This window comes from Arthrobacter sp. Y3221157 (genome assembly GCF_059089865.1).
Map to the genome: position 1 here is coordinate 1 of NZ_JBNHFD010000004.1, position 114040 is coordinate 114040.

General features: G+C 64.0%; 96 protein-coding genes, 1 tRNA gene, 1 other RNA gene, 2 pseudogenes and 1 riboswitch. Of the genes and pseudogenes, 55 read left to right on the top strand and 45 right to left on the bottom strand.

Features of this window, described 5'->3' with window-relative positions; all coding sequences use genetic code 11:
* The first annotated feature begins 324 nt into the window (after positions 1–324).
* From mtrA to secA, 7 genes are all read left to right on the top strand, one after another.
* Entirely contained in the window at positions 325–999 is a 675-nt protein-coding gene (gene mtrA / locus AC5RTT_RS02255) for an MtrAB system response regulator MtrA (protein ID WP_009356825.1), read from the top strand.
* Positions 1000–1123: 124 nt separating this feature from the next.
* A complete protein-coding gene (mtrB, locus tag AC5RTT_RS02260) occupies positions 1124–2917 on the top strand; it encodes an MtrAB system histidine kinase MtrB (protein WP_494143907.1) in 1794 nt (597 codons plus the stop codon).
* Positions 2917–4629, top strand: a complete 1713-nt coding sequence (locus tag AC5RTT_RS02265; protein WP_494143908.1) for an LpqB family beta-propeller domain-containing protein — start codon at positions 2917–2919, stop codon at positions 4627–4629. The genes mtrB and AC5RTT_RS02265 overlap by 1 nt, the downstream gene beginning before the upstream one ends.
* Positions 4630–4730: 101 nt before the next feature.
* Positions 4731–5621 carry a ComF family protein gene (locus tag AC5RTT_RS02270; RefSeq protein WP_494143841.1) on the top strand — a complete coding sequence of 297 codons (891 nt, stop codon included), beginning with the start codon at positions 4731–4733 and terminating at the stop codon, positions 5619–5621.
* Positions 5622–5794: 173 nt separating this feature from the next.
* On the top strand, positions 5795–6520 hold the full coding sequence (gene hpf, locus AC5RTT_RS02275) for a ribosome hibernation-promoting factor, HPF/YfiA family (RefSeq protein ID WP_494143842.1): 726 nt from the start codon (positions 5795–5797) through the stop codon (positions 6518–6520).
* Between the two features lie 29 nt (positions 6521–6549).
* A complete protein-coding gene (locus AC5RTT_RS02280; protein ID WP_494143843.1) occupies positions 6550–7755 on the top strand; it encodes a winged helix-turn-helix domain-containing protein in 1206 nt (401 codons plus the stop codon).
* Positions 7756–7854: 99 nt separating this feature from the next.
* Complete coding sequence (gene secA / locus AC5RTT_RS02285; RefSeq protein WP_494143844.1) at positions 7855–10596, top strand: preprotein translocase subunit SecA; 2742 nt, start codon at positions 7855–7857, stop codon at positions 10594–10596.
* An 86-nt stretch (positions 10597–10682) separates the two neighbouring features.
* Here secA and AC5RTT_RS02290 read toward each other — a convergent pair whose 3' ends face one another.
* Together AC5RTT_RS02290 and AC5RTT_RS02295 are read right to left on the bottom strand one after the other, a co-directional pair.
* A complete protein-coding gene (locus tag AC5RTT_RS02290) occupies positions 10683–11039 on the bottom strand; it encodes an Rv3235 family protein (RefSeq protein WP_494008736.1) in 357 nt (118 codons plus the stop codon).
* A gap of 230 nt (positions 11040–11269) precedes the next feature.
* Positions 11270–12076 (bottom strand): LysM peptidoglycan-binding domain-containing protein, encoded by an 807-nt coding sequence (locus tag AC5RTT_RS02295; RefSeq protein ID WP_494143845.1) that lies wholly within the window; start codon positions 12074–12076, stop codon positions 11270–11272.
* A 138-nt stretch (positions 12077–12214) separates the two neighbouring features.
* Here AC5RTT_RS02295 and AC5RTT_RS02300 point away from each other — a divergent pair, with 138 nt between their 5' ends.
* Complete coding sequence (locus AC5RTT_RS02300; protein WP_494143846.1) at positions 12215–12790, top strand: hypothetical protein; 576 nt, start codon at positions 12215–12217, stop codon at positions 12788–12790.
* Between the two features lie 36 nt (positions 12791–12826).
* Here the strand turns inward: AC5RTT_RS02300 and AC5RTT_RS02305 are convergent, their stop codons facing one another.
* Positions 12827–13042 (bottom strand): helix-turn-helix domain-containing protein, encoded by a 216-nt coding sequence (locus tag AC5RTT_RS02305; RefSeq protein ID WP_009356834.1) that lies wholly within the window; start codon positions 13040–13042, stop codon positions 12827–12829.
* A 153-nt stretch (positions 13043–13195) separates the two neighbouring features.
* On the opposite strand from AC5RTT_RS02305, the gene AC5RTT_RS02310 reads away from it, so the two are divergent.
* Genes AC5RTT_RS02310 through AC5RTT_RS02325 form a run of 4 tightly spaced genes read left to right on the top strand, consistent with a single transcriptional unit; the run spans position 13196 to position 21555 of the window.
* Complete coding sequence (locus AC5RTT_RS02310) at positions 13196–13840, top strand: hypothetical protein (protein ID WP_494143847.1); 645 nt, start codon at positions 13196–13198, stop codon at positions 13838–13840.
* Positions 13837–15150 (top strand): CpaE/TadZ family protein, encoded by a 1314-nt coding sequence (locus tag AC5RTT_RS02315; RefSeq protein ID WP_494143848.1) that lies wholly within the window; start codon positions 13837–13839, stop codon positions 15148–15150. The genes AC5RTT_RS02310 and AC5RTT_RS02315 overlap by 4 nt, the downstream gene beginning before the upstream one ends.
* A gap of 56 nt (positions 15151–15206) precedes the next feature.
* Positions 15207–20060, top strand: coding sequence for an NAD-glutamate dehydrogenase (locus tag AC5RTT_RS02320; protein WP_494143849.1), 4854 nt, complete (start codon positions 15207–15209; stop codon positions 20058–20060).
* A 28-nt stretch (positions 20061–20088) separates the two neighbouring features.
* On the top strand, positions 20089–21555 hold the full coding sequence (locus tag AC5RTT_RS02325; protein WP_494008730.1) for a sensor histidine kinase: 1467 nt from the start codon (positions 20089–20091) through the stop codon (positions 21553–21555).
* Between the two features lie 89 nt (positions 21556–21644).
* On the opposite strand, the gene AC5RTT_RS02330 is transcribed toward AC5RTT_RS02325, so the two are convergent.
* On the bottom strand, positions 21645–21893 hold the full coding sequence (locus AC5RTT_RS02330) for a WhiB family transcriptional regulator (protein WP_009356837.1): 249 nt from the start codon (positions 21891–21893) through the stop codon (positions 21645–21647).
* Between the two features lie 231 nt (positions 21894–22124).
* On the opposite strand from AC5RTT_RS02330, the gene AC5RTT_RS02335 reads away from it, so the two are divergent.
* On the top strand, positions 22125–22610 hold the full coding sequence (locus AC5RTT_RS02335) for a hypothetical protein (protein WP_494143850.1): 486 nt from the start codon (positions 22125–22127) through the stop codon (positions 22608–22610).
* On the opposite strand, the gene AC5RTT_RS02340 is transcribed toward AC5RTT_RS02335, so the two are convergent.
* Positions 22571–26644, bottom strand: a complete 4074-nt coding sequence (locus AC5RTT_RS02340) for an FtsK/SpoIIIE domain-containing protein (protein WP_494143851.1) — start codon at positions 26642–26644, stop codon at positions 22571–22573. The genes AC5RTT_RS02335 and AC5RTT_RS02340 overlap by 40 nt on opposite strands.
* Positions 26645–26853: 209 nt before the next feature.
* Between AC5RTT_RS02340 and glf the strand changes: the two genes are divergently transcribed.
* Both glf and AC5RTT_RS02350 read left to right on the top strand, forming a co-directional pair.
* A complete protein-coding gene (glf, locus tag AC5RTT_RS02345; protein ID WP_494050826.1) occupies positions 26854–28041 on the top strand; it encodes a UDP-galactopyranose mutase in 1188 nt (395 codons plus the stop codon).
* Positions 28038–30062 carry a glycosyltransferase gene (locus AC5RTT_RS02350; protein WP_494143852.1) on the top strand — a complete coding sequence of 675 codons (2025 nt, stop codon included), beginning with the start codon at positions 28038–28040 and terminating at the stop codon, positions 30060–30062. Before glf ends, AC5RTT_RS02350 begins: the two co-directional genes overlap by 4 nt.
* Positions 30063–30081: 19 nt before the next feature.
* On the opposite strand, the gene AC5RTT_RS02355 is transcribed toward AC5RTT_RS02350, so the two are convergent.
* The gene (locus AC5RTT_RS02355) at positions 30082–31680 is read right to left on the bottom strand and encodes a DUF2142 domain-containing protein (protein WP_494143853.1); all 1599 of its coding nucleotides are present in this window, start codon (positions 31678–31680) and stop codon (positions 30082–30084) included.
* A gap of 75 nt (positions 31681–31755) precedes the next feature.
* Here AC5RTT_RS02355 and AC5RTT_RS02360 point away from each other — a divergent pair, with 75 nt between their 5' ends.
* A complete protein-coding gene (locus AC5RTT_RS02360) occupies positions 31756–32256 on the top strand; it encodes a GtrA family protein (protein ID WP_494143854.1) in 501 nt (166 codons plus the stop codon).
* Between the two features lie 394 nt (positions 32257–32650).
* Here AC5RTT_RS02360 and AC5RTT_RS02365 read toward each other — a convergent pair whose 3' ends face one another.
* The 8 genes from AC5RTT_RS02365 to AC5RTT_RS02400 all read right to left on the bottom strand — a co-directional run bounded on the left by AC5RTT_RS02365 (position 32651) and on the right by AC5RTT_RS02400 (position 41764).
* Complete coding sequence (locus AC5RTT_RS02365) at positions 32651–32848, bottom strand: hypothetical protein (protein WP_494143855.1); 198 nt, start codon at positions 32846–32848, stop codon at positions 32651–32653.
* A gap of 86 nt (positions 32849–32934) precedes the next feature.
* Positions 32935–34617 carry a DUF2142 domain-containing protein gene (locus AC5RTT_RS02370; RefSeq protein ID WP_494143856.1) on the bottom strand — a complete coding sequence of 561 codons (1683 nt, stop codon included), beginning with the start codon at positions 34615–34617 and terminating at the stop codon, positions 32935–32937.
* Positions 34614–35636, bottom strand: coding sequence for a substrate-binding domain-containing protein (locus AC5RTT_RS02375; RefSeq protein ID WP_494143857.1), 1023 nt, complete (start codon positions 35634–35636; stop codon positions 34614–34616). Before AC5RTT_RS02375 ends, AC5RTT_RS02370 begins: the two co-directional genes overlap by 4 nt.
* A gap of 109 nt (positions 35637–35745) precedes the next feature.
* On the bottom strand, positions 35746–37719 hold the full coding sequence (locus tag AC5RTT_RS02380) for a DUF6541 family protein (protein ID WP_494143858.1): 1974 nt from the start codon (positions 37717–37719) through the stop codon (positions 35746–35748).
* The gene (locus AC5RTT_RS02385) at positions 37716–38948 is read right to left on the bottom strand and encodes a lipopolysaccharide biosynthesis protein (protein WP_494143859.1); all 1233 of its coding nucleotides are present in this window, start codon (positions 38946–38948) and stop codon (positions 37716–37718) included. Before AC5RTT_RS02385 ends, AC5RTT_RS02380 begins: the two co-directional genes overlap by 4 nt.
* Positions 38949–38975: 27 nt before the next feature.
* Positions 38976–40019 carry a hypothetical protein gene (locus AC5RTT_RS02390; protein ID WP_494143860.1) on the bottom strand — a complete coding sequence of 348 codons (1044 nt, stop codon included), beginning with the start codon at positions 40017–40019 and terminating at the stop codon, positions 38976–38978.
* Positions 40020–40073: 54 nt separating this feature from the next.
* Positions 40074–41009 (bottom strand): glycosyltransferase, encoded by a 936-nt coding sequence (locus AC5RTT_RS02395; RefSeq protein ID WP_494143861.1) that lies wholly within the window; start codon positions 41007–41009, stop codon positions 40074–40076.
* Positions 41009–41764: a glycosyltransferase gene (locus AC5RTT_RS02400; RefSeq protein WP_494143862.1), complete on the bottom strand. Its 756-nt coding sequence runs from the start codon at positions 41762–41764 to the stop codon at positions 41009–41011. Before AC5RTT_RS02400 ends, AC5RTT_RS02395 begins: the two co-directional genes overlap by 1 nt.
* A gap of 164 nt (positions 41765–41928) precedes the next feature.
* Between AC5RTT_RS02400 and AC5RTT_RS02405 the strand changes: the two genes are divergently transcribed.
* From AC5RTT_RS02405 to AC5RTT_RS02420, 4 genes and pseudogenes are all read left to right on the top strand, one after another.
* Positions 41929–42810 carry a glycosyltransferase family 2 protein gene (locus AC5RTT_RS02405; protein WP_494143863.1) on the top strand — a complete coding sequence of 294 codons (882 nt, stop codon included), beginning with the start codon at positions 41929–41931 and terminating at the stop codon, positions 42808–42810.
* A gap of 87 nt (positions 42811–42897) precedes the next feature.
* A pseudogene (locus AC5RTT_RS02410) lies at positions 42898–43047 on the top strand (helix-turn-helix domain-containing protein); the annotation flags it as partial.
* A 12-nt stretch (positions 43048–43059) separates the two neighbouring features.
* Positions 43060–43386 carry a helix-turn-helix domain-containing protein gene (locus AC5RTT_RS02415; RefSeq protein WP_494143909.1) on the top strand — a complete coding sequence of 109 codons (327 nt, stop codon included), beginning with the start codon at positions 43060–43062 and terminating at the stop codon, positions 43384–43386.
* 38 nt (positions 43387–43424) lie between these two features.
* The gene (locus AC5RTT_RS02420; protein ID WP_494143864.1) at positions 43425–44237 is read left to right on the top strand and encodes an IS3 family transposase; all 813 of its coding nucleotides are present in this window, start codon (positions 43425–43427) and stop codon (positions 44235–44237) included.
* Positions 44238–45203: 966 nt separating this feature from the next.
* On the opposite strand, the gene AC5RTT_RS02425 is transcribed toward AC5RTT_RS02420, so the two are convergent.
* From AC5RTT_RS02425 to rfbB, 4 genes are read right to left on the bottom strand one after another with little or no spacing between them, the layout of a single operon-like run.
* Positions 45204–45593: a DUF2304 domain-containing protein gene (locus AC5RTT_RS02425; protein WP_494143865.1), complete on the bottom strand. Its 390-nt coding sequence runs from the start codon at positions 45591–45593 to the stop codon at positions 45204–45206.
* A gap of 9 nt (positions 45594–45602) precedes the next feature.
* Positions 45603–46328, bottom strand: coding sequence for a glycosyltransferase family 2 protein (locus tag AC5RTT_RS02430; RefSeq protein WP_494143866.1), 726 nt, complete (start codon positions 46326–46328; stop codon positions 45603–45605).
* A 2-nt stretch (positions 46329–46330) separates the two neighbouring features.
* Positions 46331–47755 carry a sugar nucleotide-binding protein gene (locus tag AC5RTT_RS02435; RefSeq protein ID WP_494143867.1) on the bottom strand — a complete coding sequence of 475 codons (1425 nt, stop codon included), beginning with the start codon at positions 47753–47755 and terminating at the stop codon, positions 46331–46333.
* Positions 47756–47758: 3 nt separating this feature from the next.
* The gene (gene rfbB, locus AC5RTT_RS02440; RefSeq protein ID WP_494008714.1) at positions 47759–48757 is read right to left on the bottom strand and encodes a dTDP-glucose 4,6-dehydratase; all 999 of its coding nucleotides are present in this window, start codon (positions 48755–48757) and stop codon (positions 47759–47761) included.
* Between the two features lie 56 nt (positions 48758–48813).
* On the opposite strand from rfbB, the gene rfbA reads away from it, so the two are divergent.
* Positions 48814–49683, top strand: a complete 870-nt coding sequence (rfbA, locus tag AC5RTT_RS02445; RefSeq protein WP_494143868.1) for a glucose-1-phosphate thymidylyltransferase RfbA — start codon at positions 48814–48816, stop codon at positions 49681–49683.
* A 68-nt stretch (positions 49684–49751) separates the two neighbouring features.
* On the opposite strand, the gene AC5RTT_RS02450 is transcribed toward rfbA, so the two are convergent.
* Entirely contained in the window at positions 49752–51365 is a 1614-nt protein-coding gene (locus AC5RTT_RS02450; protein WP_494143869.1) for a DUF2142 domain-containing protein, read from the bottom strand.
* Positions 51366–51487: 122 nt separating this feature from the next.
* Entirely contained in the window at positions 51488–53890 is a 2403-nt protein-coding gene (locus tag AC5RTT_RS02455; protein ID WP_494143870.1) for a GH25 family lysozyme, read from the bottom strand.
* Positions 53891–54456: 566 nt separating this feature from the next.
* Here AC5RTT_RS02455 and AC5RTT_RS02460 point away from each other — a divergent pair.
* The 15 genes from AC5RTT_RS02460 (at position 54457) to AC5RTT_RS02530 (ending at position 67625) form a co-directional block, all read left to right on the top strand.
* On the top strand, positions 54457–55995 hold the full coding sequence (locus tag AC5RTT_RS02460; protein ID WP_494143871.1) for a glycosyltransferase family 39 protein: 1539 nt from the start codon (positions 54457–54459) through the stop codon (positions 55993–55995).
* A 167-nt stretch (positions 55996–56162) separates the two neighbouring features.
* The gene (locus tag AC5RTT_RS02465) at positions 56163–57386 is read left to right on the top strand and encodes a TadA family conjugal transfer-associated ATPase (RefSeq protein WP_494143872.1); all 1224 of its coding nucleotides are present in this window, start codon (positions 56163–56165) and stop codon (positions 57384–57386) included.
* Positions 57383–58240: a type II secretion system F family protein gene (locus tag AC5RTT_RS02470; protein ID WP_494143873.1), complete on the top strand. Its 858-nt coding sequence runs from the start codon at positions 57383–57385 to the stop codon at positions 58238–58240. The genes AC5RTT_RS02465 and AC5RTT_RS02470 overlap by 4 nt, the downstream gene beginning before the upstream one ends.
* On the top strand, positions 58237–59178 hold the full coding sequence (locus tag AC5RTT_RS02475; RefSeq protein ID WP_494143874.1) for a type II secretion system F family protein: 942 nt from the start codon (positions 58237–58239) through the stop codon (positions 59176–59178). Before AC5RTT_RS02470 ends, AC5RTT_RS02475 begins: the two co-directional genes overlap by 4 nt.
* A gap of 80 nt (positions 59179–59258) precedes the next feature.
* Complete coding sequence (locus AC5RTT_RS02480) at positions 59259–59468, top strand: hypothetical protein (protein ID WP_494143875.1); 210 nt, start codon at positions 59259–59261, stop codon at positions 59466–59468.
* Between the two features lie 5 nt (positions 59469–59473).
* A complete protein-coding gene (locus AC5RTT_RS02485; protein ID WP_494143876.1) occupies positions 59474–59890 on the top strand; it encodes a TadE/TadG family type IV pilus assembly protein in 417 nt (138 codons plus the stop codon).
* On the top strand, positions 59871–60365 hold the full coding sequence (locus AC5RTT_RS02490; protein ID WP_494143877.1) for a hypothetical protein: 495 nt from the start codon (positions 59871–59873) through the stop codon (positions 60363–60365). Before AC5RTT_RS02485 ends, AC5RTT_RS02490 begins: the two co-directional genes overlap by 20 nt.
* Positions 60366–60394: 29 nt before the next feature.
* Positions 60395–60808 (top strand): pilus assembly protein TadG-related protein, encoded by a 414-nt coding sequence (locus AC5RTT_RS02495; protein WP_494143910.1) that lies wholly within the window; start codon positions 60395–60397, stop codon positions 60806–60808.
* An 87-nt stretch (positions 60809–60895) separates the two neighbouring features.
* Positions 60896–62011 (top strand): peptide chain release factor 2, encoded by a 1116-nt coding sequence (gene prfB / locus AC5RTT_RS02500; RefSeq protein ID WP_494103102.1) that lies wholly within the window; start codon positions 60896–60898, stop codon positions 62009–62011.
* Between the two features lie 186 nt (positions 62012–62197).
* Positions 62198–62986 carry a cell division ATP-binding protein FtsE gene (gene ftsE, locus AC5RTT_RS02505; RefSeq protein WP_494050793.1) on the top strand — a complete coding sequence of 263 codons (789 nt, stop codon included), beginning with the start codon at positions 62198–62200 and terminating at the stop codon, positions 62984–62986.
* Entirely contained in the window at positions 62983–63897 is a 915-nt protein-coding gene (ftsX, locus tag AC5RTT_RS02510; RefSeq protein WP_494008685.1) for a permease-like cell division protein FtsX, read from the top strand. Before ftsE ends, ftsX begins: the two co-directional genes overlap by 4 nt.
* A gap of 26 nt (positions 63898–63923) precedes the next feature.
* Positions 63924–65369 carry a peptidoglycan DD-metalloendopeptidase family protein gene (locus AC5RTT_RS02515; RefSeq protein ID WP_494103104.1) on the top strand — a complete coding sequence of 482 codons (1446 nt, stop codon included), beginning with the start codon at positions 63924–63926 and terminating at the stop codon, positions 65367–65369.
* 87 nt (positions 65370–65456) lie between these two features.
* Positions 65457–65930 carry an SsrA-binding protein SmpB gene (gene smpB / locus AC5RTT_RS02520; protein ID WP_494008683.1) on the top strand — a complete coding sequence of 158 codons (474 nt, stop codon included), beginning with the start codon at positions 65457–65459 and terminating at the stop codon, positions 65928–65930.
* Between the two features lie 73 nt (positions 65931–66003).
* Positions 66004–66372: a transfer-messenger RNA gene (gene ssrA, locus AC5RTT_RS02525) on the top strand.
* Positions 66373–66644: 272 nt separating this feature from the next.
* Entirely contained in the window at positions 66645–67625 is a 981-nt protein-coding gene (locus AC5RTT_RS02530; RefSeq protein WP_494143878.1) for a S1C family serine protease, read from the top strand.
* A gap of 23 nt (positions 67626–67648) precedes the next feature.
* Here the strand turns inward: AC5RTT_RS02530 and AC5RTT_RS02535 are convergent, their stop codons facing one another.
* From AC5RTT_RS02535 to AC5RTT_RS02580, 10 genes are all read right to left on the bottom strand, one after another.
* The gene (locus AC5RTT_RS02535; RefSeq protein WP_494050791.1) at positions 67649–68026 is read right to left on the bottom strand and encodes a hypothetical protein; all 378 of its coding nucleotides are present in this window, start codon (positions 68024–68026) and stop codon (positions 67649–67651) included.
* Positions 68027–68116: 90 nt separating this feature from the next.
* On the bottom strand, positions 68117–68518 hold the full coding sequence (locus tag AC5RTT_RS02540) for a fluoride efflux transporter FluC (protein WP_494143879.1): 402 nt from the start codon (positions 68516–68518) through the stop codon (positions 68117–68119).
* Positions 68515–68943: a fluoride efflux transporter FluC gene (locus tag AC5RTT_RS02545; protein ID WP_494143880.1), complete on the bottom strand. Its 429-nt coding sequence runs from the start codon at positions 68941–68943 to the stop codon at positions 68515–68517. Before AC5RTT_RS02545 ends, AC5RTT_RS02540 begins: the two co-directional genes overlap by 4 nt.
* Before the next feature lies 1 nt (position 68944).
* A complete protein-coding gene (locus AC5RTT_RS02550) occupies positions 68945–69658 on the bottom strand; it encodes a metal-dependent transcriptional regulator (RefSeq protein ID WP_494008678.1) in 714 nt (237 codons plus the stop codon).
* 43 nt (positions 69659–69701) lie between these two features.
* Positions 69702–70460, bottom strand: coding sequence for a class I SAM-dependent methyltransferase (locus AC5RTT_RS02555; RefSeq protein WP_494143881.1), 759 nt, complete (start codon positions 70458–70460; stop codon positions 69702–69704).
* 63 nt (positions 70461–70523) lie between these two features.
* Positions 70524–71942, bottom strand: a complete 1419-nt coding sequence (locus AC5RTT_RS02560; protein WP_494143882.1) for an aminotransferase class V-fold PLP-dependent enzyme — start codon at positions 71940–71942, stop codon at positions 70524–70526.
* 38 nt (positions 71943–71980) lie between these two features.
* Positions 71981–72094: riboswitch (SAM riboswitch) on the bottom strand.
* Positions 72095–72255: 161 nt separating this feature from the next.
* Positions 72256–73068, bottom strand: coding sequence for a histidinol-phosphatase (gene hisN, locus AC5RTT_RS02565; RefSeq protein WP_494143883.1), 813 nt, complete (start codon positions 73066–73068; stop codon positions 72256–72258).
* Positions 73069–73116: 48 nt separating this feature from the next.
* On the bottom strand, positions 73117–74232 hold the full coding sequence (rsgA, locus tag AC5RTT_RS02570; RefSeq protein ID WP_494008675.1) for a ribosome small subunit-dependent GTPase A: 1116 nt from the start codon (positions 74230–74232) through the stop codon (positions 73117–73119).
* 2 nt (positions 74233–74234) lie between these two features.
* Entirely contained in the window at positions 74235–75614 is a 1380-nt protein-coding gene (gene aroA, locus AC5RTT_RS02575) for a 3-phosphoshikimate 1-carboxyvinyltransferase (protein ID WP_494143884.1), read from the bottom strand.
* A gap of 6 nt (positions 75615–75620) precedes the next feature.
* Positions 75621–76169 (bottom strand): DoxX family protein, encoded by a 549-nt coding sequence (locus AC5RTT_RS02580; RefSeq protein ID WP_009356875.1) that lies wholly within the window; start codon positions 76167–76169, stop codon positions 75621–75623.
* Positions 76170–76463: 294 nt separating this feature from the next.
* On the opposite strand from AC5RTT_RS02580, the gene AC5RTT_RS02585 reads away from it, so the two are divergent.
* The gene (locus AC5RTT_RS02585) at positions 76464–77228 is read left to right on the top strand and encodes a sigma-70 family RNA polymerase sigma factor (protein ID WP_494008673.1); all 765 of its coding nucleotides are present in this window, start codon (positions 76464–76466) and stop codon (positions 77226–77228) included.
* Positions 77225–77485 (top strand): mycothiol system anti-sigma-R factor, encoded by a 261-nt coding sequence (gene rsrA / locus AC5RTT_RS02590; protein ID WP_009356877.1) that lies wholly within the window; start codon positions 77225–77227, stop codon positions 77483–77485. The genes AC5RTT_RS02585 and rsrA overlap by 4 nt, the downstream gene beginning before the upstream one ends.
* 102 nt (positions 77486–77587) lie before the next feature.
* Here rsrA and AC5RTT_RS02595 read toward each other — a convergent pair whose 3' ends face one another.
* The 5 genes from AC5RTT_RS02595 to AC5RTT_RS02615 form a co-directional block, all read right to left on the bottom strand.
* Positions 77588–77662 carry a 50S ribosomal protein bL37 gene (locus AC5RTT_RS02595; protein ID WP_369299106.1) on the bottom strand — a complete coding sequence of 25 codons (75 nt, stop codon included), beginning with the start codon at positions 77660–77662 and terminating at the stop codon, positions 77588–77590.
* A 119-nt stretch (positions 77663–77781) separates the two neighbouring features.
* Positions 77782–78396: a PadR family transcriptional regulator gene (locus tag AC5RTT_RS02600; RefSeq protein ID WP_494008671.1), complete on the bottom strand. Its 615-nt coding sequence runs from the start codon at positions 78394–78396 to the stop codon at positions 77782–77784.
* Positions 78396–79223 (bottom strand): DUF4097 family beta strand repeat-containing protein, encoded by an 828-nt coding sequence (locus AC5RTT_RS02605; protein WP_494103110.1) that lies wholly within the window; start codon positions 79221–79223, stop codon positions 78396–78398. Before AC5RTT_RS02605 ends, AC5RTT_RS02600 begins: the two co-directional genes overlap by 1 nt.
* A gap of 80 nt (positions 79224–79303) precedes the next feature.
* Positions 79304–79903: a GDSL-type esterase/lipase family protein gene (locus AC5RTT_RS02610; RefSeq protein ID WP_494008669.1), complete on the bottom strand. Its 600-nt coding sequence runs from the start codon at positions 79901–79903 to the stop codon at positions 79304–79306.
* Positions 79904–80032: 129 nt separating this feature from the next.
* Entirely contained in the window at positions 80033–83836 is a 3804-nt protein-coding gene (locus tag AC5RTT_RS02615) for a multifunctional oxoglutarate decarboxylase/oxoglutarate dehydrogenase thiamine pyrophosphate-binding subunit/dihydrolipoyllysine-residue succinyltransferase subunit (RefSeq protein WP_494143885.1), read from the bottom strand.
* 524 nt (positions 83837–84360) lie between these two features.
* Here AC5RTT_RS02615 and AC5RTT_RS02620 point away from each other — a divergent pair.
* From AC5RTT_RS02620 to AC5RTT_RS02640, 5 genes are all read left to right on the top strand, one after another.
* Positions 84361–85698 (top strand): hemolysin family protein, encoded by a 1338-nt coding sequence (locus AC5RTT_RS02620; protein WP_494008667.1) that lies wholly within the window; start codon positions 84361–84363, stop codon positions 85696–85698.
* Positions 85695–86765: a hemolysin family protein gene (locus tag AC5RTT_RS02625; RefSeq protein WP_494143886.1), complete on the top strand. Its 1071-nt coding sequence runs from the start codon at positions 85695–85697 to the stop codon at positions 86763–86765. The genes AC5RTT_RS02620 and AC5RTT_RS02625 overlap by 4 nt, the downstream gene beginning before the upstream one ends.
* Before the next feature lie 127 nt (positions 86766–86892).
* Entirely contained in the window at positions 86893–87873 is a 981-nt protein-coding gene (locus tag AC5RTT_RS02630; RefSeq protein ID WP_494143887.1) for a metal ABC transporter solute-binding protein, Zn/Mn family, read from the top strand.
* Positions 87874–88689 carry a metal ABC transporter ATP-binding protein gene (locus tag AC5RTT_RS02635; RefSeq protein WP_494143888.1) on the top strand — a complete coding sequence of 272 codons (816 nt, stop codon included), beginning with the start codon at positions 87874–87876 and terminating at the stop codon, positions 88687–88689.
* Entirely contained in the window at positions 88689–89564 is an 876-nt protein-coding gene (locus tag AC5RTT_RS02640; protein WP_494143889.1) for a metal ABC transporter permease, read from the top strand. The genes AC5RTT_RS02635 and AC5RTT_RS02640 overlap by 1 nt, the downstream gene beginning before the upstream one ends.
* 21 nt (positions 89565–89585) lie before the next feature.
* Here AC5RTT_RS02640 and AC5RTT_RS02645 read toward each other — a convergent pair whose 3' ends face one another.
* Entirely contained in the window at positions 89586–90047 is a 462-nt protein-coding gene (locus AC5RTT_RS02645) for a Fur family transcriptional regulator (protein WP_494008990.1), read from the bottom strand.
* Positions 90048–90142: 95 nt separating this feature from the next.
* Between AC5RTT_RS02645 and AC5RTT_RS02650 the strand changes: the two genes are divergently transcribed.
* Positions 90143–90799 (top strand): MBL fold metallo-hydrolase, encoded by a 657-nt coding sequence (locus tag AC5RTT_RS02650; protein ID WP_494143890.1) that lies wholly within the window; start codon positions 90143–90145, stop codon positions 90797–90799.
* Here AC5RTT_RS02650 and AC5RTT_RS02655 read toward each other — a convergent pair.
* Entirely contained in the window at positions 90796–91926 is a 1131-nt protein-coding gene (locus AC5RTT_RS02655) for a PLP-dependent cysteine synthase family protein (protein WP_494143891.1), read from the bottom strand. The genes AC5RTT_RS02650 and AC5RTT_RS02655 overlap by 4 nt on opposite strands.
* A 76-nt stretch (positions 91927–92002) precedes the next feature.
* Between AC5RTT_RS02655 and AC5RTT_RS02660 the strand changes: the two are divergent.
* The 3 genes and pseudogenes from AC5RTT_RS02660 (at position 92003) to AC5RTT_RS02670 (ending at position 94458) form a co-directional block, all read left to right on the top strand.
* Positions 92003–92891, top strand: a pseudogene (locus AC5RTT_RS02660) (sulfurtransferase).
* Positions 92892–92893: 2 nt separating this feature from the next.
* Complete coding sequence (locus AC5RTT_RS02665; protein ID WP_494143892.1) at positions 92894–94033, top strand: NAD(P)-dependent alcohol dehydrogenase; 1140 nt, start codon at positions 92894–92896, stop codon at positions 94031–94033.
* The gene (locus AC5RTT_RS02670) at positions 94030–94458 is read left to right on the top strand and encodes an HIT family protein (protein ID WP_494143893.1); all 429 of its coding nucleotides are present in this window, start codon (positions 94030–94032) and stop codon (positions 94456–94458) included. The genes AC5RTT_RS02665 and AC5RTT_RS02670 overlap by 4 nt, the downstream gene beginning before the upstream one ends.
* 50 nt (positions 94459–94508) lie before the next feature.
* On the opposite strand, the gene hrpA is transcribed toward AC5RTT_RS02670, so the two are convergent.
* Both hrpA and AC5RTT_RS02680 read right to left on the bottom strand, forming a co-directional pair.
* Entirely contained in the window at positions 94509–98480 is a 3972-nt protein-coding gene (gene hrpA, locus AC5RTT_RS02675; RefSeq protein ID WP_494143894.1) for an ATP-dependent RNA helicase HrpA, read from the bottom strand.
* Positions 98481–98557: 77 nt separating this feature from the next.
* A complete protein-coding gene (locus tag AC5RTT_RS02680; RefSeq protein WP_494143895.1) occupies positions 98558–98725 on the bottom strand; it encodes a hypothetical protein in 168 nt (55 codons plus the stop codon).
* A gap of 81 nt (positions 98726–98806) precedes the next feature.
* On the opposite strand from AC5RTT_RS02680, the gene AC5RTT_RS02685 reads away from it, so the two are divergent.
* On the top strand, positions 98807–99775 hold the full coding sequence (locus AC5RTT_RS02685) for a GlxA family transcriptional regulator (protein ID WP_494143896.1): 969 nt from the start codon (positions 98807–98809) through the stop codon (positions 99773–99775).
* A gap of 48 nt (positions 99776–99823) precedes the next feature.
* Here AC5RTT_RS02685 and AC5RTT_RS02690 read toward each other — a convergent pair whose 3' ends face one another.
* On the bottom strand, positions 99824–100156 hold the full coding sequence (locus AC5RTT_RS02690) for a protealysin inhibitor emfourin (protein ID WP_494143897.1): 333 nt from the start codon (positions 100154–100156) through the stop codon (positions 99824–99826).
* A gap of 60 nt (positions 100157–100216) precedes the next feature.
* On the bottom strand, positions 100217–101269 hold the full coding sequence (locus AC5RTT_RS02695) for a M4 family metallopeptidase (RefSeq protein WP_494143898.1): 1053 nt from the start codon (positions 101267–101269) through the stop codon (positions 100217–100219).
* Between the two features lie 194 nt (positions 101270–101463).
* Between AC5RTT_RS02695 and AC5RTT_RS02700 the strand changes: the two genes are divergently transcribed.
* Entirely contained in the window at positions 101464–103401 is a 1938-nt protein-coding gene (locus tag AC5RTT_RS02700) for an HNH endonuclease signature motif containing protein (RefSeq protein ID WP_494143899.1), read from the top strand.
* Between the two features lie 135 nt (positions 103402–103536).
* Here the strand turns inward: AC5RTT_RS02700 and AC5RTT_RS02705 are convergent.
* The 4 genes from AC5RTT_RS02705 to AC5RTT_RS02720 form a co-directional block, all read right to left on the bottom strand.
* Positions 103537–103612 (bottom strand) — tRNA-Arg (locus tag AC5RTT_RS02705).
* Positions 103613–103733: 121 nt separating this feature from the next.
* Entirely contained in the window at positions 103734–105278 is a 1545-nt protein-coding gene (locus AC5RTT_RS02710; RefSeq protein WP_494143900.1) for a ferredoxin--NADP reductase, read from the bottom strand.
* Positions 105275–106132 carry an FAD:protein FMN transferase gene (locus AC5RTT_RS02715; protein WP_494143901.1) on the bottom strand — a complete coding sequence of 286 codons (858 nt, stop codon included), beginning with the start codon at positions 106130–106132 and terminating at the stop codon, positions 105275–105277. Before AC5RTT_RS02715 ends, AC5RTT_RS02710 begins: the two co-directional genes overlap by 4 nt.
* Positions 106133–106150: 18 nt before the next feature.
* Positions 106151–106624 carry an FMN-binding protein gene (locus AC5RTT_RS02720; protein WP_494143902.1) on the bottom strand — a complete coding sequence of 158 codons (474 nt, stop codon included), beginning with the start codon at positions 106622–106624 and terminating at the stop codon, positions 106151–106153.
* A gap of 187 nt (positions 106625–106811) precedes the next feature.
* On the opposite strand from AC5RTT_RS02720, the gene argS reads away from it, so the two are divergent.
* The 6 genes from argS to AC5RTT_RS02750 form a co-directional block, all read left to right on the top strand.
* On the top strand, positions 106812–108476 hold the full coding sequence (gene argS / locus AC5RTT_RS02725) for an arginine--tRNA ligase (protein WP_494143903.1): 1665 nt from the start codon (positions 106812–106814) through the stop codon (positions 108474–108476).
* 5 nt (positions 108477–108481) lie between these two features.
* Positions 108482–109975 carry a diaminopimelate decarboxylase gene (lysA, locus tag AC5RTT_RS02730; RefSeq protein ID WP_494143911.1) on the top strand — a complete coding sequence of 498 codons (1494 nt, stop codon included), beginning with the start codon at positions 108482–108484 and terminating at the stop codon, positions 109973–109975.
* Between the two features lies 1 nt (position 109976).
* Positions 109977–111293, top strand: coding sequence for a homoserine dehydrogenase (locus AC5RTT_RS02735; protein WP_494143904.1), 1317 nt, complete (start codon positions 109977–109979; stop codon positions 111291–111293).
* On the top strand, positions 111294–112400 hold the full coding sequence (gene thrC, locus AC5RTT_RS02740) for a threonine synthase (RefSeq protein WP_494008645.1): 1107 nt from the start codon (positions 111294–111296) through the stop codon (positions 112398–112400).
* A gap of 2 nt (positions 112401–112402) precedes the next feature.
* Complete coding sequence (gene thrB / locus AC5RTT_RS02745; protein WP_494143905.1) at positions 112403–113377, top strand: homoserine kinase; 975 nt, start codon at positions 112403–112405, stop codon at positions 113375–113377.
* A 294-nt stretch (positions 113378–113671) separates the two neighbouring features.
* Positions 113672–114040: Rho termination factor N-terminal domain-containing protein (locus tag AC5RTT_RS02750; protein WP_494143906.1), on the top strand; the 369-nt coding region annotated here is incomplete at its 3' end.

A 114040-nucleotide genomic window follows, 5' to 3' on the forward strand; every position in this document is an offset into this window, starting at 1 on the left:
GAAGCCGTGGGACATGGAATTGGCTGGTTGGTCCTGCGGATCCATATCCGGCTGCCGCCCGGGAAGATCTGCCGTCTCAACGCCGCATAACGGCCACGGCGAATCAGAGGGCCACTGCGGGCCTGAATCTTGTGGTGCCACCCTATTCCTTCCCCCGTACCAGGCCGTCAGCTGCCCGCAGCGCCCGGCGCACTGCGCGGAAGGGCGCCGGGAAGGTCCGGCATGCCCCCCAGCCTATAGTTCCGGCGTCGGCCGTCCTAGCGTTCCGCCATGCCGGAGGCTGCTGAACAGGACAAAGGCTGCCTGATAAGGGAATATATAACTATGAAGGCACGCATTCTGGTGGTTGATGATGATGAAGCGCTGGCCGAAATGATTGGAATTGTACTTCGCAATGACGGCTTTGAGCCGGTCTTCTGCGCCGATGGCGCCCAGGCGCTGGACGTTTTCCGGTCATCCAGGCCGGACCTTGTACTGCTGGACCTCATGCTTCCCGGCGTGGACGGCATCGAGGTGTGCCGGCAGATCCGTGCCGAATCGGACGTGCCCATCGTCATGCTGACCGCCAAGTCGGACACCTCTGACGTCGTCCGCGGCCTGGAATCAGGAGCCGACGACTACGTGCCCAAGCCGTTCAAGCCCGCCGAGCTGGTGGCGCGTGTCAGGGCACGCCTCCGCCCGGGCGACCAGAAAGCACCGGAAACCCTGCGGATTGCCGATATCACCATCGACGTCGCGGGGCACACCGTCAGCCGGGGCAACGAACGGATCTCGCTCACGCCGCTCGAATTTGACCTCCTGGTGGCACTGGCACGCAAACCGTGGCAGGTGTTCACCCGAGAGCTGCTGCTCGAGCAGGTCTGGGGCTACCGCCACGCTGCGGACACGCGACTGGTGAACGTCCATGTCCAGCGCCTGCGGTCCAAGATTGAGCGTGATCCGGAGGCTCCCGAAGTTGTAATGACGGTGCGTGGTGTCGGCTACAAAGCAGGGGCCTGACCCCGCTGCTTCCGGGGAGGGACGCAAAGCCGGCGTACCGCCGCCCGAACCCCCCTCAACCGGAGGCCCCCCAACTGTTCAGGGGGCAGGCGGGCTGCAGCCGGCCCCCGAACACTCGGACTCCCTGACGCCCGGATTCCGGGAACTGGCCTTTCGGGGGCGCATCTGGCAGCGCCGGGCCCTGATTGTCAGTCTTCGCGTTGCACGCCTCGTCGGTACAGGCTTCCGCCGCTTGCTTCCGGCACTGCGCCACCTCGGTCGCGCCCTCCAGCGGCGGTGGCGCCGCTCCCTGCAGTTCCGCACTGTCCTTACTACTCTGCTCCTGGCCGTCACGTCCTTCGCAGCGGTCGGGGCATACCTCTCCCATCAGATCGCCAACAATCTGTTCCAGGAGCGCCTGACGCAGGCGGAGTCGGAGACCCGTTACAACGTCAAGCAGGTCCAGGACACGTTCGACGGCGCCCAGGTCACCGACCAGTCCAGCGTCATAACCCTGGTGTACGACACCCTGAACGCCGTGGAAGGCAGGGGCTCCGTCATCCAGCGCCGCTACGTGTTTGAAGCGATGCCTGAGCAGACCAAGCCCAGGAACCGGTGGGTTGAGTCCCGCGCTTCGGACCAGTTGACGGTGAGTGTTATCCCCCCTGAACTGCGGAAGGCGGTCCAGGAATCCGGGAAGGACCAGTATTGGGCATCCACTGTCATTCCCGTGGGCACCGAGGACAGGCCGGGAATCGCCGTTGGCAACAAGGTGACGTTCAACGGAACCGTTTACGAGCTGTACCTGATCTACGACCTTAATACCGCCCAGCAGACCCTGGATGAAATCCAGCGCGTGCTCTGGGCAGGCGGCGCAGTGCTGGTGCTGTTGATCGGCGCAGTGGCCTGGTACGTGACCCGCAACGTGGTCAGCCCGGTCAGCCATGCCGCCATGGTTTCCGAGAAACTTGCGGCCGGGCAGTTGCAGGAACGGATGGTGGTCCGCGGCGAGGACGAGGTGGCGCGCCTTGGTGCGTCCTTTAACCACATGGCTGCCAGCCTCCAGGAACAGATCACCCAGCTGGCCACCCTGTCCCAGATGCAGCAGCGTTTCGTGTCCGACGTCTCGCACGAGCTCCGGACTCCGCTGACCACCGTCCGCATGGCAGCTGAGGTCCTGTATGACGCCCGCGATGATTTCGACCCCATCAACAAGCGGTCGGCGGAACTGCTCTACAACCAGGTGGAACGCTTCCAGTCACTGCTGTCCGACCTGCTGGAGATATCCCGCTTCGACGCCGGGGTGGCCGTCCTGGATGCTGAGCCGGAGGACATCCTGCAGGTTGTTGGGCACGTCATCGAAGGGGCGGCGCCGGTGGCGGCTGAATACGGTTCGGAGATTGTCCTCAGTGCCCCCGCCGAGCCCATCGTGGTGGACATGGACGCCCGGCGCATCGACAGAATCCTGCGGAACCTGATCCTCAATGCCGTTGAACACGGTGAGGGGAAACCCGTCACCGTCACCGTGGCAGCCAACCAGGCCGCCGTCGGAATTGCTGTCCGTGACCGCGGCATAGGCATGGAGCCTTCGGAGGCCGCCCGGGTCTTTGACCGGTTCTGGCGTGCGGACCCTGCCCGGGCCCGCACCACGGGCGGCAGCGGACTGGGCCTGTCCATCGCCATGGAGGACACCAAACTGCACAACGGCTGGCTGCAAGCCTGGGGCAGGAAAGGTTCCGGCGCCAACTTCCGGCTCACCCTGCCGCTCCACCAGGGGGAAAACTTCGATACGTCGCCTGTCCAGCTCGAACCCGATGACGTCATGGCTCCCGGTGAACCGCGCAACATTCCCAGGGAAATGGACAACCGCAACATGCTGGTCCTTGAAACCGGCGCTGCGCGCCTGGCCCCGGTGCCGACGTCGAAAGAAACTCCATGATGCCCCGCCGCCTGCTCCTGGTGAAAGGCGCCGCCTTCCTGCTTGCCCTTGCGTTCGTGCTGGCCGGCTGCGCGCGCATCCCCACCTCCGGACCGGTGGGAAAGAGCAGCGAAGGCAGCGCAGGCAACCTCAGCGCACCCGTGTTCCTCCCGGCAGCACCGCAGCCGGGCGCCTCGCCCGAGACCATCATCGACTACTTCTACCGGGCCGGAAGCGGGTATGAGGACGACTACGCCGTCGCCCGCCAATACCTGACCCAGGCTTCCTCCGTGTCCTGGAAGCCGGACCAGCGTGCCCTCGTCTACAGGGACGCCCGGGTGGTGGCCACAGACACCGAAAACGTCTACAACTACGAGCTCGACGTCGCCTACACGATCGATGCGGACGGGATCGCCACGCAATCACCGGAAGGAACAGTGGAGAAGATCCCCGTGACCGTCACCCAGGTCGACGGTGAGTGGCGCATCTCTGCAATTCCAGACGGTACAGCCATCGCCGAAGAGACCTTCAAGGTGATCTACGGCGCCTATCCCATCTACTTCTACGATCCCACCTTCACCTTTGCGGTTCCGGACGTGCGGTGGTTCATCAGGAATAAGACCGTGAAGGCGATGACCAGCGCCCTGCTTGCCGGGCCTGCACCGTACCTGCGGGGCGCGGTGGCCAGCGCTTTCCCGTCCGGCATCAAGCTGGCCCGTGAATCCGTCCCGGTGGTGTCCGGGGCAGCGCAGGTGGACCTGACGGCGAAGGAACTGATGGAGACCTCCCCGGAGGACCGCCTGCGCATGCAGATGCAGCTGACACTGACGTTCCGCAGCCAGCCCGATGTGGTCAATGTGGAGCTGCGGGCGAACCAGGACCTGGTTCGGGTGGAGGACGACGGATCCGTGCTGCCGCCGGTGCAGGACAAGAGCGTGCCGTCGCGCCAGATCGCCATCAGCGGCAACGAGCTGGTGAGGTACGAGAACAACAGGGTTTCCCCGCTGCCGGACATGCAGCCGGTTTCGGCACTGAATCCCCGGTTCCCCGCGGAATCCCCGGTATCGCAGACGGCAGCGTTCCTCAACGACGGCAGGACCACCCTCTACGGCATCAACCCTGGACAGCCGGCACGGTCCCTTACCACCCGGAGCACGCTGAGCCGCCCCTCCTTTGACCTCAACGACTGGGTGTGGACTGCAGGGCCGGGAGCGAACGGCGCCACGGAAGTAGTTGCCTACCGCCCGGGCGGGGTGGCCGAGGGGGCGTCCGTCCCTTCGGTCACGCTGGCCCCCGCATGGCTCGCCGGCCGGACCGTCAAGGAACTCCGGATCTCGCGGGAGGGGGTGCGGGCCCTGGTCATATCGGAACAGAACGGCAGGACGCGGGTACAGGTGGCCGGCATCATCCGTGGCGGTGACGGAACCCCTCGTGAACTGACGGCACCGGTCACCTTGGCCACCGAGAGCAACCCTGACCAGGGGGCGTGGGTCAGTGACACAACGGTGGCGGTGATGAAGGGGGCGGCGGCGTCCAACGTCACGCCGGAACTGCTGTCCCTCACGTCGGGCCAGCCGCAGCAACTGGCTCCGTGGCCCGGGCTTGTGGCCCTCAGCGCGGGAAATGGCGCCGAAGAGGTCTACGGGCAGTCAGCCGAGGGCATTTTCCAGCGGCTGGGCAACGGTTGGTCACCGCAGATCAAGGGACCTATCGATCCGTCCTTCCCCGGTTAACCACAGGAGCTGCGGCGGAACTGCCGCATGCTTCCCCAGCAATGTCCACATGCCATGACGGAGGACTGTCCTTCAACGCCCGCGGCGTGGAACGTGGAGCCATGACCAGTCCAGCTTTCCTGCCTCCCTCTGGCCGCCGCCCCCGGACCGATCCCGATCTTTTTCCCCTGCCACCCCGATCCGCCCGGCACCGGTCGGAGCACAGCAGCCGGTTGCTGCGCCTGGCGGAGCAGCTGTCCGGCGCGGCCGCTGAGCTGCTGGCATTGGCCGTTCCGGTGGATTGCGTGTGCTGCGGCGCTGAAGACCACGCGCTCTGCGCCGCCTGCGACCGGCAGATCAGGCGCCTGACCAGGGATCCGTTCCGTGCTGAGACCGGAGCGCCGGCGCTGATGGACATTGGCGGGAGGGTGCTGCTGCCGGTCGTAGCCTCCGGCGTGTACCGGGAGGAACTTGCGCAGGCGCTCCTGTCGTTTAAACGGCACGGCCAGCATCAGCTCAGGAGCAGCCTTGGCAGGGCACTTGCCCGCGGTGTCCTGGCCGCGGCGGGGGAGGGGCAGGCAGCCTGTCTTGTCCCCGTTCCCACCAGTTCCACGGCCTTCATGAGCAGGGGTTTCAGCCCCGTCCACCTGCTCCTGGCACAGGTGGCGCGGCTGATGCCGGGAGTCACGGTGGCGGACGTCCTGGGCAAGGCCGGCAGGGCGGGCGTCCGGGTGGCCGGAGGGCAGAAGGGGCTCGGCCGGGGAGCCCGGGCCAAGCGTGTTCGCGGCTCAATGAAGGTCCGGCGCCGGGATGGGGTACGGATTGCCGGACGACGCTGCATCATCGTCGACGACGTCCTCACCACCGGCGCCACCCTTGCCGAAGCGGCCCGGGCTTTGCACCAGGCGGGGGCCGTAGTCACCGGTGCGGTGGTCCTGGCCGCGACACGCCCGCCCGACGCTGCTGGCGCCGGCACGGAGGCCTCCGGGGCCGCGGAAACAACCATGACTTAGAAAAAAATAAACCGGGAAAGGATGAATAACGGATGGCTATGAACTAACGTCGGTGGTGGGTACCAAGAACAGAATGTACCTGTCGATGGCGGCTCGGAGAGGGGCTTGACTGTCAAACAGCTCGGCCCAGCGAAGTGCCGCCGTCGTGTCACCGAAGTCATTTGGAGGGCACCATGGAGTTTATGATCAGCGGACGAAATCTGACAGTTTCAGACCGGTTCCGCGAATACGCCGGGGAGAAGATCTCAAAGATCGAGTCGCTTGGAGACAAAGTCCAGCGCGTCGATGCCAAGGTCTCCAAGGAGACGAATGCCCGGCAGACCGGCGACCAGCTGACCGTTGAGGTGACAGTATTGGGCCGTGGACCTGTGATCCGTGCCGAAGCCAGTGCCGCCGACAAGTTTGCAGCGTTCGATCTTGCATACAACAAACTGCTTGAGCGTCTCCGCCGCGCCAAGGACCGCAAGAAGGTCCACCACGGGCGGCACACTCCGAAGGCCGTCCGGGAAGCGACCGCCACACTCGAGCCTGCCAGTACCCACGAACCGCTTTATGTCGAGGCGAGCCACCGGAACGAAGCCACGGCAGCGCCTGTTGACAAGTCCCCTTATGACGTGGACAACGACATCCCGGCCGGGGATTCCCCCGTGCTGATCCGCCGCAAGGTCTTTCCGGCCGCATCCCTTTCGCTGGATGACGCCGTGGACAACATGGAGCTTGTGGGCCACGATTTCTACCTCTTCGTGGACAAGGCAACCAATACGCCGTCGGTGGTTTACCGGCGCCGCGGCTGGACTTACGGTGTCATCACGCTTGACCACGAATGCGAGCCCGGGGACACGGTAATCGAGGAAAAGATCCTTGCCTACCGCTCGGATGAATCTGCAGCGAACGCTTAAGGTGGCCATAGCCACCAGAGAGGACTGACGTGCCACCGCTGAGCCTGGACCAGGCACGGCGGATCGCCTTGGCAGCGCAGGGACTTCACAAAGGACGGCCCGCCGGCCCCGTAACTTCACGGACGGTGGGCCGGACCTTTGCCCAAATACAGCTGGTACAGATCGACTCCGTCAATGTCCTTTCACGCAGCCATTTCCTCCCCTTTTTCTCAAGGCTTGGCAATTACGACCGCACTATCCTGCAGCGGATGTCCGGCACCCACCCACGCCGCATGGTGGAGTACTGGGCCCACGAGGCAAGCTATATCCGGCCCGAGCACTACCAGGACCTCCGGCTCTGGCAACGGCGCGCCTGGGTGGGTGCAGGGCGGATGGATCCCGGTCAGCGCGCCGCCATCACGGCCAAAATACTCGAAACCCTTGCCAGCAGCCGTCCCCTGACGGCTTCGGAACTGACCGCCAGGATTGGCCACGTCGAGGAAAAACAGGAAGCGAACTGGGGCTGGAACTGGAACGCGGTCAAGCGGGTGCTGGAGCATTTGTTTGAGGAGGGGCTGGTCTCCGCGGCCTCCCGGACAGAACAGTTCGAGCGCAAGTACACGCTGGCTGAACGAGTGCTGCCACACGCGGACCGGAACAGCGACGCGGATCCGGCGGCGGCGCTGCACCGGCTGACGGAGGCCGCAGCTCAGGCCCACGGCATCGGAAGCATCCGCTGCTTTGCCGACTACTTCCGCACGCCCGTCAAGGCAACCGCCCAGTCCGTTGAGCATCTGGTGCGGCTGGGCAGGCTTGAACCCGTAACGGTAGCCGGCTGGAAACGTGACATCTACCGGCACGTGGACGCCGTGCTGCCACGCCGGGCCGTGGGGCGCGCCCTGCTCAGCCCGTTCGACTCGCTGGTCTTTGAGCGCCGCCGGCTCGAGGAACTGTTCGGGTTCCACTACAGGATCGAAATCTATACTCCGGAAAATAAAAGGCGCTTTGGCTACTACGTCCTTCCGTTTCTCCTCCGTGACAGGATCGTCGCCCGCGTGGACCTGAAAGCCGACCGCGCCGGCGGGAAGCTGCTGGTGAGATCCGCCTTTGCCGAGCCGGAAGCACCGGCGGACACCGGCGTCGAACTCGCCGCGGAACTGGCCCTCATGGCCCAGTGGCTGGGGCTGAGTGCGGTGGAGGTGCAGCCCACAGGCGACCTGGCGCCGGGCCTCGCCAAAGCGGTGGCACTCGGATAGGTGAGTATCAGCTCTGAGGGAAACCGGCGTCTGCCGGTGGTCTCTCCCGTAGACTAAAAACGCCAGAATTCGGCGGCATGAGACTGGGAGCATTTTCACGTGGCATCACTTATCGAAAAACTACTCCGCACGGGTGACAAAAAAACCTTGCGGCAACTGCGGAACTATGCCGACTCCATCAATGCACTCGAAGACTCGTTCAAGACCTTCACCGACGCTGAACTCCGCGAGGAAACGGACCGTCTGCGCGAACGGCACCAGGACGGCGAGAAACTGGACGACCTGCTTCCGGAGGCCTTCGCCGCGGTAAGGGAAGCCGCGTCCCGGACCCTGGGCATGCGGCACTTCGACGTCCAGCTGATGGGTGGCGCCGCCCTGCACCTTGGCAACATCGCCGAAATGAAGACGGGTGAAGGCAAGACCCTAGTGGCAACCGCTCCTGCCTACCTGAATGCCCTCACCGGCAAGGGTGTGCACGTGGTGACTGTGAACGACTACCTGGCCGAATACCAGTCCGACCTGATGGGCCGCGTCTACCGGTTCCTGGGCCTGACCAGCGGGTGCATCCTGTCCAACCAGGATCCTGCGCTGCGGCGCCAGCAGTATGCAGCCGACATCACGTACGGCACGAACAACGAGTTCGGGTTCGACTACCTGCGCGACAACATGGCCTGGGACCGGAACGAACTGGTCCAGCGCGGGCACCACTTCGCCATCGTGGACGAGGTGGACTCCATCCTGATTGACGAGGCACGTACGCCACTGATCATCTCCGGCCCCGCCCAGGGCGACACCAACCGGTGGTACAGCGAGTTTGCAAAGGTTGTTCTCCGGCTGCAGCCCGAGAAGGACTACGAGGTCGATGAGAAAAAGCGCACCGTCGGTGTGCTGGAGAGCGGCATCGAGAAAGTCGAGGACTACCTCGGCATCTCCAACCTGTACGAATCGGCGAACACTCCGCTGATCGGGTTCCTCAACAACGCCATCAAGGCGAAGGAACTGTTCAAGCGGGACAAGGACTACGTCATCCTCGACGGCGAGGTTCTGATTGTTGATGAGCACACGGGCCGCATCCTGGCCGGGCGCCGCTACAACGAGGGCATGCACCAGGCGATCGAGGCCAAGGAAGGCGTCGAGATCAAGGCCGAAAACCAGACGCTGGCCACGGTGACCCTGCAGAACTATTTCCGCATGTACGGCAAGCTTTCCGGCATGACCGGTACCGCGGAAACCGAGGCTGCCGAGTTCATGAGCACCTACAAGCTCGGCGTCGTGCCCATTCCCACCAACCGGGATATGCAGCGCATCGATCAGCCGGACCTGGTCTTCAAGAACGAGACCGTCAAGTTCGACGCAGTGGTGCGTGACATCGCCGAACGCCACGAAAAGGGCCAGCCCGTCCTGGTGGGCACCACCAGCGTTGAAAAGAGCGAATACCTGTCCCGGCTCCTTGCCAAAGAAGGCATCCGGCACGAGGTCCTGAACGCGAAGAACCATGCCCGTGAGGCTGCGATCGTCGCCCAGGCCGGCCGCAAGGGAGCCGTCACCGTGGCTACCAACATGGCCGGCCGTGGTACGGACATCATGCTGGGCGGCAATGCAGAGTTCACCGCGGTTGCCGAACTCGCAAAGCGCGGACTGGACCCGGAGGAAAATTCGGAGGAGTACGAATCCGCCTGGCCGGCAGCCCTGGAAGCAGCCAAGCAGTCGGTGAAGGACGAACATGAGGAAGTGCTGAACCTCGGCGGTCTCTACGTCCTGGGCACCGAGCGGCACGAATCCCGCCGGATCGACAACCAGCTCCGCGGCCGGTCCGGACGCCAGGGGGACCCGGGCGAGTCCCGCTTCTACCTGTCCCTGACCGATGATCTGATGCGGCTTTTCAACTCTGGTGCTGCCGAACGCCTCATGAACAGCTCGGTACCGGACGACGTCGCGCTGGAATCCAAGCTTGTCTCCCGGGCCATTGCCTCTGCGCAGGGACAGGTGGAAGGCCGCAACGCCGAGCAGCGCAAGAACGTGCTGAAGTACGACGACGTGCTGAACCGCCAGCGCGAGGCCATCTACAGCGACCGCCGCCGAATTCTGGAAGGCGACGACCTGCACGAGAAGGTGCAGTTTTTCGTTGAGGACACCATCACGGCACTGATCGACGACGCTACGGCGGAAGGGAACGGCGACGACTGGGACTTCCAGCAGCTCTGGACCAACCTGAAGACGCTGTACCCAGTGACCGTCGCGGCCGAGGACATCATTGATGAGGCCGGCGGCAAGTCGCGCCTGACGGTGGAATTCCTGAAGGAAGAGCTGCTGTCCGACGCCCGCCTGGTCTACCAGGCACGGGAGGAAGCCATCGGCTCCGAGAGCATGCGGGAGCTGGAACGCCGTGTGGTCCTGTCCGTCATCGGGCGGAAGTGGCAGGAACACCTCTACGAGATGGATTACCTCAAGGAAGGCATTGGCCTGCGCGCCATGGCCCAGCGCGACCCGCTCGTCGAGTACCAGCGTGAAGGGTTTGTCCTTTTCCAGAGCATGATGGAGGCTATCCGCGAAGAAAGTGTTGGGTTCCTGTTCAACCTGGAAGTGGAAGTCACGCCTGCACAGGACGTCGTGGTTCCGGATGCCGCCGGCGGCCACACTGAACATGTTGAACCACAGGTGAAGGCGGCTGGCCTGGAAGCGCCTGAAAAGCCAGCTCAGCTGCAATACACGGCACCGAGCGAAACTGGCGGAACCCAGACCCGGGTGGAGACGCGATCGTCCGGACGTTCCGGAAATCCCGCCAAGGCAGCGGCACAGGATGCGGCCCGGCGGTCGACGGGCAAGAAGAAGCGCCGCTGACCCAGCGGTTGTTGATCGTGTGCCCCCCACGGTAGGCAACTAAGGAGGCAGGTCCGTAAGTTCCGGACCTGCCTCCTTTCTGCATATCAGCCGATGACAAGTTGGGTCACCCTCCACACCTGCTTGCTGCGCTCCAGCCGGACGGCTACGGCGCGGGCACGGACGTCATCCACCACCACCGCGCTTGCTTCAAAAACACCTTCGGCGACTTCGCAGACGCGGACCGAGCGGACGATGGAATTTCGGTGGAGCCGGGCCAGCGCCGGGTTTCCGGTGCGGTTTATCTCCCGCCTGATGAGGGAAGCGCGGTGCTGCAGATTCCCCAGGCAACGCGGATCCAGCCGGCGGGCCAGTTGGTGGATAGGCCGTATCCCGGCCAGTACTTCCATGGCGGCCTGGACGGTGCCGCGGGTGATGGCCCGTACCTCTGCTGTTTCGTCCACTGCCCGAAGCTCTGGTGCATTTGGCGGCCGGGGAGTTCTGGTGCGGCGCTGGTCCAGCGGAACTCCCGCTGTCCCCGGCGCCCGTCCTGTTCCAGGATTGCTGGCTGTTGGTCCCTGGGCGGCACGGATTGGCGTGACTGCAGACATGGATTCCCCTTTGTAGTGGTTTCGTTTGATGAATTCGTGCCGTCGGTGCCCGGCGGGTCAAGTTCCTGCCGGGTGGCGGCTGGTTAGGCAGGTGCCGGCGGCAGCAGAACCTGACCCGGGAGGAGGACATCCGGGTTCTGGCCAATGAGCTCCCTGTTGGCTTCGTACCAGCGCGGCCACTCGAGGGCTATGTCCACGTCCGACGCTCCGTGGCCCAGATGGTTCGCCACAATGCCCCACAGGCTGTCGCCGGCAAGGACGGTCACGGCCCCGGCAGGCCAGCCCGTTGCCGGTGTGGAGAAATTACCGCGGACGGGCGACGCGGCCAGCGGCCCGGGTTCGACGACAGGTCCCCGCGGCTGCCACCCGGGCTCAAACGTTGATGGGAAAGTGTCGCTGGAGGGGGCCTCAGAAGCCGGTGAAGCCGGGGGTCCTGCGGTTTGTGCCCGGGCCAAAGCGTTGACCCCGGCGTCAGTCGAGGTTCGCTCCTGTCCCTGGGTTGTGGGTGCCCATTCCGGCCCCGGTGCTGCCGCATTGGCTGCAGCCCCGGACAAGAGTTGGAACGACACTGTGGCAATGACCAGCCGCCGCATGAACGCCGGTGCCATGCTGCCTGCCGCTGCGGCGGCATCCATCCTGCCACGTTTCTCAAGAATCAAACCGGCTGCCGCACTGGCGAGGGAAAGCAGCCACCAAAGGAGCAGGATGGCACCGGAGGCTGTTGCGGCCGCCCCCAGAATCTGGTCGACGGTGAATTCGTGGTTCCGGGCAATGGATTCCTGCCATTGGTCGAGGAGCCCCGCGCCGATGACTGAAAGCAGCACGCCCAGGAGTAGCAGGCCGGCGGCTATGGTTGCGTCGGCGCCGAGGGTGGAGTCGGTTCGTGCCATCTTTACCCCTTTGATGCACTTTGATGCAGTTTGATGTGACTGGTTCAGTTTGCTCCGGTATCTTCATGTTTGTCCAGACGTTGGAGGGCGGAAGTTTTTTTGCTTGACCCGCCGGGGAGGCGGCCCTACTCTGGCCGGATGCGCTGGGATGCACTCTTCAATGACATGGAAAGCCAGTTGGCGGAGTCAGACAGGCTCTCGCTCGACGCCGAAGTCAACGAACGCGCCAGGGCCGAGGAGGTGGACTTGGGGCTGGCTGACAGGTTGCGCGCAGCTCTCGGTTGCCTCGTAGCTGTGCATTTGTCAGGCGGGGAAACGCTGCACGGAACACTGAGCCACGCGGGTGCGGACGCCCTGGTCCTGCATGAGGATCCTCACCAGATCCTGGTTCCCTACGCCGCGGTAGCCCGGTACACGGGCCTGGACAGGTTCTCGCGTTCCGAGCCGTCTCAGGTGCGCCGGGCGTTGGGTCTCGCGCACTCTCTGCGCGCCCTCGCCAGGGACCGGGCTGCGCTCACCGTTACCTTGGGATCCGGCCCCGGCGCCGGCACCGTCCGCCTCGAAGGGGTCATCGACAGGGTGGGCAGGGATTACCTCGACCTCGCGACAGTGGTTCCGGGGGAGCCGCGCCGAAGCCCTCGTGTCACAGGGGTTTCGACCGTTCCGTTCACGGCATTGGCAGCTATCAGGTCGCCCCTTGTGCGGGACATGTGACCGCACGGCCGGAAGGTGTCCGGGACGCGCGCCTGGTCAGACCGACCGGGACTTGGACTCCTGGATCATGCGGCTGGCCTCGGCGTAGCGCTCCTCGATGTACTGTTCGAGCATTTTCTCTTCCACGCGCCACTGGCCGCGCCCGCCCACCTGGATAGCCTTCAGTTCTCCGCTTCGCACCAGTGCGTACGCGGCAGGCGAATTGATCTGGAGCTGCTCGGCGACATCCGCGAGCGTCAGGAACCTGGGCATGCCTCCATTTTGCCACTACCTGAATCACTTTGCGTTCGTTATCCACAGATTGGCCTTGTTTACACCAATGACTTTCGTTTTGGCGGCCCTGGCCGCAACAATGAGGTGTCCGGCCGCAACGGGGGTGCCGGCGCTACCAGGGGGAGATACGGCATGGTTCCAGAATCGACGGCCACGGCTGCGCGCCTGAGGCGCCCCTCCTGGAAGGATCCCCGCCTGCTGATGGGCATAGTGCTGGTCCTGGTGTCCGTGGCAGGGGTGGTTTTCCTGATCAATAGTGCGGACCGGACCACGGAGGTCTACGCGGCCCGTGACGGCATCGCAGTGGGAGAGGAGCTGACCCCTGAAAACGTTGTCCGGGCCAAGGTCCGGCTAGGCGAAACCGAGCAGCATTACATCCCCGTTGAATCCGGTTTGCCGGAAGGGGTGGTGGCCGTGCAGCGGATCGGCAAGGACCAGCTTGTACCCCGGGCAAGCCTTGGTGAAGTTGATGACCTTGACCGCAAACCGGTGGCTATCAGCATCGAGGAGACCCTTCCGTCGCAGGCGGTAGCTGGTGCCAGGGTAGACGTTTGGGTAGCCCAGCCGGATGCGAAGAACGGCTTCAGCGAGCCAAAGCTCCTTCTTCCCGGAGCTGAGATAGCTGAGGTGGCAGAAGGTTCCTCTGCGCTCGGCTCCACCAAGACAACGGTGCTTATGGTCCTCGTGGAGGACGGCCAGATGCCGGCTCTGCTCGGCGCGCAGGCCAACGAAGCCAAGATTTCGGTTGTCTGGAATCCGGGTGGCGGCACGAGATGAGCATTCCGGTGGTCACCGTAGGCCAGAGCCGGGAGGATCTGGTGGGCGGACTTGAACGGCTGCACGGCCCTGTAACGGTCGTCAGGAGATGCGCCGAACTCCCGGAACTGCTGGCCGCATGCCAAAGCGGGCTGGCGCGGGCTGCTGTGGTTGCGGATGGCAGTGAGGGATTGACGGCTTCGCTCGTGGACAGGCTTGAAGCCGTGGGAGTCGCCATCATCGCGCTGACGGATAATGCCGAAGAAGCCGCCAGGCTGCGGAAAATCGGCGTCTCCTGTGCTTTGTCCGGGGTGGAATCAGCTGAGTTGTCCCGGCGGATCGCGGAGGCAGTAGAGCAATTGACGACTGCAGGCCGGCGATCCTCCGGCCGTACCTCCTCCCTGGCGGACACCGGCGCAGCCCTCCAGGCGGAGCCGGCTGACACACCCGCAACTTCTCCCGAGGGCCCGGGGGCAGGACGGATTATTGCCGTGTGGGGTCCGGCAGGGTCTCCGGGACGCACCACCCTCGCGGCCAACATCGCCGGCGAGCTGGCCGCGGACGGGCAACAGGTGCTCCTCATTGATGCCGACAGTTACGGAGCAAGTATCGCCGCCGTGCTGGGTTTGCTGGATGAATCAGCCGGCTTGGCGCAGGCTTGCAGGCTGGCCGACCAGGGGAGGCTGGACGATGCCGCCCTGGCACGGATTGCCACCCCCGTTGCCACTGCTTCCGGCACCTTCAGGGTGTTGACGGGCATTACCCGGGCAGACCGGTGGACCGAGCTTCGGGCGCCCGCCCTTGCGCTGGTCCTGGAGCGGGCACGCCGGAACGCTGACGCCATCATTGTCGATACCGGCTTTTGCCTCGAAGCAGATGAGGAACTCAGCTTCGACACCATGGCCCCCCGCCGCAATGCCGCCACACTGCGTCCGCTCGAGCTGGCCGACACAATTTATGCGGTCGGCGCCGCGGATCCGGTGGGAGTGCCCCGCCTGGTGCGTGGGCTTGCGGAACTTGAGGCCGCAGTGCCGCAGGCCTCTCCGGTTGTGGTGATGAACAAGGTACGTGCATCGTCTGTGGGCAGGAATCCCGAACGGCAGTTGCGTGACGCCTGGGAGAGGTTTGGCCCGGCGGCTGCCCTCAAGGAGTTCCTTCCCTATGACCCCGCAGCTGCGGACGCAGCCCTCCTGTCAGGTTCACTGCTGCTTGAGGCGGCACCCGAGTCGATGCTTCGCCGTGCAGTGCGGAGGCTCGTTTGTGCACCTGACCAGCAAAAGTCCAGATCCTCTGTTTTTTCTTCCACAGCACGGCGCCGGGTAAAGGACTAGGCTCGCCATAAGAGCTGCAATGGAGCGGCAAAAACTTGTGATGGAGGCGTGTGTCGATGTCGTCGGGATCCAGCGTGGAGGATCAGCCACTTTCCATTGAAGGCGCTGAGGGCTTCATTGGGGACTACTACCAGCATCTGGCCGAGGAGGACGCGCGGAGTTATCCCCGCGATATACTCGTCGCCCGGGCAGAGAACCACCGTGAGGTTGCGGCTGTACGGCGGCCCGGCCAGGCGAAAACCGCCATCATCGACGAGGAAGACAGCAGTGTCGTCTTCGTGGTCACGGACGACATGCCGTTCCTGGTTGATTCGGTTAACGCGGAACTTGTCCGCCAGCACGCCGCAATCAAGCTGGTGGTCCACCCCCTGATCGTGGCCACCCGCAACAGGGAAAACGGAAACCTGGTCAAAGTGAACAGGGTCCCGTCCCACATCGGAATCTCCAGCGGTGATACGGCGGCGATGCCCAGCCTGTCCCACCTCATTGCGCAGGGCGAAGACGCCTCACACATGGAGTCCTGGATCGCCGTCGAAATTAACCGCGTATCCGAAGAAGCCAAGACTTCATTGCTGGAGGGCCTCAACCGCGTCCTTAATGATGTGCGGGCTGCCGTGGAGGACTGGCCGAAAATGCGCCAGAAGGCCCGCCAGATCTCCGAGAGCCTGGACCAGGTGGCAAACCCGGCTCAGATCGCCGAGCTGCGGCAGGCGAAGGACCTCCTCCGCTGGCTGGACGACGGCAACTTCACCTTCCTGGGCTACCGGGAGTACGACCTCATCAATGTGGACGGCGAGGATGTCCTTGAGCTGCGCGAGGACAGCGGGCTGGGGCTCCTGCGCGCGGCCGCCGACTCACCGCACATCCAGCACCTCACCGACACGGGGCGGAAGAAGGCGCGGGAAAAGCGGGCCCTTGTCATCACCAAGGCCAACTCCCGCTCCACCGTCCACCGCTCCGCCTACCTGGACTACATCGGGGTCAAGAGCTTCGACGCCGCCGGCAACGTCAACGGCGAGCGCCGATTTATCGGACTCTTTGCCACCAGCGCCTACACCGGCTCCGTCCGGAACATCCCGATTGTCCGCGAGAAAGTGGACGCCGTCCTGCGCAGCGCCGGCTTCCCGCCTGACTCCCACTCCGGCAAGGACCTGCTGGGAATCCTGGAAACCTACCCCCGCGACGAACTTTTCCAGATTGAAATCCCTGACCTGGCCGCAACTGCCCTGGGCATCCAAAAACTGCAGGAGCGCCGCAGGACCCGGCTGTTCCTGAGGCCGGACATTTACGGGCGGTTCATGTCCGCCGTCGTCTACCTTCCCCGCGACCGGTACACCACCAACGTCCGGCTCCGCATTGAACAGGAACTGCGCGAAACGTTCCAGGCCGTGTCCATTGACTACGAGGCACGCATGACCGAGTCGGCACTCGCACGCCTGTTCTTCCGCATCCGCCTGCCCAAGAACGCGGACGTCAGCCACGTGAACACCGCCGAACTCGAGAAACGGCTGGTCCGGGCGGCCCGCTCCTGGAGTGAAGGCATCGCCGAGGTCCTGCGTGAGGGGCGGGATGCCGAGGAAGCCAAGGAGCTCGCCGCGATCTGGGCTGAAGCCTTCCCCGCAAGCTACCGGGTGGATTACGAGGTGGAGGATGCCCTGGAGGACATCGCCCGCTTCGAGAAATATGGTGCGGCCGCCGAACGTGCGGTGGGAGCCCGCCAGGAACGGCCCGGTGTCCACGTCTACCTTCCCGAAGGGGCAGGGGCGACGCTCGAAGAGGACGCCCGTGTGAAGCTCTACATGCTCGAGCCCAAGAGCCTGAGCCAGATCCTGCCCTACTTCCACAACCTGGGGCTTGAAGTCCTCGACGAGCGCCCGTTCGAGATTGAAACCGCGGACCGCCGTGACTTCTTCCTGTACGACCTGGGGCTGAAGTACCCGGCGGGTGTGGATCCCGTGTCCACCGGCGAACTGCTGGCCGATTCGTTCAGCGCCGCAGTGACAGGGGCCGCCGAATCGGATGCGTTTGACCGGCTTGTCCTCCGTGAGGGCATGCACTGGCGGCAGGTCACCATGCTCCGCGCATACGCCCGGTACATGCGGCAAATGGGAAACAGCAACTCCTTCGGCTTCATGGCGGATACCCTGCTGGCCAACCCGGACGTCGCCAGGGGCCTGAGCGCGCTGTTTGCTGCGCGCTTCGACCCGGACCTCAACGACGCCGAGCGGGCGGACGCCCAGGAGACCGTGCGGCAGGAGCTCGCTGCCTCGATCGAGAAGGTGGCTACGCTCGACGCCGACAGGGTCCTGCGCACGTTTGCAAATCTGATCGAGGCCACACTGCGGACCAATTACTACCAGGACAAGCGGCACCTGAGCTTTAAGCTTGATCCCTCCCGGATCGACGGGCTGCCGTTCCCGCGGCCCATGTTCGAAATCTGGGTTTACGCACCCCGGGTGGAAGGTGTCCACCTCCGCTTCGGCAAGGTTGCCCGCGGCGGGCTAAGGTGGTCGGACCGCCGGGAGGACTTCCGCACCGAGGTCCTGGGCCTGGTGAAGGCGCAAACCGTCAAGAACGCCGTCATCGTGCCCACCGGTGCGAAGGGCGGATTCTTCGCCAAGCAGCTTCCGGACCCCGCCGTGGACCGGGCCGCCTGGATGGCTGAGGGGGTCGAGAGCTACAAGACGTTCATCAGCGGCCTGCTCGACCTCACCGACAACCTCGTGACGGAAAGCGACGGCGAAAGGCTCGTGCCGCCGTCGAACGTTGTCCGGCACGACGACGACGATTCCTACCTCGTGGTGGCTGCAGACAAGGGAACGGCCACGTTCTCCGACATCGCAAACGGGCTGGCCGCGGAATACGGTTTCTGGCTTGGCGACGCCTTCGCCTCCGGGGGATCCGTGGGATACGACCACAAGGCCATGGGCATCACTGCCCGCGGTGCCTGGGAATCCGTGAAGCGCCACTTCAGCGAACTCGACCTGGACACCCAAACCCAGCCATTCACGGTGGTAGGCGTCGGCGACATGTCAGGTGACGTCTTCGGCAACGGGATGCTGCTCTCACGGCACATCCGCCTGGTGGCCGCCTTCGACCACCGCCACATCTTCCTGGACCCCAACCCGGACGAGGAGGCCTCGTTCGTGGAACGTCAGCGGCTGTTCGAACTGCCGAGGTCGTCCTGGGACGACTACGACAAATCGCTCATCAGCGAGGGCGGCGGTGTCTTCCCGCGGCAGACTAAATCAATTCCGGTATCGCCGCCGGTCCGCGCAGCGCTGGGGCTTCCTGCCGAGACGACCGAACTCAGCCCGCCGGAACTCCTGCGGGCGATCCTCCTGGCCCCCGCCGACCTGCTGTACAACGGTGGCATCGGGACCTACGTCAAGGCCAGCACCGAGTCCAACGCGTCGGTGGGGGACAAGGCGAACGACGCCATCCGGGTTGACGGCCGGGACCTGCGCGTCAAGGTGGTGGGCGAAGGTGGAAACCTCGGCATGACCCAGCGCGGCCGAATCGAAGCCGCATTGCAAGGGGTGATCCTCAATACCGACGCCATCGACAACTCCGCCGGCGTGGACTGCTCCGACCATGAGGTCAACATCAAGATCTTTGTCGACCGGATGGTTGCGGCGGGCAAGCTCTCCCCGGAGGAACGGCCCGCGTTCCTCGCCTCGATGACCGATGAAGTCGCCCGTCTGGTGCTGGAAGACAATATCGACCAGAACATCCTGCTGCTGAATGACCGGACCAAGGTGGCCGAGTGGAGCCCTAGCTACGAGCGGCTGATGGACTGGCTGGAAAAGAAAGCCGACCTGAAGCGGGACCTCGAGGCGCTGCCCACCACGGAGTCACTGCACGAGCGGCTGCAGCAAGGCCAGGGGCTGACGTCCCCTGAGCTTTCGGTCCTCGCAGCGTACGCGAAGATCGAACTGACGTCCGCACTCCGGGACAGCAAGCTTGCCGACGACCCCTGGTTCCGGCAGACGCTGCGGGACTACTTCCCCCGGCAGTTGCGCGAGCGCTTCGACGCCGAACTGGACACCCACCCGCTGCGCCGCGAAATCATCGCGACGGTGGTGGCCAACGACATCATCAACCTAGGAGGCATCACCTTCGCCTTCCGGGTCATGGAAGAGACCTCGGCCAGTGAAGTTGCTGTCGCCAAGGCGTTTGTGGCGCTGCGGGAAATCTACGAACTGGATTCTATGGTCGGGGAGCTCAACAGCCTGCCTGCATCGTTCCCGACGGAGCACTGGAGCACCGTGCACCTCGACATCCGGCGCCTTCTGGACCGGGCGGTCAGGTGGCTCCTCACCCAGGGGTCCATTTCCCAGCCGATTGCGGATGTGGTGGCAGAGTTCAAGCCGCTGATGGATCCCATGCGTGCCCGTCTGCTGGACTACCTGCGCGGTGATGACCGGAAACGGGTTGCCGGCTGGCTTGAAACAGGGCGTGAATGGGAACTTCCGGAAGGGCTTGCACTGCGGTGGGCCGAGCTCTTTGAGAGCTTCGTGCTGCTGGATATCGCCAAGATAGCCCGGGCCCGGAAGGAACCGGTGGAGGAGATTGCTGCCGTTTACTACACCGTGTTCAACCGCTTCCATGCAGACTCGCTGTTGGAACGGATCAGCAGCCTTCCCCGGCAGGACCGGTGGCAGGCCCTGGCCAGGGCGGCACTGCGCGACGACTTGTATTCCACAGTTTCGGATATGACGACGGCGGTGCTGGACGCTACAGAGCCGGGTGACTCGCCGGAGGCGCGCCTCAAGGAATGGGAGGCGCGGAACGCCGAGCAGCTGGGACGGGCGAAGAGCATGTTCGACGAGGTGAACGCCCTCGAGTCGGACGATATGGCCTCACTGTCGGTAGCATTGAGGCTCTTGAGGTCAATCGTCCGACGCTAGCCAATCCGGCGTCGCAAATGGAGGTGCAGTGGCAATCTTTACGGACCCCATCAGGGAACACGCTGATTTCGGGCCGGGCGATGCCGAGTGGCTGCACCTGCTGGTGGGGGACTGGCAGATGGTGGCGGACCTGGCGTTCGCTGACCTGGCGCTCTGGTTCCCCCACCCGGACCATGGGTACATCGCACTGGCGCACGTCCGGCCGTCCACCACCCACACGGTCTTCCACGGGGACTTTGTGGGTGAGGGAATCCGGTCGGACCTGCAGCCGCTAGTAGACAAGGCGTGGAACAGCCGGGCTATCGAGCGCTCCAGCGAAACAAACTGGAGCAGCGACATGGCACTCCGGGTGGAGGCCGTGCCCATGGTCCGCAACGGCCGGACCCTGGCAGTGGTCACCACGCACATGGACCTGTCCAGCTCCCGGATGCCTTCCCGCCTTGAACTCACGTACCGGCAGTGTGCTTATGACCTGCTGCGGATGGGCACTCTCGGGCTGTGGCCGGACTTTGCCTCCCCCACAGGATCACGACGCGGTGCGCCGCGCGTGGGGGACGGGTTGATCCGCCTCGACGCAGAGGGGGTGGTGCAGTATGCCAGCCCCAACGGGGTCTCCGCGTTCCGGCGCCTCGGTGACGGGGAATCCCTGGAGGGCCGATCGCTCGCCGAGGTCACCGCAAGCCTTCTGAAGGACCGGCGGATGGTGGACGAGACCCTGCCACTGGTGGTCACGGGCAGGATGCCGTGGCGGAGTGAGATCGAGTCCCGCGGAGTCAGCCTGTCCCTGCGGGCCATTCCGCTCCGGGACGAACAGCAGCGCTTCGGCGCACTGGTCCTGTGCCGCGACGTCTCCGAGCTGCGGCGCCGGGAGATGGAACTGGTGACTAAGGATGCAACCATCCGCGAGATCCACCACCGTGTGAAGAACAATCTCCAGACTGTCGCCGCGCTGTTGCGGATGCAGTCCCGACGAATGGTCAGCGAAGAGGCGAAGCAGGGGCTTGAACAAGCGATGCGCCGGGTCGCCACGATTGCGCTGGTGCACGAGACCCTGTCCCAAGGGCTTACCCAGAGCGTCGATTTTGACGAGCTGATCGGACGCCAGTTCAGGCTTTCCGCGGAAGTTGCTTCTCCTTCCCAGCAGGTAAGGACCGAGCGGTCCGGCACGTTCGGTGAACTGCCGAGTGACCTTGCCACGCCACTGGCCCTCGTCATCAATGAACTCGTGACCAACGCGGTGGAGCACGGCCTGGAGGGCAGGGCGGGAACCGTGTGGCTCATTGCGGACCGTTCCGAGGGGGAAGACGGCGAGGACCTTACTGTGACGATCGCCGACGACGGCGTGGGACTGCCGGACACGCCCCACGTTGAGGGACTTGGCCTGCAGATTGTGCGCACGCTGGTGACCAGCGAACTGGGCGGCACCATCCAGTGGCAGCCGCGCGAGGGAGGTGGCACCGCCGTACAGATCCGGCTCAGCCTGTCCGGCAAGTAGACGTGGCAGGCGTGCCTCAGTTGGCGCCCGCTTGTATTAAACGGAAAGAGCCCCTGCCGCAGCTTGCGGAAGGGGCTCTTGCGTTGCTGTTAGGAAGCGCGGCGCGCGCGGGCTGCGCGGCGCTTGAGGGCGCGGCGTTCGTCTTCGCTCATGCCGCCCCAGACGCCGGCGTCCTGCCCGGACTCGAGTGCCCACTGCAGGCAGGTGTCTACGACCTCGCACCGGCGGCAGACGCTTTTGGCTTCCTCGATCTGTAGCAGGGCCGGGCCTGTGTTCCCCACGGGGAAGAACAGTTCCGGGTCCTTATCCAGGCACGCTGCGCGGTTACGCCAATCCATGCTGATCAGTTGCTCCATTTCTGGGAAGTGCTTCTTGTGAAATAATTCACTAGTAGCTACAAAGGAAAAGGGCCCGGCAGGGCCCCCTTGGTCATCTGAATCAAGCCTGTCATGTTAACGCTGTGTAAACAAGGGGTAATAACGCCCGATATCCCCGTAACGCTGAGCGATACATCACACTGCCCATGCTGGCCCTCACCAATGACCGACTATGTCCGGTAGGGTGCCAGTGTGTCAAGACCCCCGGAAGATCCCGAACCGCCGGCCTCCCCGAGGGGGGCGAAGCCCGTATCCGGCCGCGATGGCGCCCGGGCAAGAGGAAGTGCGCCGCCGGCCGCCATCATTGTGGCGCTGATTGTTGCCGTTGAGGCGACTGCCCTTCTGGCGGCGGCAGGCTGGTATGGCTATCAACTGCTGGCCGGAAGCCCTGTCCTGTCCTTGTGGGGGGCGGTTTTCACTCTCGTACTCCTGCTTGCGTTCGCTGTCTGGCTTTTCGCCGTGGCGGTCTTCCTCTACCGGGGGTACCGCTGGACCCGTGCGGCTGCCCTTGTGGCCCAACTGTTCGTTCTCACCATCGGTTTCCCCACCCTCACCGGCGGCCTTGTCGCCCTCGGGCTGGTGATGCTCGTGCCGGCGGTAACGGCCACCCTGCTCCTGTTCCACAACAGGGTCATCAGCTATGCATCCCGGAGCGGAAGCGCCCCGCCCGCATTGTAACGGGAAGTAGCCGTCCGGTGGCCGGCCTGCTCCTTTATGCCGGCATCGGAAGCCCATGCCACTTGGATGGCGCGGGCCCGTCCTGCGGAGATGAGCACCGCCCTGCCCGGGGGTGGAGCCGGTTCCACTTCGAATCGCACCCCAAACGCGTCGCCGTCCGCAACGGACGCCGGTCCAAGCAGCAGCGCCGTTCCGGCAGCACGGGAACCCATGACGGGCGGAACCCGCTGCAGGAGCAGCGGACTGTAGTTGGCAGTCAACACCAACGGCTTGCCGAGTGCCTGCAGCTCCGAGAGGTCACGCATGGCGGCCGGCGACAGTAGGTCTGCGTCGTCAGCGAGCAGCACAGCATCCGTGGGCAGGTCGCCGGCACGGGCAGCCGACAGTACCCTGGCCCATGGGTTGGCTTCCGGTATTCCAGAGCTTGGGCGGAGCCAGTGATGACCGGGGTTCAGTTCCTCCAACACCTTCAAGGTGTTGGTCTTGCCGCTGCCGGACCGACCGAGGACGGCGACGGTACTTGCGGAAGCCAGCCGAAGGTAAACAGGAGAAGGCTCGTCCCCGCCCACTCCAATGAGCAGGTCCTGCGGCGTCTGTCCGGGTGCAGCGTTTACAGGCCCGGCCGCAGGCGCTTGGAGGCCGCGCACTTGCGGCGCCGAGATCCGCAGGGGCAGCGGCTCCACCCGGAATGGCGGTGGTTCAGTGGGGCCAACGCCCGACGGACCGCCGGGCCAGTTCCGGCCGGGCGCCAGCCGGAACAGCTGGCAAACTGCGGAATCACGGCCTGCAGCCGGGCCGAAAGCCACGGCCCTGCTTTTGATTGCCGTCGTGGACGGCAGACGGGGCCAGCCCGCCCTGCTCTCATGGTTTGAACCGGCGGGAAAGTAGAGCCTGTTGGGCAAAGCCCCGCAGAACCTGGCGCTGACCAGCTCACGGTCACCCGAAATAACCACTGTGATGCCCGCCCGGCCACCGTCCCGGACCACATCGTGCATGAGCTCCTCCGCCCACGCCAGGGGACCCGATCTAAAGGCCGACACCCACGAGCCCCAGCCGGAGACCACCACCACCAGGGGAACTGCCCCCTCCCCGGGCCTGCTGAGCCGGCGAATCATTTCCTGGGCTACACGTTCCAGGATCCGCACGGCACGGCGAAGCTCATGAACACCGGTGGAAGCACCCACGCGCGGGTGCCTGGCCACATCACTGAAGGATCCAGTGCCGTCGAGGACGTAGCAGTGCGCCGGTTCGGGGTGGGCCAGTAGACCCCGAAGCACCAGCTGCGCCGCTTCGTCTGTACCGGATTCGGGGGCACCAATCAGCGCCAGGTGACTGTCGACGTCCGGTCTCCAAACGAGCGGACGAACAGCTTGTGCCTTCGGCAGGTCCGATGCTCCAAGCGTGATGGCCCAGACAGAGTCGCCGGAAGATGGGCTGTACCCGGTGGCATCCGCCAGAGGCTCAATGATCTCAGTGGGCAGGGGAGGGGCGACCGGAACACGTGGCACAACTCCCTGCCGGGACGCCCATTCTTCACGAATCACTGCGATAAGGGGCGCAACGGCCTGCGCAGGAGTCTGCGGTTCCGCTTCTTCAGGCTCAGGCATGCCTGAAGAGAGATGGTCCGTAGTGAGCTCCACAGTGATGGTCCCGTCCGGGGTTGTCCCGGGGCGGACCAGATTGGTTGTTGCAGCCTGGAACTCCCGGGCTGGTTCCGTGCCCCGGGCCAGGAATGCCCGTCCGGGGGCGTCAACGCCGATGGCGGCTGCCTCCTTGGAACCGATGATGTCAACGGATTCCATGTCCGACTGCACCCTCAGGGCGATGCTGGAGGTGACGTTGGCCCGGATATCAGCCGTCAGCGCTCCCTGTGGCCGCTGGGTCGCCATGACGAGGTGGATACCGAGGGATCTGCCGATGGATGCTATCCGCATCAGCTCGCGGATTACCTCCGGTGCATCGTCGACGAGCATACGGAATTCGTCAATGATGATCACCAAGTGGGGAAGGGCGAATCGTTCGGCTTCCGCTGTGGACCTGTACCCGGCAAGGTCCGGAACCCGCGCGGCCGCCAGCGCTTCCTCACGCAACCGGATTTCCGCCCGCAGCGAGGTCAGCGTGCGTTCCAGTTCGTCACTGTCCAGGTCGGTCAGCAGCCCCACGCAGTGGACCAGGCCGGTCAGCGGGCCGAGCCCGGAACCGCCCTTGAAATCCAGGAACAGGAAGTTGATGCGGTCGGGCGGATGGGTGAGTGCCAGGGCCAGGGTGAGGCTGCGCAGCAGCTCCGATTTGCCGGCCCCGGTGGTGCCGGCCACCAGCACATGCGGTCCATCGGCCTGGAGGTCGAGCATCCTGGCCCCGTCCGCGTCGAGTCCCAGCGGGGCGGCAAGGCCTGCATCCCGGATGCTCGAATCCCAGCGTGCAGCCACGTGGGCGGGCGACAATGGCAGTACATCCTCGAGGGCGCAGGTGCGCGGGATTGGCTGCCTCCCAATGTTCCGCCGGCTTGGGGCAGTGGCAAGCTGCCGGCAAAATCCGTCAAAGACTTCGTCATGTGCCAGGTCGGCCACGAACCTGGTGTCTTCTCCCTGTCCGCGCAGCGTTGAGCCGTGGTGGTGCAGGACGACGTCAACGTTGAGTGTGGCGGCTGCTGCGCTGGAATGGAATTCCAGGACCTGCCAGCCCTGCCGAAGCGCTTCTTCCGTGAGTATGGCGGCCGTCCTGCCGTCAGCTGTGGCGTCTGCAAGCAGGAGGACACCGTGCTCATAGTCGGGTGCGAATCCCTCCCTCAAGGAACTTCGGCAGGCCTCTGCTGCCACCATGAGGACGACATCAGGAAGATACCGTGCGGCCAGGGGGAGGCTCGTTGACTGCCCGTAGATGATGAGCCGCGTGCTCCTGCACCGGGGATATCCCGAGAGTTGCATGATGATGGACCTGATCATTCCGTCCCGGAGTGGTCTCGTCCCGAGGAAGACGGTCCGGGGGTGCAGCAGGTCGAAGGTAACCGGGACCGAGCCAACGGATGGGACATCGAGGGCGGCGGCCGGTACCGCTACGATATTGGCGTCCTGCGCCACCTCGCCCAGCCGCAGCCATATGCCACCTTCATCGGGTGCGGAAGCACTTTTCCTGGTCCCATTCCGCAAGGCCAGGGCCATAACCGCAAGCGAAGGTCCGGATGCCAGGCGCCTTTCCCGGTCCTGGGTCACCGCTTCCCTGACTGCCCTGGCGGTATCCCGCCGTTGGCGCCGTCCGGCAACAACGGGAACCAGGAGGACAAACGCCGAGGAAGCAGCGAAGGCCAAAAACATCCACATGCCCGTAAAGAGGGCCAGTCCGACGCCTGTGGCCAGCGGGAGGGCGGCTGTCACAAGAAGGGCGGCCCGGTTTCCCGCATCCGCCCTCCCCGGGACAGCGATCGGTTCCTGTGCCGATGCTCCGGCCTTGGCCAGGGACTTGATCGGGACGTCGGCGAACATCAGGGACATGGTTGAATTACCGCACGTGATGGTTGATCCCGTGGAGACGGCCGAGTACCGGATCCTCCCGCCGTCCACGTAGGTGCCGTTGGCGCTGTCCAGGTCCTCGATAAAGATGTCTTGGTCAGTCAGCGTAAGGCGCGCATGCTCCCGGGAAAGCTCAGCGTCCGGAATGACGATCCGTGTATTGCTCCTGCCCACGGTATATTCGCCGCGCTGCAGCGGTACGACGGTTCCGGCACCGGCGCCAGTGTGGACGGCAAGGACAAGCCCGGCAGGATGGGCGCCGCAAGGACGGAACCGTTGCTTCCGGCGCATTGGTTCCGTGCCGCCGTCGACCAGTATTGCCCCTGTGACGAGGGGCGGGATCCCCAACCTGGCCGACTGCAGGTCCTCACCGGCGACGGTGACCGTACCCGTTCCGAATTTCTCCGTGAGCTGCCGGCAGATCAGGGTGCCTGGAACGCCGTCAGGGGCTTCGATCGTCAGCTCGAGCGGGTGGGGGGCCAGGCAGGACCCGGGTCCGCCCACCAGTGTGCAGTGCAGTCTCATAAGCACCGATCCTTCTTGCCGTTGATTCCACGCTAACCAGACGTGCCGGGTACCACCCCCGCCGTTAGCAGCTATGTGGACAACTACGCGTGCCGAGCGCCGGTGGCGTGACCGGCCGCTGATTCGACGGGCGCCGCGATGCCTCGGGTAGGCTAGAACAGCAGACAATGCGCATCATTGCGCTGCCCGCATTCAAACCAGGAGATTTTGTGACCGCTGACCTTGTCATCGTTGGGTCTGGCTTTTTTGGCCTGACAATCGCAGAACAGGCCGCTACCGAGCTCGGCCTTAAGGTCGTCGTCATCGACCGCCGCCACCATATCGGCGGCAATGCCTACAGCGAGAAAGAAGAGCAGACCGGCATTGAGGTGCACCGCTACGGGGCGCATCTTTTCCACACTTCCAATGAGCGGGTGTGGGAGTACGTCAACCGGTTCACCACCTTCACGAACTACGTCCACAAGGTGTACGGCGTGCACAAGGGCGAGGTCTACTCGCTGCCGATCAATCTCGCCACGATCAACCAGTTCTTCCGCGCAAACATGACCCCGGGCCAAGCACGTGAGCTCATCCAGGAGCAGGCCGGTGAGCTCGCCGGTACAGATCCACAGAACCTGAACGACAAGGGCATCCAGCTGATTGGCCGCCCACTGTACGAGGCCTTCATCAAGCACTACACGGGCAAGCAGTGGCAGACGGATCCGAAGGATCTTCCTGCCGGGATCATTTCGCGCCTTCCCGTGCGCTACAACTATGACAACCGGTACTTCAACGACAAGTACGAGGGACTGCCGACCAACGGCTACACGGCGTGGATCGAGAAGATGGCGGAGCACCCGAACATCGAGGTGCGCCTGAACACGGACTTCTTTGACGAGTCGCACGAGTACAGCAAGAACAAGGTTGTGGGCAACATCCCGGTCGTCTACACGGGACCCGTCGACCGCTACTTCGACTACGCCGAAGGTGACCTTTCCTGGCGCACCATCGATTTCGAGGAGGAAGTGCTCGACATGGAGGACTTCCAGGGCACGTCCGTCGTCAACTACAACGACGCCGATGTCCCCTACACCCGCGTCATTGAACCCCGGCACTTCCACCCGGAGCGCGACTACCAGACGGAAAAGACCGTCATCATGCGCGAGTTCTCGCGCTTCGCGGAAAAGGGCGATGAGCCGTACTACCCGGTGAATACGACGGCGGACCGCGAGCGGCTGCTGAAGTACCGCGACCTTGCGGGCGCTGAAAAGGACGTCCTGTTCGGGGGACGCCTCGGAACCTACAAGTACCTTGACATGCACATGGCCATCGGGTCGGCACTGAGCATGTTCGACAACAAGATCCGGCCGCACTTCGAAAGCGGCGTCAAGCTGGAAAGCGGAGGCGTCGACGCATGAGTGCCGCGCCGGGCTGGTCAACACTTCAGAGGGTAATTTTCCCGCCGGAGTCGGGGGTGGACACTATGTCCCTCTATGCGGATGCCGGCCCGGCAACCGGGGTTCGCTTCAAGGAAAGCGATGAGTTCGCCAGGAACCCCAAACCCGTTGAACAGAAACTGCACCTCGTCGGCTCCAATACCCGCGAGGTGCACGTGGACGATCTGCTGTCGCGCCAATCAGTCCGGGTGCGGTCCGGGGAGCAGCTCTCCCTGGGTACATACTTCAACGCCTTTCCTGCCAGTTACTGGCGCCGCTGGACCCACCTCCGGGACATCCGCCTGGTGGTGGAGACGGCCGGGCGGGGATCCGTTACCGTCTACAAGTCAAATGCCCGCGGCACCATCCAACGCGTGGATGGTGCCAGGGTTGAGAATGACGCGCGCACCGAATTTGAGTTGTCCATCAGGCCGTTTGGCGACGGCGGGTGGTATTGGTTCGATCTGGCCTCCAGTGGGGGAGACCTCGTCCTCAAGGAGGCACGGTGGGAGGGCCCGCCGCCGGTGAGGACCGGGGAAACGGCGACAATCCAGATCACCACCATGGACAAGCCGGACTTTTGCCTGGCCAATGTCCGGACCCTGGCTGGCCATCCCGAAGCCTTGGAACTCGCCAAGGAAGTGATCATCGTCGACCAGGGCTCGCGAAAGGTTGCCGACCAGCCGGGGTTTGCGGAAGTAGCCGCCCTGCTCGGTCAGAAGCTCCGCGTCATCGACCAGGCTAACCTCGGCGGCTCCGGAGGGTTCGCCCGCGGCATGTACGAAGGCGTGGAAAACGGCAGCGACTACGTCCTCCTGCTGGATGACGACGTGGTCATGGAACCGGAAAGCATCATGCGGATGATGGCTTTTTCGGGCAGGTGCAAGAGCCCCACGATCGTCGGCGGACACATGTTCGACCTTTACAGCCGGAGCACCCTGTACTCGATGGGTGAAACGATAGATTCCCGCCGCTTCTCCCCAAGCCAGCCCCACCGGGATATGCAGATGCGGCACGACTTCAGCGTGTCCAACCTTCGGCAAACGCCTTGGCTGCACAGGCGGTTCGATGTCGACTACAACGGGTGGTGGATGTGCATGATTCCCACCTCCGTCATCCGGCAGGTTGGACTGCCCCTCCCGCTGTTCATCAAGTGGGACGATTCAGAATATGGCCTGCGTGCACGAGCCGCGGGATTCCGGACTGTGTCCCTGCCCGGTGCGGCGCTCTGGCATATCTCCTGGATCGACAAAGACGATCTTGTCGGATGGCAGGCATACTTCCACAACCGCAACAGGCTCATCACCGCACTGCTGCACAGCCCCCACCCAAAGGGTGGCAACGTTCTTCGTGAGTCCTTCCAGGAAGACGTCAAGCACCTCGTATCCCTCCAGTACTTCACGGTCCATAACCGCTTGAGCGCCAGGGCAGACCTGCTGGCAGGCCCCGGGCACCTCCATCCCTCACTGCACGGCAAGCTTGCCGAGATCCTGGCCCGCCGCGGCGCTTACTCGGATGCGCAGATGCTGGAGGACGTGGACGAATTTCCCCCTCCGGCACTGGGTGCCGGGCTGTCCACCTCGGTGGACATCCAAATGCCGGCTAAGAAGGATATGGTCCAGTGGGGAGTCACCACCGTGGCCCGGCAACTACTGAAGCGGCCGACACGGGAATCCCTGGAACGCCCCCAGGCGTACCTTGCCCATATTGATAACCGCTGGTTCCGGATCGCGCACTACGACTCCGTGGTTGTGTCCAATGCCGAGGGAACCGCGGCGTCCTGGTATAAGCGTGACCCCCGGAAGCTCAGGGAGATGCTCAAGCAGTCGGCAAGCCAGCATGCCCGGCTGTACAAAGAGTGGGACGACCTCGCTGAGGCCTATAAAACCGCCCTGCCGGAACTGGTCTCAATGGACTCCTGGCGCAGGACCTTCCAAGCAGCTGCCCCGGGGCAGGACCACGTTGGTGGCCCCGCCGCCAGGAGCGCTGCGACTTCCAGCTGAGCTGCGACGTCCAGCTGACTTAGGCAGTATGCCGCTCCACAGCCGGCTCGGCGGGCCTTGCCGGCAATGCCGACGTCGTCTGCCGGGCTGGCGCTGCGGTCAACAGACCGTACAGGAAAGTACCGCTGACTGCCAGCGTCAGGACGTATGCGACGGCGAGCATCTGCCAGGTGCCCGGCGGCTGCCACGCCGGCTGGAACATTTCCGTCCAGTTGACGTGGGCCTGGATCCCAATGGTGTAGCGCCGCAGGCCTTCCAGAAAGACGTAGACGTGGGCCAAAGCCCCGAGCACCAGACCCCAGCGGATCATGGATCTCGTCCACGGCGTGACTTTGAAGGGGCGGAAGCGGATAGTAACGCCGGCCGCCAGGATCAGCGTGACAACCATCGCCAGAGTGTAACGGCCTTGCCAGATCCATCCCAGCTTCTCACTGGAACTGGCCTGCAGGGCCAGAGGTACCATGATGACGGTCAAAGTCAGCAAGGCCATAACCCAACGCCCCCGGACAGGGCGCGCAGTGTAGGCCAGAAATAGCATTGCCCCGAACCCGAGCACCCACGCGTAAAGGGCAGCAGGCGGGGGGAGGGTGTCAATCCACCCGAGAACCCCAACGTACTCAACCATGAAGAACACGGTCTTGTTTAGCATGGCAACGGCGGCTTCGTCTGCCGGCATGGGAGCACCAGCGAGAAGGCTGTCAAAGCTCTTTGCGGATAGGACCCACAACAGAGCAAAGAGACTGGACAGGCCGACAGCGAGAACGGCCAGTTGGAAGCCACGTACTGCAAGGGTCCGGGTGAACGTCTTGATTCCAAAGCAGAGAATAGCGGACACGGCGGCGATCGCGAGCCAAAGCAGGGAAAGCGGGCGGGTATGGGCCAGCAGGCTGCCGGAGAGTGCTGCAATGACAAGGAGCAGCCTGCCAATGGGCATCCCAGACGCGGTCCGTTCGAATATGGCACACAGGCTCATGAAGACGGCCCCCGCTGCGGCAATCTCAAGGCCATTTGGATTTATGGAACCGGATAAGAAGAAAACGGCAGGGGTCAAAGCGATCGCACTGGCGATGACGGGTCGATGGTAGTGGCGCAGCGACGATGCCGCGCCAATTATCGCCCCGAGGAAAAATGCAACCAGCCATGCGCTGATAAGCCGCATTGCATAAAGTGCCGGTTCACCGCTGAGGCCGCGGCTTCCCAGTCCCACTATGCCGTAGTACACCGGGTTGTAATTGCCTGCGGAGGTGTTGGCAGGGATCCAACCGCGGTCACGTGCATCAATGGGAGGCGTGCAGGCAGGGGTGATACTGGAATTCTGGGCGAAGCACTTGTAGTCATGCAAATGGGCAATATAACCAGGCACATTGACTTCAAGCTGAGCCCCTTGGACCCCGGTGCTCGCCCCGCTGAACTGTCCCCTGGCAACGGCAGCAGCTTTGATGGTGTGCGCCGGTTCGTCCGGGACTGACATCAACGGAGAGGCGAAACTCCACAGGCTTCCAACACAGCCAAACAGCAGCCAGCTGACGAAGAGAATCTTGAAAGGCGACGGCTTTTTGCGAGGTACCTTGGACCGATCGAGCTTGGAGGGGCGGGACTGGTTGGTGAAAAATGGCATGGTAGGTTTAACCATACTTGGAGGTGTGCCGTTAGAGCCTGAAACACTCCGCACACTTGAGAGGATCATCCCGCAATGCGAAGTTCCGCATCCGGTGCGTCGTCATCGTCTGACAAAACGAGCCAAGAATCCCCTCTCAGGCGGGGACTGATCGTCACCCTCTACAAGCATCCCGTTGTCAGGTTCCTGTTTGTCGGCGGCCTGTCCTTCGCCCTTGATCTGGGCCTGCTTGCCCTCATGCACGAACTGTTTGATGTCCCACTATGGCTGGCTACTCCCATAGCTTTCGTCATCAGCCTGGTATTCAATTTCCTCCTGCAGCGTTTGTTCACCTTCCAGGCGACCAATAAGGGCAGCGTCAGCGCAGCCAAGTACCTGTTGCTGGTCGTCGTCAACATCGTTGTCAGCGACATCATCGTTACAGGCTTTGACGCCTTGGGTTGGTCCTACATTATTGGCAAGACCACGGCTACGCTCCTCACAACGGCGTGGAATTACTTCCTCTACCGCCACTGGATCTTCCAGCGCGTACCAGAAGAGCCCGACATTGTCAGGGATCCTTCAACGACCGCGTAAGGCAGGTCCGTCGGTCCCGGTTTCACCTTCCGGCGCGCCATAGCCGATATGTGCGCTGTCTCAGGAACGCCCTAAGCAAGACAAGGATGCTTCCCTGCAGGGGTTGAGGCGGCCGCTTTTGTTTCTTGGTCGATCTCCTTGACCCGCTGCAGTTCCCTCTGATCCCCATGCGGTCAGGATGCGGTCGTCAAGTTTTTAGGGCAGGGCCCGGCCGCACTCCTGCAGGAAAAGTTCGGTGACCTCGTGACAAGTATCTGATGCCGGACCGTGCGCAGTGACGGGGCCGAGGGGTGGCGCTACCGGTAATACGAGTCCCGGGAGACCTTCAACACCCGGCACAGCCACACCATAGAATGGTTGGCCTTCTCCACTTCTATGAATTCCTAGAAATCCTCTACTTGTGCTTCACGGCAAAGAAGGCGCGGACTTTTCCCGGGAACCCGACCTCGGCCTTCAGTCCGGCGTTCTCGGCCAGCGCCTTCTGGTGCCCGTCCCACGACACAGGGCCCCTGTCCACTGCGGCAGCCGCCGGGGCGTCCTGGTGTTTCTCCCGGTGCCTGTGCAGCCAGTTCCCCAGCGCTCTCTCCTTCACTCGAATCTCCGCATATCGGCAACGAAACCCCGTAACGCTGCATTCCTCTCAGGAATTGCACCTTACGGACTGGGCCTTGCCTCTCTTCAGCGTCGTTCGTGGACTTTTTCTACTTGTGGTTCGATAGTAATTTGATCGACGGTGTGGGCGGCCAACACGGGTTGTCCCTCCTGCCCCACCTTCCGGCCCCCTCCGTTCATTGGGGAGCGCCGGTAGAGTGAACCGGCCCGGGTAATCAGCGGCTGGCCCGGGTGGAGGTACCGGAACAGGAGCAGAACTCCGGCAGCCGTGACCAGCAGGTAGGCCGCCGTCAACGTGAACCACCCGAGGGGCGGCTGCCAGTCCGGTGAAGAGAAGAGCGTTTGCCAGTTGGCAATCTCACTGATTCCCACCACATACCGGCGGAGGACGTAAACGAACGTCAGGGTGTGGCAAAAAACAACCAGCCAGAACAACACCCGCGAAATATGCACTGCAACCGGGGAGGTCGGGAATCGAAGCTTCCGGAGCCCCAGGCCAACACTGACGAACAGCACGACGACGAGCGGCAGCGTATACCGGCCCTGCCAGATGAATCCCATGCCGCGCCACAGGGCCGTTTGCAGCAGCGCAGGGACCAGGTAGAGCATGGCCAGGGCCACCCAGTAGCCCGTCCAATTGCGGAGGGGGCGGACGCAGAAGGGGACAATTAACGCTGCGACCATCAGACCGCCCCAGACAAGCGTCACCAGTTCCGGTGCCGGGGTGTCCAGCCATCCCATGGTGCCTATGTACTGCGGGAAGAAATCGTAGGTCCGGTCAAGCATGATCATGAAGCCGCGGTAGAGCGGGGCATCGGGGTGCGGATTCGCGATTCCCTCAGGTGCCACGCCTACATTCGCCGGCCCGTTGGCTGCAACGTACATCCAAAGGAATCCCAGCAAAGCGCCCGGGACGGCCACCGCGACGGCGGTCAACACACGTCTGTCGGTGAAAACGGCGCGCGTGCGGCGCAGCCGGAACGAACAGACGCCGACGATCAGGGCACACAGCAGCCATACAAGGGAAATCTGCCGTGCGTTTGCCAGTACCACCGTTGCGGCCACGACAGTTGCAAGCGCAGGCAGGACAAGTCTTGTGTTGCGCCAGTTGTCCAGCACCACAACGAAACCGGCAAAGGCTGCCATGGTGGCTGCGATTTCGAGGGAATTCGGGTTGATGCCTCCTCCAAGGAACAGGATCATCGGAGTCATGGTGAGGGCCGCGACAAGGACGGGATATTTGGGGCGCCGCAGTTCTGTCAGGGCGGTGAACCCGGCGGCAAAGAACAAAGCACAGAGCGCCGCGCTGACGAGCCTCATGGCATAGATCGCGGGGGCACCGGACATGAACAGAGTGGGAAGCCCAACCACCCAGTAGTACATCGGATTGTAGGAGCCGGCGGAGGTTACGCCGATATTCGTGAAAGTGTCGTCCGCATAGACCGGCGCTGCGCAATCGGCTGCTTGTGCCCGGTTGAATTTATAGCAGCTTTGGGCATGAAGGCTGGCGATGTAGTTAGGGACCCGGACATGGACGCCGTGACCGAAGGAAGTACCTTCTTCCACCACGACCTGGCCCCGCACGACCGCGGCGGCCTTGATCGTGTGCGCGGGTTCATCGGGCGACCCCATAAGCGGGGTGGCAACCGCCCACAGCCCGAACAACAGGGCAAAGATTGTGGCCAGGAGCCCGAACGTCGGCAAGGGACGTGGAAGTCCGCGTCGGACGTTGTTGAAGAAAAGGGTCATTGTCCGTCTCCGTTGGTGCCGATCAATGCACGGGCTTCGCTTACTGCTGTCTTGCTGGGTGACATGACAAAGGCGAAGGCGTTGGCGTTCTTCTGCGCGTCTTCGCTCAGGAGGCTCTGGCCCAGGGACCGGCTCAAGCGCGTCAAGGCGGGCTCGGAGTATTCCCGGCACATATGTATATAGATCACGGTGCCCAACGCGTAGCCGGAGGCCCCGTCCAATTCCTGCACCACGCCGTGCGGGGACGAGCCCACATCCCCGGTAGTGACGGCGTCGACGACGGAGGACGCCTGGAGCCGCCTCGGCTTGCCGTCAAAGACGAGTTGCGCTGCTGTGAAGCGGTTGCCGATGATGCTTCCGTCGAGGATGGAAATCCCGCCGTTGGTGTCATCCAGTTTGTCTGCGAGGTCCAGTGGCGGCGACGATACCTGCCCTATAACCGTGGACGGCCAACTGTCCTGGGAATCCGGCTCCCACGCAACACCTGCCTCCCGGGTGAGGTAGCCATTCACCGGACGTACCGTATCCGAAGGACCTTCCGGCGCAATGACCGTGATTTCAAGGTCAGGGAGGTCCGTTCCGGCATTCAGGCCAAGGATTCGGGGATCGTTCCAGCGCGTGATCTCACCCTGCAGGATGGCGGCAAGGATGGGGGCGTCCAGCACCACGTCATTGACGCCCTTGATTTTGATGGCTACGCCTACAGGCAAAACCCCCGCCGCCACCGATATGGCACCGCCAGGCGCGCACATGCCGCGAACAGCTATGGCTTCCTGCGGGGTAAGCGGCGCGGAACCTACCGCGAAATGTGCCTGTCCGTCCTGGAGGGCTTTGAGCCCGGCTGCGGAACCGTCGGGGGAATAGCTCACCGAGGTGCCCTTAACAGCACTGCCCCATGCCAGGCCCCATGCGCTGACTGCGCCCTGGGCAGCGTTGCTGCCGATTCCGGTAAGGGCACCCTGGACAGTGCCCGGGGGAGTGGTGGCACACGCAGACAGGGACAGGAGCCCCGACAACAAGGCGGCAGCCTTTATTTTTGCTCGGAGAGAAACGGGAATCACCCTTTCAGCCTAGTGCCCGTGCCACGGAAGTTGAGGCAGGCCAACGTTGGATGGTGCACGGGGTTTGTCATGCGCACGCCGTAATTTCGTACAGCCGGGCAGAGAATCCTTGTGAGTCGACCATGGTGAAGCCGGGAGCATCCCCGATGTCGGTGACGCCTGGATACTCCCGGGATCCGGGGAGATTCAGCAGGTATCGGCTCCCGAAGTCCAACACGTACCGTACGTTCTTGCTTTTCAATGCTTCGCACATCCGGGCATTATCCGCTGTGTCCTTCAGGTGTTCATCAATCAGGATTGCGTCCTGGTCCTTTTCCGCGAACAGGTGGGCGGTCAAGACCCGCCGGCCGGTGTAGGCGTAGGCAAGGGAGCTGCCGTTCCACGGATTGTCGGCCACCACCGCATCGGCAGGAACATGATGTGGGAGACGCTTTAACAGCGCGACCTCATCCGGGGTCAGCAGCTCTGAGGCCGCGTCGAACCGGTAAACAGTGGAGGCGCCGCCAATATAGTGCGTGACCGGGCCGGCGAATGTCGCCAGCACTGCGAAGACACCGGTAGCGAGTACGGCCCCGGCAACCGCTCCCCGGTTAGCCGGCCAGCGCAACCGCCGCTCCAGCGCGCCGTGCAGGCGGTGGGCAGCAGTGGAGTTCCGCCAGGAATCCCAGAGACGCAGGCCGCCCACAACTGCAAGCGGGGTTGCGAACAGCGGCAGCAGGGCAGCAAGCCGGTAGGTGTCCTGGTACCAGGTGCCGATGAGGGCATCGCGCAGTGCACCTTTGGGAAACGAAGCGGCCACCACGTACAGCGCACCAACGACGCCGTAACAGGCTGCCAGCCAACGCAATCTTCGGGTTTGGAAGACTGTGAGCAAACCGGCAACCGAGAGAATGGCAACGACCACCGCCGGTATGGCCGATTGCATGGGGCTTACAGTCAGGATTTCCCCGACGGCGGCCCCCGGCTTCACCGTCGGACCCCAGTTGTCGTAGGGGGCAGGGCGCAATTTCAACCAGAAAGCGGCTGCCACCACAAGGGTGAGCAGGGTTCCGCCGATGAAGAGCCACGCCCGCAGGACGCTGGCCTGGAACTTGGTGTTTCTCGCCAGGTGCCACCAAAGCAGCCCGAGAATCGGAAAACTCACGGCGATGGTCGTGTTGATCGAACTGGTGTGTGCAAAGGCAAGTCCGGCCAGCGCGAGGAACAGTGCCGAGACCCAGCTGCGCAGCGGGTCTGTCCGCGTACGGCCAAGCCGGGCAACTGCCGCGAGGCAGGCTATGACCGCCGGCATCATGCTCAGTGCCAGCGCATACGGAAACAACGGACCCCAGACGATCATGAGGAACGGGAAAGCGACCTGGGCCGCTGCGATCACTGCCGCCACCACGAGGGCGGCTGGCCGGCGCGAGATGGTCTTAGCCACCAGGAACAGGCACGACGCCGGCCAGAGGATGGCCGAAAGGACCAGGTTGAGCACGTTCTGCGACGTAGGGATGTCGACGGCGGCCAGCTGGACCAGGAGCGCCGCGAACGAATGCCACGCGGCAGGGTACACGGCATCGAAGCCGGAGACCCCTTGAAGCGACGCGAGATTCAGGGACGAAGCGTTGCCGGTGTCCAGGATGTACCGGATGGCGTTCAGATGGAAGACGTTGTCGAAGACCTGGGACGGGTGCTCGGGTGAGCCGACCAGTTGGATGAAGCGCCAGGTGATAGGGACAGTGGCAAGGGCCATGGCAGCGAAAGGCAACCACTGCCGCCGGGGAGGCGCGCCCGCCATCCGCCGGCGAAGACCTCGTGTGACCAGCAGGGCGGCGCCGGCAAGCAGGGCCGTCACCGCGGCAAACGGCAGGACGCTCCACGGGATGCCGAGTATCCCGGCGAGTACTCCCGCAAGTCCGGCAGCCGCCGTCGACAGAAGCGGTGCAAGGCCGAGGATGCCGCCCAGCCGGAATTTCAGGCATGCCGCCACTACAGCACCGGGGATATAGAACAGAAGGATGGTTACTACCACCGCGGGAAGGATACCGATCCAGCTCACGAAGGTACTTCCTCGGTCCTGTCCTCCTGCGCCTTGTCCCGGAGGAGTTGCAGGACCGCACGCAGCTGTATGGCTGTGACCGCTATTTCGCCGATCGCCAGGCCAAGGGCGCCGCCCGGGCCGCCCATCAGGCCGGAAAGGATGATCATGGCGGGCAGGCCCACCACGGCGCCGGTGATAGTGCTGGAGAATACAACGCGCATCCGCTTTGCCGGCACCAGCCAATGGGCGCCGGTGGATGTTGTCACGCAGACAAGCAGGAATGACAGGCCAAACCAGAAACACGTCCAGAAGTCGGCGGCCCGTTCTGCCCCAAACAACCGCTCGCTGGTCCACGGCCCAAGCAGTGCCAGGATCAGCCAGCCGGTAAGGCCCAGGCCGGTAAGCGCCATAAGCGAGAACTTCCTGCGGTGCCGGTGGTCAGCACCGAACTCGCTGACCCAGCCCTGGAGGCTGTTGCCCAGCGCTGCGGTGGCAAGCTGTCCGATGCGGTAGAACTTCTCGGCAGAGACGAAGGCAGCCAGCCCGGCAGCTGAAGCCGCAAACTGCACCACCAGCACAGGCGTGGAGGCGTAGGCCCCGGCGGCGACGGTAATACCTGCGCCGGCCCGAAGTCCCCAGATTTCTTTCAGCACGATGGGCGGAGTGAGTCCTTTGAAATCCTCGCGGTTGGAATGGTCTTCGTTGAACCACAGGGTTCCGGCGAGGCCAAGCACCAGCAAGGCGAGCGGGTAGATGTACATCTGCCCCGTTGCAAACAGGAGCGGAATTACACCAAGGGTCGCGACCATCCGGGGCACGACGTCATACTTTGCGATCCGGCCCGCATGTCCGGTTGCGATGCAGTACCAGGCCGGAGTCAGGCCTGCGGCACCTTGGGCGCACGCCATCAGGAAGGCCACCCAGAACTGGTTGCTGCCGCTCGTGAACATCAGGGCGACCGCCATGAGGGGCACGGTGCAAACGAACATGAAAGAACGGGTGACAAAGCTGACGGCGTAATGCCGCCGTCGTACGTGCTCTTCCGGTGCAGATGCCACGGCGGCCGGTCCCGTGAGCGGCCATCCCAGTGCTATGACAATGGCGGCAATAGACCCAACCGCCTGGCCCACCGCCAGGGAATTCCAGGCCGGCGTTCCGCCGACGTGCGCAATGATCGGCAGAAGGATGAACGACGCCAGCGAACCCAGCAGCGGCAGCCCGGCGAACGCTGCGATCCTTTTGATCATTCCTGTCCCCCTGGCCCGGGGCACGCACTACAGGTAGTCATACGCGTCCTTGCCAAGCCGGCCCCGCACAAAAACGTCTTCCACTTCGCTCTTGAACCTGGAGCGCTCGTTGAGGATGCCCGTCCGGTAGGTGTCCTGCTTTGCCACCTCCGAGTCAAAGTTGTCGATGAGTTGGGGAAGCATGGCTGCAGCTGTCGGCACTTCGTCTCGGCCAGGAGTGATCTTGTGTTCCCAGGGAACAGGAACATCCGCATAGAAGGCCCCCGAACCCCTGCGGGCCACCACGGTGAGTGCACCGGACAGGGCTGCCTCGCGGGGCATCCGGTCCTTGCCCGGGTGGTGTCCCAGATCCAGGTAGATACCGCATCCCTGCAGTGTTGCTACAACCTCGGACCTGGTCATCCCCGCGATGGGGCGCCACTCGATGGACGGTGGGCACTTCGCCTTCACGGCCTCAATAAGGTGTCCGCCCTTGGCCGGGTTGTAGGTGACCAGCTGCCGGTTGCGCGGCGACTCGGGCGTGCCCTGGAACTCAGCGTTTGGCGTGTAGTCCGAAAGCAACGAGGGCACGACGTCCAGGCGGGTGGCAATGAAGGCCCAGGCGTACGACGACTGGACCAGGTGGACCACATCCCGGTCCTTCCGGAGCATGCCGGGGTTCACCCTGTTCTTCCACATCCGCGCGTAGGGAACAGCGCCTTCTTTCGCCTTTTCCACCAGCCCGGAGGTGTTGCGCTGCCACATCCTCTCCGCCATGAACGTGAGCGAGTTGTCGATGCTCAGCCACCAGCACATGCGCCGTGCGAGCTTAACTTTCGGCATTTCATAGATGTAGGTTTCGGGGAAGACAACAACGTTTTCCGGCGCGTCCACGATTTCAGGAGCCTCGGGAGCGTTGTAGACGCTGTACTGCTCCACCCGCGAATTGTGGGCCGTGTGGGGATGCGGAACCAGGTAGGCGTCCTGCCCAAGCTCCCGGAGCATATCGACGAGCTGGTGAAGGGCTTCGGGGCCTCCGGTCCTTAAGCCCTTGTGGTAGAGGACGAAGATTTTTCCTGAAGTGGTGGTCATGACTGGTCTTTCGGTCTCGGCCGGGCCAGGGCACTGCTGAATAGTGGAATTTTGCTACCGCAGCCGGGCCGCGAGGGAGTCGTCGATCTTGCCCATCCTCTGGCGGAGAGCATCGCGAACGCCCGCCAGCGCGGCGACGAGGTGCTTTTTCCGGTTGGGCCCAAATCCGAACCTGACAACATGGCTCTGGATCTCCATGTAGATCCGGCGGAGGACCCACGTCGGCTGTTTCAGGGCATAACGGCGGGCGAGGATCAATGAGTTGCGTGTGATGTAGTACACGCGGAACGGTGCGTGGTAGTAGACGTAGAGTTTTTTGGAGCCCACCCGCGCATGCCAGCCAAGGATCTTCATTGGGCGCGCATTGCCCAGGCTGTGCTCCAGGTTGCAGCCCTTCCCAGCCAGGGCGCGCAGTCCACGCTCCCGGAGCCGGGCATTGAATTCTGAATCCACGCAGTCAATGAAGAAGCCCTCGTCGAAAAAACCTATGGCCTTGAACGAGCTGCTGCGCACCAGGGTGCCGCTGGTCATCGGATCGAAAATCTGGGGTTCGTCCTGGCTGCCCCAGGTTGGCAGGGGGATGTTGTTGTGTGATTCAGCGCAGACCATCCCTACCGTTTCCGGTTCATGGGAGTTACAGGCCGTAGCCAATGCCGAAGCCACATAGTCGCCGGTGAAACGCGAGTCCTGGTCCATGGTCACAACCCATTCAGGATTCCAGCGGGAAATGGCTTCCTTGATGCCGACGTTCAGTGCGCGGGCAATCCCGGAATTGGTGCCGAGCCTGATGACAACAGCACCCGCCCGCTCCATCTCTTCCAACGCCTGCGAGACGTCGTTGGGTGAACCGTCGTCGACCACCACCACGTGCTCAACAAAGCGCAGGAGCCAGGTGACGTTGGCCACGTTTTCCGGGCCGGGGTTGAACGCCGAAACGACTCCGCACACGTCCCGGGACGGCTGGGTTGCTGCAAACTCTTCAGGCGCCATCACGCTGCCCTTGCCCGCCAGGCGCGCCGGACCGCCTCATAGACGTTGCGGAGGAAAACCATCCGCGCCTTCAGGATCTTGGACGCGGAGCGGATGCCGTGTGGGGTCAGGTTTTCACCGTGTAAACGATGCAGGATGGTGTCTTCTTCCAGGTAAACGATGGTGCGGTTAACGTTGCCTACTGTGGCCAGCCATTGATCGTGGGACTCTTTCATGTACGGCGGGAAAGGCAGTACCTGCTGGAGGAGCCTGTGCCGCACTGCCATGGCGCATCCCCAATGAAGCCGGTACCCGATCACGATGCCGAGGATGTTGCGGACGGTGTGCGACGAATCTTCGGGCCGCAGGCGGATCTCATGGAATGGTCCCAGTGGCCCATCGAAGTGTTTGCAGTTGCTGACCACCATGTCCTTGCCGTCCATGGCCGAGATCATGCGCTCCACCCGGCCCGGAAGCCACACGTCGTCCTGGTCCGAAAGGAAGACGAACTCGCCGCGGGCCTCAGTGAGGGCCCACTCGAACGTACGCACGTAGCCGTTGTTCCGCTCGGCCTGGATCAGCCGGATCCGCGGGTCGTTCATTCCGGCCACAATGGCCGGCGTTTCGTCGGTGGAACAGTCGTTGACGACAATCAACTCGTCGCGGGGTCCGATTTCCGCCAGGATTGAGTCGATTTGTTCCTTGATGTGGCGGGCGCCATTATATGCCGCCATGCACACGCTGACGCGCGGCTTTGGGGCGGATGCGGGCTCCATAAGTTTCTCCTCGTGCCTCCGGGCGGTGCCAGCGGGGCGGGCAGGTCCCAAGCAGTCTAGCAAGCTGCGCCTGCCGGGAAGGACGCGGGTGCCGGTCAACTATACTCGAGGGGACGCAGCCGCCGAGCTCTTCGAGCGGAAACCACGGAAGGAACCTCAGGTCCATGACCGTTGACGTAATGTTGCCGTACTACGGCGATGTCCATCAAATGAAGCTCGCCGCCCGCAGCGTGATGAATCAGGAGAACCAGGACTGGCGGCTTGTTGTCATCGACGACGGGTACCCCGATCCAGAACCCGAACGCTGGTTTTCAACCATCACGGACCCCCGCGTCACGTACATGAAGAACGAGCAGAATCTCGGTGCCAACGGTAACTACCGCAAGGCACTGACCCTGGTCGAAGCACCCTATGTGGTCATCATGGGTGCCGACGACATCATGCTCCCCAACTATCTGGACGTTGTGGTCAGCGCTTTTGAGGAATACCCCAAGGCAGACGTCGTCCAGCCGGGTGTCCAGGTGATCGACGAACAGGGTATTGCCTGCACCCCCCTGGTGGATGCAGTGAAGAAGGTCTACGCCCCGAAGACCAGTGAGCGCATCGAACTGAAGGGGGAGGTAATGGCAACTAGCCTCGTCCGCGCGGACTGGGCTTACTTCCCCTCGCTGGCGTGGCGTTCGGAGACGGTGAAGCGCATCGGGTTCACCGAAGGCCTGGACGTGGTCCAGGACCTCGCACTCCTGCTGGATATCGCTGCCGAGCACGGCTCCATGATCGTGGATCCCGTCCTGACATTCCTGTACCGCCGGCATTCTGCATCTGATTCATCGGTGCGTGCATTGGACGGCAGGCGTTTTGACGAGGAGCGGCGCTTCTTCCAGCAACAGGCCGAGCGTTTCGGCAAGCTGGGCTGGAAGGGAGCCGCGCGGGCCGCAAGTTTCCACACGACATCCCGGCTGAACGCCGCTTCCCTGATCCTGAAGTCGGTCCAAAAGGGCAAGTTCGATTCGCTGCCCCGCCTCGCCAAGCACATTGTGAGCTAGAGGCTGCAAAGAAAAGGGACGCCCGGCCTGAACTGCTCCCCGAAAGTTGGACTGAAAATTCAGTTCTGACTTCCGGGGAGCAGTTTCATGTTAAAGGGCAGTTCGTTATCCGAAGAGCAGCGCGAGGCCGCGGTGGCCCTGTTTGAGCGCGGTTGGGGAACCAGAGCTGTAGCAACAAAGCTCGGGGTGGGTACGAAGGCAGTCCTCCGCTTGTACGACAGATGGCGCGTTCGTGGAGATACTGCTCTTGTGACCAAACCAGTGAAACGGCTCTATTCGTTCGAGTTCAAGCTCAATGCCGTGCAGCGATATATCTCGGGCGAGAACCGCGTGGCTCTCGCGAGGGAGCTCGAGCTATCGTCGCCACACCTGATCACCGTGTGGGCGGGACAGTATCGGGCTGAAGGCGAGGAAGGCCTGCGTCCGAAACCTAAAGGCCGGCCGAGGAAGAACCCAGACGCCTCCGCGCAGCAGGAACCGGAGCTGCAGCGGCTGCGGCGTGAGAACGAACGCCTGCGTGCAGAGGTTGCCTTTCTGGGAAAAGTAAACGCCTTGAGGGACGGGGAACAGCGCTAAAGGTTCGCGCTGTCATCGCTCTCAAGGCTGAGCACCGGTTGGAAATTCTCCTAAACGTGGCCGGGTTAGCCCGGTCCACGTTCTTCTATCACCAGTCCCGCCTTCAAGGCCCGGATCCACGGGCGTCCCTGAAGGCCGCGGTCACAGAGACCTTCGAGAAGAACCACGGCCGGTACGGGCACCGCCGGATCCACATTGAGCTGCTCAAGCAAGGGTGGACGGTTGCCAAGAAGACCGTCCTGAAGCTGATGCGTTCCCTGCGGCTGGTCTGCAAGGTCCGAAGCAGGAAGCGGTACAACTCCTACCAGGGCGAACAGGGCATCGTGGCCCCGAACCTGCTGAAACGCCAGTTCGTAGCGGATGCCCCAAATCAGAAATGGGTGACCGATGTGACCGAGTTCAGCGTCGGTGACCGGAAGCTCTACCTCTCACCGATCATGGACCTATTCGACCGGCAGATCATCTCCTACACAATTGGGACCTCGCCCAATCTGGAGCTTGCCAATGCTTCGCTGCGCGGCGCGCTGGCCACGCTGGAAGACGGGCAGAAGCCCCTCGTGCATTCCGACCAGGGATTCCAATATCAGCACAACTCCTGGCGCACACTTTTGGTGGACGCCGGCGCGGTCCAATCGATGTCCCGCAAAGCCAACTGCTACGACAACGCCGTCATGGAGAACTTCTTTGGGCACCTAAAGGAAGAGTTCTTCCACCGCGTCCGGTTCCTCAACACCGATGCACTCGCATCAGCGCTGCACGAGTACATGCGTTGGTACAACACCGAAAGAATTTCCACCAAGCTCAAGGGCTTGAGCCCGGTACAGTACCGTGCTCAGATGCTTGCGGCATAGATCCCTCTTAGGCAAACCTCTACGGAGTCCTTCAGATCGGTAACGACATAGTCATGCATCCGAGCTTGCGCTGACGCAACGCCCCGGTCTGGCTTGCCTCACCGAGGGCTGCTTTCAGTCAAGGAGCACTTGGACAGGCCTGAACTTGGAGGGTCCGGGGCAATGGGGTCCGTAGGGGCGCTCCCCGGTTGATTCACTTTCTATCGGCTGGGTTCGTGCGACGCGGTGACCGGAAGGTGCCACGGCCTCGACATAAATCGTAGTGACGCTTGTGGGGGTGACCAGGTACGGCGGCGACTGGGGCACCAGCCACTTTCCATCACGTGGCGTCACAGCTTCGGGCGTGCAGCCCTCCTCGAAGCAAGCCGCTGCTGACTCTGGCTCCCCAGAAAAGGCCAACTCCACATCGCCCACATATGCGTATCCAATTGCTGGACATGCTCGATTGAGACCAGGCATGAATACGATTAGGGCGGCAAGAGCTAACGCGATGACCAGAGCACCAATGGCTAGCGCGGCCACACCCCGAGGCTTCATAGCGCGAGCCTAACTCGTCACCCGTCATTCCGAAGCATTCACAGTCAGCGGACTAGTTCTACATCAGATTGGTCAACACGGAAGGGATCCTCTGCGGGCACCCTGGAAGGAGAAGCTCCTCAGACGCTTCGTCGTAAGGAGTTCCCTAGTTCGAGGCGGTTTCAGTTTGCGGGCGTCCCGCCGGCGGGGCGCAATATTGAATCCGCTGAAATCGTTGAGCGGATTCGAGATTTGCACCGTAGTACAACGACAGAAGTCCCCGTCCGATATTAGGACGGGGACTTCTGTCGAAGGTCCGATCTATGGCCGCTAAAGTAGGACCCGCATATTAACGAGTCCAGCTTTAGGGGACCAGTTCAGCCGGGCGTCCCTTTTCTTGTTTGCGCTTCTTTAGTTGTGCGGCCTTCTGCTGTGCCGCCCAGGAGGGAGCTATTGCTGGTGCGGCTCCGAACCGTTGACGGGGCCGCGCCCCACTTCAATCTGGTTCCGGACATCAGCCAGTTCTGCCCGGAGCAAAGCCACTTCCTCGCAGAGGATCCTTACCTCGTCTTCAGCCTGGGACTGCTCCCGGGAGAGGTGGAGGCACACGCCCACCAGCAGAATGAGCGTCATGATGAACAGAAGGTTCGCCGGCACTTGGATGCCGATGAGCCCGCTGGCTTTTTCGAGGAGTGACGGAAAAGCGGAAAGGAGGAGGGTGCCTATGCCGATGACGATCCACAGAACGGCATACTTCTCCCGAAGTTTCTGCCGGCGGAGCATCTCGAAGACAAAGAAGAGGATCGCCACGACGACGATGGAGCCCATAAGGAGCGACATATTGGAATCCTAGTTAGTGGATGGCTCGGTTTTCTTCCGCGTCAGGGCAAACAGCAAGGCCATTCCTGAGCGTCCGAGGTATATGGCGGCCTTTACCGGGTCGTGGCTTGGCGTGCCGCCCTGGCGGGCACGCATCGAAACCGCGACTTGCCTGACGGTACATCCGGAGCGGATCGCAACCACCAGCGAATCGATGGTGTCGCCAAGATACTCCGCCGGATAGTGGTCAACGTATTGGCGGATCGCTTTCACGTTTGCTGCCCGGAACCCGGAGGTAACGTCCGTCAGCGTCGTACCGGCCACCCGGGAGATCGTCCACGCCAGTACCTTCATGGCCCATTTACGCGGGCCGCGTACCGTGTAGTTGCCTTTGTCGGCGAACCGGGCCCCGATGGCGATGTCGGCATGCTGGAGACCGTCGAGCACGGCCTTGATATCGCGGGGATCATGCTGGCCGTCCGCGTCGACCTGGATGACCTGGCTGTAGCCGTGGCTTTTCGCATACTTGAAGCCGGTCCGCATTGCGCCGCCCACGCCCATGTTGAACGGGAGTTGCAGGACAGTAGCCCCTGCCGCCCGGGCAACCTGGGCTGTATTGTCGCGGGAGCCGTCATCGACGACCAGGACATCGCAGGGGGGACCGAATTCGAAGACTTCCCGGATGGTATTTCCGATGGCTTCGGACTCGTTCCACGCGGGCATGATGACGAGTGTGTCGGGGGTGCGGGCGGGCACGGTCACTGTTTGATCAGTCCATTCTTGATGTAGGACTCCAGGCGGGTGCTCGACAGGGGCGGCTGGTACCCGGCTGCCTTGATCTTGGTCAGGTCCAGCACGCTGTTGAGGGGGCGCGGCGCTGCTTCCTTGCCCTTGAAATATTCGGCAGTGCTGACGCCGGTCACAGCGGCCCGCTCCTTGCCGGACAATTCGTACACGTCGGCCGCGAGGTCAGCCCAGGATTGCGGCTCGCCGTCACTGCTGAGGTTGTAAGTCCCATACTCCGCACCGGAATCAATCAGGTGGCGGATGCCAGCGGCAATGTCCTCCGTGAAGCTGAGACGGCCAATCTGATCGTTGACGACGGAGGGCTCGATGCCTCGGCCAGCCAGTGATGCCATGGTACGTACGAAGTTGTTCCCGTCACCGATGACCCAGCTGGTGCGGACAATGTAGTGGCGGGGCACCACCTGGACAATCGCGTCACCGGCGGCCTTCGTCTGGCCGTATACGCCAAGCGGGGTAAAGGGCTCGTTCTCGCTGTGGAGGACCTGGGCGCCGTCGAAAACGTAGTCAGAGGAAACATGGACCAGTGTGAGGTCATGCTCGACGGCGGTCCTGGCCAGTGCGGACACAGCCGCAACGTTGACGGACCAGGCTTCGGCGCGTCCCTGCGGGGATTCTGCAGCATCAACCGCCGTGTAGGCGGCCGCATTGATGATGGTGGAGTAGTTCTTCCAGTTCCGGGCGGCGAAGGAATCCGGGCTGCCCAGATCGAAGTCGGAGCGGCCGGCGAACTCGACCGAAGGGTCTCCTTCGAAGAGGTTCCGAAGGGCTTTGCCCAATTGCCCGTTCGCGCCCACAACCAGGGTCTTCTTCGGCGGCATCGGCACGACGTCGGCCAGACGTGGATGCGCCTTATCCTTGTCGGACAGTTCCGCCTGGCCCAAAGGGATGGGCCAGGGGACCGCGACCGTCTCGTCTGCAAGGTTCAGAAACGTGTACTGGCTTTGGGCATCGGCTGACCAGTGGTCGTTCACAAGGTAGGTGTAAGCCGTGTTGTCCTCAAGCGTCTGGAACGCGTTACCCACGCCTCGCGGAATGAAAATAGCCTGGCTCGGGTCCAGTTCAGCAGTAAAAACAGTGCCAAATGACGGGCCTTGGCGAAGATCGACCCAGGCGCCAAAGATTTTGCCGGTCGCTACGGAAATGAACTTGTCCCACGGCTCGGCGTGGATGCCGCGGGTGGTTCCTGCCTTCTCATTGAACGAGATGTTGTTTTGGACCGGGCGGAAATCCGGGAGCCCAAGGGCTACCATCTTCTCGCGCTGCCAGTTTTCCTTGAACCAGCCCCGGTTGTCGCCGTGCACCGGGAGGTCGTAAAGAACGACGCCGGGGATAGGGGTCTCGCGGGCAGCGAGCTTTTTCGAGAATTCCAAAGGCATGGACTACTGGCCCTGTTCCTTGTATTTGGCTTCGGTGGCTGCTTTCTGCGGCCGCCACCAGTCCTCGTTGTCGCGGTACCAGGCAATGGTGTCTTCGATGCCTGCGTCGAAGTTGGAGAATCGGGGTTCCCAGCCGAGTTCATCGCGGAGCTTGGTGGAGTCGATGGCGTAGCGCAGGTCGTGTCCGGGCCGGTCTACCACATGGTCGTAGGCGTCCGGGGACTGGCCCATGTGCTTGAGGATCAGTTCGACGACGTCCTTGTTGTTCTTTTCGCCGTCGGCGCCGATCAGGTAGGTTTCGCCGATCCTGCCCTTGGCGATGATGGCAAGCACTGCCGAGGAGTGGTCGTTGGCGTGGATCCAGTCACGGACGTTTTCGCCCTTGCCGTAGAGCTTGGGCCGGACGCCGTCGATCACGTTGGTGATCTGCCGGGGGATGAACTTTTCCACGTGCTGATACGGGCCGTAGTTGTTGGAGCAGTTGCTGATGGTCGCCTGCAGCCCGAAGGACCGCACCCAGGCCCGGACCAGCAGGTCAGAGCCTGCCTTCGTTGAGGAGTACGGGCTGGAGGGGTTGTACGGGGTCTGCTCGGTGAACCGCTCGGGGTCATCCAGTTCCAGGTCACCGTACACCTCGTCGGTGGAGATGTGGTGGAAGCGCTTGTTGTGCTTCCGGGCAGCCTCGATCAGGGTGTAGGTGCCGATGATGTTCGTGTCCAGGAACGGGCGCGGGTCATGCAGTGAGTTGTCGTTGTGCGATTCGGCGGCGTAGTGGACCACCACGTCCGTGGCGGCGACGAGCCCCTCCACCAGGCCGGCGTCGGCTATATCACCCTGGACAAAGGTGAAACGGTCCTCGGGAAGGCCGCGGAGTGATTCCAGGTTGCCTGCGTAGGTCAGCTTGTCCAGAACGGTCACATGGTCATCGGTGTTATCAAGTACGTAATGGACGAAGTTGGAACCGATGAACCCGGCACCGCCGGTAACAAGAAGTCGCTGCATAATTCCCAAGGGTACCGGATTTGCCGCGGCAGTTAGCGAACGGAAAGATGGGGGACATGCGCGGAATAATACTTGCCGGCGGTACCGGCTCCAGGCTTCACCCCATCACTCTGGGCGTCAGTAAGCAGTTGGTCCCGGTCTACGACAAGCCGATGATCTACTACCCGCTATCCACTCTGATCCTTGCCGGCATCCGGGACATCCTGATTATCACCACCCCGCATGACGCCGACCAATTCGAACGGCTGCTGGGGGACGGATCGCGTTTCGGCGTTTCCATCACCTACAAGCAGCAGCCCTCCCCGGATGGCCTGGCGCAGGCCTTCATCCTGGGCGCAGAGCATATTGGCGATGACAACGTTGCCCTCGTCCTGGGTGACAACATTTTTTACGGCCAGGGCATGGGTACGCAGCTGCGCCGGTTCGAAAACATCGACGGCGGAGCGGTCTTTGGTTACTGGGTTGCCGATCCGAAGGCATACGGAGTGGTTGAATTCGACTCCGAGGGACGGGCTATTTCGCTTGAAGAGAAGCCGGAAAAGCCGAAAAGCCATTATGCGGTTCCTGGTCTTTACTTCTACGACAACGACGTCGTGGAAATTGCCCGGGACCTCAAGCCCTCTGCGAGGGGGGAACTTGAGATCACGGACGTCAACCGGACTTACCTGGACCAGGGAAGGCTGCAGGTGGAAATCCTTCCCCGGGGAACTGCGTGGCTGGACACCGGAACCTTCAACGACCTCAATGACGCCTCCAACTTTGTGCGCACCACCGAGAACCGGCAGGGCCTGAAGATTGGGGCACCCGAGGAGATCGCGTGGCGGCTCGGCTTCCTCACGGACGATGAACTGCGGGAGCGGGCCGAGCCCTTGGTCAAGAGCGGATATGGCTCCTACCTGATCGACTTGCTGGAGTACGGCCACTAGGCGGGAGCTTAACCAAAAGAATGAGGGGCGCAACAATCGGAGCGCTCCTCATTCTTTTTTGGCCTTACTTATCGCTGCTTCGATAGTTCCCGCGTGTCCGGGGCCTGGCTGGCAACCACGCGTGTCTCCCCAGAGGAAAGATATTGGTTTGGGAAATCCCGGGCCCCCAACTTCCGTCCCCAAAAGAGGTGCCGGTAGATGAGCGTGGCGCCAATGATGAGCGCCGTGAGATACAACGCGGAAATCCCCTGCCAAGTTAGTGGCGGCTGCCAGAGCGGTGCCGACATTTCAGTCCAGTTGGTGTGTTGAGGAAGTAAACCTACAGTGAATCGCCGTAGGGCATATAGAAATGTGTATACATGCGCCACGACGGCCCCTCCAAGAATCAGGCAACCCAGGGATCTCACTTGCGGTGACGCCGGTATTGGCTGGAACCGCAAAGCTACTCCGCATATCATCAAGAGGAGGACCACCAACGCAAGAAGGTAGCGTCCTTGCCAGATGTATCCAAGTTCTTCTACGATTTGCGCCTGCAAAATTGGCGGCAGAAAGACAATAAGCGCCAGGACTGGCAGAACTGCCCATTTAGAACGACCTGAGCCGAACGTCAGGGCCGTGAGCAGGAGCACTCCGAAGGCTACGTGCCAGAAGATCTGAACTCCCGATGGGGCCGGAGTGTCCAACCAGCCCATTATCCCGATGTATCCGTTGACGTAATTAAAGGTGGCGTCGAGCATATGGGCGAACGCCTGGTCCGGTGTGGTTGTGCTCGGTTCGCCGCCCAAGCTCTTGAAACTGTCAGCCAACATCAGCCAGGCTAATCCTGCTGCGCACCCGGCCCCGGCGAGCACTGCCATAAAGAGCCCGAGTTTATCCCGTAACACAGCAAGAAGGGGGCGCCAACCGAACATTATGAGCGCCGCGATAACGGCCGCGGCCAACCAGATCAAGGACAGTGCTCGCGTGTTGGCCAACGCTGCGCCGGAGACACCCACGGCGATCACCTGCGCGCGAACTGTCGCCAGGGATTGATAGTTGTCTAAGACCACGCAAAGGTTGATGAAAAACGCGGCTGTGGTGACGATCTCCAAGGAATTGGGATTAATGGAACCGCTGAGGTAGAGGACCATCGGCGTGAGGACAACAGTGCAAGCGGACAGTGGCCATCCCCCGCCACGGAAGCGCAGGGCACCCATGAACGTCATCGCCATAAACGCTGCGGACAACAAGCCACTTGCCATGCGCATGGCGTACAGCGCTGGTGCCCCAGCCAGGACCTGGGATGGCAGGCCAACAAGCAAATAGTAGAAAGGGTTGTAGTTGCCGGCCGTTGTTTTAGCCTCCGTGATCAGGGTGTTGGACGAGTCTATTTGGGGCGCACAGGACGCCGTGAGATCAGGCCTGAAGGCTGTGCAAGTCTGGGGTCCCAGTTCTGCTATATAACCAGGTACCTGAACAACGGCCGGTTGCCCCTGTGGGCCTGCGGTCTGCGGCTCCATTTGTCCACGCACCACGGCGGCTGCCTTTATGGCATGAGCCGGTTCGTCTGGCACGGACATTAACGGAGAGGCCAACGCCCACAGGCTGGTAAGCATACCGAGGAGAAGAAATACTGATAAGGGGAGGAGGAGCGGCAGTGAGCGTTTTTTCGCCCTGAGACTGCTGCGGACAAGGGAGCACATAGTTTATGAAGCTAGCACCACTGCAGTCCCTTCACGGCAGGTTGAGGGAGTGCACCTTTTCCCAAGGATGAGTAATTGGCGCGCAGATTACTCATCCTTGCGGGAAGGTGTGCGGAGGGTCGTCAAAAATTGATGGCGAAGCTGCGGCCCAGGTAGCCCTCAGTCGGTCTCATCCCAGTGCCTGGGAATGTCCACAAGGACCCGTCAGGTTGACGAGCGACCAGGTCGGGAATGCCGTCCGAATTCAGGTTTGCCGCTGCCACTGCCATGTCAAATGAGGTCCACTGGGTGCTGATCCTGCGGGCGGCACCGGGATAACCGCTCCCATTGCCGGCATAGAACCACATGGTGCCGTCTGGTTTTCGGGCGAGGAGGTCGCTTTTACCATCACTGTTGACATCGCCGGGGCCAACGATCGAGTCAAAGAGTTCCCAGCCGAACTCACCAACTTTGACTGCCGCCCGATAGCCGTTGTTGTTGGCATCGACTCGACCGGTGCCTGCGTACAACCAGAGGGACCCATCCGCCATACGGCCAAGGATGTCGTTCTTGCCGTCCCCGTTGTAGTCGCCGACGCCGGCAAGCGCAGTGAATACGCTCCAGCCAAAATTGCCAATCCGGATAGGGGCGGAATAGCCGTTGCTGGTGGTGGTAACGGTGCCTGTGCCCGGGTAGAGCCACAGGGTCCCGTCCTTGCCACGCGCCGCCAAATCTGCCTTGCCGTCGCCCGTGAAGTCACCCACGCCCACCAGCAAATCGAAAATCTGCCAGCCGAAATCGCCTATCCGCTTGCTCGCACCGTAGGCACCTGTTCCCGTGCCTGGATAGAACCAGAGCGTTCCGTCTGGTTTTCTGGCAAGTAGATCGGCTTTCGCATCACCGTTGAAATCCTTGGTGCCTACGAGGGCGTCAAAGGCTTCCCAGCCGAAGTCGCCAATCTTTTTTGGCGATTCATAACCCAGGTCTTTCATGGCTGTTCCGGCATAGAAGTAAACGGCTCCAGCAGGCTCGCTTGCCACGAAATCTGCCATAGCGTCACCATTTGCGTCCCCGGTGCCTACAATGGCGTCGTATATTTGCCAGCCCGTTCCGATTTGGCGGCCATTGACCAAGACGGCGCTGCCCGTGTTGGAATACAGCCATAAAGTGCCGTCGGGTTTTCTGCCAGCAAGATCATTGGTGCCGTCTCCGTTGAAATCCCTGGCTGGGAAGACCTGATCGAAAATTTGCCAACCAAAATCAATTTTTCGGGACGCACCCGGCCTGCCTGTCGCCATGCCTGAATAGAGATAGAGGTCGCCGGCAGGAACACGTGCCAACAAATCGGGTTTTCGGTCCCCGTCAAAGTCGCCGACTCCCAGCAGGCTGTCAAAGGCTTCCCAGCCGAAATCGCCCACCCTAACACCACTGAGGTAGCCCCTCGCGGTGGAGGAGACAGTCCCGGTTCCAGCGTAGAACCAGAGCGACCCTTCGATCTTCCGGGCCATCAGGTCGTTCTTCCCGTCTCCGTTGAAGTCACCCATCCCGAGTACCCGGTCAAACGCGTCCCACCCGAAATCGCCGATCTTCCGCCCGGTGCCGAACTTTCCAGTGCCGTCGCCTGGGTAGAACCACAAAGTTCCATCACGTTCGCGCTTTACCAGATCCGCCTTGCCGTCACCGTCAAAGTCTCCCGGAGATACGAGTTTTCGTGTCCGGTCTGTTGGGGCTGGCGGGGGCGCTCCGGTTGCGAACGTCTTCAGCTGCGTGTAATCGCCATTCCAGACGTTAGAGTCACCGGGGAAGGGGCCGGTGCTGCTGTACTGCCATATGCTGTAGGTGCTCCAGCTTGCGGTAGGAACGGACCCGGCATCGTTGGTTGGGTATTTCGGGTATGCGGCAATCCAGAGGGGGTAGTCGCCAAAGCCAGCCGGGTTTCCCAGGCATTGATTCCACCAGCTTGTGTTCGTGTAGATGACTGGGAGCCGCCCAGTGAGTGCAAGCATAGTGTTGCCGAAGTCGCGGACCCAAGAGGTCAATTGCGAAGGCGACATGTCATAGCAGGTATTTCCCGGCGTCCAGCCGGGAAAGTCTGTCCGGCCTTCGTAGGGGTTGAACTCGATATCCAGCACCGGTGGCATCGTGTACCCGTCACTCGACCATCCTCCGCCGTTCTGCACAAAGTAGCGGGCCTGCTCTGCCCCGGAAGACCAGTTGGGAATCGCGAAGTGGTAAGCGCCCCTGATCATCCCCACATTCCGCGCCCCCTGGTATTGCGAGCTAAAGAGGTTATTGGTGAAGTAACTGCCCTCGGAGGCTTTGACGTAGGCAAAACGCGCCCCCATGTTCCATTGCTGCTGCCAGTCCACGTAGGTTTGGTGCCCACTGACGTCCAGTCCCTGGACACCGAAGGTGGGCATCCATGTTCCCTCCGCCGACAACGTTTCCTCGCTCAGCTTCCGGAAGGAGCCGGAGGGAGATGACGCTGCAACCCGCGCCGAACGCTGTCCCATCTCAGCGCCGCCCGTACCGATGGCCTCTGCCATGGACTTCGTTGCCTCGGCCGACTGTGCCGGCTGCGGGGCTGGGGCTGATGTTTCTTCACGGGCCGGCGCCGGGGGCGGTGCAGGAACTTTAGTTTGGACTGTCGATTCAGCAGAGGATGAAGCAGTTGGCGTCGGAGTCGGTTCGACGGCGGAGGCCACCTCCGAAAACCCCGGACCTGCTAGCAGGGAGCCAATGAGCACAGGTATTCCCACAAGGTGAAGGGAAGTGCGACGGGACTGAGACGGGTTCCGCTTCATATTTGCTCCGGAGACAATGTGGCGCCATATGAGCGCTCATTTTTGTACTGCTTCGGTGATTCCCCCCAGGGAGCCGCCTGACAGGTTGTATTCGACATTAACGCGCTCACCATAGCATCGCCGTTACCGGTGGAACTAGAGGGGTCCAGGTTACCTCTGTGATAGGTGTGTTTAGCCACCACTGGATTGGCTGTTGCTTAAGCGGGGCGACCGGGATCGATTACTGACAGGCTCCCACTTGTTTGGCGGGCGGTCCCCTGGACAAACCTGAGCAGGTGGGTGTTGGTCCTGCTGTAGAGTTTGAGCCTGTGAGTTCATTGCTTCGGCTTTCCTTTTCACAGGCGGCCACCGAAACGGGAACAGGCTCGCGCCCGTTTCTTGATAGATGTCGAACACCCTTCCTTAGCAGCATCCTTCTGGGTCTGCTTGCTTTCTGCATCAGCTTCCTTGGGGTCTGGGTTCCGTCACCCTGGTTGGACGAGGCAGCGACAGCCCACATCATCAAATACTCCGTCGCCGAGATGGCGGAGCTGTGGAAGCACATCGATGGAGTATTTGGGCCCTACTACGTCTTAATGCATTTCTGGGCAAGGCTGACGGAAATAGATCCATTCTGGCTGCGCTTGCCAAGCGTGGTGGCCGTAGGCGTGGGGACCGCAGCCATGGCTGCCACAGGCCGAGCCGTGGGGGGCTGGAAGGCTCAGCTGGCCTACGCCCTCTGCTTTGCCCTGCTGCCCAGAATGACGGCGATGGCGATTGAAGCCCGGCCGTACGCTTTTTCAGCGATGTTCACCGCCCTTGCGCTTTTCTCAGTAGTGAAGCTGCACCAACGAAAATCACTGTGGTACGCGCCGTTGCTAGGGTTCGCCATGATCGGAGCGGTCAGTGCGCATCTGTTTTCCGCACTGCCGCTCATCGGCCTCGTCATTGTCGCATTCGCAGTTCTGCCCGGCCGCCAGCGGCTGGCTGCGGCTGCGAGCTCACTCCTGGCCGGCCTCGCATGTCTCCCGCTCGGTATCCTTGGCGTCCAGCAACGTCATCAGGTCGGTTGGATTGCGACCGCCCCGTTCAATATCGCGGACCAGGCACTGGTTGAGGCATGGTTCACGTCCCGGGTGGACCCCAATCCGAACGGGGCTTTCATCCCCCTGCATTACATTGCGGTGGGTTTGTCTATCCTCGCCGCAGCGACGGTTGTTGCACCCTTGCTGGCCGGGCGCCGTCCTCTGCCCATGACGCGCCTTGCGCTGGCGGCCATACCTCTGGTGCTCGCTGTGGGAGTTTTGTGGGGGCAGTCAGTACTTGATGAACCGGTTCTGATGGGGCGGTACTTCACGTCGTCAGCTCCATTTTTCGCGATGCTCCTGGCCGAATGCCTCCTGCTGCTGAGACCCCATGTCAAACAGATCGTGGCCTCTTTGCTGATTCTGGGCTGCTTGGTGCTGATCGTGTCCCAGCGTCAGCCCTATGCCAAGATCCCCTGGAACGACTTCTCGTTCATCGCGGCAACAATCGACAAACAGTCAAGCAGTGGTGACGGCCTGCTTATTGAGCCCAGCCCTATCCCTACGGATACCGCGCGAAGCGCCATTGACCTGTACCCCGAGGATTTCAAGGGGCTTGTGGACATAGCGCAGCCTCAACCGCTTCCCCTCACCCACCCCATATCGGTTGATGCCCCGGTGGTGGACCTGTCCATCCAGGCTCCGCTCCCGTCACGCATTTGGCTGGTGTCCAAGGTTAAGCAGGACAGTGCCTACGCGGCACAATTGAGCAGTCTCGGCTATCAGGCCGCCTCGTCGTCCAGTGGTCCCGGCCATGTTGTCACCCTGTGGATGAAGCAGTGAAGTTCGATCAGGCACTTGCCCTTCGCGGCTAAGTTCCTGTCACGTAGGTCGAAACCTTGGTTTTCCACACTTGAACGGCCGAGACTTGTTACCGTGCTTCGGCCTCCCTAGGCTTGACCCAATCGCACTGCCGTCCGCTGGGGAAGGCAGTCGTTTGGGGGAACAAAATGGATGCTCTGGCAATTGTCGAGGATGAAGTCCGCGAGCTCATCCGGCGCAGGGGACTTGATCCGATGAGGCAGGCAGGCGAGGTCCGAAGGCTGGTTGAGGCTGTCGTTGTTGACTACGATGAGCGGGCGCTTACGGGTCCGCTACCGCCGCTTGGCCCTTTGGATACGGCACGCCGCTTCCTTTTTGATGCAGTGGCTGGCTTTGGAATCCTGCAGCCATTGCTCGACGATCCTTCCATAGAAGAGATTTGGCTTAATGCCCCGAATGAAATCTTTGTGGCCAGGAACGGTGAGTCCGAACTGACGTCCCTGAGCCTTTCGGAACAGCAGGTGCGGGATCTGGTGGAGAGGATGCTCAAGAGCTCCGGCCGCCGCCTGGACATGTCCTCCCCGTTCGTTGATGCGGCTTTGCCCGACGGCTCCCGGCTGCATGTAGTGATTCCCGACGTCACGCGCCGGCACTGGGCAGTAAATATCAGAAAATTCGTTGTTAAAGCCAGCCGGCTCGAACATCTCGTCGAACTGGGCACCCTGACTCCACAATCAGGGCGGTTCCTCGGTGCGGCTGTTTCAAGCGGGCTCAACATCCTGGTGTCAGGAGCCACGCAGGCGGGCAAAACCACCATGCTGAATTGCCTTGCTGCGGGCATTGGAAGCAGGGAGCGGGTCATCACGGTCGAGGAGATCTTCGAGCTGCAGCTCCCGCTGCGCGACGTTGTGGGGCTCCAGTGCCGGCAGCCGAACCTCGAAGGAGAAGGAGAGATCCCACTCCGCCGCCTGGTGAAGGAAGCCCTGCGCATGCGGCCGGACCGCCTGGTTGTCGGAGAAGTCCGCGAGGCGGAGAGCCTGGACATGCTCATTGCGCTCAACTCCGGCCTTCCGGGTATGTGCACCGTCCACGCCAACTCCGCCCATGACGCCGTGACAAAGATCTGCACCCTTCCCCTCCTGGCGGGTGAAAACATCTCATCAGCCTTTGTTGTGCCCACAGTCGCCTCATGCATCGACCTTGTGGTGCACTGCAGCCGGCGGCCGGACGGACGCAGGGAGGTTACCGAAATCTTGTCCCTCGGCCGCCGCGTGGAAAACGGCATCATCGAGTCATCACTTGTTTTCGCCATGACGGACGGGGTCCTGCAGCCCCGCGCCAACAGCATGCCGGCGGCGGAGAAATTCGCGCGCGCAGGCTTCGACGTCGCTGCACTGCTGGATCCGCGATGATTTCTGCCTTGCTGGGGGTAACGACAGGAACAGGGCTGTTCCTCATCTGGTGGTCGCTGTGGGAATCCCCGCAGCCGGGACGCCGAAACCGCAAACCAAGCCGGGTAGCCGATCTCCTGGTTGCAGCAGGGGTGGACAAAGTATCGGTCAGCGGGCTGCTGGGCACCTGCCTGGGCCTTGCTCTGTTCGTGGCCCTGGTCTTCTTCGCGGTCAGCCGCTCCTGGCCCATCGCGGCCTGCTTCGGGCTGTTTGCGGGCTGGCTCCCCGTCACCATCCTGCGATGGCGTGCCAAAAAGAGGACGGCCATGCTTCGCCAGCTGTGGCCGGACGTCGTGGACCACCTGCGTTCCGCCATTCGGGCAGGACTGCCGCTGCCCGAGGCACTGATCCAGCTTGGCGACAAGGGGCCCGAAGAACTACGGCCGGCATTCCGCGAATTCGGCGCGGATTACCGCGCCGGCGGACAGTTCGACGGTTCGCTCAACAAGCTCAAGCACAAGCTGGCCGATCCCGTGGCGGACCGCATCGTCGAAGCCTTACGCCTGACGCGGGAAGTGGGCGGCTCGGACCTGGGCAGACTGCTGGCCACACTAAGCGAGTTTTTGCGCGAGAGCGCCCGCACCCGCAGCGAACTGGAAGCACGGCAGTCCTGGACCATAAACGCCGCACGGCTGGCTGTAGCGGCACCGTGGGTCGTCATGATCCTGCTTGCCACCCGGCCGGAGGCAGTGCAAGCGTACAACACGCCGGCGGGCGCCGCGGTACTGCTCGGCGGCCTCGTTGTTTCCCTGATCTGCTACTCCATCATGCTGAAAATAGGGGCCCTGCCAGAGGAAGAGCGGGTGCTCCGGTGACTGTTGCCTCGCCAGCCGCCATCGTCTGTGGAACACTTCTGGGCATTGGCCTGTGGCTCGTCATCTTTAGGTCGCCGTATATGCGGGCAACGACGTTTGCGGAGCGGATTGAGCCCCAGCTCAAGTCCCAGAACCTGGAGTCGCGGCTGCTGCATACCGGAGAGCAGACAGTTACCCCGTTCGGCCCGCTCGAAAGGATTCTGCGCCCCGTCATACGCGACCTGCTGACCGCGCTCGGAAAGTTGAATCCCTCACCGGGGGCCACCGTCCGCCGGCTTGCGCAGGCCGGAATCGGCAAGCCGACCATCGATTTCAGGGCAGAACAACTCCTCTGGGCGGCAGCGGGGTTTGCGGCGGCCCTGGGTTTGACGTTGGTCGGTGCAGCCGCGGGACGGTTCAACGCGCTGTTCGCGGCCTTGGCCGTCCTCGGCAGTGCCATCGGCGGTTTCATGCTGCGGGACTATTGGCTGGGGGTCCAGGTCCGGCGCAGGGAGGCGAAGATGATGGCTGAATTCCCAAGCCTGGCAGAACTCATGGCGCTGGCTGTGGGTGCAGGGGAGAGCGCGACCGGCGCTCTGGCCCGGGTCTCCCGGAGCGCCAAGGGCGAACTGGCGAAAGAGTTTTCCAGGATCCTCGCAGAGACGAGGGCCGGCAAGCCACTCGTGCTGGCACTGCAGGAGTTCTCAGCACGAACCGATCTGGCCCCGCTGGTCAGATTCGTAGACGGCATCATTGTGGCAGTCGAACGCGGCACGCCTTTGGCGGATGTGCTTCGCGCCCAGGCACAGGATGTGCGCGATACCGCCAAGCGCGACCTGATGGAGTCCGCCGGCAAGAAGGAAATCGCCATGATGGTGCCACTAGTCTTCGGCGTGCTTCCACTGACAGTCGTGTTCGCCGTTTTCCCCGGCATCGCGGCCATCAGTCTGGGCTTCTAGTTCTTGAAATCAACACCGGGTGCCTGGCCCGGCCCCGTGATACTGAAAACCGGACTACCGAAAAAGGAAGAGGACGAAGGATGAAAAACCTGGGAATGCGCTGCAGGATGTTGCTTCTGGCGCTCGCAGCCGCGCGCCGCCCTGCCACCGACCACCCCGAGCGGGGCGACGTACCTGGCTGGGTGATGATCACGCTGATGTCCGCCGTCCTTGTTGCTGCCCTCCTGGCGCTCGCGGGACCAGCCCTGGAGACAATGTTCAACCAGGCAATGGACAAGGTGGGCAGCTAAAGCACATGACAAAGTCGGGCCGCGGGGCCCTAACGGCCCGCCAGGTACTCGCGCCCAGGGAACAGGGCTCGGCCGTGGTGGACTTTGTCCTTGTGGGTGGACTGCTCACAATGTTTTTCCTCGCCGTCATTCAGCTGACCCTGGTTCTACACGTCCGCAATACCCTGATCGATGCCGCAGCCTCCGGGGCCCGCTACGGGACCCTTGCTGACCGCAGTGCCGCCGACGCTGAAGAGCGCAGCCGCGCCCTTATCGCCACCGCGCTGAGCCCGGGCTTTGCCGAACAGGTCAGCACCAGCGAAGTGACCGTCCGGGGCATCCGGACACTGGAAGTGACAGTGCGGGCGCCCATGCCCGTTATTGGCTTGATTGGTCCGCGGGACATGCTGGAGGTGAAAGGCCATGCGGCCCTGCAGCCCTGACGGAATGCGCCGGCTCGAAAACCGCCTGCGCGATGTGCTGTTCCTAGGGCCGGCGACGGACAACAGAGAGCAGGGGAGTGCCGTAGTTGAGTTCACCTTCCTTGGACTCCTCCTGATGGTCCCGCTGGTGTACTTCATCATCACCGTGGGACAGATCCAGGGCGGTTCTTTTGCCGTTGTGGGCGCGGCAGACCAAGCCGCCAAAGTCTACGTAGCCCAGCCTGATGCACCCACGGCCCGGACCGCCGCGGAACAGGCCGCGGCCCTGGCACTAGCCGACTTTGGGCACGGCCCTGAACTGGCACAGGTTTCCATCAGCTGCAGCCCTGCCGACTGCCAGGCCCCGGGAACCGCGGTCACCACAACCGTCAGCCTTACCATCCCCTTGCCATTCATCCCCTTCGGTGACGGCCTCCGGCTCTCAGCAACCGAGGTAGAGGCATCGGCAACCCAACTGGTGGGCAGGTTCCGGTGAAAATTAGCAAGTCCAGTGAAGACGGCCAGATGATGGTGATGATCCTCGGGTTCGTTGCCGTGGCCCTGCTGGTGGCAACGGTCATGATCGGCATCACCGCGGTCTACCTGGAGCATAAACGGCTGCTCTCACTCGCGGATGGCGCCTCCCTCGCGGCAGCAGACAGCTTCACGCTCGGCGAAGTCGAGTCTCATGGAGCAAGCCCATCTGCCGTCCTCAATCCGGCCCGCGTCCGGAACGTGGCTGCTGACTTTGTTGCCAGCAGCCCTGCAGCGGAACGTTTTGATGCCCTTGCTGTAGCCGGGGCGACGGGGTCGCCCGACGGTTCCACCGCCGTCGTGGTTCTCACCGCCGCTGTGCACCCACCCGTGGTGAACTTCCTGGTCCCCGACGGCATTCCAATAGAAGCGACTTCAACGGCGCGCTCCCGGCTGACTCGCTGATCTCCGCCCGCATCCCCACCTGGCGTTCAGGGACGGGACAGCACCCGGGCAAGGGCCGCGGGACGGATAGCGTAGGCTTAAACGACCATGGCCAATATTGATTTTTCCGCTGAAATCCGCGCGCTCCGCGCCACTTACGCTTCCATCGAACGCGTCACTGACGTTGAGGCACTCAAGGAAGACATCGCCGAACTGAGCGAGCGGGCAGGGGAGCCGGACCTGTGGGACGACCCCGCCGCGGCGCAGAAAATCACCTCCAGGTTGTCCCACCGTCAGTCCGAGCTGGAACGCCTCACCAGCCTGGAGTCCCGCATCGACGACCTCGAAGTCCTGGTGGAACTGGGCCAGGACGAGGATGACGCCGACTCCATGGGAGAAGCGGCCACCGAACTGGAGTCCATCCGCAAGGCCCTCAAGGAACTCGAAGTCGTGACACTGCTGTCCGGCGAATATGACGAGCGCGAGGCTGTCGTTTCAATCCGCGCGGGAGCCGGGGGCGTGGATGCCGCCGACTTCGCCGAAATGCTGCTCAGGATGTACCTCCGCTGGGCGGAACGCCACGGATACCCCACCACGGTGATGGACACGTCCTACGCCGAAGAAGCCGGACTGAAGTCGGCAACCTTCGAAGTGAAGGCGCCGTATGCCTTTGGCACGCTCAGCGTCGAGGCCGGAACCCACCGCCTGGTCCGGATCAGCCCGTTCGATAACCAGGGCCGGCGGCAGACCTCGTTTGCGGCCGTGGAGGTCATCCCGCTGATCGAGCAGACCGACTCCATCGAAATCCCGGACAACGAAATCCGCGTTGACGTCTTCCGGTCTTCCGGCCCGGGCGGCCAGTCCGTGAACACCACGGACTCGGCAGTTCGCCTGACGCACATTCCCACGGGCACCGTGGTGTCCATGCAGAACGAAAAGTCGCAGCTGCAGAACCGCGCGGCGGCCATGCGGGTCCTGCAGTCCAGGCTGCTCCTCCTCAAGAAGGAACAGGAAGACGCCGAAAAGAAGGCGCTGGCCGGCGACGTCAAGGCCTCCTGGGGCGACCAGATGCGCTCCTACGTCCTCAACCCGTACCAGATGGTCAAGGACCTCCGGACCGAACACGAAGTCGGCAACACGTCGGCTGTGTTCGACGGCGAGATCGATGACTTCATCGATGCCGGAATCCGCTGGCGCACGGACAACCGCAACGCCGCAAAGTAGGGGTGCCTCCGGCCCCGCCAGCCAAGGATCCAGCGACACGCCCCCTGAAAACGATGTAATGCGCGGGCCTTCCTGCGTATAGTCGAGGGGCCGGGGCCCTATTTCCCCAACAGAAACCCGTGCACCGGCTGCAGAACTGGGCTGCATTCGTAAGGATCGGCCATGCCCTGCAGGGTACTTAGGGCCATGATCCGATTCGAAAATGTCACCAAGGTCTACGACCAGAAAGCCCGGCCTGCGCTGGACTCGGTCAACCTTGAGATTGACCGCGGCGAATTCGCCTTCCTCGTCGGCGCATCCGGCTCCGGCAAGTCCACGTTCCTCCGCCTGGTGCTGAAGGAAGACCGTGCCACCTCCGGCGCCGTCTACGTCGCTGGGCAGAACGTGGCCAAGATTTCCAGTTGGCGGGTACCTCGGCTCAGGCGCGGCATCGGCGTCGTCTTCCAGGACTTCCGGCTCCTGCCCCAAAAGAATGTGTTCGCCAACGTGGCGTTTGCCATGCAGGTCATCGGCAAGAGCCGCAGCGTTATCCGGGACACCGTTCCCGAGGTGCTCAAGACCGTGGGGCTGGAGGGCAAGGAACACCGCATGCCCCACGAGCTCTCCGGCGGTGAGCAGCAGCGCGTGGCTATTGCCCGCGCCGTCGTCAACCGGCCTGGAATCCTCCTCGCCGACGAACCCACCGGAAACCTCGACCCCACCACGTCCATGGGCATCATGGGCGTCCTGGACAAGATCAACCAGAACGGCACCACCGTTGTGATGGCCACGCACGACGACGACATCGTCAACGAGATGCGCAAACGCGTGGTGGAACTCCAGAACGGCGTGGTCATCCGTGACGAGGCCAAGGCCCTGTACACCTCAATGATCCCGGTCGTGGGACAGTCACGCAGGCTCAAGGACGCCAGCGGCAGGGAAGAACCTGGCGCCGGCCTGCCGGGCGACGGGCGCGAAGGCGGGGCGCAGCGATGAGGCTGGCATTCATCCTCTCCGAGATCGGCAGCGGCCTGCGGCGCAACCTGTCCATGGTGGTCTCCGTCATCCTGGTCACCTTCGTGTCGCTGACGTTCGTGGGCGCCGCCGGCATGCTGCAGATGCAGATCAACCAGATGAAGGGCTACTGGTACGACAAAGTCCAGGTGGCCATCTTCCTCTGCAGTGAAGGTTCGACGGCGGCCGGTTGCGCGGGCGGGCCCGTCACCCCGGAACAGCAGGAGAGCCTGAACAGCCTCCTGGAGTCACCGGCGGTTGCGCAGTACATCAACGACTTCCAGTACGAGTCCAAGGAAGAGGCCTACAAGCACTTCAAGGACCAGTTCTCCAACTCGCCCATTGTGGACTCCGTGACCCCGGACCAGCTGCCGGCGTCGTTCCGGATCAACATGAAGGACCCGGAGAAGTACCAGATCATCAGCGAAACCTTCTCGTCCCAGCCGGGCGTGGAAACAGTCATCGACCAGCGCCAGCTCCTGGAGCGCCTGTTCTCGGTTATGAACGGCGCCTCCCTGGTGGCTGTCAGCATCGCCGGTGTCATGATCGTCTGCGCCATTCTCCTCATCGCCACCACCATCCGGCTTTCCGCGTTCAGCCGGCGCCGGGAGACGGGCATCATGCGGCTGGTGGGCGCTTCGAAGACGGTCATCCAGTTGCCCTTCATCCTGGAGGGCGTCATCGCCGCCGTAATCGGTGCGGCCCTGGCCTCCGGAACGTTGTGGGCCGTTGCCCACTTCTTCCTGGGCGAATACATGTCCGAGCAATACCCGGATACTGCGTTCATCTCGTCCGGGCAAACCCTTATTCTCGCTCCTGCCCTGCTAATCCTTGGCGGATCCTTGGCTGGAATTTCGTCTCTCTTGACCTTGCGCCGATACCTTCGCGTCTAGGTATGCAAACCAAACAAGGAATGCCCATGAATCCAACTGATCAGACGTCCCACCGCTCCCTCCAGAGGGCGCGCGGCAGGGCGCGCCGGACAGGTGTCCTCAGCGGCGTGCTTGCCGTGGTTCTCGCCGCAGGCCTGGCATCGTCCACGCCTGCGGCTTTCGCCGACGAGCTTGAAGACCGCCAGAAAGCCCTTGAGGCCGAAGCGGCACGGGTCCAGCAGTCCCTGGAGTTCGTGGATTCGCGCATTGCGAAGGCAGCGAGTGACCTGGTCATTTACCAGGGCCAGCTGCCCGGCGCCCAGCAGGCCCTCCTTGAAGCGCAGGGCCGTGTGGCCAGTGCAGTCAAAGAGGTGGAAGCCCTCTCGGCGCGGGTAGATATGGCACAGCAGAACAAGGCGAAGATCACCCAGCAGCTGGAGACAGACAAGCAGAAGATCGCCGATACCAAGAAGCTCATCGGGCAGATTGCCACGCAGGCCTACAAGTCCGGAGGCGTGCCGTCCAACCTGTCCCTTTTCTTCGGTTCCAATAACGGCGGCAGCCTGACCGAGACCATGGATTTGGCGGACCAGGCCATGCGCAGCCAGAACGCCGCAATGGACAAGCTCTCGCAGCAGAGCGCATCGAACGTCAACTCCGAAGCCCGCCTGCAGGCCGTGGAGGCGGAGATCAAGGACCTCAAGGCCAAAGCTGACGCCGCCCTTGAGCGGGAGAAGGCAGCGCGCGACGAAGCCGAGGCCAAAAAGGCGCAGGTGGACCAGCTCATTGCTGACACTGTCCGCCTTGACGCCGAACTTCAGGCCGCCAAGCCGGGCATCCAGTCGCAGCTGGCAAACGTGCAGGCGAGCCAGAACGCCGTTGCCGCCGAAATCCAGGAACGTGACCGGAGGCTCCGCGAAGCCTGGGAAGCCGAGCAGCGGAGGAAAGCCGAAGCCGCTGCCGCAGCAGCTGCAGCTGCTGCTGCGGCAGCGGCTGCAGCCAAGGGGCAGGCGCCCCCGCCGCCCCCGCCGGTGCAGTCATTCATGCCGCCGGTGGGATCGCCGTCGGCGTTCGGACTCCGCCACCCCTTTAACGGTGGTGTTCCCATCACCTCCGGCTTCGGCTGGCGGGCGACGCCTCCCGGAACCATCGACTTCTATGGCCAGGGCGGCTACCTGCATACCGGTATCGACTTCGGTGCGGCCTGCGGTACGCCGGTTTATGCCGCAGCGGCAGGCGAAGTCTTCGGCTCGGGCTGGAGCTCCGCGGACGGCGGTGGATGGCGGGTGAAGATCTCCCATGGATTGGTGGAGGGCAACACCCTGAACACCATCTACTACCACAACGCCAGCATTGTGGTGTCGAACGGCCAGCGGGTTTCCCAGGGACAACTGATTGCCTACTCCGGCAACACCGGCAACTCAACCGGCTGCCACTCCCACTTTGAAACCTGGCTCAACGGCTCCGCCGTCGACCCAATGGGACTGCTGTAGCCGCATCGCGGCCCTGCCGTAAACTGGTATGACTCCGCGCCGGACCGGCCCGGAGGACATCGGACCTGAGAACTGAGGAGCTTTCCCGTGCCTAAAGAAAGTGGCCGTAAAGTGGTGGCCACCAACCGGAAGGCCCGGCATGACTACCACGTGCTGGACACCTACGAGGCTGGCATCGCGCTCATGGGAACTGAAGTGAAGTCCCTGCGCGAAGGACACGCTTCGATGGTGGATGGTTTCTGCACGTTCTACAACGACGAGCTGTGGATGGAAGCCATCCACATCCCCGAATACAACCAGGGCAGCTGGACCAACCATGCCGCACGGCGGCGCCGGAAGCTGCTGCTGCACCGCGAAGAGCTCATCAAGATCTCCCACAAGGTGCGCGAATCGGGCTACACCATTGTGCCGCTGCAGCTGTATTTCGTGGACGGCCGCGCCAAGGTGGAGATCGGTGTGGCGCGGGGCAAGCGCGAGTACGACAAGCGCCAGACGCTGCGCGAACAGCAGGACAACCGGGAGGCTCAGCGGGAAATGCGGGAACGCAACCGGCGCAAGTAGGAATGAATCCCGGAGAACGTGCGTTACTATAGATAGTCCGGTGGGTATGCCCGCCGGTTTGGTAACAAAATATGGGGATGATCGGTTTCGACGATGTTTGTCGCGACAGGTGAAGCGGGCCGAGGATGCAGAAATATCTCGTTAACGCTTTCTGCAAAACAATAAGTGCCAAACAAACGCGCACTGACTTCGCTCTTGCTGCCTAAGCAGTAAGACAGTCCGTCAGCCCGGGGTTGCTATCGCCCCGGTTCCTGGCGTCATTTAGATAGCCACTGCTGTTTGCTCCCGTCATCGGAGTAAACGGGACTCTTAGATGACTGGGCCCGGATCAGCCAGCTGTTTGCAGCATGGCTGGGGCCGAGAAAATCCGACGCAAACTGCGCCCGGAGAAGCCCTGACAACACGACATCGGACGGGGGTTCAATTCCCCCCATCTCCACCAAAAAAGCCCCGGACTTCCGGGGCTTTTTTAGTGCCCTTTAAACACCCCAGTCCTAGGACCGGGGTGTTTAAAGGGAGGGGTCGATGCGTCCGGACCGTCTATCCGAAATAAAGTCACGGAGTCCGTGACTTTTATCGTTGCCCGGGCCATGGAGCTGCCCGTTCACCCACGGCGTAGCCTGCACGGGACTAGGAGGCCGCCGCCGCTCGTTGTGATCGGTAAGGCCCGGTAACGCAACGGAGGTCCGGGCGGGCACAACCAGGAGGTGCGCCGTGGACCAGGCGCGGGAACCGGTCTTCGCCGACGACGGCGAGGTGCTGGATTCATATTCACAGACAGTCATGCGCGTGGCGGCAGCCGTCACCCCACACGTGGCGGCGATTGAGATGACGGCACGGCGCCGCAACGGCAGGATGCGCATGGGGGCCGGATCCGCAGTCCTCTTTACCCAGGACGGCTATCTCCTGACCAACTCCCATGTAGTGGCCGGGACGGAGAGGGGCCATGCGGTCTTCGCCGACGGCAGCCGGATGGAGCTTGAACTGGTGGGCAGCGATTCCTTGTCCGACCTCGCTGTGGTCCATGGCCGGCGTCCGAAAGTTCCGCCCGCTGAATTCGGGGCCGCGGAAACCCTTCGCGTGGGACAACTTGTTGTGGCGGTCGGAAACCCGCTGGGCCTTGCAGGCTCTGTCACGGCGGGGGTCGTGAGCGGCCTCGGCCGTGCCATTCCGGTGTGGTCGGGCAATAACCGCAGGGTCATCGAGGATGTCATCCAGACGGACGCGGCACTGAACCCCGGTAACTCGGGCGGTGCCCTTGCCGATACCCACAGCAGGATTGTGGGCATCAATACGGCAGTCGCGGGCGCAGGGCTGGGGCTGGCGGTTCCGATCAACGCGACCACGCGGCGGATCATCTCCGCCCTGCTTTCCGATGGACGGGTCCGCCGCGCCTACCTGGGCCTGGTCAGCACTCCCATCCGGCTGAACCCCAGCACAGTGATCAGGACGGGCCAGCGGGAAGGGCTGCGGATCGTGGAGGTGCTGCCCGGCTCACCGGCTGACAGGGCGGGCCTGGCATCGGGAGACATCCTCCTTACGGCGGGCGGCCGGCCCGTCAGCAATGCCGAAAGCCTGCAGCGGCTGCTCTTTGCCGACGCGATCGGCCAGCCGCTGGATCTCGCGGTACTGCGGGACGGTGCCGAGAGCCATCTGGTGGCCGTGCCGGATGAAATGACCAGCAACGGCAACTGAGCCGGGAACAGTGAAGTCCCGCGTCAGCGCCCCGTATCCGGCGCCGCCACATCGGCGATGCCCACGAAACGCGTCCCGACGCCGTCGAACTCGCTCCGGACGAACCCCGGCGCGGCAGCCGGCACGTCCGCGGGTGAATGATGGTGGCAGACAACGTACGTGAAGTCCGGCCACCATTTCTTGGGACGGGCCGCCTCCTCGTAGCCGCAAACCGCACACTCAAGGTGGACCCACACAGGCCGCTTGCCCGTCCGGTTGGCCCGGGACTGGACCAGCCAAGGCGGCGGGTTATCCAGGATCGCACCCAGTTCGGCCTCGGTCATCCATTTGGGAAGGCCATGGCGCTGGGCCATTTCCAGCGGCACATCCAGGGCAATTGCCGCGTCACGTCTGCTAATCATCACAGTCCACCATACGGGAGGCATCCAAATCAGTACCGAGCTCCGGTGGGGTCGGGCGCCCAAGCGGGCTGAACCAACCGGGCCGCACGACTAGGCAGTCAGCGCAATCCCGGCAGCAGCTGCGGCAAATCCGAGCACCAGGTTGCCGGCGATATTGAGGGCTGCCGCGCCGACGCGCGACTCCGCGAAGAGCCGAACGGTGGCCGTGGTCCAGGAACTGAAGGTGGTCAGCCCGCCCGCCAGGCCGGCGGACAGCCCGGCCTGCCAGTCAGGGCCCAGGCCGAGCCCCGCTGCCGCTCCGTGGGACAACCCGATGATGAAGCACCCCGCCACATTCACCAGCAACGTGGCCCACGGCCAGTGCAGCTTTTGGTTCCCGCTGCCGGTCCGGACGCTGCGGGTGGAGCTGTGGTGTGCGAACCAGCTGTCGACGCCAAAGCGCAGGAGTGCCCCCATCACGCCGAAGACGCCCACCAGGACGGCGCCGATCATTGCCGGCCGCCCGGAACAGCGTCCACTGGTTTTAGGGTGAGCCGCTTGCCCAGCCGCCACCCCGCTCCTGCGGCAGCCAGGCCCAGAAGCAGCGATACTGCCAGATAGGCGATCCACACCGGGTGCTGGCCCGCGCGGGCCAGCTGGTCCACGGCGAACACCACCGCGGAGAACGTGGTGAAGGAGCCAAGCAGTCCGGGTCCCAGTCCGGCGCGAAGCCAAAACGCAGTCCGCGGCCGGGCCATCCAGGCCGTGGTCAGCGCGGCCAGGACGAAGCTGCCGACAACGTTGATCCACAGGGTTGCCCACGGCACCGACGCGGGCTGCTCGGGGAACGCCAGCGTCAGGCCGTACCGGAGTTCGCTGCCCACCAGGCCGCCGACGGCAACAGCCAGCCATGCCCGCCAGACGGGCGCCGGTCCCACGTCAGCTGTCTCCCAGCAGGCAGCCTGGATGGGGATGGTCGCTGTGGACCCAGAGGGCTGAGGTGATCTCGTCCGCCAGGTCATAATCCCTGGTCCGCCCGGAGTTCCGGATCCGCACCATCAGGGCACCGCCGAACGGCCGGCGTCCCACCACCTCTACCTCGGCGTCAAGGTCGATCTCCTCGGCGGACAGATAGCGGAGCAGGTCCGGGTTATCGTCGCTGATCCGCGTGATCCTGCCGGTGTGGCCCTTATCCAGCTCGCCCATCAGATGCGCCCTGGGCATCAGCACCTTGCCGTCCGCCGTGGGAATAGGATCCCCGTGCGGGTCCCGGCTGGGATCGCCGAGCTTCGCGGCGACGCGCTCAATGAAAGTGTCTGACACTGCGTGCTCGAGCAGTTCGGCCTCGTCGTGGACCTCATCCCAGCTGTATCCAAGCTGCTGGACCAGGTAGGTTTCGATTAGCCGGTGGCGCCGCACCATGGACAAGGCAAGCCGCAGTCCCGCGTCCGTAAGGGTAATGGCGCTGTACGGCTTGTGGTCAACAAGGCCCTGGTCCTTGAGCTTGCGGACCATTTCCGACACCGACGAATTGGCCACGCCCAGCCTTTGGGCCAGCTGCGAGGACGTGATGGGCTTGTCCTGCCATTCGGTGAAAGAGTAGATGACCTTGACGTAGTCCTCGATGGAGGAGGAGGGCGCGCTGGTCTTCACAGGACCAAGCCTACCGGGTGGCCAGGGAGCGCGGCGGAACCGCTCATACTTTGACTGCCCGCCACGACAACGTCAGGTACGGCAGCCCGATGTCCTCGTCCGCGGCATGTCCCAGGTGCTCATGCAGGTACCAGTCAAGGTTGGCGAGGACCTTGGCGCGGGTGGCATCACCCGCACGCAGGTAATAGCTGCGCGATTTGGTCAGTTCGATCAGGTCCTCGGTGCTGACGGTGTCCTGCCAGTGCGTCACATGGCTTTCCAGCTCACCGAATTCCGGGCCAACCACCGGCCGGTGGCCGGGCTTGAAGACGTCCCCGGCGTGCATGATCCGCGAGAGCCGGTGCACCCAGGGGACGGTGGTGTCCAGTTGGTTCCAGACAAGCCCGAGTGTGCCGTGCGGACGCAGGACGCGTGCCAGTTCGGTGCTCGCGGTGAGGGGATCGCACCAGTGCCAGGCCTGGGCAATGGTGACGACGTCGAAGGCGGACGACGGCAGGCCGGTGGCCTCGGCGGTCCCCATGACCGCGGTGGCGACGGGATAGTGTGCCTTCAGCTGGTCCAGCATGTCGGCCGAGGGGTCGACGGCGGTGACGGCCAGCCCGCGTTCCAGCAGGAGTTCAGTAAACTTGCCGGTCCCTGCCCCGGCGTCAAGCGAATCCCTCGCGCCCGCGGGGATGAGCCAATCGGCAGAGTCGGCGGGATAACCGGGCCGGACCCGCTGGTAATGCCTGCCGCCCTGCTGGAAACTCTTGCCCAGCTCCCGGCGCCGCCCGAGATCCAGCTTTGGGCCACCCCGAACCACGTGCGGCCTCCTTCAGTCAATGCCCTGCGGTACCTTCCGAATTTACCGCATCTGCCGGATGGGTCAGTCGTCGGTGCAGGGAGCAGCGCCGGCGGTGCCTGGCGTGTTCGGGGCCCAATGCGGGTAGGTGCGGGTGTCATTGGCGGGAACCCACCGCCCTGCGTCCACCACGTAGTCCCAGCCGAGCCCGTCACGGCGCAGCTTGGCGATGCCGGCCAGGAGCCGCTGGGCATCCTCCAGCCGGGAACCGACGCCGAAGCTGGCGCGGAGCGAACCCGAAGGCAGGCCCAGCCGCTTCAGCAGGGGATGTGCGCAGAAGCGTCCGTCACGCAGGCCCACGCCGTGCTCGGCAGACAGGTACGCAGCCACGAGGCCGGCGTCGTAGCCCTCAACCGAGAAGTTGACCACGCCGATGGTGTCGGTGTCCGGGTTGGTGTCCTTGAAGATCTGGTGCACTGTGACGCTGTCGATCTCCTGGAGGCCCTCCACCAGGAAGGAACGGATGGCGGATTCGTGGGCGTGCCAGCGTTCCTGGTCCAGGCCCGCGATGACCTGGGTGGCCTTGGCCAGGGTGGCGGCACCCAGGACGTTGGGGGAGCCGCCCTCGTGGCGGGCCGGGCCGGTGGCCCAGCTGACGCCGTCGAGCCTGGCCTCCTTGACCGCGCCGCCGCCGGCGAGGTGCGGGGTTCCGGCGTCGAGCCAGTCCGGCCGTCCCACCAGGACGCCTGCGCCGAAGGGCGCGTACAGCTTGTGGCCGGAGAAGGCGACGTAATCGACGTCGTCCGCGCTGATGTTGATGCGGCGGTGCGGCGCCAGCTGGGCCGCGTCCACCACAATGCGGGCCCCGTGCTGGTGGACCAGGGCCGCAAGGGCGCGGACCGGGAGGATTTCGCCCGTGACGTTGGAGGCACCGGTGATGGCCAGCAGGCTGACGCCGCCCTGTTCCAGCTCGGCGCGTACGGCGTCGATGGTTCCCGCGATGGTGTCGGCGGCAACAATGCTGCGGTGGGGAACGCCCTGCCACGGCAGCAGGTTGGCGTGGTGCTCAATGTCCAGGTACAGGACGTCGCCCGCAGGCTGGCCGTCGTTGAGGGGCAGGCAGCCGGCCAGCAGGTTGAGCGAGTCCGTGGTGTTCCGCGTGAAGATGACGGAGTCGTTCGGGCGGCCGCCCACAAAGTCGCGGACGATGCTGCGGGCGTTTTCGTAGACCGAGGTGCTGATCTGGGACGCGTAGCCGGCACCGCGGTGGACACTGGCATAGAAAGGCAGGATCTCGTTGAGGTAGGCGGACACCACCGAGAGGGCGGGGGCGGAGGCGCCATAGTCAAGGTTGGCGTAGCGGATGTGGCCGCCGGAAATCAGCGGTGCCTGGATTTCCGCGCCGGTGACGGCGGCGAGCGGCCGGCCGGCCAGTGACTGGCGTTCGTCAAACACGGAATCAGCGGTGATGGCGGCGTTGGGGGAGACGGTGGCTGTTGTCACAGAGACCTCACTTCAAAACAGGACTCCGCTAGCAAGGGAATCCGCGCTTGCCGCATCCGCTCCGGACCGGCCTGGTCGTCACCCGGGGCACCCCACCGCGAATGGAGGGTTGCCGGCCAGCAAACCGGGGTTTTGCGCTGGCACTCGTGACCTGGTTAAGAGCGTAGAACATGGGGCGGCCAGGATTGAAGCCGGCGCAATTGTTAAGGCCTTTGTTACGTGGGAATGGAAAACAGGCTTTTCGGCGAAGAAGACGACGGCGGACACCTCCTTCTGGAGGTATCCGCCGTCTTTTGTTCGGTTGCAGGGGGGGTTAGAGCAGGTCGTCCAGGCCCGGGTTCAGCCGCTGGAGCACTTCGGAGTGCAGGATCGAATTGGTGGCCAGGGCGTTACCGCCGAACGGGCCGTCCTCACCCTCCAAAGAGGTGAAGCGTCCGCCGGCCTCCACCACGATCGGCACCAGGGCCGCCATGTCGTAGAGGTTCAGTTCCGGCTCGCACGCGATGTCCACAGAGCCCTCGGCCACCATGCAGTAGGACCAGAAATCACCGTAGGCGCGGGTCCGCCATACCGACTCGGTAAGGCCCAGGAACTCGTCCAGGTTTCCCCGTTCCTTCCAGCCGGAGAGGCTTGAATAGGACAGCGAGGCGTCGGACAGGCTGGAAACGTCGGAGACCCGGAGCCGGGTGGCTGCGGCAAGCGAACGCCCCATGTAGGCGCCCATGCCCTTGGCGGCCCACCAGCGCTTGCCCAGGGCGGGGGCGCTCACGACGCCGACAACCGGCTCGCCCTCGTCCACGAGGGCGATCAGGGTGGCCCACACGGGGACGCCACGGACGAAGTTCTTGGTTCCGTCGATGGGGTCGATGATCCAGCGGCGCGAACCGTGGCCGGTACTGCCGAACTCCTCACCGAGCACTGCGTCCCGCGGGCGGGAGCGGGAGAGCTGGCCGCGGATGGCTTCCTCGGCGGCCTTGTCCGCGTCGGTGACCGGCGTCAGGTCGGGCTTGGTCTCCACATGGAGGTCCAGTGCCTTGAAGCGGCTCATGGTCTGGTCGTCCACGGAGTCGGCCAGGACATGGGCCAGGCGCAGGTCATCGTTGTAGCTCGAAGCGGGTTGGATCATGGTTCCAAACTACCGTCTGCAGGCTGTTCTGCTGGGAGATCGGCTTTGTCAGTTGACGCTGCCGAGCTCCTTTGCCTCCTGAGCTTCCTCCCGTGGATCCGCTCCGAGCAACCGGCGCAAGGACGCCAGCCGAGCCTCTCCGGTCGGGCCCGCGTGACCTTCCGCCACCCAAGCATCCAGGCCGCAGTTAACGGCAGTTGCCGTGTGCTTGCAGCCGCGTTCGCAGGCGTCGGTGCCGGGGGAGAGGTCCGGGAAGGACCGCAGGATCCGGTCCGGGTCCACATGCGCCAGGCCAAAGGAGCGGATGCCGGGGGTGTCGATGATCCAGCTGCCCGGCGGTGCGTCAACCAGCCGCAGGGCCAGTGCTGACGATGACGTGTGCCGGCCCCTGCCGGTGACCGCGTTGACGCCGCCGGTGGCACGTTCGGCTCCCGTGAGCGCGTTGACCATTGTTGACTTGCCGACGCCGGAGTGTCCCAGCATGACGGTGACCTTGCCGTCCAGGTAGGACCGCAGCGCGGCAACAGCGGCGCTGTCCAGCCGGGCGGACAGGCCGTCGTCCGAGCGGGCATCGATGCCGGACGCCGCAAGATCGGCGGTCCGGCTGATGATCACGGGAAGGTCGAGGTGAGTGTAGTTGGACAGGAGCTCCGCCGGATCCTTGACGTCCGCCTTGGTGACCAGCAGGATCGGGTCGATGCCGGCGTCGTAGGCCGCGACGAGCGCGCGGTCGATGAAGCCTGTGCGGGGTTCCGGGTTGGCGGCGGCCACCACGATCACCAGCTGGTCGGCGTTGGCCACCACGGCCCGCTCCACTGGGTCAGTATCGTCAGCGCTGCGCCGCAGGAGCGTCTTCCGGTCCTGGATCCTGACCAGCCGGGCCAGGGTATGAGGGTCGCCGGAAACGTCCCCCACGAGGGAAACGAAGTCGCCCGCCACAACGGGGGAGCGGCGGAGTTCGCGGGCCCGGGCGGCGATAACTGTACGCTCGTCAGCGGAGTCCTCGCCCACCACGGCGGTGTACCGCCCCCGGTCAACGGTGATGATCCGCCCGGTCACGGCGTCGTCGTGGCTGGGGCGGTCCTTGGTGCGGGGCCTGGACCCCTTCTTGTTGGGCCGGATCCGGACATCCGATTCGTCCCAGGAATCAGTACGCCTTGCCACCGCTAACCTTCCGCCCCGGTGCGGGCCTCCTGCTGCGGGGCACCGCCCTGGGCGAGCATGTCCGCCCAGAGCCGGGGAAAGTCGGGCATGGTCTTTGCCGTGGTGGCGATGTCCTCCACCTGCACTCCTTCCACCGCCAGGCCCAGGATTGCCCCTGCAGTGGCCATGCGGTGGTCGGCGTAGCTATGCACGACGCCGGCGTGCAGCGGGGCAGGGCGGATCACCAGGCCGTCGCTGGTTTCCTCGGCGTCGCCGCCCAGGCGGTTTATTTCCGTAACCAGCGCGGCGAGCCGGTCCGTTTCATGCCCGCGCAGGTGGGCTATCCCGGTGAGCCGGGACGGCCCCGACGCAAGGGCGCACAGGGCCGCTACCGTAGGTGCCAGTTCGCTGGTGTCGGCGAAGTGGGCACCCTTGATTTCGGGGCCGCCCGTGACCGTGAGGACGCCGTCCTCAAGTGTCACTGTCGCGCCCATCTCGGTGAGGATGCTGCGCCACAAGTCACCCACCTGCTGCGTCTGCTCCGGCCAGCCGGGAATCCGGACGGTCCCGCCTGAAGCCAGCGCCGCCGCGAGGAAGGGGCCGGCGTTGGACAGGTCCTGCTCGATCCGCTGGTCGAAAGCGCGGATGGGGCCAGGTGAGACAACCCAGTGGTTGGGCACCGAGTCATCCACCTGGACCCCGGCGCCGCGGAGGACCGCAACTGTCATGTTGATGTGGTCCAGGCTGGGCACTGGTTTGCCCACGTGCTCAAGATGCAGGCCCTCGGTGAACCGCGCCCCCACCAGCAGCAGCGCGGAGACGAACTGGGAGGACGCGCTGGCATCGATCACCAGGTGCCCGCCGCGGACCTCCCCGCTGCCTTCCACCACGAACGGAAGCGACGACGGCGTGCCCCCATCCTCAGCGGATACCGTAACCCCCAGCGCCCTCAGCGCCTCGATAATGGTCCCCATCGGACGCTTGCGAGCGTGCGGGTCGCCGTCGAACACGCTGGCACCGTTGCGCAGCGCCGCGAGCGGCGGAACGAAACGCATGACCGTGCCGGCGAGGCCGCAGTCAATCCTGGTGAGCGGCTGCGCCGCATCCTGCCCCAGCGGGACCACTTCGAGGTCCGGCCCGAACGCGCCATCGCCCGGCACTTCCGTGATGGTGGCACCGAGCTGGCGGAGCGCCTCGACCATCAGGGCGGAGTCGCGGGAGTGCAGGGGTGCACGCAGGCGTGACGGTCCGTCGGCCAGCGCGGCGAGGACGAGGTACCTGTTGGTCAGGGACTTCGAACCGGGAACCGTGAGAGTGGCGTTAACGGGCCGCGAAGCGAACGGTGCGGGCCAGTGGGGGACAGGAGCTCCGGAATCGTCCCGGGTGGCGGCTGCAGCGGTCATTCGTGCTTATGCCCCCGTGGCCTGTTCAACGGCGCGCCGGACGGCTTTGTCCGCCTTGGCCAGCTTCTTGTTGGTGGTCCTCCGGGCGTCCGAGGCGAGGTGCGAGGCACCCTTGCGGGCATCGGCCGCCAGGTGCTCGGCGCGCCAGGCCAGGCCCGGCTTGCCGGCCGTGTCCACGGAGGCGAGCAGTGCCCCGCCGCTTAGGGACAGGTTCTTCAGCAGCTGGTTGCGGCGCGTTTCGCGGCCCTCCTTGCTGCTGATGTCCGCGCTGCGCCACTCCACGAAGGTATTCAGCAGGGAGATGACGGTGAGCAGGGTGGCCGAGAGCCTGGAGAACTTGCCCAGCCCGAAGAGTACGCCGGCGCCCACCTGGGTCCCGCCGATCACACGGGCCAGCATTTTCTCGTCCGCCTGGAACGGCAGGGACGCCGCAGCCTTGCGGAGCAGGGGGGAGAGCTGCTGCGCCGTGTCGTCGGTGTTCTTGAGCTTATCCACTCCGGCAAGGACAAAGCTGGAGGCCAGCATGGGGCGGGCGAGCGTGCGTACAAAGGGCATGGATTTCCTCCTGGATGGACGAACCGCGTCTTCGGCGGGGAGTCCGTTCTAGTCTTGCACTTTTGGGGAATATTTGCCTGCGACCGGGGGTTATGGCAAAGGCGGGTCGGCAAGGGCGGCCGCTATTCGAATCATGAAATTGATGTTCCACGACATACAGAGCGGAGCTGGGCCTTGAGGCAGGTGTTGTGCGGAGTGGAAGCAGCGGGCCCGTTGGCTGTTGGCCTGGTGGATGAGGATGCCTCCGGGTATGGCTCGCCGCGCGCCCGGAGCCTGACAGTAGACTTGAAGGCAATGAGCACCCTGGATCCGGCCGTCTCGGCCATGTATGAGGCTTCGAACAGCGACGTGAAGGGCACGCCCGGTGCGGCGCCCGTCTCCGCATCGGCTGGTGCCCCCGAACCAGGGGCCGACACCACGGAAACGCTGGTGGACGTCTCGACGGAAACCCCTGAACAGCGGCGCGTCCGCTTCGAGCGTGATGCCATGCAGTACGTGGACCAGCTGTATTCGGCGGCGATGCGGATGGCCCGGAATCCCTCGGATGCCGAAGACCTCGTCCAGGAGGCCTATACGAAGGCCTTTTCGGCATTCCATCAGTACAAGCCGGGAACCAACCTCAAGGCGTGGTTGTACCGCATCCTGACCAATACGTACATCAACCTGTACCGCAAGCGGCAGCGCGAACCGCTCCAGTCCAATTCGGACACGATCGAGGACTGGCAGTTGGCGCGGGCCGAATCACACACCTCCAGCGGGCTCCGTTCCGCTGAGGCAGAGGCGCTGGACCACCTCCCGGATTCCGACGTCAAGCGCGCGCTCCAGGACATTCCGGAAGAATTCCGCCTTGCGGTGTACTTCGCGGACGTCGAAGGCTTCGCGTACAAAGAAATCTCAGACATCATGAACACGCCCATCGGCACGGTGATGTCCCGGCTCCACCGCGGCCGGCGAATGTTGCGGGACATGCTGGCGGAATACGCCGCCGAGCGCGGATTCAAATCGGCCGCGGATGCACAGGACACGGCTGCAAGCACACAACAGGAGAGCAGGAAATGAGCGACTGCCAGGGATTGGGCGATTGCGACGACACCCGGATGCAACGCATCTACGAATACCTCGATGGTGCGTTGACCCGTGAAGACATCACGGAGATCAAGAACCACCTGGATGACTGCCCGGAGTGCACGGAGCAGTACGACCTCGAGTGCGTCATCCGGAACATGGTCAAACGCTCCTGCACCGAAGCTGCACCGGACAACCTGAAGAACGCCATCCTGGACCGGATCCACTCCATCCGCACGGTGGAGGCATAGGGCCCATACGCACGCCCGGACAGCTGCAGTAGAAAGCAAAGGACCCCGGAAGCCGATTGGCTTCCGGGGTCCTTTGCTTGAACCGTAGTCCCTGGCATTTGCCTAGGTGTTGGGGCGCTTCCCGTGGTTCGCGCCGCCACGCTTACGGTCACGACGCTTGCGTGCACGCTTGCTCATAGCTGGCCTCCTTACTGTCGGTACTCAAAAGAGCTGCCCTCAAGTCTCCCACAACATCAGTGCGCCCGCGAACCGGGAGCGCCCGCATGACCTGCGATTCGGCGCTGCCTGCCGGCGCCTTACGGCTTCAGCGAGTTCCGGACGGCGATGCGGGCCTGCTCCAGCACTGTGCGCATGGTCTCCAGGGTGACAGGGCCCAGGGGCTGGCTCCGGGCGTGCAGCCGGAGTTCGGTGCGGAGATCGTCCCGGAACTCCTGGAGCATCAGCTCGGCCTCCTTCAGGGACCGTGATCCTTCCGGCGGCACCCTGCCGCCGGGAACCCGGAAGTCCGTTGCGTGGGCGGCTGTGCGGGCCGCCTCGGCCGTGGCAGCCAGGTCCGCCCGGAGGCCGCGCATGTTGCTGCGGATGTCCTCCCGCAGGCCGTCGGCCAGCCTCCGCACTGAGGCCGAGATGTCGTTCTCCACCCCGGCCAGCTCGTCCCTCCGCCGGTTCAGCTCCGCGAGTCCTGCAGCGGTGATGTGGTAGTTGGTGCGGCGGCCGGCCGATTCCGTGGCCACCAGGCCCTCTTCCTCCAGCTTTCCCAAACGGGGATAGATGGTGCCGGCACTGGGGGAATACGTCCCGCCAAACCGGTCCTTCAGGGCCTTGATGAGTTCGTAGCCGTGTTTAGGGCCGGATTCGAGGAGTGCAAGCAGGTAGAGGCGCAGTGCACCGTGCGCGAATACCGGGGGCATCAGTGCCCCGTTTCCGCATTTCCGGCATTCGAGCTGTGGAAGATGGAGGTCTTCCCGGAAACCGAGTTTGTCCGGACCAGCATCAACTGCTCGTCCGGTCCTGCAATGGTCTCAACTTTCCCGCCCACGGACGTGTAGTGCCGGTTGCCGATGACCACGGCGCCGCTGGCAGACTTGGCAACAATGTCCACACCGACGTCGTGGGGCAACCGGATGGTGACGTCGCCGGAGACTGAGTTGGCCACGAAGTCGTTGGCGAAGCCGTGCAGGTCGAAGGTCAGGTCACCGCTGACGGTGTTGGCGCGAATGTTCGTGAAGTGGCCGGACGCCGTCACTTCGCCGGAAACACTCTTTGCGGTCAGGACGCCGGTATGGTGACGGGCAGTCACTTCGCCGCTGACGGTGTTGACGTGGAGTTCCCCGACTGTGCCGTCCGCCATGACCGATCCGGATACCGTGTTGAGCCGGGTGTGCCCGGATACTCCGGACACCAGGCCGTCGCCGCTGACGATGCCGGCCTCGACTTCCACGTTCCCGGGAACGGCGATGCTGATCACTGCGGAATTTTCGCTGTTGTGGCTGACTGCTCCCATCAGATTCTTGAACCAGCCCTGGGGGCCGTGCAGCTGGTGGCGCACTTCAAGGCGGCCGTGGTTGACGGACACCTCCACTGGATCACCGTGGACGTCGGATATTTCGATCCGGGTGACGGGCTCCTGGTGGACCACAACATCGAACCTGCCCTGGACCATGCCCAGCTTCAGGGACGTCACGCCGTCCACATCGATGGTCTGCGGGCTGCTGACGGACCAGTTCTGCTCAGACATGGGAACCTCCGAAGGCGATATATCGTGTACAGATCACGCTACCTCTGGCTGTGGAGCGCGTCAAGATATATCGCGAACTGCTAGGCGGGGGCGTCCATTCCCAGCCACTGGAACCAGCCGCGGTGCAACACCAGCCACGCCATGAGGCCATACCCTGCCTGGCCGGGCGTTCCGGCGTTGGCAGCCAGGTCCTGCCGCCACTGCTCGTGGTTCAGGAGCGGGGAGAAGGTATCAACGTAGAGGTGCTTGCGCCGCGTGGTGACGTCCGCGAATGCCGTGTTCAGCTCGTCCAGCCGGCGGTTCTGGGCAGGATCGAGGGTGGGCGGCGGACCCACGACGAACACTTCGATCCGGTTCTGCGAGGCCGAGTCCAGGATGTTCGCCAGGTTCAGCCTGCTGCGCGCGGTGGAGAGGCCGAATTCGATGTCGCGGCCGGAGAGGCCGATCACCAGGCGGTTCTCGGTGTGGCTGCTGAACCTCCGTCCGGCCTCCTCCAGCCACCGGGCGGCCAGGCCCTCGGTGCCTTCCTGCGGGCAGGGGAGGGCGTAGCTTTCCAGGAGCAAGCCGTCCTGGGGAGTGCGGGCCAGGACACGGCCCAGCCAGCCGAGCGCCCGGGGATCTCCGAGTCCGGCCAGCAGTTCATCTCCTACAGCCGCAATGCGCAGCTTCCTGTCTTCCACACGATCCTCTTTACGTCGTTCCCTGGCCGCTGCCACCGTTGGTGCAAGGGGGCGGCGCTGTCCATCCATTAAACAGAACTGCCCGGCCGGAGTCTGGGATTTCGACGTCCGGCCGGGCAGCCTCAGTGCTTACTTGCGTGCAAATGCCTGCTTCAGGAGCACGTCCTGCTCCGCGGCGTGCCGCTTCATGGAGCCGGCGGCCGTGGAGGCAGACGCAGGACGCGAGACCAGGCGGATCCGGCGGTCCAAGGCGTCCGGCAGGTTCAGGCCGATGAACGGCCACGGACCCTGGTTGGCGGGCTCGTCCTGGGCCCAGACAACCTCGGCGTTCGGGTACTTGGCAAGCTCAGCCGCGATCTCGGCGTGCGGCAGCGGGTAGAGCTGCTCGACGCGCACGATGGCCGTGGTCTTGTCGCCGGTCTTCTGCCGGGTGGAGAGCAGATCGTAGTACAGGCGGCCGGAGACCAGCAGGACGCGCTCGACGGCGTCCGCGGCCAGCTGCTCATGCTCACCAATGACCGGGCGGAAGGTGCCGCTGGTGAAGTCCTCGACGGACGACGCGGCAGCCTTCAGGCGCAGGAGCTGCTTGGGCGTGAAGATGATCAGCGGCTTCCGCGGCCGGCTGTACGCCTGCCGGCGCAGCAGGTGGAAGTGCGAAGCGGCCGTGGTGGGGTTGGCCACGACCATGTTCTCTTCGGCACACAGCTGCAGGAACCGCTCAATCCTGGCGGAGGAGTGGTCGGGGCCCTGGCCTTCGTAGCCGTGCGGAAGCATCAGTACCAGCGAGGACCGCTGGCCCCACTTCTGCTCGGCAGAGGAGATGAACTCGTCGATGATGGTCTGGGCGCCGTTCACGAAGTCGCCGAACTGGGCCTCCCAGAGGACCAACGCGTCCGGCCGCTCCACCGAGTAGCCGTACTCGAAGCCCATGGCCGCGTATTCGGACAGCAGGGAATCGTAGATCCACAGCTTGGCCTGGTTGTCCGAGAGGTTGCCCAGGGGGAGCCATTCCTGGCCATTGGCGCGGTCGTGGAACACGGCGTGCCGCTGGACGAAGGTGCCGCGGCGGGAGTCCTGGCCGGCGAGGCGCACGGGCACGCCTTCCATGATCAGGGAGCCAAACGCCGCGATCTCGCCGAAGCCCCAGTCGATGCCGCCTTCGCGGGACATCTGCTCACGCTTTTCGAGCAGCTGCTTGAGCTTGGCATGGACCGTGAAGCCCTCTGGGATCTCGATGTGGGCCTTGCCGATGCGGGCCAGGGTGTCCGCCGAAATTGCCGTGGCTACCGGCGTGTTGGCATCGGCGTCGGACTGCTGGGCCATGGGCCGCTCGATATCGGAGACAGCAGCGGAATCGGCCGTCACGATCGGGATCGGGGAGGTCTGGGCTGCGTGGGTCTCCGCGAAGACGCGCTCCAGCCGCTCCTGGTAGTCGCGGAGCAGCTGCTCTGCTTCTTCCTCGGTGATGTCGCCACGGCCGATCAGCGACTCGGTGTACAGCTTGCGGACGGAGCGCTTGGCCTCAATCAGGTTGTACATCAGCGGCTGGGTCATCGAGGGGTCGTCGCCCTCGTTGTGCCCGCGGCGGCGGTAGCACACCATGTCGATGACAACGTCCTTGTGGAAGCGCTGCCGGAACTCATAGGCGAGCTGGCCGATGCGGACCACAGCCTCGGGATCGTCACCGTTCACGTGGAACACTGGCGCCTGGATCATCTTCGCGACGTCGGTGGAGTACGTGGACGAGCGCGAGGAGGACGGGGCGGTAGTGAAGCCCACCTGGTTGTTGACCACGATGTGGATGGTTCCACCGGTGCGGTAGCCGCGCAGCTGGGACAGGTTGAGGGTTTCGGCAACCACGCCCTGGCCGGCGAAGGCGGCGTCGCCGTGCACCACGATGGGCAGCACGGGGAAGGACTCACCCTGGTCCAGCCGGTCCTGCTTGGCCCGGACGATGCCCTCAAGCACGGGGTCCACGGCCTCGAGGTGGGACGGGTTGGCGGCCAGGTAGACCTTGGTCTCCTTGCCGGTATCCGAGGTGAACGTGCCTTCGGTGCCCAGGTGGTACTTGACGTCACCGGAACCCTGGACCGAGCGGGGATCCTGGGTGCCCTCAAACTCGCGGAACACCTGTGCGTAGGTCTTGCCGGCAATGTTGGTGAGGACGTTCAGGCGGCCGCGGTGGGCCATGCCGATGGCAACTTCATCCAGGCCGTCGTCGGCGGCGTCCGACATGATGGCGTCCAGCAGCGGAATCAGCGACTCGCCGCCTTCGAGGGAGAAGCGCTTCTGGCCCACGAACTTGGTCTGCAGGAACGTTTCGAAAGCCTCGGCAGCGTTCAGCTTGGAAACGATGCGCAGCTGCTCTTCACGGCTCGGCTTCGAGTAGGGGTGCTCCAGCTGGTCCTGGAACCACTTGCGCTCGGCGGGCTCCTGGATGTGCATGTATTCGATGCCGGTGGTGCGGCAGTACGCGTCGCGCAGGACGCCCAGGATGTCGCGGAACTTGAGCGTCGGCTTGCCGCCGAAGCCGCCGGTGGGCCATTCGCGGTCCAGGTCCCACAGGGTTAGGCCGTAGGTCAGCACGTCCAGGTCGGGGTGCTTGCGCTGCACGTACTCAAGCGGATCGGTGTCCGCCATCAGGTGTCCACGGACGCGGTAGGAGTGGATCAGCTGCTGGATACGGGCAACCTTGTTGATCTCGTCGGCCGGGTCCACCTGCTTGTCGGCGCTCCAGCGGACGGGCTCGTAGGGGATGCGCAGGGCTTCGAAAATCTCGTCGTAGAAGTTCTGGGCACCGAGCAGGAGCTGGTGGACAAGCTTGAGGAACTCGCCGCTGCCGGCACCCTGGATGACTCGGTGGTCGTACGTCGAGGTAAGGGTAAGGACCTTGCTGATGGCGTTGTGGGCGATGATCTTCTCGCTGGCGCCCTGGAACTCAGCAGGGTAGTCAAGGGCGCCGACGCCGATGATGGCGGCCTGGCCCTTGGAAAGGCGGGGCACCGAGTGGACGGTGCCAATGCCGCCGGGGTTGGTCAGCGACACGGTGGTGCCCTGGTGGTCCTCGGCGGTGAGCTTGCCGTTGCGGGCGCGCTTGATCAGATCCTCGTAGGTGTGCCAGAACTCGGCAAAGTTGAGGGTCTCAGCCTTTTTGATGTTCGGAACCATCAGCAGGCGGGTGCCATCCGGCTTGGGCATGTCGATGGCGATGCCGAAGTTGACGTGGGCCGGCTGGACTGCTGAAGGCTTGCCGTCCACCTCGTCGTAGTACACGTTCATCGAGGGGAACTGGGACAGCGCCCGGATGACGGCATAACCGATGAGGTGCGTGAAGGAGACCTTGCCGCCACGGGCGCGGGCGAGGTTGGAGTTGATGACAACGCGGTTGTCGATCAGCAGCTTGGCGGGAATGGCCCGGACGCTGGTGGCGGTGGGCACCTCAAGACTGGTGACCATGTTGGTGGCTATGGCCTTGGCCGGTCCGCGGAGGACGGAAACAACGTCTTCTTCAGGGGCGGTGGGAGCCTTGACGTTCTTGGGCAGCTGGGCCGGAATCGGCTGTGATCCGGAGACGGACTCAGTCTTCTTCCCGCCGTCGCGGGCCACGGTGGCGGGAGCCTTTTTAACGGGCGCGGGCGCCGGTGCGGCAGCCGGCGCGGCCGGGGGAGTGGCCGGTGCTGCTGCCGGCGACGGTGCCGGAGCCGCAGGAGCCGCGTTCACAACTGGCATTTCCCGGGTAGGAGGATGGGCAGTGGCCTGCCCCGAATTTCCGTTGGAAGAAGAACTGCTGCCCGAGTCGAACGATTCAAACAGCGGCCACCACTTGGCATCCACAGCGTTCTTGTCCTGCTGGTACTGCTCGTACAGTTCGTCAACGAGCCACTCGTTTCCGCCAAATTCCTCTGGTAGACGGTGGCTTGGCTGCTCTGGCACTTGAAATACGCCTCTTCCATGAGTTTGATTTCTCTCCGGCCCCACGGTGCGTCAACACTACGTTCGAACCAGTCTCTGCGTCCTCTGAACCCAGACCTTTGCAAGTCTAGTAACCATGTTGTGCTAACTGCCAATAAGGGTGACCCAAATCATGAAGTGACGCGGGAGCGGCCAAATATGGCGGCCGGAAGCGTGTGAACAAGGGGTTTTAGGGGTAGGCCGTTACGGTGCTTCCGGGCCGTGCGCGGAGCGCCGGGAGGCTGGAGGCGTACCTGTAGACTGAAGTCCTTATGGACAGTAAATCTAGGTGCCGGCCTGGGGGCTGTCAGCGGAGCGCGAAGCACTGCGCCGCACAGTCCACCCGCAGAGCCGGCAAACCCCGAACACGCGCCCATCACCCGCCGGCGGCCCCTTCGGCCGCCGCCCGCCGGGAAAGACGCTCGGCCTCCGCCGACCATCCTCCGCCGGGCAGATATCCCGGTTACCCCGATCCACGCCCGTGCGCAGTACAGGCGGGATGCTGAATGGAATGGCTCTTCCTTGCCGCAGGCCTGCTGCTGATTGCGGGTACCGGCTTCTTCGTAGCCGTTGAGTTTTCCCTCATTGCACTTGACCAGCCGACGGTCCAGCGCGCCGTGGACGACGGCGACGCGGGCGCGGTTCCGCTGCTGGCCTGCCTTAAGTCCCTGTCAACGCAGCTCTCCAGCTGCCAGCTGGGCATTACACTCACAACGCTCCTCACCGGATACGTGATGGAGCCATCGGTGGGGCAACTCCTGGAAGCCCCGCTGGCCGCCGTCGGACTTCCCGACGTCGCCGTCGCCTCCATCTCGCTGGTCCTGGCCATGGTGATCGCCACCCTGCTCTCAATGCTGCTGGGGGAATTGGTTCCCAAGAACATGGCCATTGCCCTGTCCTTCCGGGTGGGCAAGGCCCTTGCCCGGCCCCAGCTGGTCTTCACCGCGGTTTTTAAGCCTGCCATCGTGCTGCTTAATGGCTTCTCCAACCGGGTGCTCCACGTGTTCGGCCTGGAAGCGAAGGAAGAAATCTCGGGCGCACGCACCCCGGCAGAGCTTGCCTCGCTGGTCCGCCGTTCGGCGGCCATGGGAACGCTCGACGCCGGGACGGCCAACTTCATCGCCCGTACCCTTAACTTCTCCTCCAGGACGGCCGCGGACGTGATGACGCCCCGCATCCGGGTGGAGACGATCGACGCCGACCAGCCCGTCGCCGACATTGTCGCCGCCGCCCGCCGGACCGGTTACTCCCGGTTCCCGGTTATTGGCGACTCCGCGGACGATATCCGCGGCCTGGTCCATGTCAAGAAAGCCGTGGCCGTTCCGTGGGAGCGCCGGCAGAACCTTGAGGCCGGTGCCATTATGACGGAGGTGCTGCGCGTTCCGGAGACCATCCACCTGGATGCCCTGCTGGCCGAACTTCGCGAAGGAAACCTGCAACTCGCCGTCGTCCTGGATGAATACGGAGGAACCGCCGGTATCGCGACGCTCGAGGATCTTGTGGAAGAAATTGTCGGTGAAGTGGCGGACGAGCATGACAAGGTCCGCCCCGGCCTGCTGCAAAGCGCTTCCGGTGACTGGTATTTCCCGGGCCTGCTGCGGCCGGACGAGCTGTCCGAACAGATCCCGGGACTGACAGTGCCTGACGAGGCTGCCTACGAGACTGTGGGTGGCTACGTCATGAGCATGCTGGGCCGGATCGGCGCCGTGGGAGACACCGTGCCGGTGGGTGGCGGAACACTGAGCGTTACGCGAATGGACGGCCGCCGGATCGACCGCATCTGCTTCCGGCCGGTTGCACCGGATGACGTGGCCGGGGACACCAACGACGGGAACGGCCGATGAGCGACTGGGCAGGAATTGTGTGGCTCGGGGTCCTGCTGCTTGGCAACGCCTTCTTCGTGGGCGCCGAATTCGCCGTGATGTCGGCCCGCCGGAGCCAGATCGAGCCGTTGGCGGAGGCCGGTTCCAAGCGCGCGCAGACAACGCTGAAGGCGATGGAGAATGTTTCGCTGATGCTGGCGTGCGCCCAACTGGGCATCACTGTATGTTCGCTGCTGATCCTCCTGGTGGCGGAACCCGCCATCCACCACCTGCTGGCTGTCCCGCTGGAATCCCTGGGCCTGCCCATCGAGGTGGCCGATGTGGCCGCGTTCGCCGTGGCGCTGATGCTTGTCACGTTCCTGCATGTGACTTTCGGTGAGATGGTCCCGAAGAATATTTCGGTGTCCGTTGCGGACAAGGCCGCACTGCTTCTCGCGCCGCCGCTGGTGTTCATCTCCCGGCTCGTCAACCCGGTGATTTCGGCCCTTAACTGGTCTGCAAACCACATCCTCAAGCTGCTGCGGATCGAGCCGAAGGATGAAGTCAACTCCTCGTTCACCCTGGAGGAGGTCCAGTCGATCGTCCAGGAATCCACCCGTCATGGCCTGGTGGACGACGACGCCGGCCTGATCACCGGCGCTCTCGAGTTCTCGGAACATACCGCCGGGGACATCATGGTCCCGCTGGAGAACCTGGTGATGCTGAAGGCTCCTATCACTCCAGTGGAGTTTGAAAAGGCAGTCAGCCGTACCGGATTTTCCCGCTTCCCGATGCTGGATGACGAGGACATGCTCTATGGCTACCTCCATGTGAAGGACGTTCTGTCCATCCCGGAAGCGGCATATGGGTTTCCGATCGCCGAGAGCCGGATCCGGTCGCTGGCCAACCTGGCATTGGATGACGAGATTGAAAAGGCGATGTCCGTCATGCAGCGCACCGGCTCGCACCTGGCCCGCGTCATTGGACCGGACGGCAAGACGCAGGGCGTGCTGTTCCTCGAAGATGTCATCGAGCAGCTGGTGGGCGAGATCCGGGACGCCACCCAGGCCACCGGCATCCGCCGTCTGGGCCACTCGAACGGAGGCTGACCGGCCTGGCCCTTCCCCGCCACTGGCGGGAAGGGCCGGCCCGGCCGAGGGCCTAGATAGGAATGATTCCTATTAGGTATAGACTTGAGGGGTTGTTCTTCCCTCCCCAGTGAACCGAGGTCTTTCCGTGCGCCGTTCCCCAGCCGCCCGTTCGTCAGTCGCCGCCCTCGCCGGGTTGGGACTCCTGCTGACCGCTTGCAGCCCGCAGGCGCAGCCCTCGTCGGACTCCGCCGACGGCATCAACATCGTGGCATCGATGAACGTGTACGGCGATATCGCAAAGACCATCGGTGGAGACAAGGTCAGCGTCACCGCCATCATCAGCAAGACCAGCCAGGACCCGCACTCCTACGAGGCGACCGCGCAGGACCGGCTGGCGGTGTCCAAAGCGGACCTCGTCATCGAGAACGGCGGGGGCTACGACGATTTCCTCCACACTCTCGCCGAGGACAGCAACCTCGACGGCGGCAAGGTGCTCAACGCCGTCGAACTCTCCGGACTGGCCCATCCCGAGGAGGAGGAAGCGTCCGCCGGGGCGTCCGCGCCGGAATCAGAACCGGCCGATGAGCACGACCATGGCGAATTCAACGAGCACGTTTGGTACAGCCTGCACGCCATGGAGGAGCTGGCCGGCGACATCGCCGCAAAGCTCTCGGAACTGGACCCTGCTTCGGCGCAGACATTCGAGACCAATGCCGAAAACTTCACCTCCACCCTCGAAGGCCTGCACGGAAAGCTGGATTCCGTGAAAGGTGCTGCTGCCGGGGCGCCGGTGGCAGTGACCGAACCGGTTCCTCTCTACCTGCTGGAGGACGCCGGGCTGGTTAACACAACGCCTGAGGACTACACTGCTGCGATCGAGGAAGGCTCAGACGTGCCGCCGGCCGTACTCAAGGCCACAACCGACCTCGTAGCCTCCAAGTCGGTACGCTTCCTCGCCTACAACCAGCAGACCGAGGGGCCGCAGACGGAAGCGTTGAAAAAGGCAGCCGAAACCGCAGGAGTTCCCGTGGTGGATTTCAACGAAACCCTGCCTGAGGGCAAGACGTACTTGCAGTGGATGACGGAGAATGTGGACACCATCAGCAAAGTTCTGGAGAGCAAATAGTTGAAGCCCGTCGTCAGCCTCACCGGAGCGTCCCTGAAATTTGGCAAGCGGGTGCTCTGGGAGGATTTGGACCTGGACATCAAACCCGGCGAATTCTTTGCCGTTCTTGGTCCCAACGGAAGCGGCAAGACCAGCTTCCTCAAGGTCCTGCTCGGCCTGCAGGACCTGCACCAGGGACGGGCTGCACTGGGCGGCCGCACCGTTGAGCGCGGCAGCCGCCTGATTGGCTACATCCCCCAGCAGAAGTCGTTTGCCCCGGACACTCCCATGCGGGCCAGGGATCTGGTGGGGCTCGGGGTGGACGGCCACCGCTGGGGACTGCGGCTGTCCCCAGCCAAGGCAAACCGCAGGATTGACGAGCTCCTCGACCTCGTGGGCGCCAGCGATTATGCAAAGGTGCCTGTGGGGCAGCTGTCCGGCGGCGAGCAGCAACGGCTTCGGGTTGCCCAGGCGCTGGCCACCGATCCCCAGGTCCTTCTCTGCGACGAACCGCTGCTGTCCCTGGACCTGCACCACCAGCAGGCTGTGAGTGCCTTGATCAACAGGCAGTGCCGCGACCGGAACAGCGCCGTTGTGTTCGTGACCCATGAGATCAACCCCATTATCGACTACGTGGACCGGGTGTTGTACCTGGCAGGCGGCCGGTTCAAGGTGGGGGCGCCGGAGGAAGTCATGACCACCGAAGTCCTCTCCGATCTCTACGGCAGCCACGTCGAGGTGATCCACGCCAACGGCCGGATCGTGGTGGTGGGGCTTCCGGATGCCACCACCCATCACCATGCCGAGTCCCATGCCCTGGCGGGGGAGGCCGCCTGATGGACGCAGACAGTATCCTGGCGGCAATCTTCAACTTCGAGAACTACGGCGAGCTGTTGGTCCTGGTTCAGAACTCGATCTGGGCGGGCGCCGTCCTGGGCCTCCTTGGCGGCCTGGTGGGCACCTTTGTCATGAAGCGGGACCTGGCCTTCGCCGTCCACGGCATTTCTGAACTGTCCTTTGCCGGGGCGGCCTTCGCCCTGCTGATCGGCGCCGACATTGTGTTCGGGTCACTCGTCGGGTCCGTTGCGGCGGCACTCCTCCTCGGCCTGATGGGGGTCAAGGCCCGGGACAAGAACTCCACCATCGGCGTCATTATGCCGTTCGGCCTGGGCCTGGGCATCCTGTTCCTGTCCCTGTACGAGGGCCGCGCAGCCAACAAGTTCGGCCTGCTCACCGGGCAGATCGTCTCGGTGGATACGGTCCAGCTCACGGCCCTCGCCGGAACGGCGCTGGTTGTGATGGTGGCGCTGCTGGCCATCTGGCGGCCGCTGAACTTCGCAAGCCTGGACCCCGAACTCGCCGAGGCCCGCGGTGTTCCCGTCCGCCGGCTGGGCATCGTCTTCATGGTCCTGCTGGGTATCAGCGTTGCCCTGTCCATCCAGGTGGTGGGGGCCCTCCTGGTGCTTGCCCTGCTCATCACCCCCGCGGCAGCCGCCTTGCGGGTGACGTCATCGCCGGTGGCCGTGGTGGTGTTGAGCGTCGTGTTCGCCGTTACTGCCACAGTGGGGGGCATCCTGCTGGCACTGGGCGGCCGCATCCCGATCAGCCCTTACGTCACCACGTTGTCCTTCATTATCTACGTGGTATGCCGTGCCATCGGCTCCGTCAGGGCCGGCAAGGGAATCAACGGCAGGGTCCTGCAGGCGCAGTAACCGCCGGCGGTTTACTGCCTGCTACAGCTTGCCTGCAGCCTTCAGGGCCGTGCATTCCGGGCAGAGGCCAAAGATTTCCACCGTGTGGGCCACCTCGCTGAAGCCATGCTCCGCGGCGGTGTGCGCTGCCCAGGTTTCGACGGCGGGTGCCTCCACCTCCACGGCTTTGCCGCAGTTCCGGCACAGCAGGTGGTGATGGTGGCCGGTAACGGCGCAGCGACGGTAGACCGCTTCGCCCTCACCGTTGCGCAGGACGTCCACCAGGCCTTCATCGGCAAGCGACTGGAGTATCCGGTAGGCCGTGGCGAGTGAAACGGACACGCCCTGGTTCTGCAGGATCCGGTACAGCTCCTGGGTGCTGACGAAGTCGTCCAGCTCATCCAGGGCGGCACTGACGGCCCGGCGCTGCTTGGTGACGCGCTGTTCCTTGCCGCCCGTTGCCGGGGAGGGCGTAGTGGAATCAACCTTGGCGCCGAGCGGCATGGATGGACTCGCTTCCTTGGGGATCATGGCAAAGACCAAGATTACCAGCCAAGCCCTCGTGGACACCGTTCCGGACAGGACCCTAGGCTGGCGCTATGAAGCTGACGAAATACACCCACGCCTGCGTCCGCCTCGAAAAGGACAGCCGGGTGCTGGTCCTGGATCCCGGCAACTTCTCCGAAACCGGGCAGGCGCTGGCAGGGGCCGAAGCCGTGCTGGTCACGCACGAGCACGCCGACCATGTCGACGTTCCCGCTGTTGTGGAGGCACTCAGAAGCGCCACGGACCTTGTGCTTTACGCCCCGGCCGGGGTAGCTGACCATCTGCGGACCGAAGTTCCGGAAGCAACGGCCCGGATTAACGCGGTGGAACCCGGTATGTCGCTGGATGTGGCGGGCTTCGCGGTGCGCAGCTTCGGTGGCCAGCACGCCCTGATCCATCCCCAGATCCCGGTGGTGCCGAATATCGGCTACCTCATTGATGACAACGTCTACCATCCGGGAGATTCCTTCATCGTTCCGGACGGCATCAGCGTCAAGACCCTGCTGGTTCCACTGCATGCGCCCTGGAGCAAGTCGGCGGAAGTAGTGGACTTCGTCGTCAGCATACGGGCGCCCCGTGCATTCCAGATCCACGACGGGCTCCTCAATGACAACGGCCTGAAGATTGTGGAGGGCCACGTCAAAAGGATCGGCGCCAAGTACGGGACCGAGTACAGCCACCTGCGCGCCGGAGAGTCCGTGGAGGTCTAGGCGACGTCCGGGTCCCACCGTCCTGTATCGAAAAAGGTCCGGATCGCTGCTTCATAGGGCGCAGGGTCCAGGCCCTGGGATGCCAGCCAGTCCTGGTTGTAGTAGTTGCCCGCATAGCGTTCCCCGCCGTCGCACATCAGCGTGACAATGCTGCCCTTCCGGCCTTCGGCGACCATGCCGGCGATGGTCTGCCAGACACCCCAGAGATTGGTACCGGTTGAGGGGCCGGAGTGGAGTCCTGCAAGGACGGAAAGGTGGCGCATGGCTGCCACGGATGCGGCGTCGGGGACCTGGACCATGCGGTCGATGACGGACGGCACAAAACTGGGCTCCAGCCGCGGCCGTCCAATCCCCTCGATCCGGGACGGCAGGCCCGCCGGCACGGCGTCATTCCCGCCACGCCACCCCGGATAGAACGCAGAGTTTTCGGGATCAACCACCAGCAGTCGCGTGGGGTGGCTGTGGTAGCGCAGGTAGCGGCCAATCGTGGCACTCGTTCCGCCGGTCCCGGCACCCACCACAATCCAGTCCGGAACCGGATGCTCCTCCAGCTGGAGCTGCCCGAAAATCGATTCCGCGATGTTGTTGTTGCCGCGCCAGTCCGTGGCCCGCTCCGCATAGGTGAACTGGTCCATGTAATGCCCGTTGCAGGTGGCGGCAACCTCTTCGGCTGCGGCATACACATCCGAGGCGTGCTCAACCAGCAGGCACGACCCGCCGAACTGCTCGATCAGGTCAATTTTCTCCCGGCTCGTGGTCCGCGCCATGACTGCGATGAACGGCAGTCCCAGCAGCTGGGCAAAGTACGCCTCGGAGACGGCGGTGCTGCCGCTGGACGCCTCCACGATGGTGGTGTCCGCCCTGATCCAGCCGTTGACCAGGCCGAAGAGGAACAGCGAGCGCGCCAGCCGGTGCTTCAGGCTGCCGGACCGGTGCGTCGATTCGTCCTTCAGGTACAGCTGGACGCCCCAGTGTTCAGGCAGCGGCACGGAGTAGAGGTGGGTGTCCGCCGAACGGTTGTTTTCCGCCCGGATCGTGCGGATGGCATGGTCTGCCCAGTCCCGGTCTGACCACCCGCGGCCTGCCCAGTCCGTGTCCCTGCCGTTGCCGCCGTCCTCAATCTTCACCAATCCAGCCTACCCGCGGGCGGACCGGTGGCGGCTTAGAGTGGAACCGATGGTTCGACCACCCCGAAGGAGCCCGATGAACCCCCTGATGGACGTGACCACGCTGAGCAACCGTATTGCGGCCGGGCGGCGCACAGTGCTGCTGGATGTCCGCTGGGCGCTGGGTGATCCGCTGGGGCATGAGCACTACCTCGGCGGGCACCTGCCGGGGGCCGTCTTCGTGGACCTTGCCACCGAGCTTGCGGCGCCGCCCGTTCCCGCGCGGGGACGGCACCCACTGCCGGCGCCGGAGGACTTCCAGGCTGCGGCGCGCGGCTGGGGGATCAACAATGGCGACGTCGTGGTCGCCTACGACGACACCGCCAACATGGCTGCCGCGAGGGCCTGGTGGATGCTAAGGAACGCCGGGCTACGGGAGGTTTACCTGCTCGACGGCGGCCTGGCCGCCTGGCGTGCCGAAGGCCTTGCGGTGGAGCAGGGCCCGGTGGTGGCTGAGCCCGGAGATGTGGTGCTGGCGGACGGCGGAATGCCCCGGCTCGACGCCGGTGCTGCCGCCGCCTGGCCGGACAGCGGAGTCTTGCTGGATGCCCGCGCGGGGGAGCGGTACCGCGGCGAGGTGGAGCCCGTCGACCCCCGGGCAGGCCACATACCCGGGGCGGTGAGCGCCCCGACGTCGGACAACGTGGACGGAAACGGACGCTTCCTTCCCGCTGACGAGCTGCGAAGCAGGTTCGAGGCGCTGGGTGTCCGGGACGGGATGCCGGTTGCTGTCTATTGCGGTTCAGGGGTGACCGCGGCGCACGAGGTGGCGGCGCTGGAAATGGCAGGGTTCAGTGCGGCGCTGTACGCCGGCTCATTCTCCGAGTGGTCCAACAATGCGCAGCTGCCCGTGGCCACCCGGTGCTGATCCCGGCGGCGGATCTTTCCCGGCTGGAAAGTCGGCTGGCCGCAACGGTAGCGTCTGACTATGACCCCAGGACGTCCCGTACCGCCGCCCCTTGCCACACCAATCCTGCCGTACGCCGGCGCCGGCACCCTTGCCGCTGCGTACGGTGCCGTGTCCCCTGGCAGCGGGCTTGTCCCGCTGACCGTGGCCCGGCGCGCGCCCAAGCCGGACGACGTCGAAATTGCCATCGAGTTCTGCGGCCTGTGCCACTCGGATGTGCACGCGGCCCGCGGGGAGTGGGGCGGGCAGACTTATCCGCTGGTGCCCGGCCACGAGATCGTGGGAACCGTAAGCCGGGTGGGCTCAGCCGTCACCGGTCTTGCCGTGGGCGAGCGGGTGGGCGTCGGCTGCATCGTGGATTCGTGCCGCGAGTGCGAAAGCTGCCTGGACGGCCTGGAGCAGTACTGCGAAAAAGGTATGACCGGTACCTACGGTGCCATCGACCGCCGGAATGGTGACGCGGTCACCCAGGGTGGCTATGCGACCTCCATCGTGGTGGACCACCGCTATGTGGTCCGCGTGCCCACGTCACTGGACCCGGCCGCCGTCGCGCCTTTGCTCTGTGCCGGGATCACCACGTTCTCCCCGTTACGGCACTTCGACGTCGAAGAGGGCGATGTTGTGGGCGTGGTGGGCCTGGGCGGGCTGGGGCACATGGCGGTCAAGCTGGCCAAAGCCATGGGTGCCCGGGTGGTGGTGTTCACCACGTCGGAATCCAAGGTGGCTGCCGCCTTGGAATTGGGAGCTGATGAGGTGGTCCTGTCCCGGGACGAGGATGCGATGGCCGCCGCGAACCGCACCATCGACGTCATCATCGACACCGTTGCCGCCCCGCACGATCTCAACCCCCTGTTCCGCACCCTGCGCGTGGACGGTGCGCTGTTCCAGCTGGGCCTGCCGTCCGAGGCCATGCCCCCGGTGAACCCGCGCGCCCTCATCCGCCGCCGCGTCGCGTACGCCGGCTCGCTGATCGGCGGGATCGCCGAAACGCAGGAGATGCTGGACTTCTGCGCCGAGCACGGCGTGGTTGCCGATATCGAGATGGTCGGCGCCGGCCAACTCAACGAAGCTTATGACCGCATGGTCGCAGGAGATGTGAAGTACCGGTTCGTGCTGGACACCAGCACCTTGCAGGCACCCGCCAAGGAGGCAGACGCATGAGCACGCTCTTTACCAGGATCCTCAACGGCGAAATTCCCGGCCGCTTCGTCTGGCGGGAGGACGACGTGTCCGCCTTCCTCACCACCGGGCCGTTGGCTGACGGGCATACCCTTGTGGTCCCCACCGAAGAAGTGGACCGCTGGACTGACGCGTCACCCGAGACCCTGGCACGGGTGATGGAGGTAGCCCGCCGGATCGGCGCCGTCCAGGTGGACATCTTCGATGCCCCGCGGGCAGGGCTCATCGTGGCGGGCTACGAGATCAACCACCTGCACGTGCACGTATGGCCCTCACGCAGCATGGCGGACTTCAACTTCGCCTCCGCGGACCAGAACCCGGATCCCGCCGTCCTGGATGCCAACGCGGAGAAACTTCGCCGCGGTCTGCGGGACGCCGGCTGGGGCGAGTTCGTTCCCGCCACTTAGCGCCACAGAGATGTCCCGGCCCGCGCCGGGATATCTCTGTTTTAAGGTCGTCAGGCCGGCGCCAGGGCCTTGTTGAGTACCGTGCGGATGCGCTTTTCCGACACCGAGTAGGCCGTTCCGAGTTCGACGGCGAAAAGGCTCACCCGGAGCTCCTCGATCATCCAGCGCACCTGGGTCAACTCGCGTCCTGCGCGCCGTCCGGGGAGGAGCGCCGCCACGGCATCGTCATAATCGTCCTCCAGCCGCTGCACCACTGCCATGTTCAGTGCGTCCCGCTGCACGTTGCCCGGCAGCCGTTCAAGCCGCTTCTCGATTGCAGTGAGGTAGCGCGGCAGCTGGCTGAGCTGGGCGTAGCCCGTGCGTGCCACAAAACCGGGGTAGACCAGTTGCTCCAGTTGGCTCTTGATGTCGTTAAGCGCACTGATCAGGGCCAGGCTGGTGGTTCCCTTCAGCTGCTTTTCAATGCGCCGGGTGGCGGCCAGGATGCGTTCCACCACCGCGGTCACGCTGAACACGGTGTCGATCAATTCCGCCCGCACCACTTCGTAGAGGGCATCGAAGGCCTGCCGGTCCCAGGGCAGTTCCGCCGGGGTGAGCTTGTCGATGGCCGCGAGTGCGCAGTCGGCAATCAGTGCGGACACCGAGCCGTGCGGGTTCTGGCTGAACGTCAGTTTCTCCGTGTTGCTCAGGTGCTCCAGCACGTAGCGGTCCGGCGACGGAACCCGCAGGGCCAGCATCCTGATCACGCCGCCGCGCATGGCATCGAGCTGTTCCTCCGGCGTCTGGAAGACCCGCAACGACACGGAGGTGCCCTGGTCCACGAGTGCGGGGTACCCGGTGACAGTGTGTCCCTTCACCATGCTGCTGACTTCCCGCGGAAGGGTCCCGAAGTTCCATTCCGTGAGGCCGTCCTGTTCCACGAAGCCGGCAGGCGCGGAGGCCGGACCTCCCTTGCCCGACGAGGGCAGCCGGGGCGTGCCGCCGTCGTCCGTCTTGCCTCTGCCCGGTCCCTTGCCCCCGGCAGCAGTGTTCTTGGGGCCAGTCGTCGCGGGGGTGGCGCCCAGTGACTCCGCAATTGCGCGCCGGGTCGCAGGTGCAAGCCGTTCCTGGAGGGCTGCAAGGTCCTTGCCTTCCTCCAAAACCTTGCCCTTGCTGTCCACCACCTTGAAGCTGACGCGCAGGTGCGGGGGCACGGCGTCCCAGTTCCATGACCCAGGCGGGATAATGGCGCCGCGGATCCGCCGAAGGGCCAGCTCCAGTGACGGTTCCAGCTCGTCGTTGGCGGGATCGAAGTCCGATTCCAGGACGGCGACTGCCTGCCGGGCAACGTCCGGTGCCGGGACGAAGTTCTTCCGGATCTGCTTGGGCAGCGACTTGATTAACGCGGTGACAAGTTCCACGCGCTGGCCCGGAATCAGCCAGCGGAACGGGGCGTCGTCCAGCTGGTTGAGGAAAAGGACGGGCACTTCCGCCGTGACGCCGTCGGACGGATTGGGCGGGGACCCCGGGGCCACAGGATGGAACTCATAGCTCAGCGGCAGCTCAAAACCCTTGTGCAGCCAGGTCCTGGGGAAGGCGGACTCGTCCAGGTCATCCGCGTCATCGCTCAGGAGGAGCGACTTATCGTAGTCCAGCAGGTCCGGGTTCTGTCTCCGGGCCTCTTTCCACCATTTGTCGAAGTGTCGCTCGGACACCACGTCCGGGCCAATCCGGGCATCGTAGAACTCGAACAGCGTCTCATCATCCACCAGCAGGTCCCGGCGGCGCATCCTGGCCTCGAGCTCCTCCACCTCCTGCAGGAGCGCACGGTTGCGGTGGAAGAACTTATGGTGCGTGCGCCAGTCGCCTTCCACCAGCGCGTGCCGGATGAAGAGCTCCCGGGCAACCACCGGATCCACCCGGCCGTAATTGATGCGCCGCTGGGCGATGATGGGCACGCCGTAAAGTGTGACCTTCTCGTAGGCCATGACCGCACCCTGGCGGGTGGACCAGTGCGGCTCACTGTAGGTGCGCTTCACCAGCTCCGGGGCCACCTCTTCTGCCCAGACGGGATCGAATTTGGCAGCCACCCGTGCCCAGAGCCTGCTGGTCTCCACGAGTTCGGCGGCCATCACGAAGGTGGGCGACTTCTTGAACAGGGCGGACCCGGGGAAGATTGCGAACCGGCTGCCGCGGGCGCCGGCATACTCGCGCTTGCGCTCATCGAGGATGCCGACATGGCTCAGGAGCCCGGACAGCAGGCTGATGTGGATCCCGTCATGGTTGCCCACCGGGTCCGCCAGGCGCTTGTTGTCCAGGCTGATGCCGAGCGGACGCGCCAGCTGGCGCAGCTGGGCGAAGAGGTCCTGCCACTCGCGCACCCGCAGGTAGTTGATAAATTCGCTGCGGCACAGGCGGCGGAACGCGGACGAGGACAGCTCCTGCTGCTTCTCCTGCAGGTAGTTCCAGAGGTTCAGGTAACCGGTGAAGTCCGAATTCTCGTCTTTGAACCGGTTGTGTTTCTCCGCCGCCAGCTGCTGCTTATCCGTGGGGCGCTCGCGGGGGTCCTGGATGGTGAGCGCCGCCGCCAGGATCATGACTTCCCGGACGCAGTTGCGCTTGCCCGCCTCCACGATCATTCGGCCCAGCCGGGGGTCCACGGGCAGCTGGGCCAGTTTCTGCCCTACGGCGGTGAGGCCGCTGCCGCTCCTGCCGTTACCTTCCGCGTTCTGCGGCTTCGGGGCAGCCAGGGCGCCGAGTTCGCGGAGCAGCGTGACGCCGTCGTTAATCGCCCGTGTTTCGGGAGGCTCGACGAACGGGAAGTCCTCCACGTCCTTGGGGCCGCGGGCCACGCCCATGGCGGTCATCTGCAGGATGACCGCGGCGAGGTTGGTCCTCAGGATCTCCGGATCCGTGAACCGCGGCCGGGACCCAAAGTCATCCTCCGAATACAGGCGGATGGCAATACCGTCCGAAACACGGCCGCAACGCCCGGAGCGCTGGTTAGCCGATGCCTGCGAGACGCGTTCGATGGGCAGCCGCTGGACCTTGGTGCGGTGCGAATACCGGGAGATGCGGGCCGTTCCGGTGTCAATGACGTACTTGATGCCGGGCACGGTAAGCGACGTCTCCGCCACGTTGGTGGCGAGCACGATCCGGCGCTTGCTGCCCGGATGGAAGACCTTGTGCTGTTCCTGCAGGCTCAGGCGCGCGAAGAGCGGGAGCACTTCCGTGCCTGCAAGCCGGCGGTTGGACTGGATGCGGGCCTGCAGCGCCTCGGCCGCGTCGCGGATCTCGCGCTCGCCGGAGAAGAAGACCAGAATGTCCCCGGGTGCCTCGTTGGCCAGCTCGTCCACGGCGTCGCACACGGCATCCAGCGGGTCGCGGTCCTCCTCGAGTTCGTCGTCGGAGGCCTCTTCGTCGTCCGCCCTGGGCTGGGTCAGGGGGCGGTAGCGGATTTCCACCGGGTAGGTGCGGCCCGAGACCTCGATAATGGGCGCGGGCTCTTCCTCAGTGCCGAAGTGGTTGGCAAAGCGCTCGGGGTCGATGGTGGCCGAGGTGATGATGACCTTCAGGTCCGGGCGCTGCGGCAGGATCCGCTTGAGGTAACCGAGAATGAAGTCGATGTTGAGGCTGCGTTCGTGGGCCTCGTCGATGATGATGGCGTTGTACTTGCGGAGCAGTTTGTCCCGCTGGATTTCGGCCAGCAGGATTCCGTCCGTCATGAGCTTCACCTTGGTTGCCTTGCTGACCTCGCCGGTGAAGCGGACCTGGAAACCAACTTCCTGGCCAATCTCGACGCCGAGCTCCTCGGCGATGCGCTCGGCCACCGTGCGCGCTGCCAGCCGGCGGGGCTGGGTGTGGCCGATCAGCCCGTTCTCGCCAAGGCCGAGCTCCAGGCACATCTTGGGAATCTGGGTGGTCTTTCCGGAGCCGGTCTCGCCGGCAATGATGGTCACCTGGTTGGCGGCAATGGCCGCCATCAGGTCCTCGCGGCGCTCGGAGACCGGCAGCTCGGCGGGATAGGAGATATGCAAAGTCATGGCTGCAGACAGTCTACTGCGGCGGGGCCGGCACCCCCGGTTCGACTGCCTGCGGCGTTCCTTGTGGTACGGGCCTGCTAGAAGATGCGGAGCGTATAGCTGGTGCTGGGAAGGTCCAGGGCGGACCATTCCTCATGGGAGCTGACGGGAGGGGTGTGGCCCCGTCCGTCGCCGAGGAGCGCTGCGATGGTGGCTGCAGCGAGGAGGAGGAGCAGGATGACGGTGATGGTTGCGAAGATTTCCATGGCTCCATGCTTCTCTTCACCGCACTTACTCAACAGTGGCAGAAATGCCCAAAAAGCTAAAATTCCTGCCACAATGGAAGCATGCTGAAATCGGTAGCGGTGATTGTGGTTCCCAACTTTTCGATCTTCGAATTCGGGACGGCCTGCGAGGTGTTCGGGATCGACAGGTCCGCCCGGGGCAGTGGAGTTCCCGCCTTTGATTTCCGGGTCTGCACGGCCGAGCCGGGCAACGTTCCCATGAAGCCGGGGTTGTCCATGAACGTTAGCCGCGGACTGGAAGCCACCGAAGATGCGGACCTTGTGATCATGGCTCCCTTCGGGCGGGACCAGGAGATGCCGGAGCCTGTGCTCGCTGCCCTCCGCGCCGCTGACGCCAGGGGCGCGTGGGTCCTATCGATCTGCTCGGGAGCATTCGCGCTGGCACGCGCAGGCCTGCTGGACGGCCGCCGCTGCACAACCCACTGGCATTACTCCCGAGACCTGGCTGAGGCCTACCCGGACGTGCAGGTGGATGAGAATGTCCTCTATGTGCAGGACGGCAATATCATTTCCTCTGCCGGAACCGCTGCCGGGATCGACGCCTGCCTGCACCTGGTACGGCTGGAGCTCGGGGCCAACGTTGCCGCCGCGATTGCCCGTGACATGGTGGTTCCGCCACACCGCGACGGCGGCCAGGCCCAGTTCATCGACCGGCCCATGCCCACCTGCGGCTCGGCGCCCATGGAGGAACTGCTGCGGTGGATGGTGCAGAGCCTGGACCGTGAGCATACGGTCAACGAGCTGGCAGCCCGGGTTCACATGTCGCCCAGGACCTTTGCCAGGAAGTTCCGCTCGGAAACGGGTGCCACACCCGCGGCCTGGCTCAACTCCCAGCGGGTGCTCCGGGCCCAGGAGTTGCTGGAATCGACCGATCTGAACATCGATGAGATTGCCCGGGAAGCCGGGTTTGGCCATCCGGTCCTGCTGCGGCACCACTTCGCCAAGGTCCTCGACACCAGCCCGCAGTCCTACCGCCGGGCATTCCGGGGGCAGCTGGCCGAAGCGGGCTAGCTACAGCCCGCGATCTGGTGTGAGCGTTGCCCGGGCCTGGGTGGCCTGTTACCTGCTGCCCTGGGTATTCGTGCCCTGCCCACTCCCGGACTCCTGGGCTGCTGCACGGGTCCGGTCCACGAGCACGCGCCAAGGTCCGGTCACTGCCCGTTCAGGCAGGGCCGCCCGCCTGTCCCCGGCCCGGATTGAATAGATGAACCGGTCAGGCTGGTTCCCGGCGAACTGTTCGGCCGCAGCCCGCGGTGTCCGGGGAACGGCATCCCACGGACAGGCTTCCACGATTGGCTCCCACTGGTTGATTGCCGTTTCGGACCGCGCATCCACGGTCCACACCCGCGTCATCGCGGCAATCCCACCGGTGCGTTCCACGCTGATTTTCATGGCCTGGTTCCTAGGCTTCCACGCAGCCTGGCGGCTGAAAGTCCGGCAACCAGGCATCCCTTAAAGCTTGACCTTCACAGTTTCCCACGCCTGCCGCACGGCGTCATGCTCTTGTGAGCCGGAACCGAAGAGCTCCACGGCGGCAGCGGCGGTGGCCCGCGCGAAGACGCTGAAGGTGGCTGTGGCAGGCAGGGATCCGCCCGTCAGGGCTTCGTACCAGATGCGGCCGGGGGAGTCCCAGGCGTTCCCGCCCAGGGATTCCGCTACGAGGTAGAAGGCGCGGTTGGGAATACCAGAATTGATGTGGACCCCGCCATTGTCCGCGCTGGTCCTGACATAGGAGTCCATGGAGTCCGGCTGCGGGTCCTTACCCAGCACATCGTCGTCGTACGCCGTTCCGGGATCCTTCATGGAGCGCAGGGCGCTTCCTTCCACCTCGGCGGTGAAAAGTCCCTCTCCGATCAGCCAACTGGCATCGGCCGCGGACTGGTTTTTCACGTACTGTTCCACGAGGGCGCCGAAAACATCTGACATTGATTCGTTCAGGGCGCCGGCCTGGTTCCGGTAAGCGAGGGCGGCGGAGTGCTGGGTTACTCCATGGGCGAGTTCATGGCCGATGACGCTCAAGGATGCCGTAAAACGCTCGAAAACTTCACCATCGCCGTCGCCGAAGACCATCTGGGTGCCGTCCCAAAAAGCGTTGTCGTAGAGCTTGCCGAAGTGCACGGTTGCATCCAGCCGCATTCCCTGGCCGTCGATGGAGTTGCGGCCGAAAACGTCGGCATAAAGGCGGTGGGTGTGTCCCAGTCCGTCGTAGGCTTCATCGGTTGCGGCATCTCCCGTCCCGGGTTCGCCCTCCTTGCGCACCAGCCTTCCCGGCAGGGTCTCCGAACCGTCGGCATCGTAGATGGTCCGGTTGGACGGCCCTGGCTTCGCCAGGCGCACGCCAGAAGGAAGATCGGGCATGGCCTGGGTCCGGGACGCCTGGAATGAGCCGACGTGGCCAAGGGCCTCCCTGGCGGCCCGGGCAGCCGCAGAATACTGCGGAGCATCCTGCCGGGCCAGCCGCCGCAGCAGGTAGGGCGGGACGATGGAACAGAACGGAACGTGCATGGCGTACCCCCTCAACTAGGTCAATTCAGACTACGAGGGGGCTCTGACAATCGGTGCCAGCACACGCGGCACGGGCCGTTTCGGTGGGTGGCGGTAGCACGCAGAGCACGACGACGGCCGACCGGCTTTCTTGGTTATCGCCGCCTTGAGCGGGATGCACGTAGAATGTCACACCCTCGCACGATGATGTGGGTATGGAAAACGGCACGTTGACGGCAGCGGAGATGGCAGGCATTCATGCCTCTGTCGCTGCCCTCGACGCGTTGGTCCTTGAAGATGCGCAGCTGCGAAGTCCCGTCGACGGCGAAGGGACAAACGTCTTGCAGCGTGCCTATGAACTCCGCCTGGAACGGCTGGGCCAGCTGGCGAGGCTCGAAGCCCAGGTCGCCGCATTGAAGGTCCGGGACGCCGCCGAATCGGTTGAACTTCAGCAGGCGATGATCCCGCCGGACGCCAGGCTGCAGGAACGGACCTTCCGCGAGATCTCGGTTGTCGAGGAGATCGCGGGGATCCTGACCATCAGCACCGGGGCTGCGGGGGCGTTCATCACCCAGGCCCGGCGGGTCTGCTCCCTGCCCTCGGTCTACGGGAGCCTGTCGTCGGGGGCGTTGTCGTGGCAGAGCGCCAGGATCATCGCCGACGAAACCGAGGCCCTGGACCATCCCGCCGCCGTGGCTTTGGCCGATCATTTCCTGGACCTGGACGCCCCCAACCCGGCCCGGGGCTGCCCCGCCACCGGCCTTGTCCCGTCCCGGCTGCGGGCCAAGGTCAGGGCTTGGCGGGAACGCCACCACCCCGAGTCGATCGAGAAACGCCACGCGAAGTCCGTGGCCGACCGGCGGGTCGAGTTCCACCGGGACCGTGACGGGATGGCCTGGATCGCCGCGTACCTCCCTGCAGATACCGCCACAGGAATCTGGAACAGGGCAAGGGCTACCGCGCGCGGCCTGCAGGGACCCACCGAAATCCGTACCCTGCCGCAGCTCTGCGCCGATATCGTCGCCAGCCGCCTCCTCGCGCCCGCCCAGTCCGGCGGCGGGGACGCGGCCTGTCCCACCGAATCTGGCAGCGCCAGCGAACAGATCCCGAACGACTTCATCGGGCTCGCAACGCTTGAAGGGTCCGACGAACCCGCAGCAGTCCTTGGCATCCCCGAAGACCTCGCCGCGATCCTGCACCGCAATGACGGCACCAGCAAGGACTTGGCAACCACGCCTATTGCGGTCGACCCGGGGGTTGGGAAGGTTCGGGTGCCGCGGGCGGATGTGCTTGTCACCGTCCCGGCGTTGGCGCTGTTCGGCGCGACGGACGAACCGGCCATCCTTGATGGGTACGGCCCGATCCCGGCGTCCATGGCCCGCAAACTCCTCGTCGACGGAGCGAGTTCCTTCACCCGCGTCCTCGTCGACCAGCGGGACGGTGCACCGCCGGAAATCGGCCGCACCAGCTACCGAATCACCAAAGCAATGCGGCAAGCACTCCGCTTCAGGGACGGCAAATGTACCTTTCCCGGCTGCAACAACAACTCCCTGGACAACGACGCCGACCACCTCACCGCCTGGCAACACGGTGGAACAACCGGCATCAGCAACCTGGCACAACTCTGCCCAAGACACCACCGGCTCAAACACAACAGCGGCTGGAAGCCTACGGAAGCAACGCAAAACGAACCACCCGGCTGGATCTCACCCACCGGCCGCCAGTACGCCAGCGAACACCCAGGCTGGGAACCACCACAGTTGCCGCCCGGCCTGGCTGCCCTAGCTGCCCTGCTGAGGGACGGCACAGCACTTGGTGACCCCGGGCCGGGCTGGTCTGCCACTAAAAAGCGCGGCTGGCCAGCTGCTTCCACTGATGAACAGCTAGTGGTTCTGGCTGCTGCTATGGACGAGCGCTATCCCGCAGCAGCTGCGGCCGGCATGCATGAGACCTCCGAGGACTTGGTCTGTCCGCCGTGGTTGGAATGGGGTGACGTCGAAATTACAGACGCGGACGTGCCGGACCCGGAAATCTTTGATGGTGCTGGCTTCCCGGATGATCCTGACTTGCTCGGATACGATCCAGCCAAAGATCCGTTCCCCGACTGGCTGCTGCGGCTTGAGGCCGAGGAAGCAGCGTCAAGCCACCAGTAATGACCACGGGCTTACCAGGCAAACAATGTCACGGGCTTACCCGGGCAAAAATAATGTGGTGCCCGCTGCGAGCCTGCCCGGAAAAACAAACTGGAAAAACGAAAGCGGCCCGGTCAGTGACCGGGCCGCTTCTGATGGTGCCCTCGATAGGATTCGAACCTACGACCTTCTGCTCCGGAGGCAGACGCTCTATCCCCTGAGCTACGAGGGCAATCCGGATTTCCTGCCGTTCCCGGCGGGACGTCCTAGAGCTTAGCAGGAAGGTGGGCTCCAAGGGAAAACCAGTCCTGCTCAGGCGTTGCTGACAGGCGAGGAGCACACGGAACCGGGCCTCAGTACCCGGAGAACGAGTCCACGTGCACCCGTCGGGCCCCTGCTTTCCGCGCGGCACGGCGGAGTGAGGCAACGCTGGCGGGCGGGCCGGAGACATAGACTTCACGGCTGCCAATGTCCGGAACAAGGGCCCTCAATTCCTCGGGGTCCAGCCGGGGTGTTCCGGCCGGAACAGCGCCAAATTCCGGCGGGGGTTCCGAACCGTCCGCGAGGCGTACCAGGACCCGGATGCCCGCAGCACGAAGTTCGTCAGCATAGGCGATCTCGTTGGCGCTCCTGGCGAGTAGGAGGAAGACGGCGTCACGTTCCCGGAGCCCTTCCGACCTCAAATGTGAGAGGAAAGGTGTGATCCCGATGCCGGCGGCAATGAGCAGTACAGCTCTGCTGGGGTCGCGGGGGAGGACAAAGTCGCCGCCCACCGAGGTGGCCGTCACCTCGTCGCCGGGCTTCAGCCCCAGGAGCACCTTCTTGGCCGCGGACAAAGGCTCGGCGGTCCGGACGCCAAATCTCACGAGGCCTTCCGCAGGCGAACCTGTCAGGCTAAACACCCGCCGTCGTCCTTTCCCGTCAGACTTGGCGTGTGGCAGGTCGAGCTCCATGTACTGCCCCGGAAGGAAGCGCACCGGCCTGGCCGGCTCGAACGAAAATTCCGTGGTGCTCGGGGTCAGCCTCCGGCTTCCTGTGAACCGCAGCTTCACACCGCCCCGCTGGCCCACCAGGAAGGCAAGGAAGTTGCCCAGCAGCAGCGCCGCCTCGGGGGAATTCGCGATGAATCCGAGATTGTAGGGGACCGCAAAGACAACGCCGACGACGGCGGCCAGCGCCAGCTGCTGCCACCGCCGCGGCGGAAGCGTCAGGGGCTCGGTCAGCATGAACCCGACAAAGAAGAGCACCGGCCGTTGCGCCAGGGCCTGGTAGATGCCCATCCCGGCAGTCATGCCGGCCCTGAGCAGCTCAAAGGTGATGATGCCCGTCGCCACGATGGTGAACACCGAGGCCATCAGGACTTTCCTGGTCCGGTAAAGGACCAGCAGCACGCCCGGGACCAGTAGCCACAGCATGGCAGGCGTCGCTGCCCACCAGGTGGCGATATTGAGCCCGGTAAGGCCGGTGACGAAGGCTCCCACGGCAGCGGGGTTGAAGATGTGCCGGCCGCGCCAGGCGAGGGCGTATTTGGACGCCGACGCCAGCACACATGCCAGGGCGACCCCCGCTACGTCCAACGGCTGGAAGGAAGGCCAGAAGAGGAAGTAGAGCAGCAGCCCGGTGATCAGTGACGATTCCGAGTGCGGCCGTACCCGGAACAGCGCCGCCAGAGCCCGGTTGGAGGCGTAGGTCAGGGCAAGGCACAAGGCCAGGTGAGCCAGCATCTCCGGGATTCCGAAAGTCAGCCAGCCCAGGACCTCAAGCAGCAGGCTGTACACGGCAAGGGCTGCCAGTACCAGGAGGATGAGCCGGTACAGGGTGAACCTGCCAAGCAGGGTATCCATCCGTCCGGTGGCAGATGCGGCAGAACCGGCATGGGGGGTTCCGACAGGGCTCATCTGAACAGTGTCCCTTCAAATTCTTCGGAGTAGCCCGCACTGCCGTCCGAATAAACCGTCAGCCAGGAGAAATCGAACGATCCCTGGAGGTGCGCGCCGGGAACAAAGAAGAGCGCCGTGGCCAGCGCGTCGGCAAGGACAGCTGTCTCCGCCAAGGCCCAGGTCGCGACGGCGGTCTGGACGGGCTTGCCGGTGGTTCCGTCCAGCACGTGGTGCAGTCCATCGCCCCAGGCCCGCCGGTTGGCAGCGGAAGCGCAGAGTGCGCGCCCTGCCAGTTGGACCACCCCAATGGCCTGGTCCGGATTGTAGGGATGCTCCAAAGCCACCGGTACGGGGGACGGGCCGCGTGCCAGGAGATCTCCGCTGCCGTCGACGACGAACGCATCAATGCCCGCCGATTCCAGTTCGGCCGCCAGCAGATCCACCAGCAGCCCCTTCCCGGCGGCGCCGACATCCAGCACCACGGGAGCGTTGGTGGTGATGGATGTTCCGTTCCATTCCAGGACGTCGTCCCAGGCCGGAGCGGGCAGCGGGGAACCGGTCGGCTGCAGCGAGTACACAGCGTCATAACCGAGCCGCTCAAGGCTTGCGCCGATCAGGGGAGTCATGGTCCCGCCAGAGATCTCGTAGAGGGCCCGATACAGCTCCCCGAGATGTCCGGCCTCGTCCGGAAAGCTATAGCGGCCCGGTGTCCGTGCCATGGCACTCACCAGGGAATCGCTGCGAAAACGGGACCAGTCGGCGTCGAATTTTTCAACCCTGGCCAGGATGCGCTCCGTCAGGGACGGCCTCAGCGGAAGGGACGACGAAATTTCCCAGTGCGTACCGATGCCCTCGAACGATATGCCCTCCACGTCCCCTCCCGGCACCGCCTACCGGGCTTCCGACTTGATCTGTTCCACTGCCTGGTTGAAGCCGCCGCTGGTGAGTGAAGAGCCGGCCACCTTCGAAACATTGAGCTCGTCGATGTTCTTGCCCACTACTTGCGCCGCGATGCCGCCCGCAAACTCGCCCTGGAATTTGCGGGTGTTGGGGTTGGAGGGATACTGGGTGATCTGGACGTCCTTCACCGTGCCCGAAGCGAGGGTGAGCTGGACGCCCACGGTCTCGGTGCCGTTGGGCGAGACGTAGTTTCCGTCCGCGCTGTAGGTGCCGTCCTTGTACGTTGAGCCGCTGCCGGGCAGGGAGGACGCGTTCGGCGATGGCGAGGCGGTGGTTTCGGCAGCGTTTCCACCGGTGGAGGCCGGAGCAGTTTCGGTAGCGGAGGGCGCACAGCCTGCCACGGTTCCCACGAGGGAGAGGCCGGCAATACCGGCATAAACGCTCTTGCGCACGGTGGGTCTCATAAGGCTCTCGTTTCGTCATAGGGATCACGGAGTTCAAGCGGTGGTTACGCTGTTGTCAACGCTGGATCCAGCCTATTGGTTCAACCCTGTGCCGTCGTCGGGTTTTCCTTGTGGCCGTCCTGTGTAAGGTGGCCCCGCACAATACGCATGATTCTTTGCTGTCACTGGCCCCCGGTAGGCTAGAGGGGTGACTCCCGAAGAACTCTCCCTCGCCATATCCGCCTGCCTGAAAGACGCCGTTGCCGCCGGTGACATCGCCCTTTCAGCATCAGCTGTGCCTGATGAGGTGCGCGTGGAGCGACCCAAGAACCGGGAACACGGCGACTGGGCAACCAACATTGCCCTGCAGCTGGCCAAGCAGGCTGGCACGAACCCGCGGGAATTCGCCACTATCCTCAGTGCCCGGCTGAAGTCGATCGACGGCGTCTCGGCCGTGGACATCGCCGGCCCCGGGTTCCTGAACATCACCGTTGATGCTGCCACCGCCGGCGCCCTCGCCAAAGTGATTGTTGAAGCGGGCACGCAGTACGGAACCAACTCCGCGCTCGCCGGCCATACCGTGAACATGGAATTCGTTTCGGCGAACCCCACCGGCCCCCTTCACATCGGCCACACCCGCTGGGCCGCCCTGGGCGATTCCATCGCGCGCGTGCTCCGGGCATCGGGCGCGGACGTCACGGCCGAGTACTACATCAACGACGCCGGCTCCCAGATGAACACCTTCGCCAAGTCTGTCTACTCGCGGCTTCACGGCCTCCCGGTGCCCGAGGGCGGGTACCCGGGCCAGTACATCGCCGACCTCAGCCATGAGGTGCTCACCGCGCATCCGGATATCCGCGAACTCACGGAAGTTGCCGCGCTTCCCGTCATCCGCGCCGCCGCGTACCAGGCACAGATGAAGGACATCAAGGCCACCCTCGCGGACTTCGGCGTCGAGTTTGACGTCTTCTTCTCGGAGCAGGAACTGCACGACGCCGGCGCTATCGAAAGTGCCGTGGCGCGCCTTCGCGAGCAGGGCCACGTGTTCGACGACGGCGATGCCGTCTGGCTGCGGACCACGGACTTCGGCGACGACAAGGACCGGGTGATGATCCGCGCCAACGGCGAGCCCACCTACTTCGCCGCCGACGCCGCGTACTACCTCTCGAAGAAGGACCGCGGCTTTACCGAAAAGATTTACCTCCTTGGCGCCGACCACCACGGCTACATCAACCGGCTGAAGGCGATCGCCGCGGCGGCAGGCGACGATCCCGATAAGAACATCGAGGTGCTGATCGGCCAGCTGGTGTCCGTCAACGGGGCCAAGCTCTCCAAGCGTGCCGGCAACATCATCGAGCTCAAGGACCTGATCGACTGGCTGGGCAAGGACGCCGTGCGTTATTCGTTGGCCCGCTTCCCGGCAGATTCGCCGCTGACCCTGGACCCCGAGCTGCTGAAGAAGCACAGCAACGAAAACCCGGTGTTCTACGTCCAGTACGCCCACGCACGCTCACGCGGCGCAGCACGGAACGCCGTGGCCGCGGGAGTGGAGCGCACGGTGGACGGTGAAGACCGCTTCAACGCCTCGCTGCTGGACCACCCCACGGAAAACGAGCTGCTTTCATACCTGGGCAGCTACCCCTCGGTGGTGGCCAAGGCCGCGGAACTGCGCGAACCGCACCGCGTGGCGCGCCACCTGGAGATCATCGCCGGCGCCTACCACCGCTGGTACGACGCCTGCCGTATGGCACCCATGGGCGACGACCCCGTGACCGATGTCAACCGCACCCGGCTGTGGCTCAACGATGCCACCAGCCAGGTGCTGGCCAACGGCCTTGACCTGCTTGGCGTTTCCGCGCCGGAACGGATGTGAGCACCATGACCGTGAAAGCTGAAGGAACCGTGCAGACCGGAAACACCGGATCCCCGCTGGCACCTGAGTGGCTGGCCGTTCCGGCCGACCTCAATGCCTTGCAGGAACCGATGTGGGCGGGCAGCGTGGAACGGAACGACGCCGGATCCCTCACCCTTGGAGGCGTCACGGTCCAGGAACTGAAAGAGCAGTTCGGCACGCCCCTCTTTGTCATGGACGAGGCGGACTTCCGTGCCCGGGCGCGTGCTTTCAAGGACTCCTTTGATGCCGCCTTCGCGGACATCTGCGGCGGCGTGGACGTCTATTACGCCGGAAAGTCCTTCCTCTGCACCGCCGTGGTGAAGTGGGTTGAGGAAGAAGGCCTGAGGCTGGATACCGCCTCAGGCGGCGAACTGGCTGTCGCTGCCCGCGCAGGCATCGCGGGGGAGCGGGTGGCGCTGCACGGCAACAACAAGTCCGACGCCGAGATCAACCGTGCCCTGGACATGGGACTGGGACGCATCGTGGTGGACAGCCTGGATGAACTGGTCCGGGTGGGCGATATTGCCCGGGTCCGCGGGGAACAGGCAAAGGTGATGCTGCGGCTCACGCCAGGCGTCCACGCCCACACCCATGAATTCATCGCCACGGCCCATGAGGACCAGAAGTTCGGCCTCTCCATGGCGGCGGACACCACCGACCAGGCCGGCCTGTCCGCGGCGGAGGAAGCGGTGGCTGCCGCCTCGGCCCACCCCGGCATCGAACTCCTGGGCCTGCACTGCCACATCGGCTCGCAGATCTTTGAGCCGGACGGCTTCGCCCTGGCCGCGGAGAAACTGTTGCGCTTCCTGGCAGCCATGCAGGAAAAGTACTCCATCGTCATGCCCGAGCTTGACCTCGGCGGCGGCTACGGCATCGCCTACACCCCAGTGGACACCCCCCGCCCCGCAGCCGAGATCGCGGAAGCGATGGCCGCCGTCGTGCGTTCCACCTGCGCGGAACTGGGCATCGCTTCGCCGCGCATCTCCATTGAGCCCGGCCGCGCCATCGTGGGCAGCACCACCTTCACGCTCTACGAAGTGGGGACGCTGAAGACCGTGCGCGTCGACGCTCCGGCCGCTTCCGCCGCAGGTGAGGACGGTAACAACGTTACGTATCCGCGCCGCTATGTGTCAGTGGACGGCGGCATGAGCGACAACGCCCGTCCAGTGCTCTACGACGCGGATTACTCGGCGATTCTGGCCTCGCGGACCTCCGCGGCAGCGCCGCAGCTGTCCCGCGTAGTGGGCAAACATTGCGAGAGCGGGGACATAGTTGTTAGAGATGTATATCTGCCCGAGGACGTGGCAGCCGGTGATCTGCTTGCTGTACCGGGAACCGGCGCCTACTGCTGGGCCCTCTCAAGCAACTACAACTATCTGGCCCGGCCGGGCGTTGTCGCGGTGCGCGACGGATCTGCCCGGCTGATTGTCCGCGGGGAAACCGAAGAAGATCTGCTGAACCGCGACATGGGAGCCTGAAGTGACGGAAATGCGAACCCTGAAAGTGGCCCTGCTGGGCTGTGGCAACGTTGGGGCCCAGGTTGCGCGGATCCTGATTGAGGACGCCGACGCCCTTGCTGCCCGCACCGGAGCGCGCCTGGAGCTCAGCGGCATCGCCGTGCGCAACCTGGGCACCAAGCGGGACGTTGAGCTGCCGCAGGAGCTGTTCACCACGGATGCCGAAACCCTCGTCAAGGATGCCGACCTGGTGATCGAGCTGATGGGCGGGATTGAGCCTGCCCGCACGCTGATCCTTTCGGCGCTGAGCAACGGCGCCTGCGTGGTCACCGGCAACAAGGCCCTGCTGGCCAAGGACGGGCCCACCCTGTACGAGGAAGCGGACAAGGCCGGCGTCCAGCTGTCCTATGAGGCCGCCGTCGCCGGTGCCATCCCCATCCTGCGGCCCATCCGTGACAGCCTCTCCGGCGACCGGATCACCCGCGTGCTGGGCATCGTCAACGGCACCACCAACTTCATCCTCGACCAGATGGATTCCACGGGCGCCCAGTTCGCCGACGCCCTGGCCGAAGCCCAGCGCCTCGGCTACGCCGAAGCGGATCCCACTGCCGACGTCGAAGGCCATGACGCCGCCGCCAAAGCCGCCATCCTGGCCACGCTGTCCTTCCACACCCGGTTCGCCCTGGAAAACGTCCATTGCGAAGGTATTACTAAAGTCAGCGCCGCGGACATCGCCGCGGCCAAGGACGCCGGCTTCGTCATCAAGCTCCTTGCCATTGCCGAGAAGCTGACGGACGCCGACGGCGGCGAGGGAGTCTCCGTCCGCGTCCACCCCACGCTCCTGCCCCGCGAACACCCGCTGGCCGCCGTCCGCGGCGCGTTCAACGCCGTCTTCATTGAGGCCGAAAACGCAGGCGAGCTGATGTTCTACGGCCAGGGCGCAGGCGGTACCCCCACGGCCTCCGCCGTGCTGGGCGACCTCGTCTCCGCGGCGCGGCGCCTGGTCCTGGGCGGACCGCAGCGCACCGAGACCACCACCGGCCACGTTCCGGCGCTGCCCATCGACGCCGCTGTGACCAGCTACTACATCGGGCTCGATGTCGCAGACCAGCCCGGGGTCCTGGCCAGGATCGCGCAGATCTTTGCCGAAAATGGCGTCTCCATCGAAATCATGCGGCAGACCATCCACCGCGACGCGGAGTCCAACGTGGAGTCCGCCGAACTGCGGATCGTCACCCACCGCGCGTCAGAGGCCGCCCTCGCGGCCACCGTCGAGGCCGTGAAGGGCCTGGACGTGATCAATTCAGTTACATCCGTTCTGCGGGTAGAAGGAGTCTAAGTGGCTCACCAATGGCGCGGCGTTATCCGCGAATACGCTGACCGTTTGCCCGTGACGGAGTCCACCCGGGTCATCACCCTCGGCGAGGGCGGCACCCCGCTGGTCCACGCGCAGAAGCTGTCCGAACTCACCGGCTCCGAGGTGTACCTCAAGGTGGAGGGCATGAACCCCACTGGCTCCTTCAAGGACCGCGGCATGACCATGGCCATGACGGCCGCCGTCGAATCCGGCGCCCAGGCTGTCGTCTGCGCCTCCACGGGCAACACCTCCGCCTCCGCTGCCGCGTACGCCACCGCAGCCGGCCTGAAGTGCGCCGTGCTGGTGCCCGAAGGTAAGATCTCCATGGGCAAGCTCAGCCAGGCCATCGCGCACGGTGCCACGCTGCTCCAGGTGGACGGCAACTTCGACAATTGCCTGGATATCGCGCGCAAACTGGGGGAGTCCTACCCGGTGTTCCTGGTGAACTCGGTCAACCCCGCCCGCATCCAGGGCCAGAAGACCGGCGCGTTCGAAATCGTCGATGCGCTGGGCGATGCCCCGGACATCCATGTGCTTCCTGTGGGCAACGCCGGCAACATCACCGCCTACTGGAAGGGCTACAAGGAGTACTCGGCGCCGTTCGAGTCGAAAACTGCCGGCACGCTTCCCGCCGTCGCCACCAAGACCCCTGCCATGTGGGGCTTCCAGGCCGCTGGTGCCGCGCCCTTCGTTGCCGGCCATCCCATCACCGAACCGGACACCATCGCCACCGCCATCCGGATCGGCAACCCCGCGTCCTGGGACGGTGCCATCGGTGCCCGTGACGAGTCCGGCGGGCTCATTGGTGCTGTTACCGACGAGGAAATCCTGAACGCCCACCGCTGGCTGTCCTCCCGCGAAGGCGTGTTCGTGGAGCCCGGCTCCGCAGCCGGCGTCGCGGGCCTGCTCAAGAAGCACGCCGCCGGTGAAGTTCCGGCCGGGAAGACCATCGTCATCACCGTCACGGGGCACGGCCTCAAGGACCCGCAGTGGGCCCTGCGCACCGAAGACGGCAGCGACGTGCAGCCCGTCAAAGTGTCCAATGACGTCGTGACCGTTGCCGCCGAACTGGGACTGGAAGAAAAATAACCTTGGACACCACCTCGCAGGCCGCCGTCGGACTGCAACTCATCGAGGCCGGCCAGCGGGTCACCGTCCGGGTTCCCGCCACCTCAGCGAACCTCGGTCCCGGCTACGACAGCCTGGGCCTCGCGCTGGCGCTGCATGACACGTTGACCGTGGAAAGCCTCGACACGGACGAACTCGTGTTCGACCTTCGCGGCGAAGGCGCCGACACCCTGCCGCGTGATGCCAGCCACCTGGTGATCCGCGCTATGGATGCGGCCTTCGAGCGGCTGGGTTTCCGCCACGGGGGCCTCAAGGTGACGGCGGAGAACGTCAACCCGCACGGTCGCGGCCTCGGCTCTTCGGCCTCCGCCGTAGTGGCTGCGGTCTCCGCGGCCAACGCCATGGTTCCGGCCGGCAGCCGACGCGGACAGGACTGGATCCTCCAGCTCACGAGTGAGCTGGAGGGGCACCCGGACAACGTCGCTCCCGCGATATTCGGCGGCCTGGCGCTGTCGTGGCAGGACAGTGACCAGTACAGCAGCACCAACGCCACCGTGGCCCGGTCAGTGATCCCCATCGTGGCGGTTCCGGACTTTGAACTGTCCACCGAGGCGGCCCGCGCGTTGCTCCCGGCAAGCGTGGGCCACCACGCTGCAGCCATGAACTCCGGCCGCGCGGCCCTGCTGATCCACGCCCTCACTCAAAAGCCGGAATTCCTGCTGGCGGGCACCGAGGATTATCTGCATCAGAGCTACCGGGCGGAAGCCATGCGGCCAAGCGCCGCGCTGATCGCAGCACTTCGCGCAGCCGGCCATGCAGCAGTGGTCTCCGGTGCCGGGCCCACCGTCCTGGTCCTCGCAAATGGTGAAGCGGAAGCCGCCAACGCCCTCGCGTTCATTGACTCGTATACCGCGGCCAACACGCCGGATGTAGCCTGGCGCGTACTGAAGCTCGCAGTGGACGTTGAAGGTGCTAAGGTGGACATGCACCGGCGGTAATTCCGCCTATCTGATCTGCTCCTGCATTCAATTGCTATTTGATCTCCTACTGCGAATGCATTCCGGTGCCACCTGCTTGGTCTGACGCAGGAACCTGCAGCATCCAACTGCCCCTGAAAGCGTCAGCCCGGCGTTCCGCCATGGGCGGAGCGCAAGGTGAATCAGTATCCGGCCCTGCTGGCCGAAATCCAACCGGCAAGGCCGAAATCCCGGCTGCAGATCTGAACTGCAGCCCAGATCAAATCATCGCGTCCAGCTCCCAGTCTGGACGCCGTCGAGGGGGAAGGATCCTTCGTGACCGAAACCACTGAGCTGTCACCAGCTGTGGAACTATCTTCAGCCGCCGAATCGCCGGCAGCACCCGCCAAGAGCAGCGGCCTTGCCGGCCTTAAGCTCGCCCAGCTGCAGGCCCTCGCCAGCCAGTTGGGTATCTCCGGCGGTTCCCGCATGCGCAAGGGGGACCTGGTGACGGCGATCTCCGCCCATCGTGCCGGCACTCCCACCACGAAGGCGCCGGCCAAGGTTGCTGACAAGGCCACCGCGGTCACGGCTGCTCCCGCTGCCGACGAATCCGGCATTATCGGCACCGCCATCGGCCTGGCCCTGCGCGGCTACCGGCCGGTCTGCGAGATCCAGTTCGACGGGTTCGTCTTCCCCGGCTTC

What these genes read in the sequence shown, in the direction of transcription:
- AC5RTT_RS02340 (WP_494143851.1), bottom strand. Translation starts at nt 26,644, where the DNA reads ATGAGACTGCACTGCACACTGGTGGGCGGACCCGGGTCCTGCCTGGCC.
- lysA (WP_494143911.1), top strand. Translation starts at nt 108,482, where the DNA reads ATGACCGTGAAAGCTGAAGGAACCGTGCAGACCGGAAACACCGGATCC.
- AC5RTT_RS02665 (WP_494143892.1), top strand. Translation starts at nt 92,894, where the DNA reads ATGACCCCAGGACGTCCCGTACCGCCGCCCCTTGCCACACCAATCCTG.
- AC5RTT_RS02300 (WP_494143846.1), top strand. Translation starts at nt 12,215, where the DNA reads ATGCGCTGGGATGCACTCTTCAATGACATGGAAAGCCAGTTGGCGGAG.
- AC5RTT_RS02700 (WP_494143899.1), top strand. Translation starts at nt 101,464, where the DNA reads ATGGAAAACGGCACGTTGACGGCAGCGGAGATGGCAGGCATTCATGCC.
- AC5RTT_RS02295 (WP_494143845.1), bottom strand. Translation starts at nt 12,076, where the DNA reads ATGGCACGAACCGACTCCACCCTCGGCGCCGACGCAACCATAGCCGCC.
- AC5RTT_RS02480 (WP_494143875.1), top strand. Translation starts at nt 59,259, where the DNA reads ATGAAAAACCTGGGAATGCGCTGCAGGATGTTGCTTCTGGCGCTCGCA.
- AC5RTT_RS02270 (WP_494143841.1), top strand. Translation starts at nt 4,731, where the DNA reads ATGACCAGTCCAGCTTTCCTGCCTCCCTCTGGCCGCCGCCCCCGGACC.
- AC5RTT_RS02320 (WP_494143849.1), top strand. Translation starts at nt 15,207, where the DNA reads ATGTCGTCGGGATCCAGCGTGGAGGATCAGCCACTTTCCATTGAAGGC.
- AC5RTT_RS02405 (WP_494143863.1), top strand. Translation starts at nt 41,929, where the DNA reads ATGACCGTTGACGTAATGTTGCCGTACTACGGCGATGTCCATCAAATG.
- AC5RTT_RS02540 (WP_494143879.1), bottom strand. Translation starts at nt 68,518, where the DNA reads ATGATCGGCGCCGTCCTGGTGGGCGTCTTCGGCGTGATGGGGGCACTC.
- AC5RTT_RS02455 (WP_494143870.1), bottom strand. Translation starts at nt 53,890, where the DNA reads ATGGCAGAGGCCATCGGTACGGGCGGCGCTGAGATGGGACAGCGTTCG.
- AC5RTT_RS02315 (WP_494143848.1), top strand. Translation starts at nt 13,837, where the DNA reads ATGAGCATTCCGGTGGTCACCGTAGGCCAGAGCCGGGAGGATCTGGTG.
- AC5RTT_RS02690 (WP_494143897.1), bottom strand. Translation starts at nt 100,156, where the DNA reads ATGAAAATCAGCGTGGAACGCACCGGTGGGATTGCCGCGATGACGCGG.
- ftsX (WP_494008685.1), top strand. Translation starts at nt 62,983, where the DNA reads ATGAGGCTGGCATTCATCCTCTCCGAGATCGGCAGCGGCCTGCGGCGC.
- mtrA (WP_009356825.1), top strand. Translation starts at nt 325, where the DNA reads ATGAAGGCACGCATTCTGGTGGTTGATGATGATGAAGCGCTGGCCGAA.
- AC5RTT_RS02645 (WP_494008990.1), bottom strand. Translation starts at nt 90,047, where the DNA reads ATGCCGCTCGGCGCCAAGGTTGATTCCACTACGCCCTCCCCGGCAACG.
- prfB (WP_494103102.1), top strand. Translation starts at nt 60,896, where the DNA reads ATGGCCAATATTGATTTTTCCGCTGAAATCCGCGCGCTCCGCGCCACT.
- AC5RTT_RS02515 (WP_494103104.1), top strand. Translation starts at nt 63,924, where the DNA reads ATGAATCCAACTGATCAGACGTCCCACCGCTCCCTCCAGAGGGCGCGC.
- AC5RTT_RS02385 (WP_494143859.1), bottom strand. Translation starts at nt 38,948, where the DNA reads ATGATCAAAAGGATCGCAGCGTTCGCCGGGCTGCCGCTGCTGGGTTCG.
- AC5RTT_RS02650 (WP_494143890.1), top strand. Translation starts at nt 90,143, where the DNA reads ATGAAGCTGACGAAATACACCCACGCCTGCGTCCGCCTCGAAAAGGAC.
- AC5RTT_RS02465 (WP_494143872.1), top strand. Translation starts at nt 56,163, where the DNA reads ATGGATGCTCTGGCAATTGTCGAGGATGAAGTCCGCGAGCTCATCCGG.
- AC5RTT_RS02640 (WP_494143889.1), top strand. Translation starts at nt 88,689, where the DNA reads ATGGACGCAGACAGTATCCTGGCGGCAATCTTCAACTTCGAGAACTAC.
- AC5RTT_RS02580 (WP_009356875.1), bottom strand. Translation starts at nt 76,169, where the DNA reads ATGCCCTTTGTACGCACGCTCGCCCGCCCCATGCTGGCCTCCAGCTTT.
- AC5RTT_RS02625 (WP_494143886.1), top strand. Translation starts at nt 85,695, where the DNA reads ATGAGCGACTGGGCAGGAATTGTGTGGCTCGGGGTCCTGCTGCTTGGC.
- AC5RTT_RS02360 (WP_494143854.1), top strand. Translation starts at nt 31,756, where the DNA reads ATGCGAAGTTCCGCATCCGGTGCGTCGTCATCGTCTGACAAAACGAGC.
- hrpA (WP_494143894.1), bottom strand. Translation starts at nt 98,480, where the DNA reads ATGACTTTGCATATCTCCTATCCCGCCGAGCTGCCGGTCTCCGAGCGC.
- AC5RTT_RS02710 (WP_494143900.1), bottom strand. Translation starts at nt 105,278, where the DNA reads ATGAGCCCTGTCGGAACCCCCCATGCCGGTTCTGCCGCATCTGCCACC.
- AC5RTT_RS02685 (WP_494143896.1), top strand. Translation starts at nt 98,807, where the DNA reads ATGCTGAAATCGGTAGCGGTGATTGTGGTTCCCAACTTTTCGATCTTC.
- AC5RTT_RS02600 (WP_494008671.1), bottom strand. Translation starts at nt 78,396, where the DNA reads ATGCCCCCGGTATTCGCGCACGGTGCACTGCGCCTCTACCTGCTTGCA.
- AC5RTT_RS02470 (WP_494143873.1), top strand. Translation starts at nt 57,383, where the DNA reads ATGATTTCTGCCTTGCTGGGGGTAACGACAGGAACAGGGCTGTTCCTC.
- ftsE (WP_494050793.1), top strand. Translation starts at nt 62,198, where the DNA reads ATGATCCGATTCGAAAATGTCACCAAGGTCTACGACCAGAAAGCCCGG.
- AC5RTT_RS02395 (WP_494143861.1), bottom strand. Translation starts at nt 41,009, where the DNA reads ATGGCGCCTGAAGAGTTTGCAGCAACCCAGCCGTCCCGGGACGTGTGC.
- AC5RTT_RS02535 (WP_494050791.1), bottom strand. Translation starts at nt 68,026, where the DNA reads ATGATTAGCAGACGTGACGCGGCAATTGCCCTGGATGTGCCGCTGGAA.
- AC5RTT_RS02310 (WP_494143847.1), top strand. Translation starts at nt 13,196, where the DNA reads ATGGTTCCAGAATCGACGGCCACGGCTGCGCGCCTGAGGCGCCCCTCC.
- rsrA (WP_009356877.1), top strand. Translation starts at nt 77,225, where the DNA reads ATGAGCGACTGCCAGGGATTGGGCGATTGCGACGACACCCGGATGCAA.
- AC5RTT_RS02390 (WP_494143860.1), bottom strand. Translation starts at nt 40,019, where the DNA reads ATGACCACCACTTCAGGAAAAATCTTCGTCCTCTACCACAAGGGCTTA.
- AC5RTT_RS02370 (WP_494143856.1), bottom strand. Translation starts at nt 34,617, where the DNA reads ATGACCCTTTTCTTCAACAACGTCCGACGCGGACTTCCACGTCCCTTG.
- AC5RTT_RS02695 (WP_494143898.1), bottom strand. Translation starts at nt 101,269, where the DNA reads ATGCACGTTCCGTTCTGTTCCATCGTCCCGCCCTACCTGCTGCGGCGG.
- AC5RTT_RS02265 (WP_494143908.1), top strand. Translation starts at nt 2,917, where the DNA reads ATGCCCCGCCGCCTGCTCCTGGTGAAAGGCGCCGCCTTCCTGCTTGCC.
- rfbA (WP_494143868.1), top strand. Translation starts at nt 48,814, where the DNA reads ATGCGCGGAATAATACTTGCCGGCGGTACCGGCTCCAGGCTTCACCCC.
- AC5RTT_RS02670 (WP_494143893.1), top strand. Translation starts at nt 94,030, where the DNA reads ATGAGCACGCTCTTTACCAGGATCCTCAACGGCGAAATTCCCGGCCGC.
- AC5RTT_RS02605 (WP_494103110.1), bottom strand. Translation starts at nt 79,223, where the DNA reads ATGTCTGAGCAGAACTGGTCCGTCAGCAGCCCGCAGACCATCGATGTG.
- AC5RTT_RS02585 (WP_494008673.1), top strand. Translation starts at nt 76,464, where the DNA reads ATGAGCACCCTGGATCCGGCCGTCTCGGCCATGTATGAGGCTTCGAAC.
- AC5RTT_RS02620 (WP_494008667.1), top strand. Translation starts at nt 84,361, where the DNA reads ATGGAATGGCTCTTCCTTGCCGCAGGCCTGCTGCTGATTGCGGGTACC.
- AC5RTT_RS02305 (WP_009356834.1), bottom strand. Translation starts at nt 13,042, where the DNA reads ATGCCCAGGTTCCTGACGCTCGCGGATGTCGCCGAGCAGCTCCAGATC.
- AC5RTT_RS02490 (WP_494143877.1), top strand. Translation starts at nt 59,871, where the DNA reads ATGCGGCCCTGCAGCCCTGACGGAATGCGCCGGCTCGAAAACCGCCTG.
- AC5RTT_RS02435 (WP_494143867.1), bottom strand. Translation starts at nt 47,755, where the DNA reads ATGCCTTTGGAATTCTCGAAAAAGCTCGCTGCCCGCGAGACCCCTATC.
- AC5RTT_RS02485 (WP_494143876.1), top strand. Translation starts at nt 59,474, where the DNA reads ATGACAAAGTCGGGCCGCGGGGCCCTAACGGCCCGCCAGGTACTCGCG.
- aroA (WP_494143884.1), bottom strand. Translation starts at nt 75,614, where the DNA reads ATGACCGCTGCAGCCGCCACCCGGGACGATTCCGGAGCTCCTGTCCCC.
- AC5RTT_RS02495 (WP_494143910.1), top strand. Translation starts at nt 60,395, where the DNA reads ATGATGGTGATGATCCTCGGGTTCGTTGCCGTGGCCCTGCTGGTGGCA.
- AC5RTT_RS02355 (WP_494143853.1), bottom strand. Translation starts at nt 31,680, where the DNA reads ATGCCATTTTTCACCAACCAGTCCCGCCCCTCCAAGCTCGATCGGTCC.
- AC5RTT_RS02720 (WP_494143902.1), bottom strand. Translation starts at nt 106,624, where the DNA reads ATGAGACCCACCGTGCGCAAGAGCGTTTATGCCGGTATTGCCGGCCTC.
- hpf (WP_494143842.1), top strand. Translation starts at nt 5,795, where the DNA reads ATGGAGTTTATGATCAGCGGACGAAATCTGACAGTTTCAGACCGGTTC.
- AC5RTT_RS02400 (WP_494143862.1), bottom strand. Translation starts at nt 41,764, where the DNA reads ATGGAGCCCGCATCCGCCCCAAAGCCGCGCGTCAGCGTGTGCATGGCG.
- AC5RTT_RS02680 (WP_494143895.1), bottom strand. Translation starts at nt 98,725, where the DNA reads ATGGAAATCTTCGCAACCATCACCGTCATCCTGCTCCTCCTCCTCGCT.
- AC5RTT_RS02425 (WP_494143865.1), bottom strand. Translation starts at nt 45,593, where the DNA reads ATGTCGCTCCTTATGGGCTCCATCGTCGTCGTGGCGATCCTCTTCTTT.
- AC5RTT_RS02350 (WP_494143852.1), top strand. Translation starts at nt 28,038, where the DNA reads ATGAGTGCCGCGCCGGGCTGGTCAACACTTCAGAGGGTAATTTTCCCG.
- rfbB (WP_494008714.1), bottom strand. Translation starts at nt 48,757, where the DNA reads ATGCAGCGACTTCTTGTTACCGGCGGTGCCGGGTTCATCGGTTCCAAC.
- AC5RTT_RS02330 (WP_009356837.1), bottom strand. Translation starts at nt 21,893, where the DNA reads ATGGATTGGCGTAACCGCGCAGCGTGCCTGGATAAGGACCCGGAACTG.
- hisN (WP_494143883.1), bottom strand. Translation starts at nt 73,068, where the DNA reads ATGATCCAACCCGCTTCGAGCTACAACGATGACCTGCGCCTGGCCCAT.
- AC5RTT_RS02450 (WP_494143869.1), bottom strand. Translation starts at nt 51,365, where the DNA reads ATGTGCTCCCTTGTCCGCAGCAGTCTCAGGGCGAAAAAACGCTCACTG.